Origin of the sequence: Mesorhizobium sp. BE184, assembly GCF_031457045.1 — a bacterium.
Classification (GTDB): domain Bacteria; phylum Pseudomonadota; class Alphaproteobacteria; order Rhizobiales; family Rhizobiaceae; genus Mesorhizobium.
In genome coordinates this window covers 1-114263 of the sequence record NZ_JAVDVU010000001.1, presented here as the reverse complement: position 1 = coordinate 114263, position 114263 = coordinate 1, and the positions used below count along the sequence as shown (strand labels likewise).

The 114263-nt window shown below is 62.8% G+C and carries 101 protein-coding genes and 4 pseudogenes (1 of these 105 running past the window's edge); 44 read left to right on the top strand and 61 right to left on the bottom strand.

Annotated elements, in window-relative coordinates; translation table 11 throughout:
- Positions 1-126: the 5' end (the start) of a guanine deaminase gene (gene guaD / locus J2X35_RS00525; RefSeq protein ID WP_310180263.1), read on the bottom strand. Its footprint begins 1188 nt before the window's first position; 126 of the gene's 1314 nt are visible here — the first part of the coding sequence; its start codon is at positions 124-126; its stop codon lies off the left edge, out of view.
- A complete protein-coding gene (locus J2X35_RS00520) occupies positions 123-1355 on the bottom strand; it encodes a urate hydroxylase PuuD (RefSeq protein ID WP_310180261.1) in 1233 nt (410 codons plus the stop codon). Before J2X35_RS00520 ends, guaD begins: the two co-directional genes overlap by 4 nt.
- 137 nt (positions 1356-1492) lie before the next feature.
- Here J2X35_RS00520 and J2X35_RS00515 point away from each other — a divergent pair, with 137 nt between their 5' ends.
- Entirely contained in the window at positions 1493-2413 is a 921-nt protein-coding gene (locus J2X35_RS00515) for a LysR family transcriptional regulator (RefSeq protein WP_310180259.1), read from the top strand.
- Here the strand turns inward: J2X35_RS00515 and xdhC are convergent.
- The 4 genes from xdhC to uraH form a co-directional block, all read right to left on the bottom strand.
- The gene (gene xdhC / locus J2X35_RS00510; RefSeq protein ID WP_310180256.1) at positions 2388-3362 is read right to left on the bottom strand and encodes a xanthine dehydrogenase accessory protein XdhC; all 975 of its coding nucleotides are present in this window, start codon (positions 3360-3362) and stop codon (positions 2388-2390) included. The two genes, J2X35_RS00515 and xdhC, sit on opposite strands and share 26 nt — an antisense overlap.
- An 85-nt stretch (positions 3363-3447) precedes the next feature.
- A complete protein-coding gene (xdhB, locus tag J2X35_RS00505; protein WP_310180253.1) occupies positions 3448-5790 on the bottom strand; it encodes a xanthine dehydrogenase molybdopterin binding subunit in 2343 nt (780 codons plus the stop codon).
- On the bottom strand, positions 5790-7286 hold the full coding sequence (gene xdhA, locus J2X35_RS00500; protein ID WP_056107215.1) for a xanthine dehydrogenase small subunit: 1497 nt from the start codon (positions 7284-7286) through the stop codon (positions 5790-5792). The genes xdhB and xdhA overlap by 1 nt, the downstream gene beginning before the upstream one ends.
- A gap of 2 nt (positions 7287-7288) precedes the next feature.
- Positions 7289-7663, bottom strand: coding sequence for a hydroxyisourate hydrolase (gene uraH, locus J2X35_RS00495; RefSeq protein WP_310180251.1), 375 nt, complete (start codon positions 7661-7663; stop codon positions 7289-7291).
- A gap of 198 nt (positions 7664-7861) precedes the next feature.
- Here uraH and puuE point away from each other — a divergent pair, with 198 nt between their 5' ends.
- The 4 genes from puuE to J2X35_RS00475 are packed head-to-tail and all read left to right on the top strand — an operon-like array spanning position 7862 to position 11276.
- Positions 7862-9295 (top strand): allantoinase PuuE, encoded by a 1434-nt coding sequence (gene puuE / locus J2X35_RS00490; protein ID WP_310180248.1) that lies wholly within the window; start codon positions 7862-7864, stop codon positions 9293-9295.
- 21 nt (positions 9296-9316) lie between these two features.
- A complete protein-coding gene (locus J2X35_RS00485; protein WP_405023188.1) occupies positions 9317-10162 on the top strand; it encodes a bifunctional allantoicase/(S)-ureidoglycine aminohydrolase in 846 nt (281 codons plus the stop codon).
- A 14-nt stretch (positions 10163-10176) separates the two neighbouring features.
- Positions 10177-10686, top strand: coding sequence for an ureidoglycolate lyase (locus tag J2X35_RS00480; protein WP_310180246.1), 510 nt, complete (start codon positions 10177-10179; stop codon positions 10684-10686).
- Positions 10683-11276: a nucleoside deaminase gene (locus J2X35_RS00475; protein WP_056107206.1), complete on the top strand. Its 594-nt coding sequence runs from the start codon at positions 10683-10685 to the stop codon at positions 11274-11276. The genes J2X35_RS00480 and J2X35_RS00475 overlap by 4 nt, the downstream gene beginning before the upstream one ends.
- Before the next feature lie 41 nt (positions 11277-11317).
- Here J2X35_RS00475 and J2X35_RS00470 read toward each other — a convergent pair whose 3' ends face one another.
- The 3 genes from J2X35_RS00470 to xylB all read right to left on the bottom strand — a co-directional run bounded on the left by J2X35_RS00470 (position 11318) and on the right by xylB (position 14505).
- On the bottom strand, positions 11318-11521 hold the full coding sequence (locus tag J2X35_RS00470; RefSeq protein WP_310180243.1) for a hypothetical protein: 204 nt from the start codon (positions 11519-11521) through the stop codon (positions 11318-11320).
- Between the two features lie 156 nt (positions 11522-11677).
- Positions 11678-12988: a xylose isomerase gene (gene xylA / locus J2X35_RS00465; RefSeq protein ID WP_310180241.1), complete on the bottom strand. Its 1311-nt coding sequence runs from the start codon at positions 12986-12988 to the stop codon at positions 11678-11680.
- A 62-nt stretch (positions 12989-13050) separates the two neighbouring features.
- Complete coding sequence (gene xylB, locus J2X35_RS00460) at positions 13051-14505, bottom strand: xylulokinase (protein WP_310180240.1); 1455 nt, start codon at positions 14503-14505, stop codon at positions 13051-13053.
- 207 nt (positions 14506-14712) lie between these two features.
- Here xylB and J2X35_RS00455 point away from each other — a divergent pair, with 207 nt between their 5' ends.
- Positions 14713-15699, top strand: coding sequence for a peptidyl-alpha-hydroxyglycine alpha-amidating lyase family protein (locus tag J2X35_RS00455; protein WP_310180238.1), 987 nt, complete (start codon positions 14713-14715; stop codon positions 15697-15699).
- A gap of 20 nt (positions 15700-15719) precedes the next feature.
- On the opposite strand, the gene J2X35_RS00450 is transcribed toward J2X35_RS00455, so the two are convergent.
- Together J2X35_RS00450 and J2X35_RS00445 are read right to left on the bottom strand one after the other, a co-directional pair.
- Positions 15720-16343, bottom strand: a complete 624-nt coding sequence (locus J2X35_RS00450; RefSeq protein WP_310180236.1) for a LysE family translocator — start codon at positions 16341-16343, stop codon at positions 15720-15722.
- Positions 16344-16427: 84 nt separating this feature from the next.
- A complete protein-coding gene (locus J2X35_RS00445) occupies positions 16428-16550 on the bottom strand; it encodes a hypothetical protein (protein ID WP_310180234.1) in 123 nt (40 codons plus the stop codon).
- Positions 16551-16785: 235 nt separating this feature from the next.
- Here J2X35_RS00445 and J2X35_RS00440 point away from each other — a divergent pair, with 235 nt between their 5' ends.
- Together J2X35_RS00440 and J2X35_RS00435 are read left to right on the top strand one after the other, a co-directional pair.
- Positions 16786-17529 (top strand): L,D-transpeptidase, encoded by a 744-nt coding sequence (locus tag J2X35_RS00440; RefSeq protein ID WP_244478803.1) that lies wholly within the window; start codon positions 16786-16788, stop codon positions 17527-17529.
- 117 nt (positions 17530-17646) lie between these two features.
- The gene (locus J2X35_RS00435) at positions 17647-18813 is read left to right on the top strand and encodes a diphosphate--fructose-6-phosphate 1-phosphotransferase (protein ID WP_310180232.1); all 1167 of its coding nucleotides are present in this window, start codon (positions 17647-17649) and stop codon (positions 18811-18813) included.
- 95 nt (positions 18814-18908) lie between these two features.
- Here the strand turns inward: J2X35_RS00435 and J2X35_RS00430 are convergent, their stop codons facing one another.
- From J2X35_RS00430 to J2X35_RS00410, 5 genes are all read right to left on the bottom strand, one after another.
- Complete coding sequence (locus tag J2X35_RS00430; protein WP_056107191.1) at positions 18909-20021, bottom strand: ABC transporter ATP-binding protein; 1113 nt, start codon at positions 20019-20021, stop codon at positions 18909-18911.
- A 29-nt stretch (positions 20022-20050) separates the two neighbouring features.
- Positions 20051-21718, bottom strand: a complete 1668-nt coding sequence (locus J2X35_RS00425) for an alpha-glucosidase (RefSeq protein WP_056107188.1) — start codon at positions 21716-21718, stop codon at positions 20051-20053.
- A gap of 4 nt (positions 21719-21722) precedes the next feature.
- On the bottom strand, positions 21723-22880 hold the full coding sequence (locus J2X35_RS00420) for a carbohydrate ABC transporter permease (RefSeq protein WP_310180229.1): 1158 nt from the start codon (positions 22878-22880) through the stop codon (positions 21723-21725).
- 1 nt (position 22881) lies between these two features.
- Entirely contained in the window at positions 22882-23895 is a 1014-nt protein-coding gene (locus J2X35_RS00415) for a carbohydrate ABC transporter permease (protein ID WP_056107184.1), read from the bottom strand.
- Positions 23896-24043: 148 nt separating this feature from the next.
- Positions 24044-25399, bottom strand: a complete 1356-nt coding sequence (locus J2X35_RS00410; RefSeq protein ID WP_310180227.1) for an ABC transporter substrate-binding protein — start codon at positions 25397-25399, stop codon at positions 24044-24046.
- Between the two features lie 366 nt (positions 25400-25765).
- Between J2X35_RS00410 and J2X35_RS00405 the strand changes: the two genes are divergently transcribed.
- Complete coding sequence (locus J2X35_RS00405; RefSeq protein ID WP_310180225.1) at positions 25766-26785, top strand: substrate-binding domain-containing protein; 1020 nt, start codon at positions 25766-25768, stop codon at positions 26783-26785.
- A gap of 185 nt (positions 26786-26970) precedes the next feature.
- On the opposite strand, the gene J2X35_RS00400 is transcribed toward J2X35_RS00405, so the two are convergent.
- The 4 genes from J2X35_RS00400 to J2X35_RS00385 form a co-directional block, all read right to left on the bottom strand.
- Positions 26971-28494: a S8 family serine peptidase gene (locus J2X35_RS00400; protein ID WP_310180222.1), complete on the bottom strand. Its 1524-nt coding sequence runs from the start codon at positions 28492-28494 to the stop codon at positions 26971-26973.
- Positions 28487-29173, bottom strand: coding sequence for an anti-sigma factor (locus tag J2X35_RS00395; protein WP_310180219.1), 687 nt, complete (start codon positions 29171-29173; stop codon positions 28487-28489). Before J2X35_RS00395 ends, J2X35_RS00400 begins: the two co-directional genes overlap by 8 nt.
- Positions 29170-29736: a sigma-70 family RNA polymerase sigma factor gene (locus J2X35_RS00390; RefSeq protein WP_056107178.1), complete on the bottom strand. Its 567-nt coding sequence runs from the start codon at positions 29734-29736 to the stop codon at positions 29170-29172. The genes J2X35_RS00395 and J2X35_RS00390 overlap by 4 nt, the downstream gene beginning before the upstream one ends.
- Before the next feature lie 164 nt (positions 29737-29900).
- A complete protein-coding gene (locus J2X35_RS00385; protein WP_310180217.1) occupies positions 29901-30398 on the bottom strand; it encodes a glycosyltransferase in 498 nt (165 codons plus the stop codon).
- Between the two features lie 149 nt (positions 30399-30547).
- Here J2X35_RS00385 and J2X35_RS00380 point away from each other — a divergent pair, with 149 nt between their 5' ends.
- Together J2X35_RS00380 and J2X35_RS00375 are read left to right on the top strand one after the other, a co-directional pair.
- On the top strand, positions 30548-31702 hold the full coding sequence (locus tag J2X35_RS00380; protein WP_056107173.1) for a PA0069 family radical SAM protein: 1155 nt from the start codon (positions 30548-30550) through the stop codon (positions 31700-31702).
- Positions 31703-31840: 138 nt separating this feature from the next.
- Entirely contained in the window at positions 31841-32539 is a 699-nt protein-coding gene (locus J2X35_RS00375) for a ribonuclease HII (RefSeq protein ID WP_310180215.1), read from the top strand.
- Between the two features lie 177 nt (positions 32540-32716).
- On the opposite strand, the gene J2X35_RS00370 is transcribed toward J2X35_RS00375, so the two are convergent.
- From J2X35_RS00370 to J2X35_RS00335, 8 genes are all read right to left on the bottom strand, one after another.
- A complete protein-coding gene (locus J2X35_RS00370) occupies positions 32717-33208 on the bottom strand; it encodes a F0F1 ATP synthase subunit B (RefSeq protein WP_056107169.1) in 492 nt (163 codons plus the stop codon).
- A 10-nt stretch (positions 33209-33218) separates the two neighbouring features.
- Positions 33219-33818 carry a F0F1 ATP synthase subunit B gene (locus J2X35_RS00365; RefSeq protein ID WP_056107168.1) on the bottom strand — a complete coding sequence of 200 codons (600 nt, stop codon included), beginning with the start codon at positions 33816-33818 and terminating at the stop codon, positions 33219-33221.
- Positions 33819-33877: 59 nt separating this feature from the next.
- On the bottom strand, positions 33878-34102 hold the full coding sequence (locus J2X35_RS00360; RefSeq protein WP_056107167.1) for a F0F1 ATP synthase subunit C: 225 nt from the start codon (positions 34100-34102) through the stop codon (positions 33878-33880).
- Between the two features lie 69 nt (positions 34103-34171).
- On the bottom strand, positions 34172-34930 hold the full coding sequence (locus J2X35_RS00355; RefSeq protein WP_310180211.1) for a F0F1 ATP synthase subunit A: 759 nt from the start codon (positions 34928-34930) through the stop codon (positions 34172-34174).
- A 62-nt stretch (positions 34931-34992) separates the two neighbouring features.
- Complete coding sequence (locus tag J2X35_RS00350) at positions 34993-35394, bottom strand: AtpZ/AtpI family protein (RefSeq protein ID WP_056107160.1); 402 nt, start codon at positions 35392-35394, stop codon at positions 34993-34995.
- A gap of 232 nt (positions 35395-35626) precedes the next feature.
- A complete protein-coding gene (locus tag J2X35_RS00345) occupies positions 35627-36817 on the bottom strand; it encodes a cell wall hydrolase (protein WP_056107155.1) in 1191 nt (396 codons plus the stop codon).
- Positions 36818-36964: 147 nt separating this feature from the next.
- Entirely contained in the window at positions 36965-38398 is a 1434-nt protein-coding gene (gene der / locus J2X35_RS00340; RefSeq protein WP_056107152.1) for a ribosome biogenesis GTPase Der, read from the bottom strand.
- Between the two features lie 6 nt (positions 38399-38404).
- Positions 38405-39070: a tetratricopeptide repeat protein gene (locus J2X35_RS00335; protein ID WP_056107149.1), complete on the bottom strand. Its 666-nt coding sequence runs from the start codon at positions 39068-39070 to the stop codon at positions 38405-38407.
- Positions 39071-39274: 204 nt separating this feature from the next.
- Between J2X35_RS00335 and J2X35_RS00330 the strand changes: the two genes are divergently transcribed.
- On the top strand, positions 39275-40276 hold the full coding sequence (locus J2X35_RS00330; RefSeq protein ID WP_310180205.1) for a polysaccharide deacetylase: 1002 nt from the start codon (positions 39275-39277) through the stop codon (positions 40274-40276).
- A 25-nt stretch (positions 40277-40301) separates the two neighbouring features.
- Here J2X35_RS00330 and sbmA read toward each other — a convergent pair whose 3' ends face one another.
- On the bottom strand, positions 40302-41579 hold the full coding sequence (sbmA, locus tag J2X35_RS00325) for a peptide antibiotic transporter SbmA (protein ID WP_056107143.1): 1278 nt from the start codon (positions 41577-41579) through the stop codon (positions 40302-40304).
- A gap of 327 nt (positions 41580-41906) precedes the next feature.
- On the opposite strand from sbmA, the gene J2X35_RS00320 reads away from it, so the two are divergent.
- Both J2X35_RS00320 and J2X35_RS00315 read left to right on the top strand, forming a co-directional pair.
- A complete protein-coding gene (locus tag J2X35_RS00320; protein ID WP_310180201.1) occupies positions 41907-43163 on the top strand; it encodes an aminopeptidase in 1257 nt (418 codons plus the stop codon).
- 25 nt (positions 43164-43188) lie between these two features.
- Positions 43189-43545 (top strand): DUF488 domain-containing protein, encoded by a 357-nt coding sequence (locus tag J2X35_RS00315; RefSeq protein ID WP_310180198.1) that lies wholly within the window; start codon positions 43189-43191, stop codon positions 43543-43545.
- A gap of 43 nt (positions 43546-43588) precedes the next feature.
- Here the strand turns inward: J2X35_RS00315 and J2X35_RS00310 are convergent, their stop codons facing one another.
- From J2X35_RS00310 to deoC, 3 genes are all read right to left on the bottom strand, one after another.
- Positions 43589-43939: an ArsC family reductase gene (locus J2X35_RS00310; protein WP_310180194.1), complete on the bottom strand. Its 351-nt coding sequence runs from the start codon at positions 43937-43939 to the stop codon at positions 43589-43591.
- Between the two features lie 58 nt (positions 43940-43997).
- Positions 43998-46370 (bottom strand): aldehyde dehydrogenase family protein, encoded by a 2373-nt coding sequence (locus tag J2X35_RS00305; RefSeq protein WP_310180191.1) that lies wholly within the window; start codon positions 46368-46370, stop codon positions 43998-44000.
- A 91-nt stretch (positions 46371-46461) separates the two neighbouring features.
- Positions 46462-47454 (bottom strand): deoxyribose-phosphate aldolase, encoded by a 993-nt coding sequence (gene deoC, locus J2X35_RS00300; protein ID WP_056107128.1) that lies wholly within the window; start codon positions 47452-47454, stop codon positions 46462-46464.
- Positions 47455-47704: 250 nt separating this feature from the next.
- Between deoC and ggt the strand changes: the two genes are divergently transcribed.
- The 4 genes from ggt to denD are packed head-to-tail and all read left to right on the top strand — an operon-like array spanning position 47705 to position 52076.
- Entirely contained in the window at positions 47705-49453 is a 1749-nt protein-coding gene (gene ggt, locus J2X35_RS00295) for a gamma-glutamyltransferase (protein WP_310180187.1), read from the top strand.
- A gap of 42 nt (positions 49454-49495) precedes the next feature.
- Positions 49496-50320 (top strand): amidohydrolase family protein, encoded by an 825-nt coding sequence (locus tag J2X35_RS00290; protein ID WP_310180185.1) that lies wholly within the window; start codon positions 49496-49498, stop codon positions 50318-50320.
- A gap of 10 nt (positions 50321-50330) precedes the next feature.
- Positions 50331-51089 carry an SDR family oxidoreductase gene (locus J2X35_RS00285; protein WP_310180184.1) on the top strand — a complete coding sequence of 253 codons (759 nt, stop codon included), beginning with the start codon at positions 50331-50333 and terminating at the stop codon, positions 51087-51089.
- Between the two features lie 9 nt (positions 51090-51098).
- Positions 51099-52076 carry a D-erythronate dehydrogenase gene (denD, locus tag J2X35_RS00280; RefSeq protein ID WP_310180182.1) on the top strand — a complete coding sequence of 326 codons (978 nt, stop codon included), beginning with the start codon at positions 51099-51101 and terminating at the stop codon, positions 52074-52076.
- Positions 52077-52134: 58 nt separating this feature from the next.
- Here denD and J2X35_RS00275 read toward each other — a convergent pair whose 3' ends face one another.
- Together J2X35_RS00275 and J2X35_RS00270 are read right to left on the bottom strand one after the other, a co-directional pair.
- Positions 52135-52809, bottom strand: coding sequence for a DUF5074 domain-containing protein (locus tag J2X35_RS00275; RefSeq protein WP_056107113.1), 675 nt, complete (start codon positions 52807-52809; stop codon positions 52135-52137).
- Between the two features lie 27 nt (positions 52810-52836).
- Positions 52837-54057: a helix-turn-helix domain-containing protein gene (locus J2X35_RS00270; protein WP_310180179.1), complete on the bottom strand. Its 1221-nt coding sequence runs from the start codon at positions 54055-54057 to the stop codon at positions 52837-52839.
- A 118-nt stretch (positions 54058-54175) separates the two neighbouring features.
- Here J2X35_RS00270 and J2X35_RS00265 point away from each other — a divergent pair, with 118 nt between their 5' ends.
- Both J2X35_RS00265 and J2X35_RS00260 read left to right on the top strand, forming a co-directional pair.
- On the top strand, positions 54176-54961 hold the full coding sequence (locus J2X35_RS00265) for a thioredoxin family protein (protein WP_310180177.1): 786 nt from the start codon (positions 54176-54178) through the stop codon (positions 54959-54961).
- Positions 54962-54996: 35 nt separating this feature from the next.
- A pseudogene (locus J2X35_RS00260) lies at positions 54997-55227 on the top strand (hypothetical protein); the annotation flags it as partial.
- A gap of 52 nt (positions 55228-55279) precedes the next feature.
- On the opposite strand, the gene J2X35_RS00255 reads toward J2X35_RS00260, so the two are convergent.
- On the bottom strand, positions 55280-56086 hold the full coding sequence (locus J2X35_RS00255; protein WP_310180174.1) for a helix-turn-helix domain-containing protein: 807 nt from the start codon (positions 56084-56086) through the stop codon (positions 55280-55282).
- Positions 56087-56202: 116 nt separating this feature from the next.
- Here J2X35_RS00255 and J2X35_RS00250 point away from each other — a divergent pair, with 116 nt between their 5' ends.
- Complete coding sequence (locus tag J2X35_RS00250) at positions 56203-57150, top strand: DUF6282 family protein (protein ID WP_056107103.1); 948 nt, start codon at positions 56203-56205, stop codon at positions 57148-57150.
- 76 nt (positions 57151-57226) lie between these two features.
- Here J2X35_RS00250 and J2X35_RS00245 read toward each other — a convergent pair whose 3' ends face one another.
- Complete coding sequence (locus J2X35_RS00245; protein WP_310180169.1) at positions 57227-58138, bottom strand: hypothetical protein; 912 nt, start codon at positions 58136-58138, stop codon at positions 57227-57229.
- 52 nt (positions 58139-58190) lie between these two features.
- Positions 58191-59084, bottom strand: a complete 894-nt coding sequence (locus J2X35_RS00240; protein WP_056107101.1) for a 3-keto-5-aminohexanoate cleavage protein — start codon at positions 59082-59084, stop codon at positions 58191-58193.
- A 216-nt stretch (positions 59085-59300) separates the two neighbouring features.
- Here J2X35_RS00240 and J2X35_RS00235 point away from each other — a divergent pair, with 216 nt between their 5' ends.
- From J2X35_RS00235 to J2X35_RS00195, 9 genes are all read left to right on the top strand, one after another.
- Complete coding sequence (locus J2X35_RS00235) at positions 59301-60074, top strand: aldolase/citrate lyase family protein (RefSeq protein WP_310180166.1); 774 nt, start codon at positions 59301-59303, stop codon at positions 60072-60074.
- An 81-nt stretch (positions 60075-60155) separates the two neighbouring features.
- The gene (locus J2X35_RS00230) at positions 60156-60917 is read left to right on the top strand and encodes an SDR family oxidoreductase (protein WP_310180163.1); all 762 of its coding nucleotides are present in this window, start codon (positions 60156-60158) and stop codon (positions 60915-60917) included.
- 175 nt (positions 60918-61092) lie between these two features.
- Positions 61093-61557 (top strand): tripartite tricarboxylate transporter TctB family protein, encoded by a 465-nt coding sequence (locus J2X35_RS00225; protein WP_310180161.1) that lies wholly within the window; start codon positions 61093-61095, stop codon positions 61555-61557.
- A gap of 21 nt (positions 61558-61578) precedes the next feature.
- Entirely contained in the window at positions 61579-63084 is a 1506-nt protein-coding gene (locus tag J2X35_RS00220; protein WP_310180160.1) for a tripartite tricarboxylate transporter permease, read from the top strand.
- A 92-nt stretch (positions 63085-63176) separates the two neighbouring features.
- Positions 63177-63800, top strand: a complete 624-nt coding sequence (locus tag J2X35_RS00215) for a nuclear transport factor 2 family protein (protein ID WP_056107087.1) — start codon at positions 63177-63179, stop codon at positions 63798-63800.
- A gap of 130 nt (positions 63801-63930) precedes the next feature.
- On the top strand, positions 63931-64905 hold the full coding sequence (locus tag J2X35_RS00210; RefSeq protein WP_310180154.1) for a tripartite tricarboxylate transporter substrate binding protein: 975 nt from the start codon (positions 63931-63933) through the stop codon (positions 64903-64905).
- An 88-nt stretch (positions 64906-64993) separates the two neighbouring features.
- Entirely contained in the window at positions 64994-65482 is a 489-nt protein-coding gene (locus J2X35_RS00205) for a 2Fe-2S iron-sulfur cluster-binding protein (protein WP_310180153.1), read from the top strand.
- Entirely contained in the window at positions 65469-67574 is a 2106-nt protein-coding gene (locus J2X35_RS00200) for a molybdopterin cofactor-binding domain-containing protein (RefSeq protein ID WP_310180150.1), read from the top strand. The genes J2X35_RS00205 and J2X35_RS00200 overlap by 14 nt, the downstream gene beginning before the upstream one ends.
- Before the next feature lie 84 nt (positions 67575-67658).
- The gene (locus tag J2X35_RS00195) at positions 67659-68327 is read left to right on the top strand and encodes a glutathione S-transferase family protein (protein WP_162246409.1); all 669 of its coding nucleotides are present in this window, start codon (positions 67659-67661) and stop codon (positions 68325-68327) included.
- A 23-nt stretch (positions 68328-68350) separates the two neighbouring features.
- On the opposite strand, the gene J2X35_RS00190 is transcribed toward J2X35_RS00195, so the two are convergent.
- Complete coding sequence (locus tag J2X35_RS00190) at positions 68351-69238, bottom strand: DMT family transporter (protein ID WP_310180144.1); 888 nt, start codon at positions 69236-69238, stop codon at positions 68351-68353.
- Between the two features lie 253 nt (positions 69239-69491).
- Positions 69492-71033: a sulfatase-like hydrolase/transferase gene (locus J2X35_RS00185; protein WP_310180142.1), complete on the bottom strand. Its 1542-nt coding sequence runs from the start codon at positions 71031-71033 to the stop codon at positions 69492-69494.
- A gap of 1264 nt (positions 71034-72297) precedes the next feature.
- On the opposite strand from J2X35_RS00185, the gene J2X35_RS00180 reads away from it, so the two are divergent.
- Positions 72298-73146 carry a type IV toxin-antitoxin system AbiEi family antitoxin domain-containing protein gene (locus tag J2X35_RS00180; RefSeq protein WP_310180140.1) on the top strand — a complete coding sequence of 283 codons (849 nt, stop codon included), beginning with the start codon at positions 72298-72300 and terminating at the stop codon, positions 73144-73146.
- The gene (locus J2X35_RS00175; protein WP_310180138.1) at positions 73146-74060 is read left to right on the top strand and encodes a nucleotidyl transferase AbiEii/AbiGii toxin family protein; all 915 of its coding nucleotides are present in this window, start codon (positions 73146-73148) and stop codon (positions 74058-74060) included. Before J2X35_RS00180 ends, J2X35_RS00175 begins: the two co-directional genes overlap by 1 nt.
- 56 nt (positions 74061-74116) lie before the next feature.
- Here J2X35_RS00175 and J2X35_RS00170 read toward each other — a convergent pair.
- The 4 genes and pseudogenes from J2X35_RS00170 to istA form a co-directional block, all read right to left on the bottom strand.
- A pseudogene (locus J2X35_RS00170) lies at positions 74117-74540 on the bottom strand (CopG family transcriptional regulator).
- A gap of 101 nt (positions 74541-74641) precedes the next feature.
- Positions 74642-74902, bottom strand: a pseudogene (locus J2X35_RS00165) (intradiol ring-cleavage dioxygenase); the annotation flags it as partial.
- A gap of 156 nt (positions 74903-75058) precedes the next feature.
- A complete protein-coding gene (gene istB, locus J2X35_RS00160) occupies positions 75059-75808 on the bottom strand; it encodes an IS21-like element helper ATPase IstB (RefSeq protein ID WP_310180135.1) in 750 nt (249 codons plus the stop codon).
- Complete coding sequence (gene istA / locus J2X35_RS00155) at positions 75798-77327, bottom strand: IS21 family transposase (protein ID WP_310180134.1); 1530 nt, start codon at positions 77325-77327, stop codon at positions 75798-75800. The genes istB and istA overlap by 11 nt, the downstream gene beginning before the upstream one ends.
- 66 nt (positions 77328-77393) lie before the next feature.
- Between istA and J2X35_RS00150 the strand changes: the two genes are divergently transcribed.
- Positions 77394-77624: a hypothetical protein gene (locus tag J2X35_RS00150; protein WP_310180132.1), complete on the top strand. Its 231-nt coding sequence runs from the start codon at positions 77394-77396 to the stop codon at positions 77622-77624.
- Between the two features lie 105 nt (positions 77625-77729).
- On the opposite strand, the gene J2X35_RS00145 is transcribed toward J2X35_RS00150, so the two are convergent.
- From J2X35_RS00145 to J2X35_RS00130, 4 genes are all read right to left on the bottom strand, one after another.
- Positions 77730-78461: an amino acid ABC transporter ATP-binding protein gene (locus J2X35_RS00145; protein WP_278557370.1), complete on the bottom strand. Its 732-nt coding sequence runs from the start codon at positions 78459-78461 to the stop codon at positions 77730-77732.
- A gap of 67 nt (positions 78462-78528) precedes the next feature.
- Positions 78529-79221 carry an ABC transporter permease subunit gene (locus tag J2X35_RS00140; RefSeq protein ID WP_310180130.1) on the bottom strand — a complete coding sequence of 231 codons (693 nt, stop codon included), beginning with the start codon at positions 79219-79221 and terminating at the stop codon, positions 78529-78531.
- 2 nt (positions 79222-79223) lie between these two features.
- On the bottom strand, positions 79224-79955 hold the full coding sequence (locus tag J2X35_RS00135) for an amino acid ABC transporter permease (RefSeq protein ID WP_310180128.1): 732 nt from the start codon (positions 79953-79955) through the stop codon (positions 79224-79226).
- 56 nt (positions 79956-80011) lie between these two features.
- Positions 80012-80923, bottom strand: a complete 912-nt coding sequence (locus tag J2X35_RS00130; protein WP_278557314.1) for an amino acid ABC transporter substrate-binding protein — start codon at positions 80921-80923, stop codon at positions 80012-80014.
- Between the two features lie 293 nt (positions 80924-81216).
- On the opposite strand from J2X35_RS00130, the gene J2X35_RS00125 reads away from it, so the two are divergent.
- The gene (locus J2X35_RS00125; protein WP_310180126.1) at positions 81217-82128 is read left to right on the top strand and encodes a LysR substrate-binding domain-containing protein; all 912 of its coding nucleotides are present in this window, start codon (positions 81217-81219) and stop codon (positions 82126-82128) included.
- 59 nt (positions 82129-82187) lie between these two features.
- On the opposite strand, the gene bhcD is transcribed toward J2X35_RS00125, so the two are convergent.
- From bhcD to J2X35_RS00095, 6 genes are all read right to left on the bottom strand, one after another.
- A complete protein-coding gene (gene bhcD / locus J2X35_RS00120) occupies positions 82188-83153 on the bottom strand; it encodes an iminosuccinate reductase BhcD (RefSeq protein WP_278557317.1) in 966 nt (321 codons plus the stop codon).
- A gap of 58 nt (positions 83154-83211) precedes the next feature.
- On the bottom strand, positions 83212-84375 hold the full coding sequence (gene bhcC / locus J2X35_RS00115) for a 3-hydroxy-D-aspartate aldolase BhcC (protein ID WP_278557320.1): 1164 nt from the start codon (positions 84373-84375) through the stop codon (positions 83212-83214).
- Between the two features lie 10 nt (positions 84376-84385).
- Complete coding sequence (gene bhcB / locus J2X35_RS00110; RefSeq protein WP_310180121.1) at positions 84386-85333, bottom strand: beta-hydroxyaspartate dehydratase BhcB; 948 nt, start codon at positions 85331-85333, stop codon at positions 84386-84388.
- A gap of 15 nt (positions 85334-85348) precedes the next feature.
- Complete coding sequence (locus J2X35_RS00105; RefSeq protein ID WP_278557325.1) at positions 85349-85756, bottom strand: RidA family protein; 408 nt, start codon at positions 85754-85756, stop codon at positions 85349-85351.
- A 44-nt stretch (positions 85757-85800) separates the two neighbouring features.
- Positions 85801-87120, bottom strand: coding sequence for an FAD-binding oxidoreductase (locus tag J2X35_RS00100; protein WP_278557329.1), 1320 nt, complete (start codon positions 87118-87120; stop codon positions 85801-85803).
- Positions 87121-87195: 75 nt separating this feature from the next.
- Positions 87196-87543, bottom strand: coding sequence for a RidA family protein (locus J2X35_RS00095; RefSeq protein WP_278557332.1), 348 nt, complete (start codon positions 87541-87543; stop codon positions 87196-87198).
- A gap of 473 nt (positions 87544-88016) precedes the next feature.
- Here J2X35_RS00095 and J2X35_RS00090 point away from each other — a divergent pair, with 473 nt between their 5' ends.
- The 4 genes from J2X35_RS00090 (at position 88017) to J2X35_RS00075 (ending at position 91931) form a co-directional block, all read left to right on the top strand.
- Positions 88017-89468 (top strand): ISKra4 family transposase, encoded by a 1452-nt coding sequence (locus J2X35_RS00090; RefSeq protein ID WP_310183655.1) that lies wholly within the window; start codon positions 88017-88019, stop codon positions 89466-89468.
- 310 nt (positions 89469-89778) lie between these two features.
- Positions 89779-90249, top strand: a complete 471-nt coding sequence (locus J2X35_RS00085; RefSeq protein ID WP_310180113.1) for an Hsp20 family protein — start codon at positions 89779-89781, stop codon at positions 90247-90249.
- Positions 90250-90341: 92 nt separating this feature from the next.
- A complete protein-coding gene (locus J2X35_RS00080; protein WP_310180110.1) occupies positions 90342-90848 on the top strand; it encodes an Hsp20/alpha crystallin family protein in 507 nt (168 codons plus the stop codon).
- A gap of 225 nt (positions 90849-91073) precedes the next feature.
- Positions 91074-91931, top strand: coding sequence for a transglutaminase family protein (locus tag J2X35_RS00075; RefSeq protein ID WP_310180108.1), 858 nt, complete (start codon positions 91074-91076; stop codon positions 91929-91931).
- On the opposite strand, the gene J2X35_RS00070 is transcribed toward J2X35_RS00075, so the two are convergent.
- The gene (locus J2X35_RS00070) at positions 91915-93249 is read right to left on the bottom strand and encodes a glucoamylase family protein (RefSeq protein WP_310180107.1); all 1335 of its coding nucleotides are present in this window, start codon (positions 93247-93249) and stop codon (positions 91915-91917) included. The genes J2X35_RS00075 and J2X35_RS00070 overlap by 17 nt on opposite strands.
- A gap of 410 nt (positions 93250-93659) precedes the next feature.
- Between J2X35_RS00070 and J2X35_RS00065 the strand changes: the two genes are divergently transcribed.
- A complete protein-coding gene (locus J2X35_RS00065) occupies positions 93660-94823 on the top strand; it encodes a DUF2235 domain-containing protein (protein ID WP_310180105.1) in 1164 nt (387 codons plus the stop codon).
- Between the two features lie 153 nt (positions 94824-94976).
- Here J2X35_RS00065 and J2X35_RS00060 read toward each other — a convergent pair whose 3' ends face one another.
- The 5 genes from J2X35_RS00060 to J2X35_RS00040 all read right to left on the bottom strand — a co-directional run bounded on the left by J2X35_RS00060 (position 94977) and on the right by J2X35_RS00040 (position 102654).
- On the bottom strand, positions 94977-95876 hold the full coding sequence (locus J2X35_RS00060; RefSeq protein WP_310180103.1) for a nucleotidyl transferase AbiEii/AbiGii toxin family protein: 900 nt from the start codon (positions 95874-95876) through the stop codon (positions 94977-94979).
- Positions 95873-96700 (bottom strand): type IV toxin-antitoxin system AbiEi family antitoxin, encoded by an 828-nt coding sequence (locus tag J2X35_RS00055; protein WP_310180101.1) that lies wholly within the window; start codon positions 96698-96700, stop codon positions 95873-95875. The genes J2X35_RS00060 and J2X35_RS00055 overlap by 4 nt, the downstream gene beginning before the upstream one ends.
- 125 nt (positions 96701-96825) lie before the next feature.
- On the bottom strand, positions 96826-99081 hold the full coding sequence (locus tag J2X35_RS00050; RefSeq protein WP_310180098.1) for a DEAD/DEAH box helicase: 2256 nt from the start codon (positions 99079-99081) through the stop codon (positions 96826-96828).
- Positions 99026-100345, bottom strand: coding sequence for an ATP-binding protein (locus J2X35_RS00045; RefSeq protein WP_310180096.1), 1320 nt, complete (start codon positions 100343-100345; stop codon positions 99026-99028). Before J2X35_RS00045 ends, J2X35_RS00050 begins: the two co-directional genes overlap by 56 nt.
- The gene (locus J2X35_RS00040) at positions 100342-102654 is read right to left on the bottom strand and encodes a TerB N-terminal domain-containing protein (RefSeq protein ID WP_310180093.1); all 2313 of its coding nucleotides are present in this window, start codon (positions 102652-102654) and stop codon (positions 100342-100344) included. Before J2X35_RS00040 ends, J2X35_RS00045 begins: the two co-directional genes overlap by 4 nt.
- A gap of 264 nt (positions 102655-102918) precedes the next feature.
- Between J2X35_RS00040 and J2X35_RS00035 the strand changes: the two genes are divergently transcribed.
- Both J2X35_RS00035 and J2X35_RS00030 read left to right on the top strand, forming a co-directional pair.
- Positions 102919-104190 (top strand): DNA repair exonuclease, encoded by a 1272-nt coding sequence (locus J2X35_RS00035; protein WP_310180090.1) that lies wholly within the window; start codon positions 102919-102921, stop codon positions 104188-104190.
- Positions 104190-107669 carry an AAA family ATPase gene (locus tag J2X35_RS00030; protein WP_310180087.1) on the top strand — a complete coding sequence of 1160 codons (3480 nt, stop codon included), beginning with the start codon at positions 104190-104192 and terminating at the stop codon, positions 107667-107669. Before J2X35_RS00035 ends, J2X35_RS00030 begins: the two co-directional genes overlap by 1 nt.
- A 31-nt stretch (positions 107670-107700) precedes the next feature.
- Here the strand turns inward: J2X35_RS00030 and J2X35_RS00025 are convergent, their stop codons facing one another.
- Positions 107701-109311 (bottom strand): AAA family ATPase, encoded by a 1611-nt coding sequence (locus J2X35_RS00025; RefSeq protein ID WP_310180084.1) that lies wholly within the window; start codon positions 109309-109311, stop codon positions 107701-107703.
- On the opposite strand from J2X35_RS00025, the gene J2X35_RS00020 reads away from it, so the two are divergent.
- The 3 genes and pseudogenes from J2X35_RS00020 to J2X35_RS00010 all read left to right on the top strand — a co-directional run bounded on the left by J2X35_RS00020 (position 109259) and on the right by J2X35_RS00010 (position 113196).
- On the top strand, positions 109259-110884 hold the full coding sequence (locus J2X35_RS00020; RefSeq protein WP_310180081.1) for an ISL3 family transposase: 1626 nt from the start codon (positions 109259-109261) through the stop codon (positions 110882-110884). The genes J2X35_RS00025 and J2X35_RS00020 overlap by 53 nt on opposite strands.
- Before the next feature lie 26 nt (positions 110885-110910).
- A pseudogene (locus J2X35_RS00015) lies at positions 110911-111549 on the top strand (transposase); the annotation flags it as partial.
- A gap of 663 nt (positions 111550-112212) precedes the next feature.
- The gene (locus J2X35_RS00010; protein ID WP_310180076.1) at positions 112213-113196 is read left to right on the top strand and encodes a flavin reductase; all 984 of its coding nucleotides are present in this window, start codon (positions 112213-112215) and stop codon (positions 113194-113196) included.
- Positions 113197-113517: 321 nt separating this feature from the next.
- Here J2X35_RS00010 and J2X35_RS00005 read toward each other — a convergent pair whose 3' ends face one another.
- Positions 113518-114147: an IS5 family transposase gene (locus J2X35_RS00005; protein WP_310183653.1), complete on the bottom strand. Its 630-nt coding sequence runs from the start codon at positions 114145-114147 to the stop codon at positions 113518-113520.
- Positions 114148-114263: the final 116 nt, after the last annotated feature.

The following is a 114263-nucleotide window of genomic DNA, read 5'->3' as shown; positions in this document are numbered from 1 at the left end:
GACGATTTTTCCATCGCGGATCAACAGGCCGCCGTCGTCCTCATAGGCATAGGCGGCATGGTCGTCGATGGTTTCGGGCCAGCGCAGGAAGGACAGCGTGCGGCCGCGCAGAAGGGTGGTGGTCATTTGTTTGCGGCTGCTCCCCGGCCATCCTCGAACCACGCCGTCAGCAATTCCCGCTCCTTGTCGGTGATCTGGGTGACGTTGCCCGGCGGCATGGCGTGGCTGCGGCCGGCCTGCAGGTAGATTTCCCTGGCGTGTTCGGCAATCGACGCATCGTTGTCGAGCATGACGCCCTTCGGCGCATGGTAGATGCCTTCGTAGGACGGCTCCTGCGCATGACACATGGAGCAGCGGCCAAGCACGGTATCGCGCACCGCCGGGAAATGACTGGAGGCGATCAGGGTTTGCGCGGCGGCGGACGCCTGCGGCTCGCCGGTCAAAATCTTCGGCACGGTGGAGAGCCAGATGATGGCGATGAAGAGGATGCCGGCGGCGAGCCAGGTCCAGGTCGGGTTGCCCTTGCGCGCGTGCAGCGAGTTGAAATAGTGCCGGATCAGCACGCCGATGACGAACACCAGCGAGGCGATGATCCAGCTGTAGCGGGTGCCGAACGCCAGCGGATAGTGGTTCGACAGCATCAGGAACAGCACGGGCAGGGTCAGGTAGTTGTTGTGCAGCGAGCGCTGCTTGGCGATCTTGCCGTATTTCGGATCGGGCTTGCGGCCGGCGATCAGGTCGGCGACGACGATCTTCTGGTTCGGGATGATGACCATGAAAACGTTGGCCGACATGATGGTGGCGGTGATGGCTCCCAGATGCAGGAAGGCGGCGCGGCCGCTGAACAGATGCGTCAGGCCCCAGGCCATGAACACCAGGATGACATAGAGGATCAGCATCAGAGCGGTGTCGGCCTTGCCGATCAGGAACCGGCAGAGCACGTCATAGACGATCCAGCCGGCGACAAGGCAGGCGATCGACAGCAGGATCGCCACCGGCACCGACATGTCGAGGACGTTGCGGTCGATCAGGAACAGATCCGCTCCGGCATAGTAGACCACCGCCAACATGGCGAAGCCGGACATCCAGGTGGCGTAGCTTTCCCATTTGAACCAGGTCAGGTGCTCCGGCATCTCGGCCGGCGCGACCAGATACTTCTGGATGTGATAGAAGCCGCCGCCATGCACCTGCCACTCCTCGCCGAAAGCGCCGGCAGGCAGGCCGGGACGCTGGCGCAGGCCGAGGTCCAGCGCGACGAAATAGAAGGACGAGCCAATCCAGGCGATGCCGGTGATGACATGCAGCCAGCGCACCGCGAAGCTCAACCAGTCCCAGAAGATCGCGAAATCCAACATGCCCAGTGTTCCCTGTCGATTGGCGGACTTTACGGGCTGGCGCGCAAACGGAAAGATGCAAGCACGGCGATGACTTTCAAAAAAAGATAGAAAATACTACGTTGATTTCGCATTGCCAGCTTAGGAAGCCAGCCAGCATGGCCTATCTCGACAATATCGCCGTCTTCGTCCGCGTCGTCGAACTCGGCAACCTGTCGGCGGCGGGCCGCGACATGCGCATTTCGCCCGCCGTCGCCTCCAACCGAATCAAGGAACTGGAGAAGCATCTCGGTGTCCGGCTTTTCAACCGCACCACCCGGCAATTGATGCCGACCGAACATGGCACGGTCTTCTATGCCGGTGCAAAGCACGTGCTGGACGCGATCACCGAGGCCGAGGCCTCCGTCTCGGCGCTGTCCGGCCAGCCGCGCGGCACCATCCGCGTCACCGCGCCGCTGGGGCTCGGCCGCCGGCTGGTGGCGTCCGGCATTCCCGATTTCCATGACAAATACCCCGATATAGAGGTGCGGCTCAGGCTTTCGGACCACAATGTCGACATCCTCAAGGAGGGCATAGACGTGGCCTTCCGGCTCGGCCTGATCGAGGATTCATCGCTGCGTATGCGCGGCATCATGGAATGCGAGCGCGTGTTGGTCGCATCGCCGAAATATCTGGAGGCGCGCGGCGAACCCGCCACCGCTTCCGATCTGCTGGGCCGCAAGCATGATTGCCTGATGCTGCGGTATCCCGGCAGCAAGGAATTCTACTGGATGTTGCAGATGCCCGGCGGGCCGCAGAAATTCGAGGTGCATGGCCCGTTCGATTCCGACGACGGCGACGTGCTGACCGGCTGGGCACTGGCCGGCCGCGGCATCATCAACAAGCCGCGCTTCGAGGTGGAGCCGTTCATCCGCGACCGCCGGCTAAAGGTGATCCTGACCGAGACGCCGCCGACGCCGGTGCAGTTCGCCGCCGTCTATCCGCACAAGAACCTGCAGGACCCCAAGGTACGGCTGCTGCTCGACTTCATGGCGGAGCGCTGCCAGCGGCTGATCAAGGATTTGCTGGCGGGGCGGTGATGTCCGCGCTGATGGCGGTTTCTCGCGCCAACGGATAAGCCGCCAGCGCCGTCATGATCTCCGCCGCCGCGAGCGCGGCGATGACCTCGGGGCGCTTGTCCCTGACCGCTTCGCCGCCGATGGGCGACACGAGACGGGCGAATTGTTCCATCGTGCCGGCTGCGGTTTTGAGGAACCAGTTCCGGAACGTTGCCTTCTTGGTCTTCGATCCGATCATGCCGACATAGGCGGCGCCTCCGCGCTTCAGCGCTTCAGCGACGATCAGGAAATCCAGCGCATGGTCGTGGGTGAGGACGGTGAAAGCCGACCCTGACGGGGCGTCGCGAACAACTTCTTCCGGCACCGCCGTCAGCCGGGTTTCGACACCTTCCGGCATACCCTCGAGTTCGCCGGCGCGGGTCTCGACCACCACGACCTTGATCGGCAGCAGCGCGGCGCTCGCCGCCAGCGCATGGCCGACATGGCCGCCGCCGAAGATGTAGAGGTGCGGCAGGGCGGCGTCTTCCGTCTCCGCCGTCCGGACAAGGTCAGATGCCAGGATTTCATCGACCTTGCGGATCGACAGATTGACACTGCCGCCGCAGCACTGGCCGATTTCGGGGCCAAGCGGGACGGTGAGCGAAACGCCACCCTTGTGGGGAGAGTCGGACAGCAGGTCCGGGGCGGGGGTGCGGGGTGTATGGTTTTTTCCACCCCCACCCCGACCGGTTTCACCGGTCGATCCTCCCCACAAGGGGGAGGTTGAAGACCCCAGCATCTGCCGCGCCTTGTCGATCGCCATGTATTCGAGCTGGCCGCCCCCGATCGTGCCTAAAATCGCGACGCGCGACACCAGCATGAAGGCGCCCTTTTCGCGCGGCGTCGAGCCCTTCGTCGCCGCAACCTCGACCAGGGCAAGCGGCTCCGCCGTGGCGAGGAATTGCCGCAGCTTGTGCATGGCGGAGGTCATGGCACCGCATGCCCCGGCATTTGGATCGACACGATAAACAGCAATCCAGCCATCACCACAATATCAGGCCCCAGCAGCTTCGGCGCTATTTCACCGCTTCTGTCTTCAGTCTTTCAATCGCCATCAGCACCCGCTCGGGCGTTGCCGGCGCATCGAGACGCGGACAGATCTTGTGATCCGCCACGCTCGCCACCGCATCTGAAAGCGCGTGAAACACCGACATGCCAAGCATGAAGGGCGGCTCGCCGACCGCCTTGGAGCGATGGACGGTCGGTTCGGCATTCTCGGACCAGTCGGCCAGCGCGACGTTGAAAATCTTCGGCCGGTCGGAGGCCAGCGGGATCTTGTAGGTCGAGGGCGCATGGGTGCGCAGCCGGCCCTTGTCGTCCCACCACAACTCCTCCGTTGTCAGCCAGCCGACGCCCTGGACGAAGCCGCCTTCGACCTGGCCGAGATCGATGGCCGGGTTCAGCGAGCGGCCGGTCTCATGCAGGATATCCGTTCTTTCGACCATGTATTCGCCGGTCAGCGTATCGACCGATACCTCGGAGCAGGCAGCGCCGTAGGCGAAATAATAGAAGGGATGGCCCTCGCCCTTGTCGCGATCCCAATGGATTTTCGGCGTCTTGTAGAAACCCGCCGCCGAAAGCTGGATGCGGGCCATATAGGCCTGCTTGACGAGGTCGGCGAAGGCGATCTCCTGATTGCCGACGCGCACGCGGTTGGGCAGGAATTCGACCTGGTCCGCAGGAATCGAATACTTCTTCGCGGCGAAAGCGACCAGCCTGTCCTTGATCTGGCGCGCGCCATTCTGCGCAGCCATGCCGTTCAGGTCCGAGCCGGAGGACGCGGCGGTCGCCGAGGTGTTCGGCACCTTGCCGGTCGTGGTGGCGGTGATCTTGACCTGGTCCAGATCAATCTGGAACTCCTCGGCCACCACCTGGGCGACCTTCGTATTCAGCCCCTGTCCCATCTCGGTGCCGCCATGGTTCAGATGCACCGAACCGTCGGTGTAGACATGCACCAGCGCACCGGCCTGATTGTAATGCGTGGCGGTGAAGGAGATGCCGAACTTGACCGGCGTCAGCGCCATGCCGCGCTTGACGAAGCGGCTGTTGGCGTTGAAGGCCTGGATGGTGCGGCGGCGGCCGGCATAGTCGGCGCTGGCCTCCAGTTCGTTGACGATACGGCCGATGACGTTGTCCTCGACGGTCTGGTGATAGGGCGTGACGTTGCGATCCTCGGTGCCGTAGAAATTGCGCTTGCGGATGTCGAGCGGATCCTTGCCCAGCGCAAACGCGATCTCGTCGATGACGCGCTCTGCCCCGACCATGCCCTGCGGTCCGCCAAAGCCACGGAAGGCGGTGTTCGAGACGGTGTTGGTATAGAGCGGCGCCGATACCGCCTTCACCGCCGGGTAGAAATAGGAATTGTCGCAATGGAACAGCGCCCGGTCGGTCACCGGGCCGGAGAGGTCGGACGAGAAGCCGCAGCGCGCCGCATAGATGTAATCGACGCCGAGGATATTGCCATCGTCGTCAAAGCCGGCCTCGTAGTCGATCAGGAAATCGTGCCGCTTGCCGGTGGCGATCATGTCGTCGTCGCGGTCGGGCCTGATCTTGACGGCGCGGCCGAGCTTCTTGGCGGCGATGGCCACCAGCGCGGCGAACTGGTTTCCTTGCGTCTCCTTGCCACCGAAGCCGCCGCCCATGCGGCGGATCTCGACCGTCACCGCGTGGCTCGGCGCGCCGAGCGCATGGCCGACCATGTGCTGCACCTCGGTCGGGTGCTGGGTCGAGCAATAGACGGTAACGTCCTGGTCCTCGCCGGGGACGGCCATGGCGATATGGCCTTCGAGATAGAAATGCTCCTGCCCGCCGACACGCATCTTTCCTTTCACGCGGCGCGGCGCGTTGCGGATCGCTGCGGCGGCATCGCCGCGCTTCAAGGTCAACGGCGGGGTGACAAGCTTGTCCTTCAGCGGGTCCAGCCCGCCAATGTCGGTGACGAAGGGCAGTTCCTTGTATTCGACCTTCGCCAGCCGGCTGGCGCGGCGCGCCTGCTCGCGCGTCTCGGCGATGACGCAGAAAATCGGCTGGCCGTGGAACTGCACCTTGCCATCGGCCAATACCGGCTCGTCGTGACGCCCGGTGGGCGAAATGTCGTTCTCGCCGGGAATGTCACTCGCCGTTAGCACGTCGACTATACCGGGGGCGCCACGCACGGCGGACAGATCCATGCCAACGATGTCGCCATGCGTGACAGTCGCAAGACCGAGGCAACCATGCAGCGTGCCGGCGGGTTCCGGCATGTCGTCGATATAGATTGCCGTGCCGGCGACATGCTTGTGAGCCGAGTCGTGGCGCTGGTCAGCGGCGACGCCGCCGGCGATCCTTGCCGCCTTGAGATCGGGCGTGTGGGTAGTCATCACGCCGCCTTCTCCCGCGTGACTGTGAGCGGCGCCCTTGTGCCGCTGGTTTCGGCATGGAACCGCAGCAGCAGGTTGCGGGCCGCCATCGCCCGGTATTCCGCCGAGGCGCGCATGTCGGTCAGCGGCGCAAAATCCTCGGCGTATCTGTCCATCGCCGCCATGACCGTCGCCTCCGTCCAGGGCTGGCCGATCAGCGCCTTTTCCACCGCGTAGGCGCGCTTCGGCGTCGCCGCCATGCCGCCATAGGCGATGCAGACATCGGCGACGGTCCCATCCTGCGCCAAAGTCAGGTGGAAGGCGCCAAGAACGGCGGTGATGTCCTCGTCGCGGCGCTTGGTCACCTTATGGACGGCGAAGTGCGTGCCCTCATCCGGAACCGGCACATGCACCGCCTCGACGAACTCTCCCGGCTGGCGGTCCTGCCTGCCATAGGCGATGAAGAAATCCTCCAGCGGAATGGTGCGCCGCGCCTTGCCCTTGCGCAGAGTCAGCATGGCTCCAAGCGCGATCAGCGGCGGCGGCGTGTCGCCGATTGGCGAGCCATTGGCGATGTTGCCGCCGATGGTGCCCATGTTGCGCACCTGCTCGCCGCCGATGCGGTCGAACAGCGGTCCGAACGCCGGGATGCGCTTCGCCAGTGCCGCGAACGCCTCGGTGTAGGTTACGCCCGCGCCGATGGAAATGATTTTTCCATCCCCGGCGTCCTTGTCTTCCGAGATCGTTTTCAGGCCATCCAGCCCACCGATGAAGATAACGGGCGAAATATCGCGCATATGCTTTGTCACCCACAGCCCGACATCGGTCGAGCCGGCGACGACGGTAGCGGCGGGCTCGGCTTCCAGCAGCCTGGCGAAATCGGCAACGTCCGCCGGCACGATCAACCGCTGCCTGCCCGCGCCTATCTCGACACGCAGACCGTCGCGCAATTGTTCGAGACGGGCGGTTACCGCCTTGCGCTCCACGGCGAGCGGGTCCTTCGCCGCCTTGCCGTAGCTGGAAATGGCGTGTGCTGCGCGCACGATGGCCTCGTAGCCGGTGCAGCGGCAAAGGTTGCCCTGCAGCGCTTTCTCGATCTCGGCATTGGAGGGGTCCGGCGACTTCATCCAAAGCGCGTAGAGCGACATGACGAAGCCCGGCGTGCAGAAGCCGCATTGCGAACCGTGGAAATCGACCATCGCCTGCTGCACCGGATGCAGTTGGCCACTCTCGCCGCGCAGATGTTCGACGGTGACGACATGGGTTCCATCGAGCGAGCCGAGGAAGCGGATGCAGGCGTTGACGCTTTCATAGACGAGCTTGCCGCCGCTCAGCCGGCCGACGAGCACGGTGCAGGCGCCGCAATCGCCCTCGGCGCAGCCTTCCTTGGTGCCCCGCAGCGAGCGGGAGAGGCGCAGGAAATCGAGCAGCGTGGCGTCCGGCGCGACATCGGCAAGGGCGACGTCCTCGCCATTGAGGAGGAAGCGGAGTTCCGAGCGGATTTTCGGTTTCGCCATGCTCAGCTGCCCCTGTAGGTCGAATAGCCGTAAGGAGAGATCAGCAGCGGCACATGATAGTGCTTCTCCTCCGCCATGCCGAAGCGGATTGGAACCTGATCCAGAAACATCGGGTCCGGAAGCTGATCGAGGCCAAGGGTCCGGAAATAATCGCCGGCAAGGAATATGAGCTCATATTGGCCGAGCTGGAATTCCTTGCCCTGCAGCAAAGGCTCGTCGCAGCGCCCGTCGGCATTCGTCACCACCGTTTTCAGCTTGCGATGCGAATTGCCGCTGACCCGGTAGAGCAGGATCGACAGCCCAGCCGCCGGCTTGCCCGTCGCCGTGTCCAGCACGTGGGTAGTAAGCCGCCCACCTGCTGCCTGCGTTTCCGCCAATTGCCGCCTCCCTTTCAGGTACAATCGAACATAGGGATGAATTGTGCGCCAATTAAAGGCGATGCATAAGTCCCGTTCGAGCAAAGGGCGACAAAAACACTTTCAAAAATTTCAGGGGAATGGTCGCCGCCCCTTTCGACTATCGTCAGGGCACTTCCGGCCCGTATCCATTCGAGGCAGGGCCCGGCAGGAGGGATCATGCGCTACCAGCGTGACATGCGAGGCTACGGGGCAAACCCGCCGGACCCGAAATGGCCGGGCGGCGCGCATGTCTGCGTGCAGTTCGTCGTCAATTACGAGGAGGGTGGCGAGAACTGCGTGCTGCACGGCGACAAGGCCTCCGAAGCCTTCCTGTCCGAAATCGTCGGCGCAGCACCCTGGCCCGGCCAGCGTCACTGGAACATGGAATCGATCTACGAGTATGGCGCGCGCGCCGGCTTCTGGCGGCTGCACCGGCTGTTCACCTCGGCGAACGTGCCCGTCACCTGCTACGGCGTCGCCACCGCGCTGGCCCGGTCGCCCGACCAGGTGGCCGCGATGCAGGATGCCGGCTGGGAGATCGCCTCGCACGGCCTGAAATGGATCGACTACCGGGATCATGCGATCGAGGACGAGCGGCAGGATCTCGCCGCCGCGATCAAGCTTCATACGGAAGTCACCGGGCAGCGCCCGACCGGCTGGTATACGGGCAGAACATCCGTCAATACGGTGCGGCTGGTGGCGGAGGAAGGCGGCTTCGCCTATTGCTCCGATGCGTATGACGATGAATTGCCCTACTGGCTCGACCATGACGGGCACGGCCACCCCATCGAGCCGCAGCTCATCATCCCCTATACGCTCGACGCCAACGACATGCGCTTTGCCGTGCCTGCGGGGTTCTCGAACGGCGACCCGTTCTTCACCTATCTGAAGGACACGTTCGACACCCTCTACGAGGAGGGCCGCGACGGCCGTCCGCGCATGATGAATATCGGCCTGCACTGCCGGCTGGTGGGCAGGCCGGGGCGCTTCGCGGCGCTCAAGCGGTTCGTCGAATACCTCAAGAGCCATGACCGGGTCTGGCTGGCGCGGCGCATCGACATCGCCGATCATTGGCGCGATACGCATCCCTATGCGGCGCGGCCGCTTCGCCCGTCCCGCATGGACCGCGAGGCGTTCGTGCAGACGTTCGGCGGCATTTTCGAGCATTCGCCCTGGATCGCCGAGCGCGCGCACGACCTTGAGCTCGGTCCGGCCCACGATACGGCGGGCGGCCTGCATAACGCGCTGTGCCGGGCTTTCCGCGCCGCCAGCGAGACTGAACGGCTCGGCGTGCTCCAGGCGCATCCGGATCTCGCCGGCAAGCTGGCCGCCGCCAAGCGCCTGACGGCGGACTCGGCCAAGGAGCAGGCCTCGGCCGGGCTGGACGCGTTGACCGACAAGGAGCGCGAGCTGTTTTCCAAGCTCAACGCCGCCTATGTCACTACCTTCGGTTTTCCTTTCATCATCGCGGTGAAGGGAAAGAGCAAGGAGGACATCCTTGCAGCGTTCGAGGCGCGCATCGGCAATTCGCGCGCCGCCGAATTCGAGACCGCCTGCGCGCAGGTCGAGCGCATCGCGCTGCTGCGCCTCAAAGACATGCTTCCCCAATAAGGTCATGCAACGATGGACATGATGAAGAAGACCGCGCGCAGCTATTACGCACCGACAGGCGGCCTGCCGCCGCAGACCGACCTGATCACCGACCGCGCCGTCTTCACCGAGGCCTACGCGGTGATCCCGAAGCGCGAATTCAGCGACATCGTCGCCAGCTTCCTGCCGCATTGGGAGAAGACGCGGGCGTGGATCATCGCGCGGCCGCTTTCCGGTTTCGCGGAGACCTTTTCGCAGTACATCATGGAAGTGCAGCCGGGCGGCGGCAGCGACAGACCGGAACCGGACAGCAATGCCGAGGGCGTTCTGTTCGTGGTCGAGGGCGAGATCGTCGTGACGCTGCATGGAGAGACGCACCGGCTCACATCGGGCGGTTATGCTTTCCTGCCGCCGGCGAGCGGCTGGACCCTGCGCAACAAGGGGACGGCGACGGCGCGCTTCCACTGGATCCGCAAGGCCTATGAGGCGGTCGATGGCATCGATGCGCCCGAGCCGGTCTTCGCCAACGAGAACGACATCGCCCCGAACCCCATGCCCGACACCAATGGCGGCTGGGCGACGACGCGCTTCGTCGATCCGGCGGATCTGCGTCACGACATGCACGTCACCATCGTGACGCTGAAGCCGGGCGCGGTGATCCCCTTCCCGGAAACGCATGTGATGGAGCACGGGCTCTACGTGCTGGAAGGCAAGGCGGTCTACCGGCTCAACCAGGACTGGGTCGAGGTGCAGGCCGGCGACTACATGTGGCTGCGCGCCTTCTGCCCGCAGGCCTGTTATGCCGGCGGCGCGGGCGATTTCCGCTACCTGCTCTACAAGGACGTCAACCGGCATCCGCGGCTGGGCGGATTTGGGGGTCAAAGGTAATGCCAGGTCAGACCATGACCGAAATCATCACCGCCCGGCCCCTCACCCGCGAAACCTTTACTCCCTTCGGCGACGTGATCGACTTCGATACCGACAATCACTATCCGATCAATAGTGGACGCTGCGAGCGCTACCACGCACTGGCGCAGGCGGAAGCGGCAGGCGAAAACGGCAAAGTCATCATCAGCCTGTTTCGTGGCACGCCCTACGCCTTCCCGCTCCAGCTTACCATGGTCGAACGCCATCCGTTCGGCAGCCAGGCTTTCATTCCGCTATCGCCACGGCCTTTCCTCGTCGTCGTTTGTCCAGACGGCAAGGACGGGCCGGGCACGCCGCAGGCTTTCCTGACCGCGCCGGGCCAAGGGGTGAACTATCGTCGCAACACCTGGCATGGCGTGCTGACGCCAATCGGCGAGACGCAGGATTTCGTCGTTGTCGACCGCACCGGCGACGGTTCCAACCTGGAGGAATTCCACTTCTCCCATCCCTACGAGATCAGGCTGCCGGAGGGCTTCAAGACGTGACCGACATTTCCCTCATCGACAGGCTGCTGGACGTGATCGAGGACGACATCGTGCCGAAGACAGCCGAAGGCGTCGCGAAGGGCAACAAGCTGTTCGGCGCGGCCATCCTGCGGAAGGGCGATTTTTCGCTGGTTCTGGCCGAAACCAACAACGAGATTGAAAACCCGCTCTGGCACGGCGAGGTGCATTGCCTGAAGCGTTTCTACGAAATGCCGAAGGCCGAGCGCGTCGATACCAAGGACGCCATCTTTCTGGCTACGCACGAGCCCTGCTCACTGTGCCTGTCGGCCATCACATGGACCGGCTTCGACAATTTCTACTACCTGTTCAGCCACGAGGATTCGCGCGATTCGTTCGCCATCCCGCACGACCTGAAAATCCTGAAAGAGGTCTTCACGCTGGAGCCCGGCGGCTACAACGCCGAGAATGCGTACTGGAAGAGCCATTCGCTGCGGCGCATGGTGCGGGCGCTGCCGGTGGCCGAGCGGCAACGGCTGGAGGCGCGCATCGGCGCGATCGAAGCGCGCTACGAGACGCTTTCCGACGCCTATCAGGACAGCAAGGCCGACAACGACATTCCCCTCAACTGAGCGGCGCCGGCCGGCCTTGCTTTGTCTGAAATCCGGTTTGACTACGCCGCTGCGCGCGGCGATTCCGCGCCATCGATCAGCGAACGCATCTGCCTGGCCAGGTGAGCCTCGAAGCGGCCGGCGACGGCGCGCTCCCACTCATTCGACTTCTGGCTGGGGTGATGCGGCAACGCCATCAAACGGTCGATGACGGAACAGGTCTCGTCGCGCCTTAGAAGGGCATCGATTTCGCGGTCTTCGGTCATCTCATCGCCTCCTTTCGGCTTTCGTTACGACGCACAGAATATAGGAGGCCTGTGACGGCTTCTTGAAGGCTGAAGAAAGGCAATTGCGCGATCATTTGAGGCAAAGTTTTGCCTCAAACTCCAGGAATGCGGTTTTGGATTGCGTGGTCCTGCCAATCACACGTAGCGGTTGACAATATTTTCCAAAAACTCCTGACGGCCGGACCGCGGCCGCGGCTCGATCTTCTCCTTGACCACGCGTTCGGCGATGTCTTCCAGCTTGCGCTGGCCCGACAGCATGGCCTTGGCCTCGGCGCTGTTCCAGCCGGCGTAGCGTTCCTCCAGCGGGCCGGACAGCGCCTTGTCCTGAACCATCCGCGCCGCCGCCTTGAGGCCGCGGGCGCAGCAATCCATGCCGCCGATATGGGCGATCAGCAGGTCCTGCGGATCGAGCGACTGGCGGCGCAGCTTGGCGTCGAAATTGGTGCCGCCGGTCTTGAAGCCGCCGCCTTCCAGAACGTGGTAATAGGCCAACGCCATTTCCGGCACGTTGTTGGGGAACTGGTCGGTATCCCAGCCGGACTGGTAGTCGTTGCGGTTCATGTCGATGGAGCCGAAGATGCCGAGCGCGTTGGCGAGCGCCAGCTCGTGCTCGAAGGAGTGGCCGGCCAGGATGGCGTGGCCCTGCTCGATGTTGACCTTCACCTCATTCTCAAGGCCGAAATCCTTGAGGAAGCCGTAGACGGTGGCGACATCGTAATCGTACTGGTGCTTGGTCGGTTCCTGCGGCTTCGGCTCGATCAGGATTGCGCCCTTGAAGCCGATGCGATGCTTGTAGTCGACGACCATGGAGAGGAACCGTCCCGCCTGTTCGCGCTCGCGCTTCAGGTCGGTGTTGAGCAGCGTCTCATAGCCCTCGCGACCGCCCCACAGCACATAGTTCTCGCCTTTCAGGCGCTGGGTGACATCAAGGCATTTCTTCACCGTCGCCGCTGCATAGGCGAACACGTCCGGATCGGGATTGGTGGCGGCCCCCGCCATGAAGCGGCGGTTGGAGAACAGGTTGGCGGTGCCCCAAAGAAGCTTGACGCCGGTCTCCTTCTGCTTCTTTTCAAAAATGCCGACGATCTCGTCGAGGCGCTCGGCGCTCTCGGAGAAATTCGCACCTTCCGGCCGCACATCGGCATCGTGGAAGCAGTAGTACGGCGCGCCGAGCAGCGTGAACATTTCGAAGGCCACGTCCGCCTTCAGTCTCGCGCCCTCCATGGTCTCGGCAAACCACGGACGCTCGAAGGTCTGGCCGCCGAACGGGTCGCCGCCCGGCCAGGCGAAGGAATGCCAGTAGGCGACGGCAAAGCGCAGATGATCCTCCATGCGCTTGCCGCCGACGACCTCATCAGGATTGTAGAAGCGATAGGCGAGCGGATTGGTCGAATCCGGTCCCTCGTACTTGATTGGCTTGATGTCGCCGAAGAAACCGGTGCTCATCGTCATTCCTCCTGAACAGGACAGGTCCGAAAGGCGCTGTCCGAATAAAACAAAATCGTTGGTTACGCCGTGGCGTCTCGAACAGCCGGATAGAGCTTCCGGTAACGGCCATAGGCGTCCTCGAACGCCTGCTTCAGCGCCTTGTCCGGCTCAATCGTTTCGGCCGTGTCGGGTGCCGCGCAGACCCGTAGCGGGTCGGCGCCGGTCGCGGCGACCAGCCCCAGCCGGGCAGCGCCGAACGCCGCACCGAAATCGCCGTCGGCGGGAATATCGACCGGGATACCGAGCGCTGTCGCAATCGCTTTCAGCCAGTAGCGGGAGCGCGAGCCACCGCCGATGGCGGTGACGCGGGAGAGCGTCGTGCCCGCACTGGCCAGCGCTTCCAAGCTGTCGCGGAAGGCGAAGGCGACGCCCTCCAGCACGGCCTGCGTCAGCACGGCGCGGCCGGATTCATGGCCAAGGCCGGTCAGCGAGCCGCGAATGGCGGAATCGTTGTGTGGCGTGCGCTCGCCGGAAAGATAGGGCAGGAAGGTAACGCTGGTCGGCGCATTCAGAGTGTCGCCCAGTTCGCCGGTCAGGTCGCCGGCGCTCTTGCCGGTAATGTCGGAGAGCCAGTTCAGCGAGTCGGTGGCCGACAGGATGACGCCCATCTGATGCCAGGTTTGCGGCAGCGCGTGGCAGAAGGTGTGAACCGCGCTTTCGGCGTTCGGCAGATAGGCGGCATTGGCGGCGAACAGCACGCCAGAGGTGCCAAGGGATACGAAGGCGTGCCCCTCACCCACCGTGCCCATGCCACAGGCGGAAGCCGCGTTGTCGCCCGCGCCACCGGCAATCGGAACGCCGGCCCGCATTCCCCATTTCGACGCCAGTTCGGCGCGCAGCCCTCCGGCTTTTTCCGTTCCTTCGACCAACGACGGCATCCGGCTTTCATCCAGCGAGGTCGCGGCCAGAAGCTCGGGCGACCATTTGCGCCGGCCGGTGTCAAGCCAGGCGGTGCCGGCCGAATCCGACATTTCCGACATATGCTCGCCGGCAAGCCACAGCCGCAGATAATCCTTCGGCAGCAGCACCTTGGCGACCTTGGCGAAAATCTCCGGTTCGTTGTTCTTTACCCAGATGAGCTTCGGCGCGGTGAAGCCCGGAAAGACGATGTTGCCGGTGATGCGGCGGAAGGCCGGATTCGCGTCCAGTTCCGCTGCCTCTTCATGGCTGCGGGTGTCGTTCCACATGATGCAGGGCCGCAGCACCTGATCGTCGCGGCCGAGCAGCGTCGCGCCGTGCATGTGGCCGGACAGTCCGATGCCCTTCACGGCGGCGAGTTCCTTGGGGTGCGCGGCCTTCAGTTCGGCGATCGCTTCCTCGCAGGCGCGGACCCAATCGGCGGGGGCCTGCTCCGACCAGCCGGAATGCGGGCGCGAAATGTCGATCGAAGCATGGCCGGAGCCGACCGCCTTCTGGGCCTCGTCGATCAGCAGCGCCTTGACACCCGAGGTGCCGAGATCGAGGCCGAGATACATGGTATTCCTCCCTGAACGCTCGCAGCATCGCAGATGTCGGCCGCTTCGCCATCCTCCCTGACGCTGTTGGTTTCATACCAGAATTCAGCCTTCGGAAAAGATTTATTTCGTGCTTCGCAAAAAATATGGGGATCATGTCCAGGGTTGCGTTTCCCGGATGACGGCGGTCAATTGGTTGGACAAATGAACCGATCCGGAGAAACCCCGATGTCCATTGTCCTGGGAAGCGGCGACTACGCCTTCGGGCCGCAGGACGAATGGGCCAGACTGCCCGAAGGCTGGGAACTGGGAGACGTTGCCGGCATTGCCGTCGATGGCAGCGACAACGTCTATCTCTTCAACCGCGGCCAGCATCCGCTGATCGTGCTCGACCGCGACGGCAATTATCTGCGCTCCTGGGGCGAAGGCGTCTTCACCAACCCGCACGGCATCCATGTCGGTCATGACGACGCGGTCTATCTGACCGACAATGAAGACCACACGGTGCGGAAGTACACGCTGGACGGCAGTCTGCTCATGCAGATCGGCGAGACCGGAAAGACGAGCGGCTTCATGAGCGGCAAGCCGTTCTGCCGCTGCACGCATACGGCGCTGTCGCCACGCGGCGACATCTACGTGTCGGACGGCTATGGCAATGCCTGCGTGCATAAATACGACCCGAACGGCAAGCTGCTGTCGTCCTGGGGACAGCCGGGCATCGGGCCGGGCGAATTCAATCTGCCGCACAACATCTGCTGCGATGGCGACGGCTGGGTCTATGTCGCCGACCGCGAGAACCACCGCATCCAGATTTTCGACGGAAACGGCAAATACGAGACGCAGCTCAACTACATCCATCGTCCGTCCGGCTTCGGACTGTTCGGGCGCAGTTGCCCGCTCTGCCTCGTCGGCGAACTGGGTTCCTACCTTCCCGTCAACCGGATGACGCCGAACATCGGGCCGCGCATCACCATCATGACCCATGACGGCAAGGTGCTTTCCCGCCTCGGCACTGTGCCGACCGCCGGTACCGGTCCCGGGCAATTCGTCTCGCCGCACACCGTGGCCATGGACTCGCGCGGCGACCTCTATGTCGGCGAGGTGGCGTCGCGCGACTGGTCGGCGCTGTTTCCCGACAAGCCTGCGCCTCCGAGCTTCCGCCGCATGCAGAAGCTTGTGCGCGTGGCGGCGCCGGCGTCCATCGCGGCCGAATAGCCCCGTTCCGCCGAAGGACGTCAGTTACCGGAACGCATCGCCACGGTGGCGATCCCGGCCCCGATCAGCAGCGTTCCGCCGGTGCGGTTGAATATCCGCAGCGCCTTCGGGTTGCCGACAAGATTGCGGGCGCGGGAGGCGACAAGCGCGTAGCCGAAGGCGTTCGTGAACGCCAGAGCCAGGAACGTCGCTTCGAAGATCATCATCTGGGTGAAGAAGTCGCCGTGCCGATCAATGAACTGCGGCAGGAAAGCGACGAAGAAGGTGATGCTCTTGGGATTCAGCGCCGTGACCAGCCAGGCATGCGCCATCATCCTCGCTGATGACGCCGCGTCGGCGCGCGGTTCGGCACGCAGCGTTCCGCCGGCGCGAAAAAGCTTGACGCCGAGATAGACGAGATAGGCCGCGCCGGCGATTTTCAGAACGGTAAAGACTGTTGCCGAGGCGGCAAGCAGCGCGCCGATGCCGAGCATCGACAAGGTCATGGCGGTGAAGTCGCCCAGCGCCACGCCGACCGCTATGGGCAGCGCGGTGCGCCATCCCTGCCCCAGAGCATAGGACACGACGAGAAGAATAGTCGGACCGGGAATGACCAGAAGAACGGCGGAGGCGGCGGCGAAGGCCGCCCAGCTTTCGAAAGACATGCGTTTTTCTCCTGCTAAAAAACAGGATAAATCCCCGCCTTCCTCATCTTGTAAAGAGGCGATTGCGCACCGACGAATATGGTGTCAGTTCGCGCCATCGAGCAGAGACCAGATGTCCGACGCGCGAAGCTCCGCTCCGAACACCGTCGCGATGGCGGCAAGGCCCATCGCCAGAAGCATGATATCGGTCTTTATGGTGTTCCACATCGCGTCCCCTCGGTTCGAGAGGAAGGGATAGGCAAGGCTCCCGCCGGCATTGTGACGGAAGCGAGGTCTTTTCGTGCGCGGATTGACCCAGCATCCGGCCAAACCCTTTATTCGACGCTCCAGGGTAGGCGCCACAAGGCTTTCATCCTTTTTCAACCATGTTTGATGAAAATGCAGTTCTTCCGGCCGAGGCGGCCGATGGCTGGGGCACGAGTGTATGCGTAAGCTGCAACAGATGGCGGAGACGCCGAGAGAAGACGAAATCCGGGAAACCGAAGGCCTGACCTCGCGGCGCGCCGTGCTGGCGGGCCTCGGTGCTGTAGCGCTGGCTGGCGCCGGCTGCTCGCGAACCGTCGACATGAGCGCGATGGGGCTCGACAATCTGACGACCGGCTCGATCCGGCCGATCCGCCCCTCGATCAGCGTCGACAGCAATATCACCAGCCCGAACGTCATGTATGCGGCCGTGACGGATGGTGGCTTCGCGGTTCCGGAAGTGCCCTACCAGAAGGTGAAGGCCGAGTTCCGCCGCCAGATCGTCGTCGATCCAACCGGCGAAGCGCCCGGCACGCTGGTCGTCCATACAAAGGAGCGGCTGCTCTATCTGGTGCAGCCGGGCGGCGATGCGATTCGTTACGGCGTCGGCGTTGGCAAGGATGGTTTCCGCTGGTCCGGCCGCGCCAACATCCAGTACGGCAGGGAATGGCCGACATGGACGCCGCCGGCGGAAATGATCCAGCGCAAGCCGGAACTGGTGAAATGGCAGGGCGGCCAACCCGGCGGCCTCGACAATCCGCTCGGCGCGCGGGCGCTCTACATCTACCAGGACGGGAAGGACACCGGCTACCGCATCCACGGCTCGCCGGAATGGTGGAGCATCGGCCAAGCGATGTCGTCAGGCTGCGTGCGCTTGATCAATCAGGACATCATCGACCTGTACAGCCGGGTGTCGAAGAAAAATCCGGTGGTTGTGATCTAAAATCCGGGACAGGCTTCGGTTTTATAGACAAACCGCGGAAACGTCCGGAATCTTCCGTTGCACGCTGCAAAAAGACAGGCGAATGTGTCCTGAAACAGCCTTCGGAGGAAATCGCGCATGTCTGCAACTTTCGTCATCGCACAGGGCGGCGGGCCCACCGCCGTCATCAACCAGACCCTGGTCGGGGCGGTCCTGGAAATCCGCAAGCGCTATCCGGATGCGCGGGTCCTGGGTTCCCGTCACGGCGTGCGCGGCATTCGCGATGACAATTATGTCGACCTTACCGAGATACCCGAAGAACAGCTCAGACTGATCGGAAAAACGCCGGGCGCGGCACTCGGCTCGACGCGCGACAAGCCCGACGCCGCCTATTGCGAGGTTGTTCTCAAGGGCCTGCAGAAGGCCAGCGCCGATGCCTTCATCTACATCGGCGGCAACGACACGGCAGGCACGCAGCAGATCCTGTCGGACGCGGCGGGCGGCAAGATCGCTTTCGTCCATGCGCCGAAGACGATCGACAACGATCTCGTCGAGAACGACCATACGCCGGGCTTCATCTCGGCGGCAGAATTCGTCGCCGGCGCCTTCCTGTCCGTCGATCTCGATTTCCGGGCGCTGCCGGGCATCTATGTCGGAATCGTCATGGGCCGGCACGCCGGCTTCCTGACTGCCGCCGCGGCGGCCTGGCAGCAGGATGAGGACAGCGGCCCACATCTGATCTACGTGCCGGAACGGGCCTTTTCGGTCGACCGTTTCATCGACGACATCAAGGCGACCATGGACCGGCATGGCCGCTGCATCGTCGCTGTGTCCGAAGGCGTCTCGACCGAGGACGGCAAGGCGCTGGTGGAAAGCCTGGTGCCGGCAGACAGGCTGGAACGCGACGCCCACGGCAATGTCAAGCTGTCGGGCAGCGACCTGAACGCCGCGCTCGAGCATGCGCTCGCCGAAGGTTTGCCGGGCAAACGGGCGCGCGTCGACGCGCTGGGCTACATGCCGCGCGGCTATATCGGTGCGATCAGCCCGGTCGACAGCGCGGAAGCGTTCGACGCCGGCGCTTTCGCAATCGGCGTTGCGGCAGACGGCGGCGGCTCGGTAGCGATGAACGATATCGGCTGGCGCTGGGTGCTGAAAAACGTGCCGCTGTCAGAGGTGGCCGGCAAGACGCGCCATATGCCGAAAAACTTCATGATGAAGGATGAAAACAAGCTTGCCAGTGACGGCAAGGACTATCTGCGGCGGCTGGTCCCGCCGAAATACCAGATCGGCAAGCCGTTCGTCTGAAACCGGGCGAGCCGCCGCGCAGCCTGGAAGCTACCCGAAAAAAAGAAACGGCGGGCCAAAAGGTCCGCCGTTTCTGCTTGGGAGCGATGTGATCGTCAAGCGGCCTTGGCAGCCGCCTCCTGATGCAGGAACGAACGTCCATCCGCACCGAAGATGTGCAGGTCTTCGGCATTGGCGGCGAGCTTGAGCACGCTGCCGCGCTTGACCTCGGCATTGCCGGGCAGCTTGGTGGTCAGCGGCTGGTCGGCGCGGCCAATGTCGATATAGACAAGCTGCACTTCGCCAAGCTGCTCGACATAGTCCACCGTACCCTCGAACAGGTAATCCTTGCCTGTTGCGATGAACAAATCCTCGGGGCGAACGCCGAAGGAAACGGTCGCGCCCTTGGCCGAGGCCGGCGTCGCGATCGGCACCGTGACCTTGTTGCCGCCGACATGGGTGATGACGGTGCTGGCGCCGGCTTTCTCGACGGTCGCAGGCAGAATGTTCATGGCGGGCGAGCCGATGAACTGCGCCACGAACAGATTGCCCGGTTTTTTGTACAGGTCCATCGGCGTGCCGACCTGCTCGATATGGCCATCCTTCAAGACGACGATGCGATCAGCCAGCGTCATCGCCTCGACCTGGTCGTGGGTGACGTAGATCATCGTCGTATCGGGCATCGATTCCTTGAGCTTGGCGATCTCGATGCGGGTGGCGACACGAAGGGCTGCGTCAAGGTTCGACAGCGGCTCGTCGAACAGGAACACCTTGGGATTGCGGACGATGGCGCGGCCGATGGCGACGCGCTGGCGCTGGCCGCCGGACATGGCGCGCGGCAGACGGTCCAGATATTTGGTCAGCTGCAGGATTTCGGCCGCCTGCTTCACCCGCTTGTCGATCTCGGCCTTGTTTTCCTTCCCGATCTTCATCGAGAACGCCATGTTGTCGTAGACGGTCATGTGCGGATAAAGCGCGTAGGACTGGAACACCATGGCGATGCCGCGCTTCGACGGCGGCACGTCGTTCACCACTTCGCCGGCGATCTGCAGGGTGCCGGAGGTGATCTCCTCAAGCCCGGCGATGGTGCGCAGCAGGGTGGACTTGCCGCAGCCGGACGGCCCGACGAAGACGATGAATTCGCCCGACTCGATATCGAGATCGATGCCGTGGAGAATGGTCAGATTGCCATAGGATTTCTTCACCTGTCTCAGCGTCAGATCGGCCATCGTTTCCCTCCCGTTTTTGTTCGTCCTGCTCAGGCGATGCGCCCGAACCAGGCTCCGTAGCCGCCAAGGCGTATCGTGCCCGCCTCGGCCTGTGCCGAAAATCCGTGCCCCGGCAGCGGCTGCGGTGAACCATTTTCGCCGAGTTGCACGTCCGCCGGAGCGCTGCCGAGATTGAAGACGCAGACGATCTGCTCGTTGCCTTCGCGGCGCGAGAAGGCGACGGTGCTTCCATCGCTCGGCATGAATTCGATTTCGCCCTTTGCCAGCGCCGGATGCTGGCGGCGGAAGGCCATGAAGCGGCGGTAATGCTCCAGCAGCGAGGCCGGATCGCCCTGCTGCGCGCTGACCGCCTTGGCGAGGTGTTCGGCGGGGACAGGCAACCAGGGCTTGACGTTGGAAAAGCCGCCATTCGGAGCGTTGGCCTCCCAGACCATGGGCGTGCGGCAGCCGTCGCGGCCCTTGAACTCGGGCCAGAAGCGGATGCCGTAGGGGTCCTGCAGATCCTCGAAGGCGAGATTGGCTTCGGTGAGCCCAAGTTCCTCGCCCTGGTAGAGACAGACCGAGCCGCGCATCGACATTAGCAGCGCCGACACCACCTTGAGGTAGGCGGTCGGATCGGCCTCGCCCACCGCCCAACGCGAGGCATGACGCATGACGTCATGGTTGGAAAAGGCCCAGCACGACCAGCCGTCAGTGGCGACGCGGCCGAAGCTTTCCAGAACCATTCGCACCTTGGGCGCGCTGATCTTTTCCGGCGCCAGGAAGTCGAAGGCATAGCACATCTGCACGCGCTTGCCGGCGGCGGTATAGGCGGCAACGACTTCCAGCCCATGCTGGGAATCGCCGACCTCGCCGACCGCCGCGGCGCCCGGATATTCGTCCAGCAGCGCCCGGAACCGTTCGAGAAAGCCGAGATTCTCGGGCCTGCTCTTGTCGTAGATATGGTCCTGATAGTTGTAAGGGTTCACCGCAGGCGCGGTCTGGTCGTTGCGCTGCTCGGGCGGCAGCGGCGGATTGTTCTCCAGCCCCTGCGAATGGAAGTAGAAATTGATGGTGTCGAGACGGAAGCCATCGACGCCGCGCTCCAGCCAGAAGCGCGTGGCTTCGAGCAGTGCATCCTGGACCTCGCGGCTGTGGAAATTCAGGTCCGGCTGTTCGGACAGGAAATTGTGCAGATAGTATTGCTGGCGGCGGGTGTCCCACTGCCAGGCCGAACCGCCGAAGATGGACAGCCAGTTGTTCGGCGGCGTGCCGTCATCCTTGGCGTCCGCCCAGACATACCAGTCGGCCTTCGGATTGTTGCGGCTCGACCGGCTCTCCTGGAACCATGGATGCAGATCGGAACTGTGCGACAGCACCTCGTCGATCATCACGCGGATGCCGAGCCTGTGCGCCTCGCCCACCAGCGCGTCGAAATCCGCCAGCGTTCCGAACATCGGATCGACGTCGCAATAGTCGGTCACGTCGTAGCCGAAATCCTTCATCGGCGACTTGAAGAAGGGCGATATCCAGACCGCATCCACCCCGAGCGAGGCGATATAGGGCAGCCGCGCGGCTATGCCCTTCAGATCGCCGATGCCGTCGCCGTCCGAGTCCTGATAGGAGCGCGGATAGATCTGGTAGATAATGGCGCCCCGCCACCAGTCGCGATCGACGGCGAGTTCGGGATTTACCATTTCACGATGGGCCGATTGCATGCAATCAACCTCCTTTTACCGAGCCTGCCAGAAGGCCGCGCACGAAGTAGCGCTGCAGTGAGAAGAAGACGATCAGCGGCACGATGATGGTGACGAATGCCGATGTCGTCAGGATTTCCCAGTCGCCGCCGCGCGAACCCAGCAGGGCGTTGAGTTTGGCGGTCAGCACGATCTGATCCGCCTCCGTACCGAGGAAAACCATCGCCACCAGCAGATCGTTCCACACCCACAGGAACTGGAAGATGGCGAAGGAGGCCAGCACCGGGAAGGAAAGCGGCAAAACGATCTTGACGAAAATCTCGAAATCGCTGGCGCCGTCGATGCGCGCCGACTCCATGATCTCGCGCGGCAAGCCGGCGATATAGCTGCGCAGCAGGTAGATGGCGAAGGGCAGGCCGAAGCCGGTGTGCGCCAGCCAGATGCCGAGATAGGTCTTGACCGGCACGCCGAAGAAGACGCCGACACCGTTGTAGAGCTTGAGCAGCGGGATCAGCGACATCTGCAGCGGGACGACAAGCAGGCCGATGATGACGGCGATCAGCAGCGCGCGGCCCGGAAACCGCATCCAGGCCAGCGCATAGGCGGCGAAGGCTGCGATGAGGATCGGGATGACGGTCGCCGGGATGGTCACCGTCAGCGAGTTCAGGAACGAACGGCCAATGCCTTCCGAGAACAGCACGGTGCGGTAGTTGTCAGTGGTGAATTTCGGCGGCGCCGAAGCGGCGAAATAGACGCGCTGGCCGCGCTCGCCCTCGAACGCCTTGGGCGAGGCCATGACGAAGCTGCCGTCCTTGTTGATCTGCAGCGTCACGCCGTCCTTGAGATCGGCGACGGCGCCGGCCTCGTATTGCGTGGGCGCCGCGGCGCGCAGGCCAAAAGCGCTGATCTGGCGCGCCGGGCCGCCCTCTTCGAAGAGATTGCCCTCGATGACGAACTTGCCGTCTTTTTCCGACTGGGCCGAAGCGTCTGGCAACCGCCCGGCCTCGGTCTGGCTCGAACTGGAGAATGAGTTCCACCAGCCGGACGCGATAATCTGGTCCTTGTCGCGCAGCGACGAGACGAGGATGCCGAGTGTCGGAATGGTCCAGAGCACGACGAAGAAGAGCACCGCGAGATGGACGCCGAAACGGGAGATGAAGGATTTTCCGGATGCGACAGCCATCTCAATGCCCTCCCGTTTCCTTGTTCGCCTGCCGGATGTTCCAGATCATGATCGGGATGACCGCGATCATGATGATGATGGCGATGGTGGCGCCACGGCCGAAATCGCCACCGCCACGGAACATCCAGTCGAACATGAGGTTGGCGAGCACCTGGCTGTTCCACTGGCCGTTGGTCATGGTCAGCACGATGTCGAAGACCTTCAGCACGAGGATGGTGATCGTGGTCCAGACGACGGCGATGGTGCCCCAGATCTGCGGCACCATGATCTTCCAGAAGATCTGAAACGGATTGGCGCCGTCGATGACGGCGGCTTCCAGCGTCTCCTCGGGAATGCCGCGCAGGGCCGACGACAGGATGACCATGGCGAAGCCGGTCTGAATCCAGATCAGGATGACCATCAGGAAGAAATTGTTCCAGAACGGGATCGATATCCACACCTGCGGCGAGCCGCCGAGCGCGGTGACGATGGCGTTGAGGATGCCGATCTGGGTCTGCCCCTCGCCGCGATATTCATAGATGAACTTCCAGATGACCGAAGCGCCGACGAAGGAGATGGCGAGCGGCAGGAAGATCAGGCTCTTGGCGATGGTGCCCCACCAGATGCGGTCGGTCAGCACGGCGATGATCAGGCCGAGGAAGGTGCAGGCGGCCGGCACAACGGCGAGCCACACTATGTTGTTCAGAATGGAGTTGCGGAACTCACGGTCGCCGAAGGCCCATTGATAGTTGGCGAGGCCGACGAAATTGACGCCGCCGCGATCCATGAAGGACAGGCGCAACGTCTCGATGACCGGGTAGATCAGATAGATGATGAGGATGAGCAGGGCCGGACCGACGAAAAGCCAGGGCCGGATCAGCCCCTGCCGGCGCAGATTATCGACCGCCGCCGCGCCGGTGACGCCACGCGCCGGAAAGATGAGGTCGAGCAGTTTGTTGGCGCCCCAGAAATAGGCGACGCAGCCGCCGACGCCGACGATGATGACGAGTATGGCCGAGAAAATCTGAGACGCCATTGGTTCCCTCCCGCTGCCGTGTCGATGTTCTTCCGGGCAATCGGCAGTGGGCAACAGGCAATCGGAATCAGCTGGCCGTCGAGGACGGACCTTTATTGCCTATCGCCACCTGTTTTTCCGACTGCCGACTGGCTATTGCCGACTGCCTCTACTTGATCGCGTCCCAGCTTTTCTGGATCTGGGCGCCGACATCTTCCGGCGACTTGCCGCCGACGAGATCGACCATGCCGGTCCAGAATGCACCGGCGCCGATCTTGCCCGGCATCAGGTCCGAACCGTCGAAGCGGAAGGTCGTTGCCGTGGTCAGGATTTCGCCCTGTTTCTTCAGCGCGTCGTTGGCGTAGGCGTCCTGGTTGACGGTCTTCAAAGGCGTCAGCAGGCCGGACTGGGCCATCCAGATTTCATGCGCCAAGGGCATTTCGAGGAACTTGATGAATTCGCGCGAAGCCTTGGAGTCCTTGGTAATCATGGCGAAGGTGCCAGCGCCCAGCACCGGCTTGCCGAGGTCCGGCTTTGAGGCCATGGGCGGCAGGTAGAAGAAGTCGGCATCGACGCCAAGTTTCGTGCCTTCGGGGAAGAAGGACGAGATGAAGGACGCCTGACGGTGCATGTAGCACTTCGGCGGAATGCCGAAGAGGCCCTTGGGACTGTCGCGGAAGTCGGTCGCCGCGACCGCCGCCTTGCCGCCATCGACATATTTGTCGTTGGTGGCGATGTCGGAGAAGATTTTCAGCGCGTTGACGACAGCCGGATCGTTGAACGGAATCTCGTTCTTGGTCCACTTGTCGTAGGTTTCCGGCGGCTGCGTGCGCAGCATGATGTCCTCGATCCAGTCGGTCGCCGGCCAGCCGGTTGCGCCGCCGGAACCGAGCCCGATGCACCAGGGGGTGCCGCCGTCGGCGACAATCTTGTCGGACAGCGCCATCATCTCTTCCCAGGTCTTGGGAACCTCGTAGCCGGCTTCCTCGAAATTGTCCGGTACGTACCAGACCAGCGACTTCAGGTCGGCCTTGTAGGGGAATGCGAAGAACTGCTTCTTGCCGTCCTTGTCGTTGAAGGTGCCGAGATCGACCCAGGACTGGCCGGCGCCATAATTGTCCTTGACGAAGCTGGCGACATCGTCGCCCAGCGGCGTCAACAGGCCCTTGGATGCGAGATCCTGGATGAGGCCCGGCTGCGGAAGCACGGCGATGTTGGGCGGGCTGCCTGCCTGCGTGTCGATGACGATCTGCTGCTCGTAGTTTTCCGAGGAGGAATATTTGATGTCCGCGCCGGTGGCCTCGGTGAAATATGCCAGCACCGAGCGCACAAGCGCCTCGTCCTCGCCGCGCCACGGTCCGAAAATCGTCAGGGTTTCACCCTTGAGATCGACCTTCTTGAGCGCCTCGTAATTATCCCAGTGGAATTTACTGTCTTCGCCCGGCTTGAACTTCAGTTCGGCATGTGCGGGAACGGTAAGGGCGAGCGCCGAAAACGCCACACCCAGCAAGAGCATCTTCTTCATCGTAATCCTCCCAAAAGACAGACCGGCCCATGGACAGATCGAACGGAACCTCCATTCCGCAGCCGATGCTGCCCGGACTGTGCCCCAGCAAAGGAGGAACTGCAACCTCCGATGGAGACTTCCAAAGCGCTTTGGCTGATTTTCAGGAAGCCACCAAATTTCCACAGAGTCAAGCGGCGCGCCAACTAATCGATTTAGTTTTTTTCCGAGGGGCAACCCTTCTGCGGCGCAGCATAATTTTATGGCAATGCAGCAGATAAAACAGCTTTTAACGGGTCGCGTGCCGCTCTATGTCTTTTGAGGAGGCGTAAGCAACCGGGAAGAGTCAGCCGGAATTTTTAAAGCGCTTTGGCGCAGGAGGACGCTTTGAACCTCAAGCAGTTCTCACGGATGCTGGAGCTGTCGCAGACGACGGTAAGCCGCGCCCTGAACGGCTATCCGGAAGTCAGCGAGGAAACGCGTCGGCGCGTGGTCGATGCCGCCAAGCGGCACGGCTATCGTCCCAATCCCAGCGCCAGACAGCTCGCCACCGGCAAGACGGGCATGATCGGATACGTGCTGCCGACGGGCGCTTCGGTGGATATCGACCCGCATTTCGTCGAGTTCCTTTCCGGCCTCGGCGACTATGCGCGCGCGCACGAACTGGACCTCGTCCTGTCGCCCGCCGACGCAGACGACCAGGAAACCACCTATCGCCGCATCGTCGCCAACCGGCAGGTCGATGCGGTCTATATCTCGTCGCCGCAGCCGCGCGACAGGCGGGTTGCGCTGCTCAACACGCTCGGTATTCCCTTTCTCGTCCACGGCCGCACGGAAGGCTTCGATTTCGACTATTCCTTTCTCGACATCGACAATGAGGGGGCATTTCGCGAGGCGGCCCGCCTGCTCATGCAGCTCGGCCACCGCCGCATCGCGCTGATCAACGGCGATATACGCGAGACCTTCGCCATCCACCGCGAACGCGGTGTGCGCGCCGCGCTCGCGGAAAAGGGGCTGGTGCTGGCCGACGACACCGTCAGCAGCGCCGCAATGACCGAAGAGAACGGCTATCGCGCCGCACGCCGTCTGCTGGAAAGCAGCGCGCCGCCGACGGCGATCCTGTGTTCCAGTCTCATCATGTCGTTGGGCGTTGTGCGGGCGGCGCGCGAGCTCGGCGTCAGCATACCCGGGCGGCTTTCACTGATCGCCCATGACGACGTTTTTCCCTGGCTGAAGCCGGAGAATTTTTCCGTACCGCTGACGACGACCCGCTCGTCGATCCGGGCGGCGGGGGCGCGCGTGGCGGAGCGGCTTGCCGCGCGCCTCGCCAATCTCGAGGATGGCGCGCGCGGCGAGGTGTGGCCGGTGGATCTGGTCGTGCGCGGTTCGATCGCGGGGGCGCCGTAGGTTAGCGCCACCTACCCTTTCCCCTTGTGAGGGGGGTCGACGAGGAATCGAAGCGTAGCGGAGATTTCCAGGGGGGAGGTACTATAACAGCGGTTGCGCACCCCCACCCCGTCTCCCGCACTTTGCTTCGCAAAGCACGCTCGCCGCCCCTCCCCACAAAAGGGGGAGGGTCAAGGAAGGCGGCCCTACTCCCGCGCCGCAGCCGCCTTGAGGTTCAGCAGGCCGAAACCGAAATCATTGTCGCGGCCGGCAGTGCCGAGATCGGTGGCCGTATCGGCCAGGGCTTTTTCTGCCTGGTCGGCGGACAGATCGGGCTTGGCGTGGAAAAGATTGGCAATGGCGCCGCTGACGATGGCTGCGGCGAAGGAGGTCCCGGTGACGAGATCCGAGCCGCCGCCGATGGGCGCGGCCATGTCGACGCCGGGCGCGGAAATGTAGACATAGGGCCCGCGGTTGGCCTGCGCCATCAGTCCGTCCTTCGCGTCCGTCGCGGTAACGGCGACAACGCCCTCAAAGGCTGCAGGGTAACCGTAGGGCGCTTTCGGCCCATTGTTGCCGGCGGCGGCGACCAGCACCATGCCGAGCGCGCGGGCGCTGCGGCAGGCGGTGCCGAGCAATTCATTCTTCGGCCCGACAAAGCTCATATTGACGATGCGGACATCCTTCTCCGCCGCCCAGTCCAGCGAGGCGAGGATAGCCTCGGCCGATGACTTTCCGTCCTCGAAGGCGCGGGCGTGATAGAGGGCAGCGCCTGGCGCCACGCCCTGGAATGGCCCGGTGCCGGCAAGCAGTCCGTCGATCGACGTGCCGTGATCGCGGCTCTGCACGGGCGTATCGGGCAGCGCATCGAACTGTTCGGCGATGACGCCCTGCAAGGCGGGATGCGTATCGTCGGCAGCGGTGTCGATCACCGCGACGCGCACGTCCTCGCCATTCGCCGCGCCGGCATCGAGCGCGATGCGCTCGAACGAATAGTTGACGATCGCCGCCTGTTGCAGCGCGTAGACATGGTTGGGCTCCCGCCGTTCGGCGCGGCCATCCGCCGCCAGTTGCGCCAGCACGACGGCTACCGGGCGGCCATCCGGAATACCATAGCGCACCAGCGTTGCGCCAAGCAGCCGCGACTGGCGCTGCGACCTGACCTGCAGACCAAAGGAGATAGCGAGCTGCTGCACGACGTCGGGATCGCCTGAGACCGTCACCAGCACCTCGTCGGGCACGAAATCGCCGGCGATGGCGCGGGGCGGTTCGGCGAGCGGCAGGTCGGTGGGCGCTATGATCGGCCCCGAAGGGGGCTGACCGGACCCGCCGGCCAGCGAACCCGCTGCAACGTCGGCGGCCGGTGGCAAGGCGGCGTCAGCCGGACGGCGCGGATCGGGCGTCGGCATTGGCAGTCCGCCGGGGGTTGCACCACCTGCGGCGCTCGGTGGATTGGGAAACAGATCGACGATCAGGTCCGGGAGCGTGACCGCAGCGCCGCCCGAAGGCGTGCCGGCACCGGCTTGCGGCGGGCAATCCCTGCTGTCATCGGAGCATCCAGTTGGCAGACTTTGCCGGGCGGGTCCGGCCGTCTGCGCCATGCCAGGCTGCACGGTGAAGACGGCGAGCGCGAGAGCGGCAGCAATGGAAAGCACACGCTGCGCCACACGGACCATGGTCCGGCCCCGTACACGGCCCTGCGGCGATGCCTTTGCGGCGCGCTCAACCATCGACCGGCTTCCTGCCTCCGAGCGCCGTCTCGGTGAATGGCTGCGCGGCGATAAGGGCAAACAAGCGGTCATATTCCGCGCCGGTCGTCGTCGCGATGGCGATACGGAAGATGCCGTCGACGGTCGGGCCGGAGGCGATCTTCAGGCCATTGTTGCCCATGAACGTGACGACATCGGCCATGCGGGCATCGGGTTTGAACTTGACCAGGGCAAAGGGCAGCTTCGCCAGATCGTTTTCCGCGCCGGCGACCTCGAAGCCGGGACCACTGTTCGGCGCCGCGACCTGCTGCACGACGACAAAGGCGAGCAATGCCGCGGCAGCCGCCCAGGCAAAACTCGCGGGGACCGCACGGAACCCGTTCCAGAGCCGGGTCACCACCGAAGGGGCGGAGGAAGATGCCTTGCGTTCCCGGCCGGTCTCCGCATCCAGCTGTTTGGCAAAACGGGCGAAGGCGTCGGCCGGCGGACGAACCGCTTCGTTCGAAGCGATCGTGCCGGAGAATTCGGCCTCGGCCTCTTCCAGCGCAGCCGCCGCGGCCGGGTCCGTCGCTAGCCACGCTTCGAGGTCGGCAAGCTCGGCTCCGTCCAGCGTGCCGTTCAGATAGAACGGCAGAAGGGCCTCCATCTCATCGCGGCGCGACATCTTTCCGGCTTCGCTCATGTCGCCATCATAGCTCATGGCCATCCCCTGTCGTAGCCCGCGGCCTTCAACGCCTCGCCAAGCTTCTTGCGGGCGTAGAACATCCGCGTCTTGACGGTGGCGACAGGGATTTCCAGCACCTCGCCGATCTCGGTCACCGACTTGCCGTGGTAATAGGCCAGATCGACGACAACGCGGTGTTCCCGCGGCAGGGCATCGACGAAGCGGCGCAGCGCAGCGCCCTTGTCTTCCTTCATGGCGGTGACTTCCGGCGTGTCGGCGCCATCGGGCACGGCGGCCGCGGCTTCGTCGTCGATCCAGTCCTCCTTGCGCTTGCGCAGCGAGGACAGCGCCTTGAAGCGGGCGATGCCGAGCAGCCAGGTCGAAACCTCGGAACGGCCTTCGAAAGCCGGCGCCTGACGCCAGAGTTCGAGGAAAACTTCATTTGCAATATCGTCCGCGACCATGTCCGACCCCGTCTGGCGCGCCACGAAGCGGTAGACCCGCGCGTGGTGGCGCATGAACAGGAGCCGCAAGGCTGCCCGGTCGCCCGAAGCGACCCGGCCGACGAGTTCGCGGTCGGTCGACGATGCGTTCGTCATGACCGGCCGAGCCGCCCGGCTCCTGTCTGCTCTGTCGCCGATGGGGTCAAGAAGGTTCACCGCCTCGCCTCGATTTTCCAAAGCTAACCGAAGAGGCCTGGGGTTTCCAGCGGCATGCGAAGGCCGCTTTCCTCCCATTCACCGGCAGGGATGGATCAGGCCCTTCAGGCCGCAGGCCAGATCGTTGCGCCCAGCGTCCTCATCGCCAGACCGCGCGCCAGAGCCTCGGCGCTGCCGGCGTGCTGCGAAAGCGCCGCCGCCTGCCGCCTGGTGATGACAAGCCCCTGCGCCAGCGCGCGCTGGCGGGCAAAGGCGCGCGACAAGAAGCGGCCACGGCTGCCGGGCGCGCGGGAAAACCGGGCCGGCATGGTGAAGCGCGCCACGTGAGAAACGACCTCGTCGATCCAGCCTTCGGAAAGCCTGGCGCCCGGCTCCAGGATCAGCAGCCAGTCGCCCTTCGCCTGGCGTATGCCGGCGGCGATTCCCTCCGTCACGAAGCGGCAGCCGGCATGCTCGGCGACGCCATGCGTCTGATCGGTCGACCCCATGTCGCAGACGATGACATCGCGCACCACCCCTTCGACGGCGCCGCCGACGAGCGAGGCCAGCGTGCGCGCCAGCCCCTCCTCGCTGTCATGGGTTTCGATCAGGACACTCAACATGATTAGCCGAATAGCCGAAAGCGCCAAGCAATGCCAGTTTCAGCAATTTCCGCAAAAAGTTCTTGCTTTGTTCTCATTCTGAAAATAGGAATATGTTCATGAGAACGGCGATTCGAAACTCCCCCGACAGTCCCTGGGAAAGGGCGAAAATGGAACATATCGCGCGCGCCGACATTGCAGCCTTCGGAGCAGGACGAGCCGAAATGGCCAATGCGATGATCGAACAGAGCGGAATGCGCGTGCGGCCCGACCGCAACCGCGGACGCTCGGCCGGCATCAACCCCTCGGGCCGCTTCGAGCCGATCACCCGCCATGTCTTCGACGACGGCTGGGAGAGCCTGGAGGAACTGCCGCCGTTCAAGACCGAGGTGCAGGTGGAGAAGCCGCGCACCATCATCACCCGCAACGAGTCGCCCGATATATCGTTCGACCGTTCCATCAACCCCTATCGCGGCTGCGAACATGGCTGCGTCTACTGCTTCGCGCGGCCGACGCATTCGTTCATGGGCTTGTCGCCGGGACTGGATTTCGAAGCCAAGCTGTTCGCCAAGCCGGATGCGGCGCGCCTGCTCGACAAGGAACTGTCGAAGGACGGCTACCAGCCGCGCACCATCGCCATCGGCACCAACACCGACCCTTACCAGCCGGTGGAGAAGCAATGGCGCATCATGCGCGAAATCCTCGAAGTGCTGGAAGCGCGCGGGCATCCGGTCGGCATCGTGACGAAATCGGCGCTGGTGACGCGCGACATCGACATTCTTTCCCGCATGGCCGAACGCGGCCTGGCAAAGGTCGCGCTTTCGGTGACGACGCTGGACCGGATGCTGGCGCGCACCATGGAACCGCGCGCGTCGACGCCGACGAAGCGGCTGGAGGCGATCCGCCAGCTTTCCGATGCCGGCATCCCGGCCTCGGTGATGGTGGCGCCGATCGTTCCCGGCCTCACCGATCCGGAGATGGAGCGCATCCTGGATTCGGCGCGCGCCGCAGGCGCCCGCGAGGCCGGCTATGTCATCCTTCGCCTGCCGCTGGAGGTCTCGCCGATCTTCAAGGACTGGCTGCTGCGCCATTATCCCGACCGCTACCGGCATGTGATGTCGCTGGTGCGTTCGATGCGCGACGGCAAGGACTACGATTCGGAGTGGGGCAAGCGCATGAAGGGCGCCGGACCCTATGCCTGGCAGATCGGCCGCCGGTTCGAGATCGCCGCAAAGCGCCTCGGCCTCAACACCGAACGCCGGACGTTGCGGACCGACCAGTTCGTGCCCGCGGCGAAGAAAAACGAACAATTGATGCTGCTGTAGCAGACCTGCCGGGCTGCCCGGCATTCAAGAATCCCGTCCGGCCCTGTCCCTCGGCCCGCTGACGGTGCCTCCCGATCCGCCGCCCCAACGGACGGGAGGGTCTTGCGGAGAATCGGAGCCGATGCGAATCTGGTTGTCATGCCTCGCACGCGCACCGATTCTCCGCTTCTCTTCGAGATGACGGAAAAACCCGACTTCTCCTTCGAAACGAAGGCGATGGCTGAAGGCCTTTGGCCTGTCGCCGGCATGGACGAGGCAGGACGCGGCCCGCTGGCCGGCCCGGTCGTGGCCGCGGCGGTCGTGCTCGATCCGGCGCGCATTCCGGACGGGCTGGACGATTCCAAGCGGCTGACGTTCGATCAGCGTGAAGCGCTGTTCGAAAGGATACTCGCCACCTCGCTCGGGGTAGCGATGGCGTCTGTCTCGGCCGAAGGTATCGACGGATCGAACATCCTCAAGGCCAGCCTGGAAGCCATGCGGCGGGCGCTTTGCAGCCTGCCGGTCAGGCCCAGGCTGGCGCTGGCCGACGGACGCGACGTGCCGCCTGGCCTGCCCTGCGCCGGCCGCGCGCTCATCCGTGGCGACCAGCGATCGCAATCCATCGCCGCCGCCTCCATCGTCGCCAAGGTGATGCGCGACCGCATGATGTCGCGCTGCGGGCACACGCATGCGCATTACGGCTTCGAACTGCATATGGGCTACGCCACAGTGCGCCACCGCACCGCCATCGAGACCCACGGACCGGTGGCGCGCCTGCACCGCATTTCCTTCGCGCCGTTCCGGCTTGGTGGCATCGCGGTCGAAGAGAGCGAAGCGGAACTCCTCGGGGCGGAATGAGGCTGCTGCCCATTCTACCGGAAACCGACTGACCGCTGTTCTTCCCTGCCGGCCTCCTCCGGATCAAGTTCGGGGATGTTGGATGAAGGCCGGTGCCCGGCACAACAAAAAAGCCGCCGGATTTCTCCAGCGGCTCCTGTTCCTGAACCGGTCAGCGATACCGCCGGGACCGTTCGATCAATTCAGCTTGGCCTGGACCTCGGCGAGCGATGCCTTGAAGAGGCTTGTGTCCGCCTTGGCGTCCACCTTGTCGCCGAGAACCTTGCGGGCCGCTTCCACAGCCAGATCGACAGCGCTGGCGCGCACTTCGTTGATGGCCTCGCGCTCGGCCTGACCGATCTTCTGCTCGGCCAGCGCCGTGCGGCGGGCGACATAATCCTCGGTCTTCTTGTGCGCGTCGTCGGCCAGCATGGCGGCCTCGTTCCGGGCGGCAGTGACGATGTCGGCGGCTTCCTGCTCGGCTTCCTTGCGCTTCTTCTGGTACTCGGCCAGCAGCGCCTGCGCTTCCTCGCGCAGACGACGGGCCTCTTCCAGTTCGGCGCGGATCTTGTCCGAGCGGGCGTCGAGCGACTTCGACAGCATCGCCGGCACCTTGATGTAGAGGAGGATGGCGACGAAAATCAGCAGGGCGACGGTGGCCCAGACTGTGGCGAGAGCTGTTGCGTCCATCGTCGTCTCCTCAGCGCACCGATTTCACGGCGGCGGCGACATCGTTCTTGTCGGCCTTGCCGACAAGCTGCTCGATGATGGCCGCGGCGGTGCTCTCGGCAATGGCGCCGACATCCTTCATCGCGCCCGACTTGATCGTGGCGATGCGTTCTTCGGCAGCGGCGAGCTTCTTGTCGAGGCCGGCCTCCACCTTCTTGCGAGCGGCTTCGGCCTCGGCCTTGGCGGCGTCGCGCGCTTCCTGGCCAATGACGTTGGCGCGGGTCTTGGCCTCGGCCAGTTCCTGCTCGTAGGCGGCGACCGCCGCATCCGCCTCACCTTTCAGCTTGGCGGCATGGTCGAGATCCTGGGCGATGCGCCCGGAGCGCACATCGAGGATGCCGGCCAGGCGCGGCAGGATCACCCGTTTCAGGAACAGGTAGAAGAGGCCGAAGGTGATTGCCAGCCAAATGATCTGCGACGGGAACGTCGCCGGGTCGAAGGGCGGGAAGGTGCCCGCGTGCTCGCCGCCGTGCGGCACTTCGGTGCCGGTTTGCGTGGCGCCTTCGGTGCCGCCATGGCCGCCTTCGACGGCGGGCGCGGTCTCTTGCCCATAGGCAGGTGTCACGAACATGGGTCGTTCCCGTGGTTCAGGCCGGCCAAAAACAGCCGGCCCTGTCTATTGGGTAGAAATCAGCCGAACAGCGCCAGAAGCGCGATGAGCAGCGAGAAGATGCCCAGAGCTTCCGTCACGGCGAAGCCGAAGATCAGGCGGCCGAACTGGCCGTCAGCAGCCGACGGGTTGCGCAGCGCGCCCGCCAGGTAGTTGCCGAAAATGGTGCCCAGGCCAATGCCCGCGCCACCCATACCGAGGCAGGCGATGCCGGCGCCGATGTACTTTGCTGCTTCAGCTTCCATTTCATAAACTCCTTCGTGAATCTGGAAAGGCTTGAATTTCCCGGCGTTGCCGCCGTCGTTCGTGTTCGGTCAGTGCCCCGGATGCAGGGCGTCGTTCAAATACATGCAGGTCAACACCGCAAACACATAGGCTTGCAGGAAAGCGACCAGGACTTCGAGGCCGGTCAGCGCCACGGCCATGGCCAGCGGCAGGACCGCGCCGGCAACGCCGGCGGCGCCGAGCGCGCTCAGCGAGACGACGAAGCCCGAGAAGACCTTCAGCGTGATGTGGCCGGCCAGCATGTTGGCGAAGAGACGGACGGAAAGGCTGATCGGCCGCGACAGGAACGAGATGATCTCGATCGCCACCACCAACGGCAGAAGCACCACCGGCACGCCGGCCGGCACGAACAGCTTGAGGAAGCCAAGGCCGTGCTTGGCGAAGCCGTAGACGATGACGGTGCCGATCACCAGGATCGCCAGGCAGAAGGTGACGATGATGTGGCTGGTGACGGTGAAGAAGTAAGGGAACAGGCCGAGCAGGTTGGCGACCAACACGAACATGAACAGCGAGAACACCAGCGGGAAGAACTTCATGCCGTGCGAGCCGGCGGCGTCGCGCAGCATATTGGCGACGAATTCGTAGCTCATCTCCGAAACGGACTGAAGGCGGCCGGGGATCAGCGCGCGGCTGGAGGTCGTCAGGTAAAGGAAAGCCGAAGCCGCCAGGACCACCACCACCATGAACAGGGAGGAGTTGGTGAAGGACAGGTCATAGCCGCCGATATGAATCGGCACGATAGGATTGATATGGAACTGGTGGATCGGGTCGACTTTGTCGGCAGCCAATTTTAAATCCCCATCAAAGCCGCTCGCGGCCTTCTAAAATCCCTGGCGCCGGGGCGCCCAATTCATTCTTCCGAACCGGGAGGCCGCTTGCCGCCCTGTCCGAACTCGGCGACGGCGCCCACCGAACGCATGACGTTCAGGATGCCGGCGCCGAAACCCAACAGCAGGAAGACGATCAGCCCCCAGGGCGAAGTTCCCGCCATGCGATCGACAAACCAGCCGACGCCGATCCCAACCGCTATTCCGGCAATGAACTCGCTGGACAGCTTGAATGCCTGGCCGTAGCCCGTGGCACCGCTCGTCCTGGCTTTGTCTTCCCCCTCGAGCCGGTTCGGCAGCCTTGTCGCAAGCGATGCTTCAAGGTCACGCCGGCGGCGTTCAAGGTCGTCGTCGCGGACGCCGGCTCCGTGCTGGTTCGAGGGGCCGGTCTCTCCGGTTCCGCCTGGCTTTTTGCCTGCGGCCATCGCAACCTCCCTGCCCGGCCAAAACGTCGCCGTTTGTCCGCCTTCAAGTCGGGCGCAACATAGATAGAGGGCCTGCGCCCGTCAAGCCGGGCGGGCCAAGCGAAAGCCAAGTATTTACGCCATGGAAATCAATGGCTTAGACAAGTGCGACATCGTGCCCGGCAACCGGCGCGGCAATGCGGCGCAGAATCCCGCGGCCGGCGAGACTCGAGCCATGTCTGCCGAAGCCTGTTCAGCTCCAGCCGCCGCCATAGGTGCGGTAGAAGATATGCAGGCCGATCTTGACCATCTTGTGCATGGAGCGTGCCCAGCCCGGATTGACGTAGTTTGCGTAGTAATGGGTCGATGACCCGACTTCCGGGATGAAGATCTTGCCGGCGCTGACCGCGAGAGCAACGTCCTTGGCGGTCTTGTAGCGCGACGGTTCGGTGATGCGGTCCTTGATGCCGTCGCAGGCAAAGGAGAACTGGCAGGCGTTGCGCCAGTGTGAATTCTGGTAGACGACGCCGCAGACGGAACCCGGATAGGCCGGATTGCGGACACGGTTCAACACCACCTGGGCGACAGCGGCCTGGCCGCGGAGCGATTCGCCGCGGGCCTCGAAATAGATCGCGTTGGCGAGGCAGGTCTGCTCCGGCTTGGAGAACACGGCAGCTGGCAGCGCCGTCTGCATCCAGGCATGATCGCCCTTGGCCAGCGGCGGAATGAAGCGGCCGGAATCAGGCTTCTCGTCCTGCAGCAGTGTCTCGAAGGGAGAGGCCTTGGCGTAATCTGGCTCGGCCGGCGCATAGGCGGTGGCAAGCACGTCGGCCTGATCGTTGGTGATGAGGGCGGCCAGCGCGGTGGGCATTCCGCCGCCGATCTTCTTCTCCTCGCGCGCATGGAAAGCGGCGGCGATCTGGATTTCCTTGCCCTTGATGGGAGATTTGGCGAAAGCCATTTTGAGGCTGTCATCCATGGCTGGGCGCAACAGGGAAGATGTCCGTTCGAATATCGATCCGGCGCTGAAGTTCTTCGGCGGCGCGACCGGCGTGACCTGAAGGATGCGATCGGTTTTTTCGGTCCGCACCACACGCGCCTCGTCCGGCGTTTTCGCCATCGCGCCCGTCTTGCCGCGAAAGGCGACCGTGCCGACGCCGGGCAGACTGACGCCAGAACCGGAGATCGAGCCGGTGACGGAATCGCCGTCGGTGAACTGGATTTCGGCGGCATGGACGGAGCCGGCGACCGACTTCTGCACGAAGGCATTCCATCGTGCGTTGGAGTTTTCGAGCCCGGATATCAGGCTCGTCATGTCCTGGTAGCCGGTCATGGTCGGAAAGCCGATCCAGATGCCAAGACCAAGGACGCAAGGGGCGAGGAGAGAACGTTTTTTCTCACCGGCGGCGGCTGCAAAAAGCCGCTTCACAAGACGTCGATGCACGGAAACTCTCCAGAACGCTACTGAACCCCACTGGAGAGTTACAATGGTGCATTAACCTTGATGGAGAGTTAATTGTGAAGGCGCGACAGCAACCGCGGCGATGTGGCGTGAGCCGGCGCGATCAGATGCCGCGACGCCGCCGCCGTTTCATCTCTTCTTCGCCCGGCCGGCAAAGGGGTTATCGGAGGTGCGCAGCGCCATGCGGATCGGCACGCCCGGCATGTCGAAGGCTTCGCGCAGGCTGTTGGTGAGATAGCGCACATAGGATTGCGGCACGGCATCCGGCCGCGAGCACGAGACGACGAAGCCCGGCGGGCGGGTCTTGGCCTGGGTGAGATACTTGATCTTGAGGCGGCGGCCGGCGACGGCGGGCGGCGGATGATGCGCCAATATGCCCTCCAGCCACCGGTTCAGCTTTCCGGTCGAGACCCGGCTGTTCCATATTTTGTGCGTGCGGATGATGGCATCCATGAGCTTGTCGAGACCGCGACCGGTTTCGGCCGAGACAGTGACCGCCTGGATGCCGCGCACCTGCGGCAACAGGCGTTCGGCCTTTTCACGCAGTTCGGCCAGCACTTGCTGGGGCTCGTCGATCAGGTCCCATTTGTTGAAGGCGATGACCGGCGCGCGGCCCTCGCGCACGATGAGATCGACGAGCTGCAGGTCCTGTTTCTCGAAGGGAATCGTCGCGTCGAAGACGATGACGACGACCTCGGCGAACCGGATGGCGCGAAGCCCGTCGGCCACCGAAAGCTTCTCCAGTTTTTCCTGCACCCTGGCCTTGCGGCGCATTCCGGCGGTGTCGAACAGCTTTATCCTGCGGCCCCGCCAGTCCCAGTCGACCGAAATCGAATCGCGGGTGATGCCGGCTTCCGGGCCGGTCAGCAGGCGCTCTTCGCCGATCAGCGCATTGATCAGGGTTGATTTTCCCGCATTCGGGCGGCCGATGACAGCAATGCGCATCGGCTTGGTCTCGTCATAGGCCGGAACCTCGTCTGCATCCGATTGCGGGATGTCCTCGCCGATCAGCACGTCGCTTTCGGCAACGTCATCCGTGTCGTCATCGTCTTCGCCGAACGCGCGGGCGGCGCCCAGCGCTTCGATCACCGCGTCACGAAGGTCGGGCATCCCCTGCCCGTGCTCGGCCGAAACCGGAACCGGCTCGCCCAGCCCAAGCTCCCAGGATTCCAGCATGCCGCCTTCGGCGCCGCGTGCTTCCGCCTTGTTGGCGACCAGCACCACCGGCTTGCCGGACCGGCGCACGACGTCGGCGAAGGTGCGGTCGTCGGGCAGAAGGCCGGCCTTGGCGTCGATCAGGAAGAAGATGAGATCGGCCTCGCCGATGGCGATTTCCGTCTGCGCGCGCATGCGGCCAGGCAGCGAGGACGTCGGCGCATCCTCGAAGCCGGCGGTGTCGATCACGTCGAAATGCAGGTCATAGAGCTTGGCCGGGTGAACGCGGCGGTCGCGGGTGACGCCCGGCGTATCGTCGACGAGCGCCAGCTTGCGGCCGACGAGACGGTTGAAAAGCGTCGATTTTCCGACGTTAGGCCGGCCGATTATCGCGACTTTGAAAGTCATCCCACGTCACGACGCATTGCCCGAGCCTCGGATCAGCTCGGCCATGAGCTGCGCCCGTTCCCGGGAATTGCGTGGCGCGCCATCGTCGGCGGCGATCTGGTCGAACAGTTTCAGCGCGTCCTGCGCCTTGCCTTCCTTCCAGGCCGACAGACCGAGCGCCTCGCGGGCTGTGTGCCGCAGCCTGTTGTCATCGGCGGTGAGCGCCTCGACCCGGCTCGACACGTCGGCGAAGGTGCCGTGATCGACCAGCAGCAGACCGGCGCGCAGCCTGGCCATGTCGCGCAATGCCGACGGTATGTCCGTGTCGGTGGCGACCTCGTCGAAATCCTTGACGGCGCCGGCGAAGTCGCCCTTGTCAGCCTTGACTGTCGCGGCGCGCATACGCGCCAGAAGCGGGTAGGCGCCGTAGCCGTCCTTCTCGAGCTGGTCGAGGGCGGCAAGCGCCTCGTCCTGCTTGCCGTCATTGGCAAGGCTCAGCGCGTTCGAGAACGCGTCGCCGGAGGCATTGGCGCGGCTTTCGTCCCAATAGGTGTAGCCGACATAGGCGGCGGTGCCGAGAACGACCAGCACGGCGAGCACGATCGCCGCTGGACCGAAACGGTCCCACAACGCCTTCGCGCGGTCGCTGCGAATCTCTTCGTTGACTTCGCGGATGAAACTGTCGTCCGACATTCCTGAAACCGTTCTCGCCCAAGCCGGCCTTAATGATGAGCCCGCGTTTTAGCGGAATTTTGTCGGCATGGAAGGGGGCGGCCGGGAAAATCGGCGGCATCCACCGCCCACGCTTGCGTGACTTGCGGAAAGATCGACCGCACCGGCGCCACATTTGCCGGCTAGGCGCATCGCTCGCCCCGCAGTGTGTCTCTCCGGTTTTGCATGTCGCGTCCTCTGGCCTCCGTTCTCTTCGCTGCCGCTTTGCTCGCCACCGGCAGCGCATCGGCGGACCCGCCGAGATCCCGGCAGCTGGTCAGGCCGAAACAGGCCGTCATCATCTCCTTCGACAGCGCCCGCGACATTTCCCAATGGAAACGCAGCCGTGCGCTGGCAGCGCGGACGGGGGCGCATTTCACCTATTTCCTGTCCTGCGTGTTCCTGCTGACGAAGGAAACGCGCGGCGCCTATTCCGGGCCCCACAAGGCAGCGGGCAAGTCCAACATCGGCTTTGCCGCGTCGAAAGATGAAGTGACTGAGCGGCTGGAGCAGATACGCCTCGCGGCTTCGGAGGGCCACGAAATCGGCAGCCATGCCTGCGGCCATTTCGACGGCAAGGACTGGACGAAGGCGGACTGGCTGGCCGAATTCGCGTCCTTCAGGCACGTCCTGCAGAACGCCTATGCGATCAACGGCATCGAAGGTGAGCCGGCGGATTGGCGCGCCTTCGCCGACAAGGCGGTGACGGGTTTCCGCGCGCCATACCTTTCGACCAGCGCGGCACTTTACCAGGCCTTGCCCCGCGCCGGCTTTGCCTATGACGCCAGCGGCGTTTCCAGCAGTCCGGTCGCGCCACGCACGCTTGGCGGCGTGACGCGCTTCACTCTGCCGCAGATTCCGGAAGGCCCGAAAGGCCGGCAGGTCATCGCGATGGACTACAATCTCTATGTGCGGCATTCGGGCGGTTTCGAGCGGCCGAGCCAGGCGGCCGATTTCGAGGAGCGGACGTACCAGTCCTTCAAGGCCGCTTTCGACCGGCAATATGCGGGCGGGCGCATCCCGCTCGAACTCGGCTTCCATTTCACGCTGATGAATGGCGGCGCCTACTGGAACGCGCTTGAGCGCTTCGCCGGCGAGGTGTGCGTGAAAGCCGACGTCGAGTGCATCAGCTTCCACGACTATGTTGCGCGGATGAAGACCGCAGGCACGCCGAACGCGGGCGGCTAGAACCGCCCACGTCTATCCGGCGTTGTCAGCTCACCGGCTGGTCTTCCGGCGGAACGCCGGCGCGCTCGCGTTCGAGATAGTGCTGGTCGATTTCAGGCAGCGGCTTGCCTTCAAGCGTCGCCTCGAAGGCGCGCAGGCGCTTGTGCACCGATTGCAACTCGACGATGGTCGACCACGAATTGATCAGGAACTGGAAGGATGTGGTCACTCGGCTGAAAGCGTTCGATATCTGGTTGAGCGGCCCGAAAGTGATCTTGTGCGCCACCAATGACGGGCCAAGAATCAGAAACGAGAAGATATTGTCGGCTTGCAGGTAGGTGTATCGGACGACGTTGAAATAGATGTAGTGCCCATAGAGCCGGAAATAATTCCGGCGCACATTGTTGAACAACTCGAACGTTGTTGCCGGCTGCGCCCGCTCGGCATGGTCCTCGCCATAGACCAGTTCCTTACGATAGGCAGCCTCCACGCGCTGGTTCCGGAACTGCAGGCCTGGAAGCTTGATACCGGCGACCATGACCGCGATCGTCCCGAACAGGCACCAGGCGAGCGCTGCAACCACAAGCGGATGCGGGATTGCGCCGATGACCGGCAGCTCCGTAATATGCTTTTCCAGTTCGACCAGAACCGGAAGAAAAGCGATAAGCGTCATGACCGACGCCACGAAGCTCGTTCCGAGATCCTCCATGATCTGGGAGAACCGCATCGTGTCTTCCTGAATGCGCTGCGAGGCGCCCTCGATGTGGCGAAGTTGCTGCCAGTGCACCATGAAATAATCGTTCATGGCCGTCCGCCAGCGGAATATCCAGTGGCTGACAATGAAGGCATTGACCACCGAAACATTCATGCCGATCAAGGCCAGCCAGGCGAAACTGGACAAGCCTGTGTAGAATTCCCCAGGTGTCGAGTTGACGGTGCTTCCCATCAACCCCTGAACGTAGTCCATAAACGGTCCATACCAGTTGTTGACCGCGACGCTGATCTGCACGTTGAAATAGATCAGGAAAAAAATCACGCTGGTGACGATGATCGACCAGTTCTGCCACGGATGTGGTGAATACCAGCGCCAGAAGGCATCAAACAGCGCCACCCCGAACGCGAAATAGATGTAGAACCACAGGAACGGCTTCGACCACAGGACAGAGATGCCGATGATCGGCGGCGTGCCGGGCTGGACAGGTGGCAGACCAAGCGCCGAACCCAGTTCCGCGCCGCCGAAAAACCACGCCAGGATGAGGAACAGGCTCCACAGGGCCGCGCTGGTGAAAAACAGCTTCGGCTTGGGGAAGAACGAAACGAACATTCGGGCTGAAATCCTTGTTGCGCGGCGCCGTGGCGCCTCCGAGAACCCATTGCGGCGCATGAAGTCACAAATGCGGCGGAAATGAAATGCCCGCTACACGCTTCGGTGAGTTTAGACGCCTGAACGCATGTGGCGAGCACGCTTGCCGTCGGCTGTGGCGAAATGGATAGCGACCATTAACCGTCTGTCTTCCGGAGTGTGCACTGTCGCACCAACAGGGGTGGAAAGCACACCCGTTCGGGTCTATTCAAAGGCCGTGTTTTGACTATGTTGAAATCCTCGCTCAGGTTTAGAAAGTCTTCTGAGTTCTCTTCGGCAAGGTGCATCATGACGACCCACGAACGTGATTTTTCCGCATCCATCGATCCCGTAAAACTCGACAGACTTGCCGAAGTGGCCGTCAAGGTCGGGGTGCAGTTGCAGCCCGGGCAGGACGTGGTTTTGACTGCTAGCACCGACGCCCTGCCCTTGGCGCGCAAGATCGCCGAACATGCCTACAAGGCGGGCGCCGGACTGGTGACGCCGGTATTCCGCGATGAGCAGATCGTCCTGTCCCGCTTCCGCGACGCGACCTTCGACGGTTTCGACCGCGCGCCGGAATGGCTGCTCGGCGGCGTCGCTTCGGCATATGCGGACAATGCCGCGCGCATCGCCGTGCGCGGGGATGACCCTTCCCTGCTCTCTGGCCAGGATCCGGACAAGGTCGCGCGCGCCAACAAGGCCGACTCGCTGGCTTCCCGGCCGGCGCTGGAAAAGGTCACCGGCTTCGACATCAATTGGACGATTGTCGCCTATCCGGGGCTGGCATGGGCCAAACAGGTCTTTCCAGGCGAGAGCGACGACGTGGCGGTCGCCAGGCTCGCCGACGCGATCTTCAGCGCCAGCCGCATCGACGGCGACGATCCTGTCGGCAACTGGCGCGAGCACAATGCCGCGCTCGCAAAGCGCACCGCATGGCTGAATGAACTCAATTTCGACGCCCTGCATTTCACCGGGCCGGGCACCGACCTGACGGTCGGCCTTGCGGATGGCCATGAGTGGATGGGCGGCGCCTCCACCGCCAAGAACGGCATCACCTGCAATCCGAACATTCCCACCGAGGAAGTGTTCACCACGCCGCACGCGCGGCGGGTTTCTGGCCATGTTTCGAGCACCAAGCCGCTGTCCTACCAGGGCACGCTGATCGACGAAATATCGGTGCGGTTCGAGGAAGGCAGGATCGTCGAGGCGAAGGCATCGAAAGGCGAGGACGTTCTCAAGAAGGTTCTGGATACCGACGAGGGCGCGCGCAGGCTCGGCGAGGTGGCGCTGGTGCCGCATTCCTCACCCATCTCGAAAAGCGGCATTCTTTTCTACAACACGCTGTTCGACGAAAACGCCTCCTGCCACATCGCGCTCGGCCAGTGCTACTCGAAATGCTTCGTCAACGGCGCTTCGCTGAGCCCGGACGAGATCGCCGCGCGCGGCGGCAACAAGAGCTTCATCCATATCGACTGGATGATCGGCTCCGGCCGGATCGACATTGACGGCCTGCACAAGGACGGGCGCACCGTGCCGCTCATGCGGAAAGGCGAGTGGGTCTGAGGACACAGGTTCGAGGCAGGATGCCATGGCCTTCGACATCGCGACAAAGCGCATCTACGAGCCGGCCGCCAAGACCGACGGGCAGCGCGTGCTGGTGGACCGGGTCTGGCCGCGCGGCGTCAGCAAGGACGAGGCGGCGCTGACGCTGTGGCTGAAGGACATAGCGCCCAGCACAGAGTTGCGGAAATGGTTCGATCACAAGCCTGAGCGCTGGGACGAATTCCGCAAGCGCTATGGCAAGGAACTGGCCGGCAAGGGCAACGCCTTCGGCGAACTGACCGACCTGCTGGAGCATGGCCGCGTGACGCTGCTGTACGGCGCGCGTGACGAGAAGCACAACAATGCGGTGGCGCTGGCGGGGTATCTGAGGGAGCGCGGGTAACCCGTTTCCTTCGGTGCCTCCTTCGAGGCTCGCTCCAACAGGATCAGGCCGCGGTTTCCCGTGCATAGAGATCCGGCTTGAAGCCGACCAGCAGGCTGTCGCCGAGATCGAGCACCGGGCGCTTGATCATGGTCGGGTTGGCCAGCATCAGCGCCTTGGCCTTCTTCGCGGTCAGGTCCTTCTTGTCAGCATCGGGCAGGGCGCGGAAACTGGTGCTCGCCTTGTTGAGAAGCACCTCCCAGCCGAGCTTGTCCACCCAGGCATCCAGCCGCGCCGGTTCCAGGCCGGAGGCGCGGTAGTCATGGAAGGCATAGTCGACGCGATGTGCTTCCAGCCAGGCGCGCGCCTTCTTCATCGTGTCGCAGTTGGGGATGCCATAGATGGTGACGGGCAAGGCAGGTTCCTCGGTTCGACGCGGTGTCGCGTAGCCGATTCCAGCCGATCCGTCCAACTCACTCCCCGTAAGGCACCCAGATGTTCTTGACCTGCGTGGCGCGGGCGAGGAACTCCCTGCCCTCGCCTTGCGCAGACAGCCAATCGCGCTGCACCGTTTCGGTCCAGACCTGTTTGAGATTGCCGCCGGAGGCTTTTTCGACACCCGCCGCGGCGGCCTGATTGCCGAAGTACCAGACCGCGTCCACCTCGTCGTGACGGGCGATGTCGAGCGCCAGCGCATCGCGGTCGCCGGTGACGATGTTGACGACGCCGGCCGGCACGTCGGACGTATCCAGCACCTGATAGAAATCGGTGGCGGCAAGCGCCTGCGACGACGATGGCACCACGACGACGCGATTGCCCATGGCAATCGCCGGGGCGACGGTGGAGACGAAGCCGAGCAGGCCCCACGCATCCGGACAGACGATGCCCACCGTGCCGAGCGGCTCGTTCATGGCCAGGGCGACGCCGCGCAACGGCGGCTTGTGGACGGCGCCTTCGAACTTGTCGGCCCAGGCCCCGTAGGAAAACAGGCGCGACACGGACGCGGCCACCTCCTTCGCTGCCTCGGGCTTGCGCCTGCCGGTCATGGCGGCGATGCGGTCGGCGAACTCACCGGCGCGGGCTTCAAGATTCTCGGCGATGTAATAGAGTATCTGCGCACGGTTGTGCTCGGTCGCGGCCGCCCAGCCCGTCGCTTTGCGCGCGGCTTCCACCGCGTTGCGGATGTCCTTGCGGTTGCCCTCGCCGACCTCGCCGACCAGTGCGCCGGACGGCGACAGCACCGGGCGCGAATAGCCGCCATCCGGCCGCGCCTGCTTGCCGCCGATGTAGAGTTTCGCGGTGCGGTCGATGAAAGCGGTGGAAACGGCGTCGCCGCCGGTTTGCGGAGCCGGCTTTTCAGCGATCGGCTTGGCTTTGGCCAGCCATTTCGGCTTCGAATAGGCGGCAAGGCCTTCACGGCCGCCCTCGCGGCCGAAGCCGGATTCCTTGTAGCCGCCGAAGCCGACGCCGGCATCGAACATGTTGGTGCCGTTGACCCAGACGACGCCGCATTTCAACTTCGGCGCGATGTCGAGCGCCAGCGACAGCGTTTCCGACCATATCGAGGCGGCGAGGCCGTACTCGGTGTTGTTGGCGAGTTCCACCGCTTCGGCCGGCGTTCGGAAGGTGGTGGCGACCAGCACCGGCCCGAATATTTCCACACGCGAAACTGTGGAGGCCGGATGCACGCCGGTGAGCAGGGTCGGCGGATAGAAGCAGCCTTTCGATGGCATGGCGGCCTTCGGCTGGTGCAATTCTGCGCCTTCCTTGACGCCGATTTCGACCAGTTCGCGAATGCGCTTCAACTGCACCGGATGGACGATGGCGCCGATGTCGATGGCCTTGTCCAGCGGGTCGCCGACGCGAAGCGTTTCCATGCGGGCGATGAGCTTGGCGACGAAGCGTTGCTCGACGCTTTCCTGCACCAGCAGGCGCGAACCGGCGCAGCAGACCTGACCCTGGTTGAACCAGATGGCGTCGACGACGCCCTCGACGGCGGCATCCATATCCGCATCTTCAAAGACGATGAAGGGTGACTTGCCCCCAAGTTCCAGCGTCAGGCTCTTGCCCGAACCGGCCGTCGCCTCGCGGATATGGCGGCCAACCTCGGTCGAGCCGGTGAAGGCGACCTTGGCGATGCCCGGATGATTGACGATGGCCTCGCCCGTCGCGCCATCGCCGGTGACGATGTTGACGACGCCCTCCGGCAGGCCGGCCTTCTGGCACATTTCGGCGAACAGAAGCGCCGTCAGCGACGTGTATTCGGCCGGCTTCAGCACCACCGTATTGCCGAGCGCAATGGCCGGGGCGATCTTCCATGACAGCATCAGCAGCGGGAAATTCCACGGGATGATCTGGCCGCAGACGCCGAGCGGCTCGCGCTCGGCCAGTTCGCTGTCCATCAACTGCGCCCAGCCGGCGTGATGGTAGAAATGCCGGGCGACGAGCGGGATGTCGATGTCGCGCGTCTCGCGGATCGGCTTGCCGTTATCGAGCGACTCCACCACGGCAAACAGGCGGCTGTGGCGCTGGATAAGGCGGGCAAGCGCGTAGAGATAGCGGGCGCGCTGATGGCCGGAGAGCGCCGCCCAGCCGGGCTGCGCCTTGCTTGCTGCTTTCACCGCCGCATCGACATCGGCGGTACCCGCCTGCGCAAGCCGGGTCAGAACCTTGCCGCTGGCGGGCGATGTCGTTTCGAAGCTTTCTCCGGACTTCGCCTTCTTCCACTGGCCGCCGATGAACAGCTTCGTCTCGTCACCCAGGCCCGCGATCCAGGCGAGCGCTTCCTTGTCGCTTTCCGGCGCCGGGCCGTATTCCATCGTGTCCAGGATTTCCGCGATCGACATTTTTTCTCCCCGGCTAATTTGTTCGGGCATGGCCTTGTCCGAAAACCGGATTCCACTTTACTGGCGCGGACCTTCGGTGCGGGGTCATGCTCTAGGCCATCGCATGGTGGCTGAAGGCCGCGTAGCGGCCGGTGACGTAGTGTTCGAGCTGGCGTTCGATGTCGGCCAGCAGCGACGACGCGCCGAAGCGGAACAGGTTCGGCTGCAGCCAGTCGTTGCCGAGTTCCTCTTTCATCAGCGCCAGATAGGCGAGTGCGTCCTTGGCGGTGGAGATGCCGCCGGCCGGCTTGTAGCCGACGACATGGCCGGTCATTTCGCGATAATCGCGGATGGCGCGGATCATCACCAAAGTCACCGGCAGCGTCGCGTTGGTGCCCTCCTTGCCGGTCGAGGTCTTGATGAAATCCGAGCCAGCCATCATCGCCACCCATGAGGCGCGGGCGACATTGCGCAGCGTCTGCAGATCGCCGGTGGCGAGAATGGTCTTCATATGCGCCGGCCCGCAGGCTTCCTTGCAGGCCCTGACCTCGTCGTAGAGCGCCTGCCAGTTGCCGGTCAGCACATGCTCGCGGGTGATGACGATGTCGATCTCCTCGGCTCCATCGGCCACGGATGCCTCGATCTCCTTCAACCGGGTCTCCAGCGGCGACAGGCCCGCCGGAAAGCCGGTGGAGACCGCGGCAACAGGGATGCCGGAACCCTGCAGCGCCTCGACCGCAGTGGCGACGAATCGATGGTAGACGCAGATCGCGCCGGTGGTGATGGTTCGATCTCCGAGGCCGAGGGCTTCTTGAAGATCGGACCTCAAAGGCTGGCGGGCCTTGGCGCAGAGCCGGCGCACGCGCCCGGCGGTATCGTCGCCGTTCAGGGTCGTCAGGTCGATGCATTGCAGCGCCCGCACCAGCCAGGCCGCCTGCCACTGCTTCTTGACCGTGCGCCGGCCGGCAAGCGCCGATGTGCGCCGCTCGGCGGCGGAGAGATTGACACGAACGGCCTCCACCGGATCGAGCGAAAACGGCACCGGCGGATTGTAGGGTTGCGGCTGGTTGGCGAAGGCAGCGGCGGCCTTGTGCTTCATGTCCATCGCTCGGCCTCCTTACGCAAACTGCCCGCGCCCGGCTGCATGCGGGCATCATGCACCGCACTATAACGTTCTTGGTCGGCTGACCCTATAGCATTGTGAGCATCGTGGCCGCATCGCGCAGCGTTTCAGAGAGGCTGGACCAGCAAAGCCGTGTTGCATTTGGTCCCGCGGGCTCTACGATCCTCAATCGGCAGGAGGCAGTTTGCCGATCCGGAGCTTCGGCAGCCGGGTATTTCAGCGGGAGAGCAACATGGAACATCGTTGGAAGCTGCGCGCCGCGGCCGTGCTGGCGCTGACCTTGGGCGTAGCCGTCGTACAGGCTCCCTCCTTCGCCGCGTCGCCAGCACCGGTCAAGGCCGAGCATGGCATGGTGGTGACCGCCCATCATCTCGCCAGCGAGATCGGCGTCGAAGCCCTGAAGAAAGGCGGAAACGCCGTGGATGCAGCCGTCGCGGTCGGCTACGCCCTTGCGGTCGCCTATCCGCAGGCCGGCAATATCGGCGGCGGCGGGTTCATGACCGTGCGGTTCGCGGACGGCAAATCCACCTTTATCGATTTCCGCGAACGCGCGCCGCTGGCCGCCACCAAGACCATGTATCTCAACAAGGACGGGAAGATCGTCAAAGGCGCAAGCCTCGACGGCTATCTGGCCATCGGCATACCCGGTTCGGTCGCCGGTTTCGAGTATGCGCGCGAGAAGTATGGCAAACTTTCGCGCAATGATCTGATCGAGCCGGCGCTGCGGCTCGCCCGCGACGGCTTCGAACTGACCGATTACGATGCGTCGTCGCTGAATGCCGCTGCCAAACGTCTCGGCAGGGACCCGGCCGCCAAGGCCATTTTCACCAAATCCGATGGCAAGCCTTTCGCGGCCGGCGACCGGCTGGTGCAAGAAGACCTCGCGGCCTCGCTGACGGCAATCGAAGAGAAGGGGGCCGACGGCTTCTACAAGGGCGCGGCGGCGGACGCCATCGTCAGGGCAAGCCAAGCCAAGGGTGGCGTGCTGGCGAAGGCGGATTTCGAAGGCTATACCGTGCGTGAAATGAAGCCGGTGGAATGCTCCTACCGAGGCTACCAGATCGTGTCTTCGCCGCCGCCAAGTTCCGGCGGCATCATCATCTGCGAAATACTCAACATATTGGAGGCTTATCCGCTCTCCTATCTCGGGCCGGCATCCGCAGAGACCGCACACCTGATGATCGAAGCGATGCGGCATGCCTATGTCGATCGCAATTCCGCATTGGGCGATCCCGATTTCGTCGAAAATCCAGTGTCGAAGCTGCTCGACAAGGACTATGCCGCCGGGATTCGCGCCAAGATCGATCCTTACCGTGCTGGCGTATCGAAGGAATTGATGCCGAAGGGCCTCGGCGAAAGCACCGAAACCACGCACTACTCCATCATCGACGATGAAGGCACCGCCGTCGCGGTGACCTACACACTGAACGGTTCCTATGGGGCCGGTGTCGTCGCAGAAGGCACCGGTATCCTGCTCAACAACGAAATGGACGATTTCACCTCGAAGACGGGCGAGCCCAATCTCTACGGGCTGGTGCAAGGCGAAGCCAATGCGATCGAGCCGAAGAAGACGCCGCTCTCCTCGATGAGCCCGACAATCGTCGCCAAGGACGGCAAGCCGTTCATGGTCATCGGCAGCCCCGGCGGGCCGCGCATCATCACCATAACGCTGGAAGCGATCCTGAACATCATCGACCACGGCATGGACATTCAGGAGGCGGTCGACGCGCCGCGCATCCACCATCAATGGCTTCCCGATACCGTCTATGCCGAACCCTATGCGCTCTCGCCCGATACGGCGCGGCTGCTGACCGGGATGGGGTATAAAATCGAAGTCAGCACCAAATCGCCGACATGGGGCCAGGCGGCCGGCATATTGGTGGGCGGCGAAAGCCTCGCGGAGGCGGAGGCCGGCGGAGGCGCACGCTACAATGGTGCAATCGACAGCCGGGCGGCCTCGGGGCTGGCGGCAGGCTACTGAGGGCGCCGGGACGACCCGCCAGCAGGGAAAACAGAGGGAACCATGATCATTGATGCCCACCACCATCTCTGGCGCCCCGGGCGGGGCGATTATGGCTGGATGACCGGCGCGCCGGACATCCTGCGGCGCGACTATATGCCGGCCGACATGGAGCCGCTGCTCAAGCGGTTCGGTGTGGCGAAAACCATTGTCGTGCAGGCCGCGCCGACCCGCGCGGAGACCGACTTCCTGCTGCAACTGGCCGCCGAAACGGACTTCATCGCCGGCGTGGTCGGTTGGCTCGACATGGAGAGCGAGGATTTCGCCGCGCAGTTGGCAAGCTACAGCCGCAAGCCGAAATTCGTCGGCCTTCGCCCGATGCTGCAGGATCTCGACGATGACGCATGGATATTGAGGCCTGCCGTGCTGCGCAGCCTGGAACAGATCGCCGAAAGCGGCATCGCATTCGACTTCCTCACCTTCCCACGCCATCTGGACCATGTCGCCACCGCGCTCGAAAAAGTGCCCGGCCTGCGCGCGGTGATCGACCACATCTCCAAGCCGCCGATCGCGGCGGGGCAGTTGGACCCATGGCGCGACGGCATCGCCCGCGTCGCCGCGTTCGAAGGCGTGCATTGCAAGATTTCCGGCATGATCACCGAGGCCGACCCGGCACACTGGCGCGTTTCGGATATCGAACCTTTCGTGCAGCACGTCGCGAATTGCTTCGGCCCGGACCGGCTGATGTTCGGCAGCGACTGGCCGGTGTGCCGGCTGGCCGGCGAGTATGGCGACGTGCTTGCCGCCGCGATGCTTGCGCTGCCGCAGCATATGCGCGGCGACCCACGGATTTTCGCCACCAACGCACAACGCTTCTACCGGATTTGACGAGGCCGAAATGACCAGACCAGCACAGACCGCAATCGTGACGGGAGCCGGAACCGGCGTCGGCAAGGCGGTTGCCGCCGCGCTCGCCAAAGCGGGATGGAACACGGTGTTCTGCGGCCGGCGCCAGGACGTGCTGGACGCCGCCGTCGCCGAAAGCAGGGGGGCCGCCGGGCGCGCCGTCGCCATCGCCTGCGACGTCACCGATCCCGCCGCCGTCGATGCCCTGTTCGAACGCACGGTGCGTGAATTCGGCCGCGTGGATCTGTTGTTCAACAATGCCGGCCGCAGCCTGAAATCAACCCCCATCGACGAGATCTCGGTCGAGGCGTGGAACGACATCGTCGCGGTCAATCTCACCGGCTCGTTCCTGTGCGCCCGCGCGGCGTTCCGAAGTATGCGCGCGCAAAAGCCGATGGGCGGGCGCATCATCAACAACGGCTCGGTTTCGGCGCAGGCGCCCCGGCCGGGCTCAGCGGCCTATACCGCGACCAAGCACGCCATCACCGGACTGACGAAAACCCTGTCGCTCGACGGACGCCCCTTCGACATCGCCTGTGGACAGGTCGATATCGGCAATGCGCTGACCGAAATGGCGATGCCGATGACCAAGGGGGTTCCGCAGGCCAACGGCACGATCGCCGCCGAGCCGGTCATGGACGTCAAGCACGTCGCCGAGACGGTGCTCTACATGGCTGGCCTGCCGCTCGCGGCCAATGTGCCGTTCGTCACGATCATGGCCACCAAGATGCCGCTGGTCGGACGCGGCTGAGGAGGGACCATGCGCATTCTCATCACCGGCGCAGCCGGCATGATCGGCCGCAAGCTGACGCAAAGGCTGCTGCGGGACGGCAAATTGGCGGGCAAGCCGATCTCGGCGCTCATCCTGCAGGACATCGTGCCGCCAGCGGTGCCGCATTCCGGCACTTTTGAGGTGACAGCCTCCACAGGCGATCTGGCGAAGGTGGAAACCACCGATGCGCTGGTCGCAACCCGGCCCGACGTCGTCTTCCATCTTGCCGGCGTGGTCTCGGGCGAGGCGGAAGCCAATTTCGACCTCGGCTACAGGGTCAATCTCGACGGCACCCGCGCCCTGTTCGAAGCGATCCGCAGGGCCGGCATCCAGCCGCGCGTCGTGTTCACCTCGTCCATCGCCGTGTTCGGCGCGCCTTTCCCCGACATCATTCCCGACGATTTCCACCTGACGCCACTCACCTCCTACGGGGTGCAGAAGATGATGAGCGAGGCGCTGCTGGCCGATTACACGCGCAAGGGCTTCTTTGATGGCATCGGCATCCGCCTGCCGACGATCTGCGTGCGGCCCGGCAAGCCGAACAAGGCGGCGTCCGGTTTCTTCTCCGGCATCATCCGCGAACCGCTGGCGGGCATGGAGGCAGCGCTGCCGGTGCCGCGCTCGGTGGTGCACACCCATGCCAGCCCGCGTTCGGCCATCGGGTTCCTGATTCACGCCGCCGGGCTCGACGGCGCCACGGTCGGCCCGCGCCGCAACCTGACCATGCCGGGCGTCGGCGTCAGCGTCGGCGAACAGATCGAGGCGCTGCGGCGCATTGCAGGGGAGGATGCTGTCAAGCTGATCCGAGAGGAACCGGACGACACGATCTGGGCGATCGTGCGCAACTGGCCGACCCGCTTTGCCGCCACGCGCGCCCGCGAACTCGGCTTCGAGGCCGAGAGCAGCTTCGACGAGATCATCCGGGCTCACATGGAGGATGAACTCGAAGGCTCCCGGCAAAGCTGAACGGCTCGGAGGTCAAAACCGTTCGGCCAAAGCGGGCCGAACGGTTGGATCTTCCGTATCAAGCAGCGCCGGTGGAAGTTCGTACACCTTTGCCAATGGCGCCGGCCCGTACCGGGCGGCGTATGACCCGCACGCGGCCGCTTTTTCCGCCTCCGGCAAAGAACCGGTCGCCGCCGTCCGATTCGAGACCGGATATCCCCATGCCGGCCGGCATGTCGAGTTCATCCAGCACCTCGCCCGTCTGCGGGTCGATGCGGCGCAATTCGCTCTCGTCGCCTTCCCAGGTGCCGTGCCACAACTCGCCGTCCACCCAGGTTACGCCGGTGACGAAGCGGTTGGACTCGATCGTGCGGATGATCTTGCCGGTGTCGGGATCGATCTGGTGGATTTTCCGGTCGCGATACTGACCGACCCAGAGCGAGCCCTCGGCCCATGCCAGGCCGGAATCGCCGCCGCCCGGCGCCGGGATCGTCGCCAGGATGCGGCCGGTGGCCGGGTCGATCTTGTGGATACGATCCTCGGTAATCTGGAAAAGGTGCTTGCCGTCGAATGCCGTGCCGGCATGAGCGGCGACATCCACCGTGCGCACCGTCTTGCCGGTCGCGGGGTCGAGCGCGTTCAGCCTGTCGCCCGAAGCGAACCAGACATGCCGGCCGTCATAGGTGACACCGCCGACATCGGCTCCGGCGAATGGTCCATATTCGTCAATGATCTGGGCCTGCGATCTGTCCATCGTCTCATCTCCTTTGCTGAACCCAGACTAGTCGCTCGGCAGCGGACCCGGGAGTAACAAGGTTGTCGGGAAACCCGGCACCGAGGGCGCGATCCACCGGCGCGCGCGGCCTCGGCCGAAAAACTGCACTTTTCCGGCCATGGAAAGCTGTTCCAGCGCCCGTTGTACGGTACGCGGGCTGGTCCCCAACGCGATCGACAGAGCCGAGCTCGACCACGCCTCGCCATCGGCCAGCAAGGCGAGGACCGAGGCATTCTGGTCCTCCACCGGCGGCGCCAGTACCGCGACAGCGGCCTTGCTGCGTAGGACCAAGGCAAAGCCGCGCTTCGTCGCCTTGATCTCCGCCAGTCCCTTCAGTTCGGCGCGCAGCCGGCCGATCTCCACCCGCAGGCGGGCGCGATGCGATTCGTCGGCTTCCCTGCCGCCGAAACCGCGTGCAACCAGCAGGCTGCGCGAGACATCCGCCGGCCATGCCTCGGCCAGCGCGCGCGCCAGCGCGAACAGCACCGGCCGCGTCGCCAGCGAGACGACATGGTCCGCGCCGCGCACCACATTGCGGCAGGCATCGACGACCAGCGTGTCCGAAGCGAAAAGCGCCTCGACATCGTCGAGTAGGAGCACGCGACCCGCGCCGCCTTCGATCAACCGCGCGGCGGGAGCCCGCAAGATAGCGAACGCGTGTTCGACCTCCGCCGTGAGTGGCTGGATGTTCGCGGCGCGAGCAGCCTCCATAGCCCGGTCCAACGCCTCGCGCGCCGCCCCGGTGCGCAGCCGCCGCATGGCGATGCCGGCAACGGCGAGTTCGCGCGCCGTCGTGACGGCTGGCGGCAGCGCCGTGCCGCCGAACCTGGCAAGTACATCCTCCGCCTCGTCGAGGCGGCCGACCAGCAGCAGCCGCCGCACTTCCAGATTACGCGCGTGCGCGGCGTTCACATGCTCGCCATGCGCTTCCAGCGTCGCCCGCGCCGCATCCAGCGCCCTGGCCGGCCAGCCGAGATCGCGCGAGACGAGCGCGATTTCTGCCTCCGCGACCACGCAGCGCGCCCGCGCCAGCGCTTCCCGGGGGCCGAATGCACGTCCAGCGCTCTTCAGCAGGAATTTTGCGCGTTCGAGATCGCCGAGCTGGGCCATGGCGATGCCGCGCAGCGCCAGCGCCGGGGCATCGCCGCGCAGGGCGACGCGCTTGAGCGCACCGATGGGATCGCCCGCCGCCAGCGCCAGCGCCGCGGCGGTGATCAGCGAGTCCATCTGAATCGCGTCACACTTGTCACTCTCACCCTCCTGAGCCGGTCCCTAAGGTAGTTCATGACGACCAACCAGCAAGCCGTTTTCCGAACGGCCGCGCTGAAACAGAAGGACTGGAACGATGACCACACACACAACCGGAACCCGCCATGACTGGCTCGCGGCACGCATCGACTTGCTGGAAGCGGAAAAGGAGCTGACGCGGCGGAGCGACGAGGTAGCCCGGCAACGGCAGGAATTGCCATGGGTGCGGGTCGACAAGGACTACCGGTTCGACACCGATGCGGGCAGCCGTTCGCTGGCCGACCTCTTCAAGGGCCGCTCGCAGCTTCTCGTCTATCATTTCATGTTCGGGCCGGACTATACCGCCGGCTGCCCGTCCTGCTCGTCCATCGCCGACGGCTTCAATGGCGTCACCGTCCATCTGGAGAACCATGACGTCGCCTTCTCGGCGGTGTCGCGGGCGCCGCTGGCCAAGCTTCAGGCCTTCAAGCAGCGCATGGGCTGGACGTTCGACTGGGCGTCATCCTTCGGCAGCGACTTCAATGCCGACTTCAACGTCTGGTTCACCGAACAGCAGCAGCGCGACGGCGGTATCGAATACAATTACCGGCGCGAGCCGCCTATGCCCGAAGCGATGTTGACCAGGGCGCAGCCGGCAGGCCACGAGGGGCCGGAAGGCCTGCTCGCCGGCATGACCGGAACCGACGTCGCCACCTACACGCGCGACAGGCCGGGCGTCAGCGGCTTCGTGCTCGAAGAAGGCGTCATCTATCACACCTATTCGTCCTTCGCGCGCGGCGTCGACAGCATCTGGGGCGTCTATCAATGGCTCGACCGGGCGCCGAAGGGCCGCAACGAGAATGGCATCTGGTGGCGCCACCACGACAGTTACGGCCGGGGCTGAGAGCCATGTCCGTCCATCTCGACCTGCCGAACAGCCCATCGCTCCACCAGGCTTCGACGGGTCTCTCAGACAAGCGAGGCATGGCCGACTGGCTGTGCCTGGCGGCGACGCCGACCTTCGCCGCCATGGCGCTGCTGACGGCGATGACAGGCACGGACATGATCTGCATGGCCGCGCCGGGCGTGTTGCCGGTGGGCGGAATGGCGCCGATGTATCTGCTGATGAGCGTCTTCCACCTGGCGCCCTGGCTGAGGCTGTTCCGATAGAAGGAGACTGCCGCCGCAATGGCGGCAATTTCTCAAGACCGGCTTGAACCGGTCAGTTCGAGGTCACGGCGCTCACGTCGAGAGCGATGCTGCTGGAAAGACGCTCCAGATCGTCGGCGATGGCCGAAGCCGCCGACTGCAATATCGGCACATAGCGGTCGCAGGCTTCCTTGTCCGAACCGAATGCCGACTTGAAATAGCTCAGCCCGAGGCTCGCCAGAACGCGGCCGCCATGGCTGACGATGGGCACTGCGATCGTATTGGAATTGCGCGGTTCGACCATCGAAGAACGGGTCGCATAGCCGTCTTCGCGGATTCTGTCGACCAGCCGTTTCAACTCTTCCGGATGGTGACTGAGCGCATTTTCCGGGTCGTCCGAGCGCTTCAATATATCGACGACCAGTCCGAATTCCTCCTTGTCGAGGAACGAGAGATAGGCGAGGCCAAGCCCGCGCGTCAGCATGCACAGGCGCTTGTTGACGGTGCTGTGAAAGGGGGACATCGAACTGTCCGGCACGGTGCTGAAACGTATCACCATGCCGTCGTAGTCCGGCAATGCGATCGCCAGCGGCCATTTGTGCTTGCGCGTGATCGCCACCGCCCAGGCGCGTCCGGCCTCGACGACGAGCGGCCCCTTGTGAAAGCCCGAACTCAGCGACGTGACCAGCGCGCTGACCTGGTATCCACCCTGCCGTGCGTCGTTCTCCACATAGCCTGCCTCCTCCAGCGTCTTGAGAATTCGTACGAGGGTCGGCTTCGGCAGCTTCGTCCTGGCGTGCAACTGCGCGATCGTGTTGATCGGCTGCAGGTTCAGTTCCTGCAATACGTTCATCGCGCGCTCGATTGCTCGAATGCCCATCGCTCTTCTCCCGCAGCGTCAAGCTCGTTTCGACCAGCGAAACGAGGGCGACTATAGGTTGAGGCACCCCGGAGTCAATCTTTAAGCGATGCCCGCACACCGATTGGAGAACGAGCATGGCTGCGGCGGAAGAAGTGAACAGGAATCGTGAGGAAGTCAGGCGGCTCATCGCCGGCATCGACGAGGATACGGCAAGCCGTCTGCTCAAGGGCGCGCTCGACCTTCATGTCCATTCCGGCCCCTCCACCATGCCGCGACAGCTCGACCACATGCAGGCGGCGGAAGAGGCGGCAGCGGCGGGGATGCGAGGCGTTCTGTTCAAGGACCACCACTATTCTGTGGCGCCGGTCATCCCGATGATGGACCGTCTGCTGAACAAGCCGGACTTCGCCATGTACAGCGGCCTTGTCCTCAACAATTCCACCGGCGGGTTCGATCCCTTCGTCGTCGACGCGCAGCTCAAGATGGGCGCCAAGCTGATCTGGATGCCGACGGCGCAGGCGGCCAACCACGTCCGTAGCGCCCACCGCAAGACGCGCCTTGCGACCAATGTCCAGCTTCGCAGCTTCCCGGCGCTGAGCGCCGTCGACGGCTATGGAAATGTTATCGACGAGGTAAAGCAGATCCTCGACCTGATCGCCGAATTCGATGCGATCCTGTCGTCGGGCCACCTGCATGTCTGGGAGATCTGGAAGCTGTTCGAGGAGGCGCGTTCCCGCGGCGTCAAGCGGCTGCTGATCAACCATCCCATGTACGGCCTGCACTTCACCTACGCCGACATTCGCGACCTCGCCAATCTCGGCGCGCTGGTCGAACAGTCCGCGGGCATGTATGTCGATTCGCGTTTCAATACCTACACGCCGCAGGAGCTCAAGGAGCACATCGAGGCGGCCGGCGTGGCGCATTCCTCGATCGGATCGGACCTCGGCCAGGTGGACAATCCCACCCCGGTCGAAGGCATGCGGCAGGCCATCAAGCTTTGCCTGGCGCTCGGCTTCAGCGAAGCGGATGTCCGCACGATGGTGGCGGACAACCCGGCGCGGCTGGTCGGCCTGACGGACTGACACGCTTCAAGCGATCTTCCCAAGACAAAGCGGTCCCGTGGCAAACGGGACCGCTTTTTGCGTTAATGGGCCGCGCTCACTTGCCGGGCATCGGATAGTCGTCCTCGTTAAGCACCCAGCCCGGCTTGAGAGAAAAATCCACCCGCGGCGGCGCGAAGATATCGACCAGCTGGTTCACGCCGGCCGATTCCGCCGTCGTCGTGTGGATGGAAGGAGGCGGTATCACGCAGATCGACGGTGAGCCGCAGAACAGATGCTCGTCCTCGCGCCATACGTTCATGTTCGTCGTCCACGGCCAGCGAAGATGATGCGTGAAAGTGCCGCTTACCGCCAGCGAGCATTGTTCGAAATCGTCGTGATGATGCGGCGAAACCTTGTCGCGCTCGCGCGGCCCGATGCGCGGCGACAGGTAGTTGATCATGAAGGTGGTGCATCGGTAGATCCTGCCGAACCGCGATGGGTCGTCCGGGACGTCCAGCGTGTACCACCTGAGCTTGAGGCCGCCCGCCGGTTCGGGCCATGGCTCGAACGGCGGTACGTTGGGGTGCGGACCGGCGAAGGCGTCCGCATTCGAAGCGGCATCGGCCATGTCCCTGGATTTCGGCGTGAAGAGCCGCACGACGGCTCCTGGCGTCAACATCCTGATCGTGCTTTCGCCCGGCGGCACGAAGGCCACCGAATAACCCGGCACGACGGTGCTGCCTTCGGCGGTGGTGATCTCGACTTCGGTTTCCCTGTCGGGGAGGATGATCGCATATTCATCCGGCTGCGCGGCGCGTGAAAAAACGCCGCCCTTCCTGCCGGCGCTGTAGGCGACGACGAAGTTCTGCCCGCGGCTGATCCAGGTGTCGCCATTGGCGTCCTTCACCTGCGGCTCGGTTGCATGGAACAGCGCAAGCTGCGAGCCGAAAAAGCTTTCGTGGACCCGCGCGGCCGCCGGTTTCTTGTCCTGCGACAGGCTGGATCGCGGATCGCTCTGAACGTACATGGTCTTCTCCGTTTGGTTGATGTCGTCGACTGTCCCGGCTGGCGCCCCGGTCTCAGGCCGGCTTCGGGTCCTGCTTCTTCAGCCTGAGGATTTCACGCGCCTGGGCGGGCGTGGCGACGCTGCCGCCAAGCTCTTTCAGGATGCGAACCGCCTTGCTGACCAGAACGGCGTTGCTTTCCGCCAGAACGCCTTTCTCCAGATAGATGTTGTCTTCCAGACCGACCCGCACGTGGCCGCCCAGAAGCCAAGTCTGCGCCAGCATGGGAAATTCCCAGCGGCCGATGCCGAAGGCGCCCCAGTGCGAGCCCGCCGGTAGCAGCGTCTTCATGTACATCAGGGTTTCGGGCGTCGCGATCGCACCATAACGGACCCCGAGAACGATCTGGAAAAGGGCCGGCGCATCGAGCTTTCCGTCACTGATGAAATGGTTGGCGAGCTGGATGTCGCCGGTATCGAAGACCTCGAGTTCAGGCCTCACGCCAGCCTCGGCGATGACCTCCGCCATGACGGCCAGATTGCGCGGCGTGTTGATGACGACGGAGGAGCCAGAATACATGGTGTTGAAATCGAGACTGCACAGTTCCGGCCGCAGCGCCGCAATGTGGGCGACGCGGCGTTCCGGCGGCAGCAGCGTGGTTCCCGGCGCGGCGACGCTCGGGTCGTCGTCGCCCGGAATGAAGCGGCCGCCGGGACCAGTGGTCAGGTTGATGATCACATCCTCGTCGGCCGCGCGCAGGCGTTCGACGACTTCCCGATAGTGGGCAAGCTCCATGCTTGGCCGTCCATCCGGATGCCGGACATGGATATGGACGATGGCAGCGCCAGCCCGGACGGCGTCGAGGCAAGCCTCGGCGATCTGTTGCGGCGAGACCGGCAGGTAAGGTGTCTGCTCCGGCGTGGTGATGTTGCCTGTCACGGCGCAGCTTATGATGGTGGGATCGGCCAATTTTCATTCCTCGGCAAGCGCACGCAAGATACGTCGCAATTGAATCTCGCCGTGGCTCGCATCCCGGTCCTTCATCGGCAACCTTGTTGGCCGCCTGTTTCGCCGACAGAAACGTCGAGGTGTGCATCGGGCGTTCCGCAGAGAGAAATGGGCCGGGATCGGGGGTGGTGCGCCACGGTTGCCCCGTTAGAAGGAGGCCGACAAAAGGAAGCAGACATGTCCGACGCACGCGCCCCGTTTTCCTCCTTCCGCGACCGGTTGCTCGCCCGCCAGCGCCTGCTCGGCACGTTTCTCAAGCTGCCGACGACGCAAGTGATCGAGATGCTGGGGCCGATCGGCTATGACTTCGTCATCATCGATCAGGAGCATGCGCCGCTCGACCGCGGCATGACGGACCTGATGATCCTCGCCGCCCGCGCCTCCGGCATCGCGCCGCTGGTGCGCGTTCCGGAGTTCACCGACGCGCATATCCTGTCGGCTTTGGACTGCGGCGCGATGGGGATCATGGTTCCCCACGTGACCTCGGTCGAAAAGGCCAGGGCCATCGTGCGAGCCAGCCGTTACGCCGGCGGCAGCCGCGGCTTTGCCGGACTGACGCGGGCCAGCAACTGGGGCAGCGTGAGCGGAACGCGGCACATGGCGCTGCAGGACAGCCAGGTGGCCGTCATCGCGATGATCGAGGATCAGGACGCGGTGGATCTGGCCGGTGACATCGCCAGGGTCGACGGCATCGACGCCATTTTCATCGGACGCGGTGACCTGACCGCTTCCTTCGGCGACGACCCGCAAGCGGCGGCAAAGGTCGCCGAAATCAGCAAACGCATCGCAGCCGCTGCACGGGATGCGTCCACGCCCTTGATGATGCTGCCGACCAGCAAGGCGGATTTCGATTTCGCGTCCGAACTCGGCTCGACGGCGATGGCGCTGTCCAGCGATCACGGTTTCATCCGCACGGCAGCAGCCGCCGCGATAAAGGACTATGCCGGCTGAGCAAGCCGAAGCCGGCAGACGCGCTCTGGCAAAAGGCGGCGGACTGATCGCGGCCTCTGCCGCGCAATGGGAGGAATATTCATGCCCTTGATCGAGGTGCCGACCCTTGCCGTTCCGCGAACGGCGCTGGTCACCGGCGGCAGCGGCGGAATCGGGCGGGCGACGGCGGCGCGCCTTGCCGCCATGGGCTCCAGGATTGCGGTCGGTTACAACAGCCGGCGCGATGTTGCCGAGGATGTGGTGCGCGGGCTGCAGGGCAGCGGCCACTTCTCCTTGCGCGTCGCCATCGACGATCCCGCCTCCATCGCGGAAGCCGCGGCTTCAATCGGCGAACGATTCGGCTCCCTCGATGCTCTCATCAATTCGGGCGGCGCGACGACGCCGGTCCCGGCCAACGATCTGGATGCGCTGACCGACGATATCTTCGACCGTGCCGTCATGCTCAACCTGCGCGGGCCGTTCGCGACGATCAGGGCACTGCGTCCGCTGCTGGAACGCGGCGACAATTCGGTCATCGTCAACATATCGTCCATCGCCGCACGCACCGGCCTGGGCAGCAGCCTTGCCTATCTGGCGGCGAAGGGCGGGCTGGATTCCCTGACAATCGCGCTCGCGAAAGTGCTGGCGCCGAAAATCCGGGTCTTTTCGGTTTCACCCGCCGGGGTCGATACGGATTTCGTACCCCATCGCACACGCGAACAACTGGAAAAGACGGCCGAACGACTGCCGCTTGGCCGCGTTACCACCGCGGACGATGTCGCCCGCGCGGTTACGGCATGTGCCGTCAACCTGACCAGTTCGACCGGTATTGTCGTCCCTGTCGATGAGGGCCGTCACCTTTAGCCAGCCCTTCGTCTGGCGAAATGCAGCGCCGTCGAAGTTGCCAGCGCCGTCTGTCCTTGTATTGATCCGGTCTACCATACGCGATCGACGGTCGTCTCCCGGGTAGCGACAGGCTGCCGTCTCCGACCTCCGTCATCGCATCACGCCCTAAACTTCATCGCACGGAGATCCTCGAATGAAGCTCAGCCAAGACGCTATTTTGGGGACATTCTTCACAACGGTCGGCGTGGTTTTCGGCCTGATCGCGCTGAATTATCCCTTTGGCACCGCGGGCCGCATGGGACCGGGCTACTTTCCGGTGATCGTCTCGACCCTGCTCGCTGTGACCGGCATCGCTATTTTGATGCGGGCTCGGTTGGCGACAGGCGAACCCGTTCGGGCGGCACGCTGGCTGCCTCTTGTGGTCGTGCCGCTGGCGGTGATCCTGTTTGGTCTGCTGGTCGAGAAACTGGGCATGCCTCTGGCGGTCATGATGCTGTTGACGATCGCCGCCACGGCGAGCGTCAAATTCAGGTTGAACTGGATGGCAACGGCAGGCGCGGCTACATTCTCGGCCGTCTGCGCCATCGTCTTCGTCGAACTGCTCGGCCTGCCCATACCGATCATCGGGACCTGGCTGCACGCAATCGGCCACTTCTAAAAAGACTACCGGGAGGACGCCATGGACATCTTCAGCGGGCTTATGCTCGGGCTTTCCACAGCCACCACCTTTTCGAATTTCATCTATTGCTTCCTCGGCGTGCTGCTTGGAACCGCGGTCGGCGTGTTGCCGGGGGTGGGTCCGATCGCCACGATCTCGATGCTGCTGCCCTTCACTTTCGGGCTGCCGGTGGATACCGCGATGATCATGCTGGCGGGCATTTTCTACGGCTCACAGTATGGCGGCTCGACGACGGCGATCCTGATGAACCTGCCCGGCGAGGCCTCGTCTGTGGTGACCACGCTCGACGGGCACGAGATGGCCAAACAGGGCAAGGCCGGGCGCGCGCTGGCGGCAGCGGCGATCGGCAGCTTCTTCGCCGGCAGCGTCGGCACCCTGTTCATCGTGATCGCAGCGCCGCTGCTGGCGAGCCTGGCGCTCACCTTCGGTCCTGCCGAATATTTCTCGCTGATCGTGCTCGGCCTCATCACCTCGATGGTGCTGACCAGCGGATCGCTGCTCACCGCCTTCGGCATGGCGCTCTTCGGCATCGTTCTCGGCATGATCGGAACCGACATCAATTCGGGCGCCGCGCGCTACACATTCGGTTCGCCCAATCTGCTCGACGGGCTGGATTTCGTCGTCGTCGCCACGGGCATCTTCGGCCTGGGCGACGTTTTGGCGAACCTTGAGAACGAGAGCAACCGCATGACCGGCGTGGCGCGTGTCAGCAGCCTCTTCCCGACCCGCGAGGACTGGAAACGGATGGTCATGCCGATCCTGCGCGGCACGGGCATCGGCGTGCTGCTGGGAGTCCTGCCGGGAGCCGGCGTCCTGCTCGCATCGTTTTCCGCCTATGCGCTCGAAAAGAAGGTTTCGCGTCACCCCGAGGAATTCGGCAAAGGCGCCATCGAGGGTGTCGCAGCCCCGGAGGCAGCAAACAACGCCGCGGCGCAAACCTGTTTCATCCCGATGCTGACGCTGGGGCTTCCCGGAACCGCGACCATGGCGCTGATGATCGGAGCCCTCGTCGTCCAGGGCGTCCAGCCAGGGCCGGAAATCCTGTCGCAGCAGCCGGCGCTTTTCTGGGGTCTGATCGTGTCGATGTGGATCGGCAATCTGATGCTGTTGTTCCTCAACCTGCCTCTCGTCGGCATCTGGGCAAAGCTGATCTCGGTGCCGTATCATTTCCTGTTCCCGATGATCTGCGTCTTCACGACGATTGGCGTCTACAGCATCAGCAACAGCGTCTTCGACGTCTACATGATGGCTCTGTTCGGGGCGCTCGGCTATTTCTTCAAGAAGGTGGGAGCCGAACCAGCGCCGCTGGTCCTTGCCCTGATCCTTGGCCCGATGGCTGAAGAATATCTGCGCCGTGCGCTTTTGATCTCGCAGGGGGATGCGAGCGTCTTCTTCACCAGCCCGCTCAGTCTCGGGACGCTGATCGTCGCCGGCCTGCTGCTCCTGTCGATCATATCGCCACGGTTCCGCAAGGTGCGCGAGGAAGGCCTGCAGGAAGTCGACTGACAGGCCGCCATCGGGGTTCGGGCTCGTTGGGGCGCCCGAACCCCGATGGGTCCCGACTTTGTACCGACATAGACAAAAATTCAGGAGCGACCATGAAACCGGATGACGAAACGCGCCTTCAGAACCTTCTCGACCGCGAAGAGCTGTTCGATCTGGTGCGGCGCGAGCGCTTCGCCCGCGACCAGCAGCGCTTCGACGTGATGAGCGCGTGCTTTCATCCCGACGCCTATGTCCGCACCAGCTGGTACGACGGGCACGGCGGCGAGGCCTATGTCGAGGCCTCGCGCAAATGGATGGGGACGAAGAGCAGCGGCAAGCACTGGGTGTTCCCGGCCTTCGCGCAAGTGGCCGGCGACCGGGCAACGGTGGAAAGCCCGGCAATGATCTTTAACCGAACCATGCTCGATGAGGTGGAGGTGGACTTTCACGTCTTCTGTCGCTTCTTCTCACGCGCCGTGCGGGATTCCGGGAGCTGGAAGTTGCTGAGCTTCGAGGTCCTGTTCGAACGGGATGTGATGAAACCCGTCAACCCGTCGCAGACGCTTCCTGTCGACTGGCCGCAGCTCGCCGCCTTGCGTCCGTCCTACAAATTCCTGGCCTATATCCAGCAGCATCGCGGCGTGAAGGTGAACCCCGATTTGCTGGGCGACGATCGGCCCGGCGAGCTCGCAGCCTTTCATGCCGGCGAGGCGCGCTGGCTCGCCGGTCACAGCTAACGCCGGGATGCCATTTCAAGGAGCGGAACGGACGCGGTGATCGTTTCCCGGCAATGACCGGATGCGCTAGTCCTTGCCCCATAGCAAACGAAAACGAACTCGATCCAACGAGTGGGCAGGAGGAATGACTATGAACAGACGTGAATTTATCGTGCTCGGCAGCACAGCCGCTGTGCTGGCTTCCGGCAAAATCGCACTGGCCGAAACATGGCCGAGCAAGCCGGTCACCGTGATCTCGGCCTACCCGCCGGGCGGCACCAGCGACATCATCACCCGGCTGGTCGCCGATATGCTGACGGCAAAATACGGCCAGCAATTCGTCGTCGAAAACCACGCCGGCGCGGCCGGTGCGATTGCTGGTGGCAGGCTGACGCGTTCCGCCGCCGACGGCTACACGTTCATGATCAGCGGCAGCGCGCCGATCGCCGCCAACAAGGTGGTGCAGAAGAACCTCGCCTACGATCCGCAGGTGGACTTCACGCCTATCTCGGTGATCGCGGAAAGCCCTGCGCTGCTAAGCGGAAGCCCCAATGCGCCGGCCAAGTCGATCCAGGAACTGATCGCCTATGCCAAGGCGAATCCCGGCAAGTTGAACATCGGCAATCCTGGCGCGGGAACCAAGGGCCATATCGCAGCCGCGCTGATCGGCCAGATCGCCGGCGTGGAGATCAACCACATTCCCTACAAGGGCTCGCCGCCCCTGCTCGCCGATCTGCTGGGCGGACATATCGACTTCGCGCTCGACGCGCCATCCAACTACCTGCCGCACATCCATGACAACAAAATCCACGGGATCGCGGTCACTTCAGCCAAAAGATTGCCGGAGCTGCCCGATGTGCAAACGGTCGCCGAGCAGGGCCTCGACGGTTACGAGCAGACCCTGTGGTTCGGCGCAGTCGGTCCAAAGGACATGCCGGCTGACATCGTCAACAAGATCTATGAAGCCATCAAGGAATGGAGCGGCACGCCGGAGGCGACGGCGAAGCTGAAGACGCTCGGCCTGACACGCGTCGCCAGTTCGCCTGAAGAAATGAGCGGCATCATGGCGCGTGAAATCGACTCCATAAGGCCGCTTGTCGAAGCAGGGCTTGTGCAACCGACATAGGTTTGAACAGACAAAGCACGATGGGCTGTCGTCACAATGATACCGGCGGCCCATCGGAACCGTCTCCCGAAATGATAAATTGCAGCGCGTGAACGAACCTCTCACCCTGACCGTCAACGGCCGCGAATGCCAAGTCGATGCGCCGCCAACGACGCCGCTTCTCGATGTGTTGCGCAACCACCTGGGGCTCAAGGGCAGCCGCTATGGATGCGGGCTGGAGCAATGCGGCGCCTGCATGGTGCTGGTCGATGGCGTTGCGACCCATTCGTGCAGCCGCGAGGCTGGGACGCTCGGCCGCCGCTCGATCATGACGGTCGAAAGTCTGGGCTCGCCCGAGGCCCTGCATCCGCTGCAGCAGGCTTTCATCGACGAACAGGCGGGACAATGCGGCTATTGCCTGTCCGGTATGCTCATGGCCGCCAAGGCGCTGCTCGATCGCAATCCCTACCCGACACGGGCAGAGGTCGCCGTCGCGCTAGATCCGAATCTATGCCGCTGCGGTTCGCATCCCCGCATCCTGCGCGCGGTGCTGAGAGCGGCTGCCATTATGCGCCGGGTAGCTGATGCCCGCACTTAGCACCAGCCTCAAGGACAATCCGCGGCTCGACCGCTGGCTGCGCTTCCAGGACGACCGCACGGTGCGCATCGCTACCGGCAAGGTGGAGCTCGGCCAGGGAATCCTGACGGCGCTCGCCCAGATCGCGGCCGAGGAACTGGACCTGAACATCGACCAGGTGTGCATGATGTCCGGCAACAGCATCGAGGGTCCGGGCGAAGGCTACACCGCGTCGAGCTGGTCGATCGAGCATTCGGGCGCGGCGATCCGTCTCGTCGCGGCGGAGGTGCGAGCCATGGCGACGATCCGCGCGGCGCTGCGCCTGAACGCCGCGCCCGGTGAGTTGGCAATTGCCGCAGGCGAGTTCCTGAAAAACGGCGCGCCGACCGGCCTCGACTACTGGCGTCTCGCTTCCGAACTCGACCTGTCGGCGGAGGCCACGGGCATGGTTTCGCCAAAGCCGGCCAGCGCCCATCGCATCGTCGGCGCCAGCGTTCCCCGGCTTGACCTGCCGGCCAAGCTGACTGGCTCGGGCTTCATCCAGGACATGGTCCTGCCCGGTATGCTCCACGCCCGCACGTTGCGGCAGCCCGGCCGCGGCGCGGTTCTGGCGGCGCTCGACGAAGACGCCGTCCGACGCAGCGCCGGGGGCGACATCCGTGTCGTGCGCGTCGACAATTTCGTCGCCTTCGTCGGAACCGACGAGACCGTGGTGCGCGCCGCTGCTGTCGCAGCAGCCGGGCGAGCCGTCTGGGACAATGCCCGCACCCTTCGCGCCGAACAGGCGACGCCGGACTGGATCGCGGCGCAGCCTTCGCATGACAGCACGATCGGCGATCCATTGCCGGAAACCTTGCCCCAGAGCGTTTCCGCGCGATTCACCCGCCCCTTCCTGTCGCACGGGTCGATCGCCCCATCCTGCGCAGTGGCTCTTTTCCGTGACGGAACGCTCACCCTCTGGTCGCATGCGCAAGGCATGCATCCGCTGCGCGCCAACATCGCAAAAACCGTCGGCTTGCCCCTTGAAAAAGTCGCCTGCCACCATGTGCAAAGCGCCGGCTGCTATGGCCACAACGGCGCCGATGACGCCGCGCTCGACGCTGCGCTGGTGGCGCTCGCGCTGCCGGATCAGCCGGTCCGGCTGTGCTGGCGGCGGGAGGAAGAATTCGGCTACGAGCCGCTTTCCTCGGCGATGGCCGTCACGGTCCACGCCGCGCTGGACGAGGCGGGCCGCCCCGCCGACTGGACCACGGAAATCTGGAGCGCCGCGCACGGCCAGCGCCCGGGTGTCGGCGGCGCCTATCTGCTGGGGGCCGATGCACTGGAAACGCCGCCGCCCGAGCGCAAACCCTTCGACATTCCCGAAGAACGCGGCGGCGGCGCCACCAGAAACGGCATGCCGCTTTACGACATCCCGGCCAGGCGGATCGATTTCCATCTTGTCCATGACGCGCCGGTGCGAACCTCGTCGCTGCGCGGCCTTGGCGCGACCCTGAACGTATTTGCCATCGAAGGCCTGCTCGACGAACTGGCGGAGCGCGCCGGCGAAGACCCACTCGCCTACCGGCTTGCAATCCTTTCGGACCCGCGCGGACGCAAGGTTCTGGAAAGGGTGGCGGCCATGGCGAGATGGTCAGGACGCGGCGAGGCCGGCAGCGGACGAGGCATGGGGCTCGGTTTCGCCCGCTACAAGAACTCGTCGGCCTATGCGGCAGTCATCGCCGCGGTCGAGGTCGACGAGACGGTGCGCGTCAGCGACATCTGGTGTGCCGTCGATGCCGGCCTCGTCATCAATCCCGATGGTGTCGTCAACCAGGTCGAGGGCAATATCGTCCAGGCGATCAGCTGGGCGCTGATCGAGGAGGTTCGCTTCGGCGATGCTGGTGTCACCAGCGTCGACTGGGAGAGCTATCCGGTCATCCGCTTCACCGACATACCCGAGATCAGCGTCGAACTCGTCGATGCCAGAGAGCACCCTGCCCTCGGCGTCGGCGAGTGCGCCGGCGGCCCGGCGGCGGCCGCCATCGGCAACGCGGTCGCCCATGCGCTCGGCGTCCGCATCCGCGACATGCCGATGACACGCGAGCGGATCGTTGCGGCGCTGATGGCATGATCGGACAGGGCATCGCAGAGAAAATGACCGCGCGCGTGCCGGACTTGCCCGGACCGCGCCGGTTCCAGGATGGAGGCCGGCGACATGAACGATATATCCACGGTTCGGGATGCGGACACGCGCGAGCCCGTTCTGTTCTATAGCCCTGGAGCGTGCTCGCTGGCCTCGCACATCGCCCTGGAGGAGACTGGCAAGCCCTATAAGGCGATCGAGACGCTGCTCGCCCAGAACCAGCACATGACGCCCGAGTATCTCGCGGTCAATCCGCGCGGCAAGGTGCCGGCGCTGGCCGTCGGCGGCCGCGTCATCACCGAAAACACGGCGATCCTGACCTATATCGGGCTGACCTACCCGGAAACCGGCATGTTCCCCGCCGACACGATCGAGCAGATGCAGTGCATCGCCCAGATGGCGTGGTTTTCGAACACGCCGCATATCTTCCAGCGGGCGCGATTCCGGCCCTATCGCTTCACCGACAGGGAAGACATGTTCGACAACATCCGCGCCAAGGCGACCGAAGGCTACTGGGAGGCGATGCAGGAGGTCGATGGCCTGATCGACGGCAAGAGGTGGATCATGGGAGACGTCTATACGGTGGCCGACCCCTACGCGCTGGTGTTCTACGGCTGGGGGATGAGCAACGGAATGCCGATGGAGACGCTGGTGAACTACACGCGCCACAAGGACCAGATGCTGCAACGGAAGGCGGTGCGCACCGTGCTGGAGCGCGAGAAGAACCCTCACATCAAGTGACAGGGATCCCCCGGCCCGGCGGCTTACCTGCGCCTGGCCAGCAGAATGCCAAGGATGACGATCGCGCCACCTGAGGCCTGCACCGCGCCAAGCGGCTCGTTCAACAGCAGCCATGCCACGCCCGCCGCGACGACGGGCTGGATCAAAAGCGTCAGCGATGAGAAGGACGCCGGCAGCAGCGCCAGAGCGTAGATGATCAGGCCCTGGCCGCAGACGTGGCAAAGCCAGGCCAGCGCCAGCACGATGGCCCAGGCGTAGAGCGTCGTCGGCCAGATCGCCGGCTCGAAGACGAGCGCGAATGGCAGGATGCAGATCGCCGCCGAAGCGGAAGACCACAGCAGCGTCGTCAGGGTCGAGTAGCGGCTGCGCAGGCGCGACAGCGCGAGGATATAGCCGGCGTAAAATAGCGCCGCGAACACCGCCATCGCATCGCCGCCGAGATGGCTGCCGCCGTCCGAGGCCGAGCCGCCGCCGCTGAGGATCACAACGCCGACCACCGACAGGGCCAGACCGGCGAGGAACGTTCGCGTTACTGTGGTCCTGAACAGCAGCCAGCCGCCAAGAACGACAAAGATCGGCGCAATATTGGCGAGCAGCGTGGCATTCGCCACAGACGTCAGGTGGATGGAGACATGCCAGGCGAGAAGATCGCCGGCAAGCATTACGCCGGGCACGTTCAAGGCGACAACGTCACGAAATGAAGATGGCCGCTGATTGTGCCGTGTCTTGCGGTCTTCGGTGGCCCGCCAGGCCAGCAGCGGCAGCACCGCCAGCGCGACACGCCAAAAGGCGGTCGCGACCGGTCCGATCTCCGACAGGCGCACGAGGATCGGCGACAGACCGATAATGACGCCGCCAAGCACGAGCGCCGCGAGCGAGAGGCCTGAAGTTGGAACGACCGGTGATTTCATGGCAGGCGTGGGTTGGAGGTAGAAACCGCCTAGCATCAAAGCGTTGCGGCCGTCTCGGCCACAGGCGGCTTTGCATGCCGCCAGTGCTCAGGGTCAGGAATCCAGCTGTCCCAGCTTCACGGCCATCACCGAGACACAGCCCCCGGCCTGACCGGACCGGGGAAATTCCGCGCTGCGAGCAGGCCCGAAATGTCCGGCATGATCTCCTGCGGAACGCCGCCCGAGCGCGGGACGTCGGCTGTCATACCATCACCTATTCGGCCGGCTGCGAAACCAGTTGGCCGGCCGACCTCGCGCCAACCCGCTCGAACGCCTCCGGAGGCGCTTCGTTCAGACGCATGAGATCCAGCATCCTGTCGCGGATTTTCGTCTCCGCCGCCACATCGCTCAGGGGCCGCTGCTGTTTCGGATCTGTCTCGAGATCGTAGAGGCGCGTTTCTTTCTCGATCAGGGAACCCGGCCCATAGTTGAAATACATGGGGGAGCGGTCAGTGACCGGAACCTTGAGTATCGGCACCCCTTTGGAAAAGCTGAATTCACGGGTCAGCGTCGTCTGCTTCAGTTCCTCCACCGAAAACATGCAGTTCAGATGCATCGGCATGAGCGTGTACTGGTTGATCTCAACCTTGTCGGCATCGACCGGATAGCAGTGATAGGTGTAACGCCCATCGGTGGCGTTGATAGCTCCGCCGAAATAGCCGAACAGCAAAGCCTCTCGCAGTGGTGTGTCGTGCGCGAGCACCGGCAACAGGGATTGTCCTGTCATGTCGGCACAGGGCGGCAGGCCGAACAGGTCGAGGAAGGTCGGCGCGAGATCGATGACCTGCGTCAAGGCGTTGCGGCGGGTTCCGGCCACATCCAGCTTGGGATGCGCGACCATGAGAGGAACGTGCGCAATCTCCTCGTAGAGGGTCATGCGGTTCTTCGCCCAGAAATCGTGCTCGCCCAGCAAATAGCCGTGGTCTGTGCTGACAATCAGGACCGTATCCTTCCACAGGTCCTGGGCGTCGAACGCATCGAGGACACGGCCCAGAAGCTCGTCGCACATGGCGAGTGAGGCGTAGTAGTTGGCCCGCAGTTCGTCGGCTTCCTCCTGCGTCTCATGGACCTTGTCGTAGGGCGGCCAGTCGCGGATGCCCTGGTTCCAGCCGGTCCTGTACGCCTGCTTGAAACGGTCCGGCACATGGTGCGGCTCATGCGGACTGAAGGTTTCCAGCTGCAGCAGCCAGTTGTCGGCGCTGGCGTTGCGCTCCAGAAAATCCACGCCAGCCGCAAAGGTCTTCATTGCCGGAAAGTCGGACTCCTCGCGAATGCGCTCGCGGTTGATGATGTAGGGATAATACTTGCTGCTCCGGTCGCGGGTGAATTGCTTCGGGTGCCATCTGGGTTCCAGTTCGGCCCAATCGGGCTCGACCACCGCGTGCCATGGGTCCTTTTCATGGCCGCGGAAGAATTCATAGCTGGCGTAGCGGTTGTGGTAGGTCGAACCGCCATCCTCGAAGTAGTGATAGTGGTCGGTGACCAGGTGGGTATAGACGCCGGCGTTGCGCAGCAGTTCCGCGAACGACGTGTCGAACGGTTCAAGCGGCCCCCAGCTTCGGTGAAGAAAACTCAGCCGCCCTGTATGCATATCGCGGCGCGCCGGCATGCACGGCATCGACCCGACATAATGGCGATCGAATGTCGCTGACCGTTTCTGCAGCCGGGCGAAATTCGGGGTCGGCACCTTGCTTCCGCCGTAAGGAGAAATGTGCAGACGATTGAGCGAATCGAACAGTACGAAAACAACTTTCAAAACAATCTCCCGCGTGCGGACCACGCCATGCGACCCCACGAACCTGGCTTCGACCTGAGAGCGCGGGTCTGCGCATCCGTGACATTCCGGACGGCATCTTCGGACCCGCAAGGCCTTGCCGACAAGCTGTAGAAAAGCTTCACCGACCTCCTCCGAACCCTGCTCAGGTTCACATTCCGCCGGAAGGTACGATGCGGCCGAAAACAATTGAAATGAATAGTAGGACGTGAAGGCATAGCTTTTATTCATGTGACGCTGGTGGAATGCCGAGACCGCCTGCCTGCCGTCACCGCCCCGAAACGCGATCGTCACCCACCCCAGATGCCGCGTGTCGGGGCGCTTCCATCAGTCCGGCATTCGGTAAGCGTCGCGATAGTCGAAAAGACGATCGGGTCGCTGGCATATTGGAGATAGACGATGCTCAGCGGTCCCCATGGGCATTGGAGCGACCACAGGCCTATTCCGGTTCATGAACCGAGCAAGGCTGCTGTTACGAAATACCGGCAGCCATCCTGGTGTTCCGGCATTGCGTGCGTCACTGGTGCTTCCTGCAATTTCAATGAAAATTCAGTGGCGTGGCAAAGGAGTGCCTGGAGCCGTCAAGTCAGCGGGAGGCGCCGTAACGATGGCAGAAGCCACAGGAATCCCTACGCAAGTCTGAGCGCAATCATGACGTCGGGCGGCTGACGGAGCAGATGGAGCCTATAGGATTTGTATGCGGACAATGCGCGCCATGCCGGGGCGTGAGCGGCTGGGGTACTCTACACTTACGATCTTGGCGCGTTGACAAGAAAATTGGATACCGCAAGAGCGTCCCTTCGTCTGCAGTGGCAGGCGAGGATTTCGGCTTTTGAGGTCAGCGGCTATCGTGGATCCGCGAGCCGCCGCGACAAAGCCGGGTCATTCCCACTCAATCGTCCAAACCCACCTTAAGCCATTGATATCACATATAATTATGGCCTTCGGGCGCACAAAAACCGACTACTGGCTAGTCAAAATGTTACGCTTTTGATTTTAAAGGGAAAAAGGGTCGAAAAAAATTTGTGGGTTTCAAGGACAATCGGCGTCTATCGCCCGTTTGGACCCTGTGAAGGCCACCCCACAGAATAGCCGATTTGTATCAGAAAACACCGCTGACCACAATGAGCGACCTGCCTCGAACAAGAGGTCAGTTTGCGTTTGTGCGGATTTGCTAACCACAGCGCAGCAAACCAAGGCACCTTCAAACTGGCGCATAGTTTGAAATCATGCTAAAACACTCACCATGAGTGAGCAAACAACGGGGAAGTTAAAGCAGCTGGAGCACCTCCTGCCAGAAGGATTGCTCGTCGATGCCGCGTGGCTTTCTGCTCACGGCTACTCAACCTCACTGCGCACCAAATATGTCGCCTCGGGTTGGCTCGAACAGCCGGCTCGCCGTGTCTATCGGCGCCCTCGCGGACAGCTTGGCTGGCAGCAGGCGGTCATCTCCCTGCAGACGCTTCTAGGCTATCGTCTCACCGTTGGCGGCCGGACAGCCCTGGAGCTGCAAGGCTATGCCCATTACCTCTCACAGGATCGTTCCGAGATCCACCTTCACGGTCCAGCAAGGCCACCCGGCTGGCTCACGACGCTGCCGCTGACGGAACGGTTCGTGTATCATAACAGCACGCCGCTTTTCGGGGCCGACCTGGAAGGTATCAGCTTCCCTTCCCTCGTTTCGGACCGCGCACCTGATCCGCGAGATGCGGGATCTTTTCAGGATGCCGGACTGCGCGTTCTGCCCTGGGGCCAATGGGACTGGCCGTTGACGGTATCGACGCCCGAACGAGCGGTTCTCGAACTTCTCGATGAACTCCCGCAGCATGAAAGCTTCGATCAGGTCGACGTGCTAATGGAAGGTCTGAGCGATCTTGCGCCGAGGCGGCTCCAGAAGCTGCTTGTCCGCTGCCGCAGTGTGAAGGTGAAGCGCCTGTTCTTCTTCTTCGCCGATCGGCATCGCCATGCATGGCTCAAGCATGTCGACCGAACCGCAATCGATCTGGGATCGGGCAAGCGCATGTTGGTCAAGGACGGCAGGTACGACCCCACCTACGAGATCACCGTCCCTAAGGAACTGGCCGAGGCGTATTGATGGCATTTGCGGACACTTACCGAAATCAGGTCGCACTACTGATCCGCACACTGCCTTCGGTGGCCGCGGAAGAATGCTTCGCGATGAAGGGTGGCACGGCGATCAATCTGTTCGTGCGCGACCTGCCGCGCCTCTCGGTCGATATCGACCTTACCTACCTGCCAGTGCAGGACCGCGCGACCTCGCTTGCAACGATCGATGCGGCGATGGCGCGTATCGCCGAGCGCATTACCGAGACAGTCCGCGGCTCCCGTGTCGCTCCGTCACGCTCACGCGAGAACGTGATCACCAAGCTCGTGGTCCGTGGCGATGGCGCGCAAATCAAGATTGAGGTGACGCCGGTCCTGCGTGGCTGCGTGTTCGAGCCCGCTATACGTTCGGTCTCAGCCAGCGTGGAAGACGAATTCGGATTTGCCGAAATGCGCATCGTCTCCTTCCCCGATCTTTATGCCGGCAAGATCGTGGCCGCGCTCGACAGACAGCATCCGCGCGATCTGTTCGACATCCGCGATCTCCTAGCGAACGAAGGCATCGACGAGGCCCTTCGCCGGGCCTTTCTCATCTATCTCATCAGCCATGATCGCCCCATGGCCGAGGTATTGGCAGTTCGGCGCAAGGACATCGCAGGCGAATTCGCGCGCGGTTTTGTCGGCATGACCCGGCAACCGGTCGAACTCGAGACCCTGCTTGCGGTGCGTGAAGCATTGATCGCCGGCATTGTCGGCGCGATGCCCGATGCGCACCGCGAGTTCCTGTTGGCGTTCGAGCGTGGTGAACCCGACTGGGCGATCCCCGACCTAGAGTCCGCGGCCGACCTGCCCGCAGTGCGATGGCGGCAACAGAACCTCGACAGCTTGAAAGTCGAGAAGCGTCAGGCGCTGGTCAGACAGCTTGAAGAAGTTCTGCCCACTTAGACTATGTCTCGAGGATGACTAAAGCCGCCATTCCCCGGTAAAGGCGTTGCAGGCAACTAGGCATTGCTCGCTGGATCTTCGCTGATTTCCTGCCGCAGCTTCGGCCCTTGCGCCAAACGACGCCCAAGCGCGGAGACGAAAGCTCGTAGCGTTCGTCCGCTTTGGCCCGCGCGGCGTGGGCCGCGGGTTCGTGCAACGCCGGTCTCGAGGAGAACCAGAACCGAATAAAAACCGCCATGATCTCAACGCTGATACCGAGATCGCGCTCCAGTCGCATTAGCGGCGGTCGACCTGGTCGATCCGCTTGGCGATGGCCGCTTCTCGTCTCTCATCAGCATCGGGCAACAGGAAGGACGCGATAGCGGCTTCCGCGATCATCGACTGGGACTGGTCCCGGCGGGCAGCGTAATCCGTCAGCATCGTCATGATCTCGGGATCGAGATAGACCGAGATTTGCGTCTTCTTCTTGCGACGAACCATGATGCTCATAGCTACATGCCTTCGCCCGGATCCGTGGAGGATCACGCTCGATCATGGAAATACTTCTTCATCTGAAGCCCTTCCGCACGTGGTCGGCGATATCAGACGACGAAATCGAAACGCCCGAAGCCTCCATCGGTGGCATTGGTCATGGCAATGAGCAGCGTTTCATCGAAGAGCCAGTCTCGCGCATTGCCCGGCTCATCTGGGAAAAACAGCTGCGTTGTCAGGACCGCTCCGCCCGCACGCTGAACTCGGAAATGAAAATGGCGCGTGCGTCCCGAATAAAGCGCGGGCATTACCGTGTTGAACCACCAGCGCCCCTGCTCATCGGCGAATTGATGGCCTCTGAGCCGGAAGCCCTGGTGTGTCAATGACCGTGGAATCGGGACCCCGTATTTTCGCGCAAAAGGAACCCCGGTTTTGGGTTGATGGAGGGCACGACGGTGAGCGCCCGATCAGGCGAAGCTGGTCGGGGTTGCACAGCCTGATCGGGCGCGGCTCGTTTGCTTTCGGCTTTAGCTTTGAGAGCGGCTCTTGAAGCGCCAGGATTCGTTTCCGGTCTCGACGATCTCGCAGTGATGGGTAAGTCGATCGAGCAGCGCCGTGGTCATCTTGGCGTCGCCGAAGACGGTGGGCCATTCGCCGAACGCCAGGTTGGTGGTGATGATGACGCTGGTCCGCTCGTAGAGCTTCGAGACGAGATGGAAGAGCAACTGCCCGCCGGCCTGGGCGAAGGGCAGATATCCGAGTTCGTCCAGGATGACGAGATCGGAATGAGCGAGCCGGTTGGCGATCTGACCAGCCTTGCCCTGGGCTTTCTCCTGCTCGAGCGTGTTGACGAGCTCGACGGTGGAGAAGAAGCGCACGCGCTTGCGATGATGCTCAACCGCCTGCACGCCAAGGGCCGTGGCGATGTGGGTCTTGCCAGTGCCCGGGCCGCCGACAAGCACGACATTGTTGGCATCGTCCATGAACTCGCATCGATGGAGCTGTCGCACGAGGGCCTCGTTGATCTCGCTGCTGGCAAACTCGAAGCCGGCCAGGTCGCGATAGACCGGGAAGCGGGCTGCCTTGAGTTGATAGGCCACGGACCTGACCTCCCGTTCCGCCATCTCGGCCTTCAGGAGTTGCGACAAGATGGGGATGGCGGCCTCGAAGGCGGGAGAAGCCTGTTCGGTGAGCTCGGCGACGGCCTGCGCCATGCCGTGCATTTTGAGGCTCCGGAGCATGACGACGATAGCGCCGCTGGCGGGATCATGACGCATGACGCACCTCCCGAACCTGGCGCAGAGCATCATAGCGCTCGACGTTGGCCTGTGGCTCCTTGGCCAGGCTCAGCGCCTGCGGCGCATCCACGATCGGCGTCCCGGTCGGCTTGCCGTCAACCAGCCGGTGCAGGAGATTGAGGATATGAACCTTGGTTGGCACCCCAGCCTGCAGCGCCATCTCCACGGCCGTCAGCACGACCTGCTCGTCATGCTGCAGGACGAGCGACAGGATCTCGACCATCTCGCGGTCGCCGCCAGGCTTCCTGAGCAGATGCTGCTGTAGCTGTTTGAAGGCATCGGGCAGTTCGGTGAAGGGCGCGCCGTTGCGCAGAGCGCCGGGCTTGCGCTGGATGACCGCCAGATAGTGACGCCAGTCGTAGACGGTTCGACCGGGGCCGTCATGCGACCGCTCGATGATGCGGCGGTGCTCGCACACGATCTGCCCCTCCGCGGCAACCACGATCCGTTCCGGATAGACCCTGAGGCTGACTGGCCGATTGGCGAAGGACGCCGGCACGCTGTAGCGGTTGCGCTCCAGATGGACGAGGCAGGTCGGAGAGACCCGCTTGGTGTATTCGACGAAGCCGTCGAAGAGGCGTGGCATCGGCATCAAGAACCGCGCTTCCTCGGCCCGGATGTCTTCGATCGTTCCCGGCCTGAGGCCATGGGGAATCTGTTGCCACAGCTCCCGGCACCGCCGCTCCATCCAGTCGTTCAAGGCCTCCAGCGATGGAAAGCGCGGCATTGGCTGCCATAGCCGGTGGCGCGCATCCTGGACGTTCTTCTCGACCTGTCCCTTCTCCCAGCCCGAGGCCGGATTGCAGAACTCGGTCTCGAACAGATAATGGCTGGCCATGGCCGAGAAGCGTGCATTGACCTGCCGCTCCTTGCCGCGGCCGATCCTGTCGACCGCCGTGCGCATGTTGTCATAGATCCCGCGCCGGGGAACGCCGCCCAAAACCCGGAAGGCGTGGTTGTGGGCGTCGAACAGCATCTCGTGCGTCTGCAGCGGATAGGCCCGCACGATGAAGGCACGGCTGTAGCTGAGCTTGAAGTGCGCCACCTGAAGTTTGGTGCGCTCGCCGCCGAGAACCGCCCAGTCCTCTGACCAGTCGAACTGGAACGCCTCGCCGGGCTCGAACGCCAGCGGCACGAAGGTGCCTCGCCCGCTCGTTTGCATCTGACGTTGGCGCTCTTCCTTCCAGGCCCGCGCAAAGGCGGCGACACGACCATATGAGCCCTCATAACCGAGGCTCATCAGGTCCGCATGCAACTGCTTGATCGTGCGCTTCTGCTTGCGCGGCCTGTTCGCTTCCGTCCTCAGCCAGGCCGACAGCCGCTCGGCATAGGCATCAAGCTTGCTCGGCCGCTCCGGCACCTGGAAGCGGGGCTCCACCTCGTCGGATCGCAGGTATTTGCGGATCGTGTTCCGCGACAGTCCCGTGCGCCGTGCAATCTCCCGGATCGAATGTCCATCCCGCAGATGCCAGCGTCGGATAACGCTCAGTAACGCCATGTCTATCACTCCAATGTCCCCTGCGATCAACCAGCAGGGGTGGGTTCAAACATGGGTCACTTCTCAATGGAAAAACCGCCCAATCCCGGGTCAGTTCTCGGCGGAAATCAACAATCTCCGATCACCTACTTTGGTCATGATACTGTTGATGGCGATGATGATGAGCGAAAGCGATCGCAGTTGTTCGAGACGCTAGCTACCAGCCCTTGCATTGGTGTTGCGTCAATGTTCGTGGCGGCCGACAAAATGGAAACCGCTCCGATGATCGTTCCCAACGCTTTGCTGAGAACGGGCTAGCTTATGTTGTGCCGCAATGTTCGCGTAAATAGAGATACCATCGCCCATAGCTATAGGTAAGTTCATTTGTCGGAACTTACCCCGATGCAGACAAAGATAGTTCACTTAATGTGAAAGTATCTTCGAAAGGAACAACTGCGCCCGCTCGCTGCGAGGCTTTCCGAAGAAATCGTCCTTCGTCGCGTCCTCGACGATCTCACCCTGATCCATGAAGATCACGCGGTCAGCGACCTTCCTTGCGAAACCCATTTCGTGGGTGACCACCATCATGGTCATTCCCTCTTGTGCGAGCTCGACCATGACGTCGAGCACCTCGTTGATCATCTCGGGGTCGAGAGCGGAGGTCGGTTCATCGAACAGCATGCAGATCGGATCCATGACCAGGGCTCGCGCGATCGCAACGCGCTGCTGCTGTCCTCCGGAAAGCTGGCCGGGGAACTTTTCCGCATGCGCCTTCAGCCCAACACGGTCGAGAAGCTTCATGGCCTTCGCCATCGCTTCGTCGCGACGCCGGCCGAGCACTTTCGTCTGGCCGAGACAGAGATTCTCCGAGATGCGGAGGTGCGGGAAAAGCTCGAAATGCTGGAAGACCATGCCGACGCGCGAGCGCAGCTTCGTCAGGTTCGTCTTCTTGTCGGTGACGTGAACCCCGTCGAGAACGATCGTGCCTTCCTGAACCGGCTCCAGCGCGTTGACGCATTTGATGAGCGTGGATTTTCCGGAGCCGGAGGGTCCGCAAATGACGACGACTTCGCCCTTCCGGACGCTGGTCGTGCAATCGGTAAGGACCTGAAACGCCGGGCCGTACCATTTGTTGACGTGGCTGATCTCGATCATCGCTGCGCCTTCGGGCGACCGCGAAACAGCGGAGGATGCTTGGGACTGGGGCGTGACGGACATTTGATCACCGTATGATTGCTGTGCGCGCTTCGAGGCGCTTGACCAGGAAAGAGGCGGCGAAAGAGATGATGAAGTAGACGATCGCTGCGAAGACATACATTTCGACAAGGCGACCGTCGCGCTGGGCGATTTTCGATGCCGCGCCGAGGAAGTCGGTCAAAGAGATGACGTAGACGAGCGAGGTGTCCTGAAACAGGACGATCGTCTGCGTCAGCACGACGGGCAGCATGTTGCGAAAAGCCTGCGGCAGGATCACGTAGGCCATCACCTGCGGATAGTTCAACCCGATGGCGTATCCGGCGGCGGTCTGGCCGCGTGCGATCGACTGGATCCCCGCACGCATGATTTCGGAGAAATACGCCGCTTCGAAAAGGGTGACCGTTATGAGGGCGGAGGCAAAGGCGCCGACCGCGACGGGCTGGCTCGATCCGATGGCCCACGCACCGATGTAGGGAACGAGGAAATAGAACCAGAAGATGACCAGCACGAGCGGGAGGGACCGCATCAGGTTGACGTAGCCGCTGGCCACTGCCGACAGGACTTTGAGAGAGCTGAGACGCATCAGCGCGAGCAGTGTGCCGAGCACGAGCCCGCCGATCGTCGCGAGAGCGGTCAGCAGCAGGGTGAAGCGCATCCCCTCGTAGAAGAGATAGGGAAGCGAACGGATGATGACGCCGAAATCGAAGCTGTAAAACATCTCTATCGCCCCGCAGTGTAGCCGGGAACCGCGACCCGATGTTCAAGGAAGTGCATCGCGACCGTGACCAGGGTGTTGACGAGAAGGTAGAGGAGCGTCGCCACCGTGAAGGCCTCGAATACCTGAAAGGTGAACTCCTGCATCGCGCGGGTCCGGGCGGTGAGTTCCATCAGGCCGATCGTCAGGGCGACAGAGGTGTTCTTGATGGTGTTCAGGAACTCGGACGTCAGCGGCGGCAGGATGATCCGGAACGCCATCGGCAAGAGGACGTATCGGTAGGTCTGCGCCGTCGTAAGGCCGATTGCGGCGCCGGCGAGCTTTTGACCGCGCGGCAGCGAGCCGATACCGGCACGGAGCTGTTCGGCCACGCGCGCCGACATATAGAAGCCGAGCCCCACAACTGTCGTCCAGAACGGCGCGCTTGGAAGACCCTTCAGCCAGTTGCCCAGATCCTGCGGCAGCAGAGCAGGCAGCACGAAATACCAGAGGAAGAGCTGCACAAGGAAGGGAATGTTGCGGAACAATTCGACATAGGCGCTGCCGATCCGCTGCGATGTCTTCGAGGGGAGCGTCCGCATAACACCGACGAGCAAACCCAGGGCCAGGGCGAGAATCCATGCGCCCAGCGCCGTGACGACCGTGACTTGCAGGCCGAGCAGCAGCATGTCGAGATAGGTTCCCGACCCGTCCAGCGATTGCTGGAAGAGAATTCCCCAATTCCAGTTGTAGTTCATTCGGCCCTCCTGCGTTGCCGTGCCGATGGCGGGCCGAGCCCGCCATCGGCTTTTTCTCACTGTGCGTAGGAGGCGGCGTCAGCGGAATCGGTCGGATGCTCGAAAGCACGCTTCAGCGCCGGAGAAAGCGGCACATTGAGGTTTGTGCCGTGCGGCGGGATCGGCTGATCGAACCACTTGTCGTAGAGCGCAAGCATTTCCGGGCTCTTGTAGAGCGCGGCCGTCGCCTCATCGACAAGCGCCTTGAATTGCGGATCGTCCTTGCGGATGATCATCGCATATGGCTGAGGATCGGAGAGCGCGTCCTTCGAGATGACGTAAGCCGATGGGTCCTTGGCCTCCGCGACAAACGAGGCCAACAGGATATCGTCCATCGCAAAGGCTTTGGCCCGGCCCGTTTCGACCATCAGGAACGCCTCGGCGTGGTCGTTGGCAGCGATGACATTCATCCCGAGATTCTTCGCCTTGTTGATCTCGTAAAGCTGCTGAATGTTGGCGGTCCCCGACGTCGACACAACAGACTGCCCCTTCAGATCGTCAATCGAGTTGATATGCTCGGATTTCTTGGAGACGAGCCTGTTCGCGGTCAGGAAGTAGGTGTTGCCGAACGAAACCTGCTTCTGGCGTTCGAGCGTATTGAATGCCGAGCCACATGCGAGATCGACGGTCCCGTTGGCGACCAGCGGTATTCGGGTCGCCGAGGTCACCGGATTGAACTTGACCTGAAGCTTGTCGAGTTTGAGCTGGCTCTTGATCGCATCGACGACCTTCAGGCAAATGTCGACGGCGTAGCCAACGGGCTCCTGCTTGTCATTCAGATAGGAAAACGGCACCGACGATTCGCGATAGCCAATCGTGACGGTCCCGGTGTCCTTGATTTTCTTCAAGGTTCCGGTGAGTTCGTCAGCCGACGCGACACTGCACAAGGCCGTCACGACCGCGGCGACAACACAAAGTCTCTTCAACATGGTTGATCTCCTCCATTTGCATCAAAGCAAACTGATTGCTGATATCTAGTCGGGTTGCGGCCTGTGCGGCGGACGCTGGGCGTCCAATCGGCGCGCTACCCTTACTGCTGCTCCCAGACGGGAAGAGACCACGCTTGTTCCGGCCAGTTCGGATCGCGATTTCCCCACGACCCAAACCGGCCGATGCACTCCGCCTCTTTCCGAGAGTATAATAAACGCGCTAGGCTATGCGTCGTCAAATGCATTATAGCGGCGTGTCTATGCCGTAATATTATAGCAAAAGGGGGCGAAATATGTTGAAACATCGTCAGGTCGAGGCGTTTCGTGCGGTCATCATCAGCGGCTCGATGTCGACCGCGGCGGATATATTGGGGATCACGCAGCCTGCGGTAAGCCGGCTGATAAGGGACCTCGAATACGAAACCCGCCTCGACCTGTTCGAGCGCTCCGGCGGCCGCCTCGTTGCGACAGGCGATGCGATGGCGCTGTACCGCGAAGTCGATCGATCGTTTGTCGGCCTTGAGCGGATCGCGGGCCTGGCGCGTGATCTACGCGAAAGGCGCGGTGGTTCGCTGCGCGTCGCGGCGCTGCCGGGACTGGCGAACGGTTTCCTGCCGGCCTTTGCGGCGGGCTTCCTCGCCCAGAGACCGTCCCTGAACCTGTCGCTGCATGGCATGAATTCGCACTATGTCCTTGAATGGATCGCCACCGGCCATTGCGATCTCGGCATCATCGAGAACACGCAACTGACGAACGTCACGATCGAAGAGCTGCCGTCCAGCGATATGGTCGCCGTGCTCCCCCTCGGCCACCGGCTTGCGGAGCGCGAGCGAATTGTTCCGGAAGACTTCGACAACGAGGATTTCATCTCCCTCATTCAGCCCTCCGTCATGCACGTCATGGTCGACGCCATCATGCGCGAGCGCGGCATCATCAGGCGCATCAAGGCCGAGACGCCGCTGTCGATGATCGTGTGCGGCATGGTGTCGGCCGGTTTCGGCGTCTCGATCGTCGATCCCTTCACGGCAGATCGATATTCTTCCTCCCTTTTGGTTCGGCCGATCGATCCGCCGATCTCGATCAACTGGACGATCGTCCTGCCCACGCACATCAGGGCGTCTTCGATCACCAATGAATTCATTGCCGAGTTCAGGAACAGCTTTCGCGATTTCCTGACAGAAAGGTCGGCCGCGAAATCGGCCTAGAGACGCATGGCCGTGAGCCATTTCGACGGCTTCGATCAGAGAGCCGTCCGGCCAGCCGATCAGGAATCCACTTCCTGCGCGAGGCCCTGGGCCCTGGCGGCCTCCACCGCGACGGATGCGACCGCAAGATCCTGCAAGGCGACGCCGGTGCCGTCGAACAAGGTGATCTCCTGCGGTGAAGTTCGTCCCTGCGCCAGGCCGGCGACGACAGCGCCGAGCGGCGTGATGGCGTCCGCGTCGATGAGCCCCTGCGCGACAGCGTGCTGCGCCTCGCCGATGGTCACGGCCTGCTCCACTTCGTCGGCAAAGACGCGGGCGCGGGCGAGAAGTGCTGCCTCCACCTCCTGCTTGCCCCTGGTGTCGGTGCCCATGCAGGCGAGATGCGTTCCGGGTCGGACGTGCCCGGAAAGCAGGGTTGGCGCGAAGCTCGAAGTGACGGTGATGATGACGTCGGCCTGCGCGCCGAGTTCCGGCAGGTCGACCGCCTCGAAGGGCAGGCCGAGTTCGGCCGCCGTATCCGCCAGCCGTGGCAGCATTTCCGGATGCAGGTTCCAGCCGACCACCTTGTCGAACTTGCGGACATGCACGGCGGCGCGCATCTGGTAGGCCGACTGGTGGCCAGCCCCCACCATGCCGAGCACCCGCGCGTCGGGCCGCGCCAGATGCTTGATCGACACCGCCGAGGCGGCGGCGGTGCGCAGCGCGGTCAGGAGGTTGCCGCCGACCGCCGCCTTGATGCGGCCGGTGTCGGGATCGAACAGCAGGATGGTGGATTGATGATTGGTCAGGCCTTTCGCCATGTTGCCGGGCCAGTAGCCGCCGGCCTTGAGGCCGAGCACGAGGCCTGCCCTGTCGAAGCCGGACTTGAAGCCGTAAAGCGCGTCGGCATGGCCGATCGCCTCGCGGATGACCGGGAAATTGCGCGCCTCGCCGCGCGCCATGGCGGCGAACACGTTCTCTATGGCCTCGAAGACGACGGCCTCGCTCATGAGGCCGGCGATCAGGCGTTCCGGTACGACGATCATGGATTGACACCTCCAGGCATGATGCCGCAACGCGCTGATGCGCCGCCCCCAAACTGCCTCAATAGGCCTTGCCGCGCGCCGAGACCGGCCACACCGTCTCGACCTTGCCGTTGCGCACGCCGACATACCAGTCGTGGACGTTGCAGGTCGGGTCGCAATGGCCGGGCACCAGGCGCAGCTTCTCGTTGACCTTCAGCACGCCGTTCGGGTCGTCGATCACGCCGTGCTCGTCGCTGCACTTGATGTATTTCACGTCGTCGCGGCCATAGATGAAGGGCAGACCGCTATCGACCGACTGCGCCTTCAGGCCGGCGTCGCAGATGGCGCGGTCGGGCTTGGCGTGGCTCATGACGCTGGTCAGGATGAACAGCGCGTTCTCCCATTCGCCCTTGTCGATGCGCTTGCCGTCCTTGTCGAGAATCCGACCGTAATCGGCGTCCATGAAGGCATAGGAGCCGCATTGCAGCTCGTTGTAGACGCCCGAGCCGGTCTCGAAATAATAGGAGCCGGTGCCGCCGCCGGAGACGAGTTCCGGCTTCAGCCCGACCGCTTCCAATCCGGCCACCGCGTCCTTGACCATGGCGATCGCCGCATCGAGCTTTTCCTTGCGCGCCTCGAAGCTGTCGATGTGCTGCATCGCGCCCTGATAGGCCTGGATGCCGGTGAACTTGAGGCCGGGCGCCGCGTCGGCGGCCTGGGCGATCTTCACGACGGCGTCTGTGGTCGTCACGCCGCAGCGGCCGGCGCCGCAGTCGATCTCGACAAAGATTTCGAGTTGCGTGCCGTGCTTTTGCGCGGCCGCCGACAGGTCGGCGATGTTGGCGAGGTCGTCGACGCAGACGATGATGCGCGAGCCGAGCTTGGGCAGGCGGGCCAGCCGGTCGATCTTGGCCGGATCACGCACCTGGTTCGACACCAGCACGTCCTTGATGCCGCCGCGCACGAAGACTTCCGCCTCGCTGACCTTCTGGCAGCACACGCCGACCGAGCCGCCGAGCCTTTCCTGCAATTTCTGCACGTCGACCGACTTGTGCATCTTGCCGTGGCTGCGATGGCGCATGCCGTGCGCCTTGGCGTAGTCGCCCATCTTCCTGACGTTGCGCTCCAGCGTGTCGAGGTCGAGGATCAGGCAAGGCGTCTGGATCTGCGATTCATCCATGCCGGGGACCGCCGGCACGTCGAAACCGACATCGAGCTGGTCGAGTTGGGTTGCTGCGTTCATGTTCTTCTCCTCAATTCCACGGTAGCTTTTCGAGGTCGACGTTTCCGCCGGTGACGATCACGCCGACGCGCTTGCCGGCGAACAGGTCGGGATTCTTCAGGATGGTCGCCAGCGGCACGGCGCTCGATGGCTCCATCACGATCTTCATGCGTTTCCAGATCAGCTTCATCGCGTCGACGATCTCGCCTTCGGAGGCGGTCAGAATGTCGGTGACGTGGTTGCGGACGAAATGCCAGGTCAGTTCCTTGAGCGGCACCTTCAGCCCGTCGGCGACCGTTTCCGGCGCGTCGTCGGCGATGATGTGACCGGCCTTGAAGCTGCGACAGGCGTCGTCGGCCTGCTCCGGCTCGGCGGCGTAGATCTTGACGCCGGGCGCGAGGTTGGAGAGCGTCAGGCAGGTTCCCGACACCATGCCGCCGCCGCCGATCGGCGCGACCACGGCATCGAGGTTTTCGACCTGCCCGATCAATTCCTTCGAGCAGGTCCCCTGCCCGGCGATGACACGCGGATCGTTATAGGGATGGACGAATTCGGCGCCGCTTTCGGCCACGACTTGCGCGAACACCGCCTCGCGCGACGAGGTTGAAGGCTCGCACTCCACGACACGTCCGCCATAGCCCTTCACGGCGTCCTTCTTGGCCTGCGGGGCGGTACGCGGCATGACGACGGTACAGGGAATGCCGCGCCGGCCGGCCGCATAGGACAGGCAGGTTCCGTGATTTCCGGAGGAATGCGTCGCGACGCCCTTGCCCGCCTGTTCGTCACTCAGGCCGAACACCGCGTTCGACGCGCCGCGCGCCTTGAACGCGCCGGCCTTCTGGAAATTTTCGCACTTGAAGAACAGTTCGGCGCCGGCAAGGCCGTTGATGAAGCTGGAGGTCAAGACCGGCGTGCGATGGATGTAGGGCTGGATGCGGGCTTCCGCGGCAACGACGTCCGAAAATTCAGGGATCTGCATTGAGGCGTGCGCTCCTTACGCTGTCCGGTCCCGGGCCGAAGCGGCCGGATCGAGAGCAACGGCATCGAGTTCGATGAGGTATCCGTGATGAAGCGCCGGCACGGGAACGACCGACCTTGCGGGACGCGCGTCACCGAACGCGGCGGCGTAGGCCGCATTGAAGCTGCCCCAATGCTCGGCGCCGACGATATAGGCGGTGACTTTCACGACATGCGCAGGCGTCGCGCCGGCCGCCTCAAGCACAGCCAACAGATTGCGCAGGACAGTGCGGGCCTGTTCATCGAACGGCTCGTTCGATTGACCCTCGGCCTTGACCGGAAGCTGACCGGAAACATGAATGAGGCCAGCGGCCCGGACTGCCTGGCTGTAGTGCCCGAGCGGCTTCGGGGCATTGTCTGTCAAAACGGGTTCTATTGACGTCATATTCTGTCTCACATGGCGATTGCGTGCAGACTGGGCGCGGCCGGTCAGGCGGCGTTCTGGCGCAGGGGCGGTTTCGCCGATCCCGTATCGTCGGATTTGCCAGTACCGAAACGTGTTGGCGCGAACGGCGTGATGTCGATCGACGTCTTGTCGCCGGCGATCAGTTCGGAAACGAGCGTCGCCGTCATCGGCGCACCGGTCATGCCGAGATGGCCGTGACCGAACGCATAGATGACGTCGGGCGTGCGGTGTGCGCGGCCGATCACCGGCAGGGAGTCCGGAACGCTCGGCCGGAACCCCATCCATTTGGAATATCGGTCTTCGGACGTCGCCGGGGCCAGGCCGGGAAGAAGGTTCCTGGCATGGGTATAGAGGACATGAGCACGCTTCCAGTTCGGCTCGGCCTCGAGCCCGGCGAACTCGACAGTGCCGCCGACGCGCAGCCCCATTTCCATCGGCGTTGCGATGAACTTTCCGCTTGCATCCGTGGTCGGGATGCGCGGCGTGACTTCCGGGTCCCTGATGACGATATGATAGCCGCGTTCGGTATCGAGCGGGATGTTGTCGCCCAGCGATGCGGCAAGAGATTTCGAGTAAGCGCCGGCCGCGACCACGGCCGCGTCGAAGGCAAGAACGCCGTTCGTCGTCGTGATGCCTTTCAGTACACGCCCTTCGATCTCGAAGCCGATGACGCGCGCCGACACGAATTCGCCGCCGTTGGCGATAACCCGTCGAAACAGATGCGTCACCAGCCCTTGCGGATTGATGGTGTGGCCGTTTTCCTCGACGAGAACGCCTTTGGTGAATGCGGGCGACAGGTTCGGATCGAAATCGTGAAGCGCGGCGTCGTCCAGAACGCGTGTCTTCACGCCGTTGATGCGCCGAAGCTCCCAGCCGCCGCGGTCCTTGGCGAAATCCGACTCCGTGCGATAGACGCTGAGATGACCTTCATGCCGGACCAGATGGCCGGCGCCGGCTTCTTCCGCCAGCGAGGTGATCAGAGGTACCGTCGTCTTGAGAAGGCTGCGCAGCGCCCTCGCCTGCTCCTTCACCCTGTTCGGCCGCCCGGCCAGCAGGAACCGGATCAGCCAGGGCGTGATCGTCGGCAGATAGCTGAACCGGATCGACAAAGGCCCCATGGGATCGAGCAGCCATTTGGGCACGCTTGTCATCATTCCGGGCATCGACATGGGGACGATGGAAGATCCGTTGAAGCATCCGGCATTGCCGAACGACGCCCCCTCGCCCGGAGGATTCGGGTCGATGATGGCGACCTTGAATCCCCGGCGCTGGAGCATCAAGGCGGTGCACACCCCGACGATGCCCGCGCCGACGACCCCGATTGATTTGCGGTCCTTATCCATAAGATTCTCCTGCGGAGCCGGACGCGTTCCCTTGCCCGGCCGCTCCTCGCGGCAAATTCGAAAAGAAGGCCCGCCTTAGCGGGCCGCAGTCACCACGACTTCAATCAATACGTCCTGCCCCAGGTCGGAAACGCCGATCGTCGCGCGGGTGGGCAGGTCCCGCGCTTCGAGCCACGACGTCCAGACTTCGTTCATTTCCTGTTTCCGGCTCATGTCGGTGATGAACAGCGTGGCCGAAAGAACCTTGTTCCTGTCGCTGCCGGCGTCCGCCAGAAGCTTGTCGAGCTTGGCGCAGACCTGCGTTGTCTGACCCCGCATCGAAACCCCTTTGGGATCGTCGGCGATGACGCCGCCGAGATAGACCACGCCGTTGTGCTCGACGATCCGATGCATGATCGGGGTTTTTTCCCGGCGGGTGATCATGAAATTCATTCCTCGTGTTCGCAGGCACAGGGCCGGATCTTCGAAGCCTGCTCAACTTGCGTATGGAAGCTTCAACGATCGTCGCCAGCGCGGAGATGCGGCCGGTCTGAAATGCCGGCACAAATTCATCACCTCACGCAGCTATAATATTTTCAACATATGGCAGGTAGTCAAATGCCAATTCTGGGCATTGCGATAACCGTTTATTATAGAGTCTTCAGGAATGCGACGAACAGAATAAGCGGACGCTTCTCGGCGAGGACGCCGCGCGAACCGCACGGAGCCGTCATTCGGCGCGTGTGATTTTTCATGGAATGAGGACCCCAGTTGAGGGGTAATTTTCGTCCAAACGGGACCCCTTAACGTGGGGTCATCAAAGGAGACCGGTAACTTCTCTGGGGTAATCGCGGCCACGATTTGTTAGCTTGGACTGAGCCATCAACGTCCCCTTGTTCAAGGAGACGACGATGGCGATGGAATGGACGATCTCGATCGAGGGTAAAAACGAGTTCGGCGACATTTGTCGTCGAGAAGTCCGGGTCGACAAAAGCGAGGAACGCCTGCGCGATGGAAACCTTGGCCTTTCGATCGGTGATGGCAAGAAGATCATGGCCGCCTTGCAGAACGCGGTCGTGACCCAGGAGGCTGAGACCTATGCCCTCTTTCGACGGGTCTGCCCGGATTGCCACACCTTTCGGCCAGTCAAGGACTATACGACGCGCCGCATTCGAACGGTCTTCGGCACTGTGGAAGTTCGCAATCCGCGCTGGATGCTGTGCCGGGATTGCCACCCAGGGATGGTCGACGCGTTCGCGCCGCTAAAGGAAATTTGTCCGGATCGGGCAACTCCGGAGTTGATGGAACTGACGGCGCGACTGGGGAGCACGATGCCGTATCGGCAGGCTGCCAGCCTGCTCGCCGAGTTTCTACCCATTGAGCCGACTGAGACGCATGCAACCGTACGCAAGCGGACAATTAGAGTTGGCGAGCGGCTCGACGATCAGATCGCAGAGGAAGCCTGGCGCGCGAGATTGCAGATGGACGAACGGCGTCAGCTCGAAATGCAGCTTCCTGGCGATCGGCGGAAAGAGTTCGTCATCAGCATCGATACGGCTCATGTTCGCAGCGCCGATCCAAACTCAGCTCGAAATTTCGAGATTGTCGTTGCCCGATGCGGCCGCGGCGGGCGGGGAGATGCGGGCGGTCGCTACTTCACGACCAGCAACACCGACCAACCCGCGATACGAGATCGAACCCTTCATGCTCTCCGACGAGAGGGGTATTGCGGCTTTGGCGATGTGACGGTGATTTCCGACGGCGCCGAAATCCTCAAGCGGCTACCCCGCGCGATGCCGAAGCCGACCACGCACATCATCGACTGGTTCCACATCGCCATGAAGATCCAACCCATGCAGCAGATCGCGGACCACATGGTTCGATCCCGCTCGGATCTTGCCGGCATCCTCCCAACCATCGACAGGGACATCAGAGCGGTGAAGTGGCGTCTGTGGCACGGACGCTTGGATCGAGCGATCCGCGACCTCCAAGACATTGTTACGCGATTGCTTCCGTTGCGAGGGGCTGGAGATCTGTCGGCCGCGCGTCTCCATAGCCTCGGTTCGCAGCTCCTAACCTACATCCGCTCGAATCGCAGTGCCATCACCAATTATGGAGCCCGCTATCGGTCAGGCCTTCGCGTCGCCACGACCCTTGCCGAGTCGGCGGTCAATTCACTGGTTGCCAAGCGCATGGTGAAGAAGCAGCAGATGCGGTGGTCTCAGCATGGCGCCCACATGCTCATGCAGGTACGAACCGCCGAAATGAACGGTGAGCTTCGTGATCGGCTGCGTGCAGGATTTCGAGAACCAGAGCCTCAGGTGCCTTCGCTGTTTAAGCCCAAGCCGCCTCTTCTCCGAGCCGCATAACCCCAGAGAAGTTACCGGTCTCACAGTTTCTGAACGGAAGCCCGGTCGCAAATATCTCCGCGATTGCGGTCTCGTTGACAGGCCCGAGAACGGGTCGTCCGCCTAAAGCATCGCAGTGGCCACGCTGCCTCCGAGCGATGTTTCGCCCTGACAGTTTCCCGTTCGCTTTCAGCATCTCTTCGGGGTCTTGACGCAACAAAAAACAGTTCCCAAATCCCATGTGCCGGTCGCCAGACGGGGCCGGTACAGTCAGGGAACGCCGGCTTCTTGGCGCTCCTCATGTCTATGTTGCTCATTGGAGGATATAGCTATGAGAACCGCATTCGACTTCTCCCCGCTCTACCGGTCGAGCATCGGCTTTGACCGGGTTTTCAACCTGCTCGAAAACGCGAGCCGGCTTCAGGCCGTCGATAACTGGCCGCCCTACGACATCGCTCGCACCGGTGAGAAATCCTATCGCATCACCATCGCGGTAGCGGGCTTCGCCGAGGGCGACCTCGACATCACGCTGGAGCCGAACCTTCTGGTCGTCACCGGCGAGCGGAAGGAAGAGGGAGGCGCCGAGTACCTGCACCGCGGGCTTGCGGCGCTGCGTTTCGCCCGCCGCTTCGAACTTGCCGATCATGTGAGGGTCGGCAGGGCTTCGCTGTCAAACGGCCTTTTGATCATCGACCTGGTGCGTGAGGTGCCTGAGGAGATGAAGCCCCGGCGCATCGCCATAGCAGCCGGCGATGCAGCGCCGACGGTCGCGCAGGTCGAGGCGAACAAGCAGGCCGCGTAAGGCGCTCACCAGAGACGCGACGATTCCCGGCGCCGGCAGCATTGCCGGCGCCCAGGGTCGTTCTGCACATTGCAAGCACAAGGAGAAGACAGATGACCATTCGTGATCTCATCCCGTGGGGACGGGATTCCAACCAGACACCGGCCGTTTATCGCGAGAACGACCGGGATCCCTTCATGGCACTGCATCGCGAGATGAACCGGTTGTTCGACGACGTCTTCCGCGGCTTCGATACGCGGCTGCCGTCGTTCGGGGGCTTTGCCTCGCGTGGCGCCAATTGGCCAAGCGTCGAGATTTCCGACACTGAGAAGGAAATCCGCCTCACGGCAGAGGTGCCCGGCTTGGAGGAGAAGGACATCGAGGTCCTGCTCGATGACGGTGTGCTGACGCTCAAGGGTGAGAAGCGTTCGGAGACTGAGGACGAGGACCGCCAGTTCTCCGAGCGAGTTTACGGCCGGTTCGAGCGCCGCATCCCGCTCGGATACGAGGTCGAGCAGGACAAGGTTGATGCACATTTCCGCAATGGCGTGCTGACGGTGATCTTGCCCAAGACCGCCAAGGCACAATCGCAGGCCAAGCGGATCGCAATCAAGGGCTGACGATAACAATCCAGGAGGCGGGAGGCGACCAGGACGGCCGCCTCCCACATGCTTTTGACACCGCGCTGTGAGCGGCAAGCGGCGTCTTGCCGATCTTTTTGTGCAGCGCAGCAACAATCATGTTAGGACTGCGTTGTCGTGTCACGCCGAGAGCAAACCTCGGAGCAATTCGCATGGAGTTCTATCGAGGATGACGGCGCTGCAGAAAGCTTTTCGGCGGGGCGCATGAAGCTGGCGATTAACCACAGGACGACCTACCGCTACGCGCGCCCTGTCGTGCTCCAGCCCCATCGCATGATGCTCCGTCCTCGCAGCAGCCGTGACGTCGTCGTACTGGCAAGTTCGCTTGTCTGCTCTCCTGATGCGCAACTCGACTGGACCCAGGACGTTTTCGGCAATCTGATCGCCACCGGCACGTTCGCGGAGGCGACCTCCGAACTGGTCATCACCAGCAATCTGACCGTCGAACAATTGGCCGAGGCGTGGCCAGTATTCCGGATCGCGCCCGAGGCGCATTCCTTCCCGTTTCAATATTCCCGCGATGACCTGGCCGATCTCGGCGCGTTGAATATCCCAGAGCATGACGATCCCGAAGGAAGACTGGACGCATGGGCACACGCCTTCGTCCGCGGCGCGTCGACCGACACGCTATCGCTGCTGAAGGATCTCAATGCGGGCGTCCTCAGCTCCGTGGCGTATCGCGTCCGCGACGAGGAAGGAACGCAGACGCCGCTGGAAACGCTGGCGCTGGCAAGCGGCTCCTGCCGCGATATCGCCGCCCTGTTCATCGAGGCGGTACGCCATCTCGGCTTCGGCGCCCGCGCCGTCTCGGGTTATCTGTTCGATGCTGAAGCCCGCATCGACGATCCCGGTTCGACACATGCCTGGGCGGAGGTCTATCTTCCCGGCGCCGGATGGATTGCCTTCGACCCGACGCATCGCCGGCTGGGTGGAGCCAGCCTGGTCCCGGTCGCGGTCGCCCGCAGCAACCGTCAGATCATGCCGATCGTCGGTGGCTATGTCGGCGCACCAGAGGACTTCGTTGCCATGGAGGTTGAGGTCAGCGTCACATCGGAAGCATAGCCATTGCGTCTCGGCCTTGCGACAGATGCGGGCTGGTAAAACCCAGCTTGCGCAGACCGGCTTGAACTTCCGGCGCATTCATGAAGAGGTCCCAGAGCAGGCCGGTCCGGAGATTCTCGATCATGATGACGATGGGGCCTTGGTTGATCGCGAGGTAGGTCCGCGCATACCAGTCCCGGCTCTCGCAGAAGGCATCGACGAAGCCGAACCGGCCCCAGATGCGGTGTCTGGGCTTTGTCTTGAAATACCGCAGCGCCCGCATTGCTTCGTCCGGTGCGTAGGGAAAGCTTGAAAGCGCAGCGCTCGGGGTGATCACGCCGGTATCCTTGCCCGGCGCATGGGCGACATAGCCTTTGGGGCCGTGGCTGGACGTCAGCCCCCAGCAATCCCGCCCGTATCCAACATAGCCGTGCGGATTGGCAATGCAGTGCTCGTAATTGATACGGGTGTGGCGAACATTCTGCTTCCAATAATCTGCATGGCGATCCATCAGGCCGCGCGGGTCGAGGCCGCAGAAGGAATAGTGCGCGATGAACAGAGGGCCGCCACGATCCATGCCGAGCGGCAGTTCGATGCCATGGTAGCTCCGCCCGTTGCGGAAACCCGGCCCTGACGCGAACCCCTGGTGATAGACCTCGGGGTCGATCGCATGATCCGGCGAACCGGCGGCGAGCACATAGGCCAGCAGGCCCTCATTCCAACCGGTGATTTTCCGGTTCATCGCCCAGCCCTGCCTGGGGCTCCAGTGCCAGTAAAGATTGGCGCCGCCGTCGCGCCTGTACCAGTCCCATTCGGCTTCACGCCAAAGCCGGTCGATACGACGACAAAGATCCCGCTCCCGGGTCGCAGCGCGGTCAAAATACTGACGAGCGCAGAGAAGCCCCTGGAACAGGAACGCTGTTTCGACCACGTCGCCGCCATCGTCCTTTCGGCTGAAGGGAATGGTCTCCGCAGTGCGCCCGTTGATAAAATGCGGGAACATGCCGTGGTATCGCGAAGTCTTTTCCAAGCAAGACAGCATTGTGCCGAGCCGGGCGACCGCCTCGTCGCGGGAGACCCATCCACGCTCGACGGCGACCACGATCGCCATGATGCCGAACCCGGAACCACCAATAGCGACGAGATCGTTGTCAGGATCGCCGGTCGTCTTCTGGCGGTCGCGTGCAAGGCCGCTTTGCGGATGTGCTCCTTCCCAGAAGAAGCCGAACGTCTGCCTCTGGACCAGATCGAGAAGTTCGCCATCGGCTGCGGAGAACGACGGGGCAAAGGCATTTGTACATAGATTTCTGGGAGGAGCAGTGAGCTCATCCGGGCGCATGGCTCGCCGCCCAAGGGAAACGTCACGGAGATAACGGTTTTGCATCTAACGTGTTGCGCCTTGTAAACCACCGGTAACATCCAGACAGGTCGTCATTGCCGTCTCCTCCTTCCCCAAGCGGCGACTCAAGGTTGGGCGCTCGCAATCTAGGCGCTATTTCATCGAACGGAGGGTGACCCCGGTCCCGGTCCCATACTGCCAATTATGCGACTTTGGAAGAACGTATCGTGAACATTCTTTGCTCTAGAAAGTGAGATGAAAGGGGCTTTGACCTCGTTTTGCGAAAATTCACTCGGCTGGCTCGGACAACCGGCCAGGCTATCGCAATCAAGCTCCCAAAATCTGGGAACGCGCTTGGCCACCGAGTCATGCTAGCCTTATTGGACGATTCTACTTAGCGAGGCGCGCCGATGTCGACTGCAAGCGTGCGCTCCCCGAGGAAACGCATTGCGATCTTCCTTGATGGAACGTGGAATAATACCAAGAGCAACACGAACGTCTGGCGTCTTGCAGCTTTGTGTGCGGCGCATGGGCGTGATGGGGTCCCCCAGCTCACCCACTATAATATTGGGGTGAACGGACTTTGGGGCGGGATGTTCGGCAAGGGCGTCGCCGCCAATGTCGTTGACGCTTATGAGTGGCTCGTCGGCCAATACAATCCAGAAGACGAGATTTTCATTTTCGGTTTCAGTCGAGGGGCGTTTACTGCTCGAAGTTTGGCGGGATTTATCGCCAAATACGGACTCTTGAAACCGGGGGCACCGCTTGGGGTCGCTCAACTCTTCGAACGTTATCGCAGGGCTGACGATAAGACAATTTGGAAGCTTGCGGCGGAAGAATCGGCCGGCGGCCTAGAAAACCCCAGTCTCGAAGAGCGTTGGATGCTGCGGTACTCGATGCCCGTCACAGTGAAGATGGTAGGAGTGTGGGACACAGTCGGTGCACTCGGGGTCCCTTGGTTCAGCTTTGAGGGCGTCAGTAGGTCAAGTTTTGGTTGGCTGCACACCGGGCTGCGGGTGCCAATACAGCATGCCTTCCATGCGCTCGCAGTTGATGAGCACCGGCTCTCGTTCGCGCCTACGCCGTGGACTGTGCTTAGCACCACCCAAGCGGCGCCGCGCTCGCTCGGCAGTGTTGAGCAGAGGTGGTTTCCGGGAAACCACGGAAGCGTTGGGGGTGGATACAGTGGTGACCTCTTGGTTCAAGCGCCGCTCAAATGGTTGAAGTCCAAGGCAGAGCAACTTGGTCTGTCCTTCCGATACGACGTGGAAGTCGATCCCGATGCTCATCAGGCGCCCATCGCCGACTCGTATTCGGACTTCATGAACGGAGTTTACAAAGGCTTCAGCAAGCGCCACTTCCGCGATATCGCACCGCCGCCGTTCAAGGGCGAGCGCGGTACGCACACGCGGGTCAACGAGACTATCGACGTATCCGTGTTCGACAGGTGGCGTTCAAACGTCAGCTACCGACCGGTAAACGTGGCAGATTGGGCAAAGCGATACAAAGCCGACCCCGCCGCCCTTACAGCATCTGTAATAGCAAATGCGCCAAGCGACATAGTTCCAGACTAGTACCAACGGCCCCGCGATAGAGTTGACGCACCATGGAGGACGATCTTTGGGCAAGCGTTTGCGAGGACTGCGAGCCTGTGTGCACCTGCACTTTGTAATGTCTTTGCTAGCTTCAACATTACCTGCAGAGCGATTGATCGCATCCGGTTTTCGTCACTCCGCACGATGCGAGGGGCGGTGTTGAGCGGACGGACCAGTCAGACCAAACCTTTCCTTCATCTCATCGGTGCGAACCCACCTATCGCCGGCGATCCTTGCAATGAGACCCTCGAATACTCGCTCGAATGCCTCCTTGGTGGCGTCGTCCGACAAGGCCTCCGCCTTCGCCGGCGGCAGCAATGGCCGCATATCCGTCAGCAGTCGCGGATTTGCCAGCTTGGCGAACATCCGTTCCTCGGCCTGGGCGCGAGATATCGATTGGCCGCCAAACTGAAGATAACGGCCGAACATCTCGGTGACCCGATCAACATCAAGTCCATCGAACACATCCAGGGCATGGGAAAGATCGTAGAGATCACGTCCCTTGTCACGCTGGAGGAGAGCCCGCAGCTTGGTGGCGAGCAATTCCTCCCGAGAAAAGGTCGAAATCGCAGCCTCGCCAGAAAACCACGGATTGTCCACCCGAAACGGCATCGCTTGCGGCGGATCGTAGGCTTCGATTTCACGCGTGTTGATTTCGGCCTTTAGGCGAATGGGAATGCCGCTTCCGTCTTCCGCTTCCACACGGAAGCGAAATTTGGGAGCGACCGGGCTTTGATCGAATTGCCCACGTCCGAGCCACGGCTCGAGTACGACACGCAGCTGATCCAAGATCGGGCCGATGGGGCCTGCGGTCGTTCGCACGAGATCTATGTCTTCCGAGTAGCGCAGCGGTTCCGGGAAGTGCAGCTTGTTCAGCGCTGTGCCGCCGCGAAAACGCAGTTCAGCGGACAGGAGATCGTCATTGAAGATGTCGATGAGCGCGCGGCTGATGATGAGGTCCTGCTCGACCTGACGCTGATCGGCCCACGGAACGACGTTGCCCCAGGCGACAATGTTCTGAGCGGGAATCATTCATCGACCTCCGGCGTGCGGCGCACGACCACACGCCAACGATCGTCTTGTTCCTGCGGTGCCGGCGTGAAATCCGGATCACGCGTTTCATCGCGGTCGAGCTCTGTCCACGGCGTGGCGCCGCGCGCCGTCAGCGCAGCGTGCATCGGTTTGGCGCGATCCGCGTGGCCCAGTTGTTCCAGCAAATGGCCGAGACGCTGGACGACGGGCCGCTCGGCCGCGTCGGACAGCGCGGCGAGCTGAGACGGATCGATCTTTTCGGCAAGGTCCGTGAGCACTGTCGCGACGTTGTCGATCCCGCCCGCTGCCTGTGGGTAGCGCAGGAGGTCGAGCGCCGTGAGGGCGGGTGAGGATATTTTCATTCTGCCTGTATCCGTTTTGCGATCCTCGATACCCGACCCCACTGCTGCGATGTCTTTGCGGTAATAGAAGACGATCAGATTGCGGCCAGCCTTGATCTTCGGCATGCGTTTTGAGGTGACGATTTGGAATTCCATCACGGCCTGATGCGTGGCCCCGTGGAGTTCCGCCGCCTTCAGCAAGCCTACATAGTAGGGCTGCTGTTCGTGGCGCATCAGGGCATCGATGTACCAAGGGGGCGGCGGCGCACCCCAGGATGCGAACTGCTGGGGCACCGCGACATAGAACCCTTGCCGAGGCCTGATCAGCGCCTTACGGCGTTGAAGGCGCTCGGCGGCATCAAGGAATGCACCGCGTCCGACGCCAAGGGTCCGTTCTGCCTGCTCGCTTGCGAAGACCACTCGGCCTTCGGACAGCAGGCTGGCGATGTAGGCGGCCAGGGCGGATCGCTGATCGTGAACCATGCTTCACTATCCGCTCTTAATACGGATTCTTCAACATGATTAAATGACTTCGGCAAATCCTTTCAAATTTTCCGCGCCAAACACGGATTTTTTGACATGATTTGCGCTGGGCATGGAAGAGGGCGCTAACGACTTCCTCGCACTATCTCTCGAACCACATTCGTCATGCGGTCGGCAACGCCCTGCCTACCCTTGGTCCAAAGTCTTCGCAGGAGAGTAACCGGCACCATCTCATCAAACTTTGCTGATTGCAGATTTTCCACGAAGTCCGCGATGGAATCTAGGTTCGGTGGAGCAGCCGCGATCTGCGACATGATCGAGTTAACAACCTCCGGCTCAGTATCCAGCACGGTGACTCCCACGTCCATCACAGCGCAGTCCAGCCCCGCGGAAGCGAAAGCAAACCCTAGAACAGAGTTCACGTCGCTCCCATGCCACGTGAACACGTGCGTGTCCTTTCCGGCCGGGACCAGGCTCCCGGAACCGAGCCCTAGCCTACGAAAGGCAGCCCTTCCCTCCGACAGATAGCCGTTCGCCGCAGCGTCGAGGAAACCGGGATTCGACGTGTCCTCCAGTACAGCTTTCATCTCCGCAGAAAGCCGGTCGTGAACGGGCTCGTTCATGACGTTGTCGAACTTGGGAATCTTGCCCGATCGGTGATGAACAACTTCGAGAACCTTGCCGCGGTCGTCCACTGTCTCGATCCGCCAGCGCCGTCCAGCGAAGGCAATGACAACGCCGACGCCGACCGGGTTAGAGATCGGAATAGTGCCGAGCGTTCGCCCTGACGAAACGAGACGCCACTCGTCGTCGGTCGAGAAGATGGCGTAGAAGTCCCGAGAGGCGGTTAGCCTTTCCCCCTGTTCGCCGAGCATGATTGTCCCGTCAGGCGCTTGTTCGATCAGACGGTGTTCCGTGGATGCCATGCCGCGCAGAAGTTCAGCGTAGTCAGCCTTCGTCAGCGAGGACAACGGGCCGGACGAGCAGACAATCTGGTAGAGCCTACCTGCCTTGGCTCCCCCTTCCTGCGTAATCACCGAAAGCGTCTGGTGAAGCGCGACTGTTGCGGTGGCTGCATCGATCGACGGTGGCTCGACAAAGCGCTCCACCAGCAGACGCACAGCTGCGGCGGCCCTTACCGTCTCAAGATGCAGATGGTCCACAGGATCAGACCCCTTGCCGAGAACGCGCTCCCGTACATAAATCCTGAGAACGGCAGGAACTCCTCGCCTTCTGCCGCTTCGACCAAGCCTCTGACGCAAGGAAGCCAGCGAGCGCGGCGCGCCAACCTGGGCCACCGATTTGATCGACCCGATGTCGATGCCCAGTTCCAGCGTCGTGGTCGCAACGCCCGTCGTTGGCAGGTCGCCCTTCTTCAATCGGTCTTCCAGTTCTTCCCGAAGCTCCTTGGAGAGGCTGCCGTGATGGGGAAAGAACTCGTTCGGGACGGAGGCCTTTTCCGACCTCGTGCGCAGACGGTCGGCGATCGCTTCCACCCGCTTTCTCGATCCGGCGAAGACCAAGTTGTTCGCGCCCCTAAGGACCGAGAACATGTGATCAGCGATCAGATCCAGCGCGACCTGCCGCTCTTCGGCCTCAAGCCCGTCGGCATCCTCCACCTCCTCGGGATCGTTGTATGCCCTGACCTGAAGCCTGAGTTCCGGGGAGTCCGCAGACGACTCCACCACCCTCACGTTTTCCGGCTGACCGGGGTTGAGCCAGCAAGCGGCCACTGCAAGATCGCCTATGGTTGCCGACAGGCCGATTCGTCGCGCCGGCTTGGCGGACAGGGCATCGATACGGCGTAGTAGGCTCGCCAGATGGAGCCCGCGCGGACCCTTGAGAAAGGCGTGCAGCTCGTCGATAACGATGAAGTCAAGCGACCCCAGCATGACCTTCGCGTCCCCCGGCCGCCGGATCAGCATGGCCTCGATGGATTCCGGCGTGATCAGGACCACACCGCGGGGATCACGTCGGGCGCGCTGCTTCGCTGACTGAGGCGCGTCGCCGTGCCAGCGGACGGTATCGATCTCCATTCGCTCGGCCAGTTGATCAAGCCGCCGGAACTGGTCGTTGATGAGTGCCTTCAGCGGGCTGACGTACAAGACCGAGAAACCTCGGCCCTTTCGATCGGCGACCTTCGTAAGCACGGGCAGGAACGCCGCCTCGGTCTTGCCCGCAGCTGTCGAGGCAGCGATCAGAACGTCCGCCTCCGTGTCCAGGACCGCGGAGATCGCTCGGTCCTGGACGTCCCGCAGTTCTTCCCACTTCTGCTCCCATATCCAGCGCCGGATTTCAGGGTGCAGCCTGTCGAATCCGGTCGGGTCAGAGCCGGATTGAGGCAAGTTCGTCGTCCCCGCCGTCGCCCGTCTGATCTGCATCCCCCTGCCCGCCGGCCTCAGCATCTGGAGCGATTTCGACTCGCGCGACAAGGTCGTGCCACTGCGTGCCCGGGTTCTGCTCGAGAACCGCCAGGAACTGAACGAACGCCTTGATCGTGTTCCGGGGGGTACGGAAGTATGCCTCACCGACGTGGCGGTTGCAGTGGTCCATGAATGCGGGCAGCGCCTCGTCGGGTACGAGGTGAGCGGCCGGATCGCCGGATGCGAAGACATGGCGGATGTTCGTCAGGAGGATCATCAGGTCTTCAGGCGTGAGGCTCTGAAGCCGGAGAACCGGGCCGGAAAGGTCAACCAGCCCCCCTTGCGCGAAGGCATTCTCGGAAAGGCGGGACTGAAGCGCCGCATAGCTGTACAGCCCGCGCCGCGTGTCCATGAGGAACTCCGGCGTTCCGCCAAAAACGAATCCGATCCCCCCGAAATTGCCCTGCAGCACGTCGTTCAGCATCCGCAGGATCTGCTCGAAATTCTGGTTCCGGGCCTGGCTGCTCTGAAGCTTGTACAGGTTCACCATTTCGTCGAAGACGACCAGCAGTCCGGAGTACCCGGCGAGCTTGACGAAGGCTGCCAAGAGCTTGAGGGCGTCGTAGACACCGTCGTCGTCGATGATGTTGCGCACTCCCAACGACTGGCGCGCCTCCGTCTTGGTGGAGAACTCGCCGCGGAGCCATCTGAGCGCTGACGCCTTGAGGACCTCGTCTCCCTCCTCGCTTCCCCGCCAGTAGGCCTTTAGCACGGTGGCGTAGTCGTAGCCGCCGACATGTTCCTGAAGGTGCGCCAGCCGCTCGTCGATCACAGTCTCGACGGGCTGCGCCTTCTGACTGGCCTCGTTCATGCAGTCCGTTACGAAACGCTCGACCACACTGGCCAATGCCCCGCCGTCGGGCTTGGTCCGGGTTGCCATGTTCCTGACCGCCTCGGCGTAGAGGCCCCTCGCCTGTCCTGCCGATGCGTGGATGCGGCGGTCCGGGGCAAGGTCCGCGTGGATGGTGACGCACTTCCGCTCGAGAGCGATAAGGCGGACCAGGTTCAGGAAAAAGGTCTTCCCGGCGCCGTACTCGCCTATGACGAACCGAATCGCGGCTCCCCCATCAGCTAGGCGATCGATGTCCCTGACGAGTGCACCTACCTCGGCCGCCCGACCAACTTGTACGTGTCTCAACCCGGTTCGCGGCACCACTCCGGCTGCCAGCGCCTGGAGGATTACGTCACGGTCCCGGGGCTTGATGGAAGTGGCCTTGGTCATTCTGCTGCTTCTGCCTCTCGCAATGCCTCACGGAGATGATCCGGTATCGTCACGCGCTCGTCTTCTTCGATCAGGGCCTCGTCAAATTGATCGAAGCCCCAGTCATTTATCCGTTCGATCGCCCCGTCAGGCAACAGCCGGAGGTCCTTGGCAAGGTCATCCAGTTCCGAACGATCCATACCCTCGCTCTCGAGCAGTCGTCCGAGCAAGGCGGCATGCGCGGCATCCAGCCCCGGAAACCGCACGGCCGTTCCCACGACTGGTGCGAGTACCGTCTGCTCCGGAGCTGGCGCAGGCGCTTCTTCGACGAAAATGCCAGCAAGCAAGTCCGACACGGCCGCGGTTTCTGACCGGAGCCGCTCAAGGCGGGCATGGTCGATCTTCACCCCCCGCACTGGACTAGCCTCAACCGGGGACGGCGGAATACGAACGCCAGGTGCGCGCTGTTCCGACGCGACCGCCACCGGTTCATCGATCACGACCGAACCCCGGTGAAGCGTGGCGTATACGCCTTCGATCGGAAATCCCAGCGTCCGATACAGCCGCTCGAGGAACTTCACCTCGTCCGGACCAGCATGACCGTCGGCGAGGATCGCAGCCGTTGCTGACCTCACCACCGCCTCCTTGGCGGGCTGGGCGAGCTTCTTCATCTTGTTGAGGGCGCCCTGCTGACCGGGGACATCCTTCAGAAGGGTGCTCGCGTATGCGATCAGACGGGCACGTTCGATCCCGCCCAGATCCGGCATGGCGCGGATTTCGGTCTTGATGGACTCGTACTCGGTCGCCTCGATCTTGCCGTCGGCAGCGGCCGCCAGCACCGCGACGTCCACCATGGCCCTCGCAGCCACATATGCCGGGGCATCTCCGTCGACTTTGGCGCCTCCAGGCGCCCTGAAGAGCAGAACATATCCGTCAGCTTCGAGGTTTCGCGAGCCGTATCTCCGGTCCGGTTCCATCCCGATGTCGATCCGATCAAGAAAGGCCCCGATATGATTGCACAGTCCGGAGGGCAGCTTTCCGCCAGCCTCCACCTCGAGCGAGAGGGCTTTCGCGAGCTGTGTGACCCGGACGCCGGCGACTTTGCGGTCGCCAAATATCTGTTCGATCCTCGTCAGGAGCGTTCTTCCCATCGCTGTCGGAGATGCGATCAGTTCCGGAGGCAGAAGGAAAGTCGCTTCGATGGTGCCTTTGGCGTTGGGGTTCCTGCCGAGGAGACGGCTGTATGGGGCCAGTTCCTCCGTGCAGGCGTTCAGCATATCCCGGAGGCCGTCCAACGGAGCAGAGACCGCCGCGATGTCGGGCAGAGGCCCCGTCCCGTCGCTCATATCGATGCGGCATTCGAACCCACCGCTCGCGGCGCGGTAGTCGAGCTTGAGTCGCGTCTTCGGCGCGTTGATCTTCAGGCCTGCAGGGTAGCGGGCTGTGAACCGGGAAGCCCAAAGTTCGGCCAACTCCTCAAAGCAGCGAGTCGCCGGGGTACGGAGATAGGTATCCGGAAGCGAGAGTATCCAAAGGAGCGAGTCCGTGGCGTCGAGCGGCTCCTTCGCTGCAAGTTTCCTCCCCAGGTGAAGCCGGACGGAAAGAGGAATTTCGTAACCGTTTCGTAGATCCGCCCGTAGCGGCGGACGATAGATTTCGGGGCCTTTGACCAGTTCGGCGGCATCGAGGAATTTCGATGCGTAGCCCCTGAACGATCCGTTGCTGCCATAAATATCGAGAAGCCGACGCACCTCCGCGATGAGGGCCGGCGCATCATGCGACGCTTGGTCTACGAACATCCTCCGCTCGATGCCGTAGAAGTACAGAAACACGTAGCCGATCCCGATCGAGGGATCGTCCCGCTCAGCTGCCAGCCACGACAAAAAGGTTCTGCGGGCAACGGGCGAGATCGACTGATACGATGGCCAATAGGACATCGTGCGCCCTTCGCGGTCTTCGCCTCCAGACGCGACTTTCGCGTCAGGATCCACCACGCAGTTGCCGCACGACCCGTTGCTCTGCCCGGGGAGGAGACCGCCGAGGTAGAACAAGCCACCCGTGAACGAAAAGCTCCCGACAACTACGCTCTCACCAGATTGCACCCATCGGGCAGGCGAACTGTTCTTTGATCGCGCACTTGCTTGAAACCCGTGTCCCCGAGAGTTCCACGGTTCAGTTCGATGCGCATCTCCACGATCAAATTGAACTCTCGGAGCGGCCCGCTGCGATCCTGCTTTCCCTTCGCGCTTCCTCGCCTTTGCGCCCCTGTAGATGAGCCAGGCGACTAGCCCTACAATGATGAGCAGCCATTCCAAGGCGCCCCTCCCCATGCGGCGACTAATGTCTTGGTTACACTCTATAGCAGACGAACAATGCTCGTCCCGGAAAAACCTTCCCAAGGATCCCCGACAAAATAGTTCCCACAATCCGAGATGTGACGGGGTATTGAGGGTCCGACAGACAGTCGTCCACTCGGAACAAGCAAAGTATCGTGCCTAGGGGAATTCCGTCTCAGGATCCAACCCCCTCTTGGCAATGGCGCAGATAGGATAGACAATCGGCGATTAACTAGCCCGAAGGCCCCGCACCGTCGCATGCCATTTCGATTTATTCACACGGCCGATCTGCACCTTGATTCCCCTCTCCGGTCTCTGGCGATGCGCAACAGCGATCTGGCCGAGCTGATCGGCGACGCGACGCGCCAGGCGCTGATCGCGATCGTCGATCTCTGCATCGATGAACGGGTGGATGCGCTGATCATCGCGGGCGATCTGTACGACGGCGACCAGACGTCGATGAAGACCGCCCGGTTTCTGGCGAGTCAGCTGCAGCGGCTTCATGAGGCCGACATCGCAACCTTCATTATCCGCGGCAATCACGACGCCATGTCGCGAATAACTCAGGAACTGATCCTGCCGCCATCGGTCACAAGATTTAGCGGGCGTGCCGAGGCAATTAATCTTACTCGAGGCGACATTGGCATTTCCGTTCACGGCCTGAGTTTTGCCAAACCTCAAGCCCCGGAAAGCCTACTAGAGAAATTTCAACGCCCCACTCCCGATACGGTCAATATCGGCATCATGCATACGAGCCTAGCCGGAGCGGCTGGCCACGATCTGTATGCGCCCTGCAAGGCGTCCGACCTTCATGGCTGGGGCTTCGACTATTGGGCTCTGGGGCATATCCATGTTCGCGCCCAACATGCCGGCGACCGGATGGTGATCATGCCGGGCATGCCGCAAGGTCGCGACATCAACGAAGCGGGTGAAAAGTCTATCACCCTCGTCACGGTCAATGACGATCGCAGCCTCAACGTCGAAGAACGCGCGACGAGCGTTGCGCAGTTCGAACGGATCCCGGTCGACCTCTCATCCGCCGAAACCTGGCGAGAGGCGGCCGAACTCATTGAGCAGAGTATAGGTGTCGCCCGCGATCGGACACGCTCGGCCCATCTTGTCGCCCGCCTTCAATTGACGGGTGCGACGCCACTAGCATGGCAGTTGCGCCGCGATCGCGATCTGCTGTTGGCGGAAACTGAACAGCGCGCCGAGGGTCTGGGGAAGGCGTGGATCGAGAAGATCGAGATCGCGACCACGGCGCCAGTCAACACTCCCGCCGGAGGTACGACTGCCGACCCGATCCTGGAACTCGGCGAGCTGATGCGCAGCGACATCATTCGCCAGCATGGTGTGCGCGAGGCTGTGCGTGATCTGGTCAACGAACTGCGCGATGACCTGCCCCCTGAAGCGCGCGGTTTCAGTGGCGATGACGAGGCCGCGTTCGAAACCCTGGTCGACCAGCTGCTGACGGAAGGCAGTGAGGATATGCTGGCCCGGCTGAAACCGGAAGTCTCGGAGATCGGCTGATGCGCGTTCGTCGGCTCGACCTCACCCGCTACGGCAAGTTCACCGACTACTCGATCGAATTCGGGGAGCATGCCGCCGGCACGCCGGATCTGCACATCATCTACGGGTTGAACGAGGCAGGCAAGTCCACGTCGCTGGCAGCTTATCTCGATCTTTTGTTCGGGATCGAGGAGCGCACGAAGTACAGCTTCCTGCACCAAGGCAAGGCCATGGAGATTGGTGCCCGCCTCGAGTTTGCCGGGCAAGTCCATGAATTCAAACGCGTCAAGCAGCGCAGCAATTCGCTGCTGAACGAGCAAGGTCAGCCGGTCAACGAAGCGTTGCTGAGCGTCCCCCTCGCCGGGCTGACTCGCGACGCCTATCGGATGATGTTCTCGCTCGACGATCAGACCTTGGAGGATGGCGGCAACGCCATTCTGGAAAGCAAGGGCGATCTGGGGGAGTTGCTATTCTCAGCCAGCGCCGGCCTCGCCGGCATCAGTTCCATTCTCGAGGTCACGATCACTGAGGCCGACGGGATATTTCGCAAGCGTGCCAGCTCGACGAAGATCGCCGGCCTCAAACGCCAGATCGCGGACCTCAAATCGCAGCGCGATGATATCGACGTCCAGGCCTCGGCCTACAGAACGCTGACGACAGCGCTCGAGCAGGCTGAAGCCGCCTATGACGCCGTCATGAAGGAAATCGGGACGGCAAAGGCCCGTCACAACGAGATCACGCGCGTCCTGCGGGCTCACCCTTTGGTGGCTGACTACCGTCGGACTGACGAGCAGCTTTCCGACTATGCGGACCTGCCCCATCCACCTGCCGAATGGGCGTCCGCGCTTCCCGATCTGATGGTCGAAGAGACGCGGCTTCAAACTGAGCTGACTGGCATCAGGCAGCGCGAGCAGAAGGTCCGGGAGGAACTGGAAGGGCTCGTGGTTGAAAACCGTCTGCTTGAGATGGCGGATCAGCTCGATCAGCTGTCGGACGCAGCCGCACGTTACGTGACCGCGCAGGAAGATCTGCCGAAGCGAAAACAGGCGCTGTCGGAATCGGACCGCAAGGTCGATCTCATCCTGGCAACGCTCGGTCAGACGGACATCAGCGATCCGAAACCACTGCTGATACCGGCGGCGACGATCGGGACGCTGCGAGATCTGATCAGCGCGAAATCCGGCGTCGATGTCGCACGGCAGTCTGCTGAAAAGGAGTATGAGGCAGCCCGGCAGGCTGTTGAGAAAGAGCAGCGTGACCGGCAGGCGCTCGATGGCCAGGGTGCCCCGATCGATGCTGGCAAGATAGCCCAGCTTCAGTCGGTGCTGCGCCGCTTGCGCGACGGCAACCTTGTCGCCGAACTCAGACTTGCCGAGCGCGCTGTCCCCGCCAGACGCCAAGCCTTCGAGGATGCCACGACTGAACTGCACCCATGGGCCGGTGACGGTGACGCACTTCGGCGCATCTCACCGCCCGCGGCCGAGCGCGTCGAATCCTGGAAGTTCACTCACAGCGAATTGGAGAAGCGTCGCTCGCAGATCGTCGAGCGCGAACGAGACCTCTCGACGAAGCAGGAGGAAGATGCCGCACGTCTGGCTGCACTCCGCGACGCGATCGACATCATGGATGATGAGGAGGCGAAGGCGGCCCTTCTGGACCGGGATGACGCCTGGGCGCAGCATCTGTCGGTACTCGATCGGGAAACGGCCGATCGTTTCGAAACCCGCATGCGAGCGACCGATGCAGCCGCGGCCGCACGTCTGAACAGCGCCAGGCAACTCGAGGAGCTGCGCTCCCTGACCGCCGGGATGGCGGTCAACAGGGCAAGCGTCGACCGGCAACGCCAGTTGCTGCGGGATATCGACGACGAACTGCAGACATTGCGAGGCGAGATCAGGACCGAAACGCCAGCGGAAATCGATCTGGATGACGATGCGTCCGTCGCGTCATGGCTGACACGGATCGGCCGATGGGCGGAAACCCGCGCTTCGGCGCTGACTGCGTGGGATGATCTGCGCCGTGCCATGAGTGACGCCGAAGACGCCAAAGCTGCGCTCGCAAGGGAGCAGGATACGCTCCTGGCGACCCTGATCAGCGTCGGGATCGACGTCGATGGTCTGGACGTGGCGGCACTGATGCAGGCTGCCGACACCATCCTTGCGGACCATGCTGCGATGCAGACCAAACGGCAGGACGCCCAAAAGCGCGTCGGTGAATTGGAAGCGGCCGCAGTTCGACGGAAAGCGGAGCTCGACGAAGCCATCACTGCATCCGATGCGTGGCAGACAGATTGGTCGACCGCCCTCGAAAGCACCTGGTTCAACGGAGAAGGAAAAGTCGGCGCTGTCCGTGAGCTGCTGGACGCCATCGCCGGCCTGCCGGAAGCCCTGCGCGAGAAGGATGATCTGCATCATCGCATCGGTTCCATGGAGGCAGATCGAAAGTCCTTCATCGACGCAGTTGCCCATCTGCATGATGCTCTCGGCGATACATTTAACCACAGTGCTCCACTTGACGCGGCCAAGGCCCTGCTCCGGCGGCGCGAGGAAGCCAGACAGGTCGAGGCGAAGCGGCTGGAACGGGACCAAAGCCTTGTCGACCTGGCGACCGAACGCGAGCGGCTGGACGGCGAACTAGCGGTCAATGCCGCGCGCAAGAAGGAACTGACAGACTTCTTCCAGACCGAGACCCTTGCGGATGTTCGGCAAGCTCTCGAACGCTGCCGGAAAAGGGATGAGCTGGTCGAGCAGCAGGGCAAACTGGAACGGCAGATCGTCGGTGACATGCAGCTGCCATCGCTGGAGGCTGCCATGGCCAGTCTTGCCAATACCGACCTGGCAGAGCTGCAGCGCGAGCTGGCCGAGCTCATCACGCGACTTGAAAATCTCGACGGACGATCAAAGAACCTGTTTGCAGACAAGGCGCGCGCAACAGATCGCCTGACCGCTATCGGCGGCGATGATGCCGCTGCCCGCCTGGAGGCGAACCGGCGCACCTTGCTTCTGGAAATCGAGGATCTGGCGCTGCACTATCTTCGTCTCAGGAGCGGAAGCCTGATCGCCGAGCACGGCATTCGCGCCTACCGCGACAAGCACCGCAGCGCGATGATGAACCGGGCATCCGAGGCGTTCCGGCTGATCACACGCGACGAATATACCGGCCTTGCCGCGCGGCCCGAGAAGGATCGCGAAGCGCTGATCGGCTTGTCACGGCATGGCGGCTCCAAGCTTGCGGTCGAGATGTCCAAGGGTACGCAGTTCCAGCTGTACCTGGCGCTGCGCCTGGCCGGATACGAGGAGTTCGCGACGGCGCGTCCTTCCGTCCCCTTTATCGCCGACGACATCATGGAGACTTTCGACGAACCGCGCTCGGAGGAGGTGTTCCGGCTCTTTGGGCAGATGGCGCAGGTCGGGCAGGTCGTATACCTAACGCACCATCGGCACCTGTGCGAGATAGCTGCGGAGGTCGTGCCGACGGTGAAAATACACGAGATAGCGTAGGGCATTAGTTTCGGGATCGTGGCAACTCAAACTAGCTGGCACAGAACTTTAGCAAGTGTCCGCATAAATCGTCCAGCGACTTCGGGATCGCTTTCTCCTGCATCAAAAGATCAACATGATCGGCAATATGAACTGGGTTCTTTGCGAAACTGCCATCCGGATTGCCCAGGCCCTTTGAAACCTTGCCGAACGTGGAGTCCCAGATGCCCTTGTCTACCTCGGCCCGGAGGGTGACCCCGAAATTGTGGGGCCATTGGACGTATCGCTCTTCCCATACAGTCTCCGTGGGGAAAGGCGTCTTTCCGTTGCCACCAAGAGCGGTCACGATGGCTATATTGTCCCTTTCGTGTTTCTTACGTTCGTTCTCGTTGGTCTTGTTCCCGTCAGCGTCGAACAGAACGAAACTAGGAATACCCATCATATCCGCAATGACAAGCGGCTCAATGATATAGCCTTTTCCATTGGTAGGGACGATTTGGGCGCCGTAGCGCCGGTAGTCTTCCCATCGCCCCGATAGCATCATCCAGGCATTGATGTATGCAACATCTTCCAGACCTTCCACGAAAATGAGCTTGGGCGCAAAAAACATTTCATTTAGATGGGGCTGCATCGCCTGATGCAACTTGGCCATCTGCGCATCCGCCTTGAGCACTTTCTCTCCGAGGATGCTGGATAGCTTCGCGGCTAGGTCATCGAATGACACTGCTGAAACGTTTGAGCATTTCTTGCCGGCATCTCGGCGTACCATCCTGACGCTTTCAAAATAGCGGCCGCTGACAAAATATGGGCTATGGGTCGAGACGACGACCTGGGCATTGCCATCGGCAAGCGTCTGCAGCACGGTGGCAAGGTGCTTGGCCTGAGGCGGATGCTGGTAGAGTTCTGGCTCCTCACATCCAAGAAGCAGGCGGGGTGCATCAGGATCGTCTGCAGCTGCCAACTCCTGAAGCAAGGCAAGCAGATATGAGCGCTGGAGGCCGTGACCGAACCGGGCGAGTTCGCCCTCGAACGCGCCTTCCCCCGCCAACAATCTCGCGATCGGCTCCTCGACCTGAACAGACTTCTTCACATCTTCAGCCCATGACAGACGGGCTGTCGCGTCAGGGTGGGCCCATTCTCCTAGGCGTCTGCTGAGGGCCTTGGAGATATCGTCCAGCGCGCCCTGCTGGTCTTTGAGGAGATCACGATACCGCGCGAGCGTCTCGTCCTTAAGCTTCTTGATCTCCTCGTCAAACTTCACCTTGGCACGAACCGTGCGGGCGAGGATCTTCCCCAGTGCAGTGTTCTTCCCTTCCACATTTTCCTTCGTGGCATCCTTGACGGCAGGAACATAGACCCACTGCACATGCTTCGCGAGGCGGTTAGCCCCTTTGCTAAACCCGTAAAACTGGTCCTCGCTGGGGATAAGAATGCAATCTGCTGGGTGGGTTTCTTCATAGGCGCGCAGGGCGTCGCGCATGGCATCCTTGCTTGTCGCACCTGTCACCCCTGGAACTGCCGCTCGGATCTTGTCGAACTCAGCCTTGCAGGGTTCTTCCTCACTTTGTGTGGTTAACAGATCCTTAACGCCGCACTTGCTACCTGCGTGGATGCGCACGAAATCGAAATGGTCACCCGGCCCAAGGGTCAACGTTTTGGGCATCTCACTCGAAAGCTCCGGAAATTGGGTTGTTTCCGCAGTTGCGAAACCAATAGGAATTTGTCCAGATTGCAGAACGCGAAGCCGTTATCGGCACGGTTGGCGCAAGCGCACGCTTCAAGACTTGCCGGCTCAGGGTCAAGTGGTGAAAATTAAGCTCGCGCTGAACCGGTGGCAATGTAGACACCGGGAATGCCAGCGGCGAACATTCACCGACCGGTTGCCTGAGATTGCTTCACCCTACACGCGGCGAACCGCTCGGATGGCGGCGATTGTAGACTTGATCGGCCACGGCATGGGTGGCCGCCCCGCTGAATATTTGATGGGCAGGCTCGGCATGCCGGTCAGCGACGACACGATCCTTCGCCAGATCAAACGAAGGGCTTCGATCTCAAGCCTGGATACCGACATCAAGGTCGTTGGCATCGATGACTGGAGCTGGCGGCGATCCACACGATACGGCACGATCTTGGTCGATCTCGAGCGTCGAGCAGTTGTCGATGTCCTGGACGACCGCAGCGTTGAGAGCGCGAAAGCATGGTTGCAAGAACGCCCTTCTATTGAGGTCGTCAGCCGAGATCGCTGCGGTCTCTATGCCCAGGCTGCCAGAGAGGGCGCGCCGCAGGCCCGACAGGTGGCCGATCGCTTTCATCTGGTTCAAAATCTCAGGACGGCCATCAAGGAGCAGATGAGTCTCCACGGTCATGCCAACGTCAGACCTATATTGTCGGAAGATGCCATAGCCAGCACCACTGCTCAACACCGCCGTGCCCGCATGGCGCATAGACAGTCGCGCCAGGAAATATTCGATATGCTACATGCTTTACGCCGGCGGGGCCTCACCTACAGTGAGATTGCGAGGCGCACTGGCTATGAGCGCCGGAGCGTCACAAATTGGCTGACTTCAAACGCACCCAGGGATAGGAACCGCGCTGCATTGAACCCGACATCGCCATTGTATTTCGAAGCGTTCCTGACTGAATGCTGGAAAGACGGGAACCGCCTTGGGCGCCATCTGCTCCACGACCTCCGGAACCGAGGATACACCGGAAGCCGTTCCAATCTGGAGCGACTTTTGAAGGTGTGGCGCGAAGCCGAAAACGTCCGACCAGACCCAAAGTCGCCGGAGGTGACGGTTTCAGAACGTGTCCGTGACCCTGATACTGGCCATGTCATTTCTTCAGATGTCGCTGCTGCGCTCTGCATCAAGCCGCGCGGTCTTTTGACTGTCCCCCAGGCAAGAAAGGTCGATGCGTTGAAACAGGGTTCAGAAGCTTTCCGCAAGATGCGTGGATTGGCCATGCGTTTCAACGGGATTCTGCGCAGCAGGAATCCAGATGCGCTGGATGAATGGATCGACGATGCCATCGACACCGAACTTACTGCAATCATGCGTTTCGCCAGCGTTCTGCGTCGGGATATCGATGCCGTCAAAAACGCAATCGAACTCCCCTGGAGCAACGGCCAGGCCGAAGGACAGATCAACCGTCTCAAGACACTGAAGCGGGCCATGTATGGCCGAGCCGGGCCAGAACTGATGAGAGCCAGAATGTTGCCGCTGAATCACACAAAGTGAGGAAGAACCCGATTAGCTGCCAAGCGACAGGTGCTGTTTTGGCCACCCTCGGCGCGGGCGACTATAACCCACTCCTGCAAAATCGACGGCGTCGCTTGGCTGAGCTGCGAACCGGCCTCGGCGAACCGCTTCCGCCACACGCCCATGGCAAAATTGAGCGCTTGCTTGCCAGGCTCGAATTGGTGCTCAGCCAGATTGCAGAACTCGAGCGGGAACGCGATGCTGTAGCGGAGAGCAAAGCTCCCGATCGGGCCGGCAGGATGATCCAGCAGCTTACCAGCCTGCGTGGCATCGGCGTGCAGAGCGCAACAGTGCTGGTGCGGGAGGCCTTCGTGCGCGGTTTCGCCAACGGCAAAGCGCTGGGTGCCTACGCAGGCTTGGCGTCGACACCATATAGCAGCGGTGGAATCGACCGCGAACAAGGCATCGGCAAGGCCGGCAATCGACGACTCAGAACAGTGATGGTCGAACTGGCCTGGCTATGGCAACGCTACCAGCCGAGCACCGCACATGCGGCATGGTTCCGCAAACGCGTCGGCGCGACCGGTCGACGTATCCGCAAGGTGATGGTGGTGGCCCTTGCGCGGAAGTTGCTGATCGCGTTGTGGCGGTTCGTCAGCGATGGTGTTGTGCCCGAAGGCGCGGTCATGAAGCCTGCTGCCTAGCGCCATCAGATCGGTAGCCCGCTGCGAGCAGGCGCTACCCTGCAATCCGAGGGAACGTCGCCGTTGTCCGGCGTGGCGCTATGACGCCGTCTTCACAGAGTGGTGCCGTTCTCTTGGAGCTCTCCCGTCCCGAATGAGGGACAGTGGTCGGGAAATATTCCCGCCGGATGTGAGGTTCGCAGGAAATCTGCGGGAACGAGAGCGCCACCTCGAATTGCAGAAGAAAAGTCCTTGACGGAGGAATCATCATGTGAGGCCGGACATATGACTGCACCGTCCGACGGATTTTGCGCAAAGAATACCTTGCCAACAGGGCCGTTCCACATATGAGGAAGAACTCAATTAAGTGCCAAGCGACAACATAATCGTAGATAAGGTACTCGCCGCTGCCGATGCTCTGAGGCCCGTCGGGCTCAATAAGATGAAGGCACTCCTGCGCTGTGGGATGGGACCCTGCCAAGGACGCTTCTGGAGGCAGACCGTCGCCGAGGTTACAGCCAGGAGATGTCGACTATTTCTCCGTACCGGCACCGCTTTCCGGTCAAGCCGCTGACGGACGGCGGCCTGGCCTCGGGCCCGTACTCCGAGGCGGAAAGAAAGGGGTTGTGCGGGACTGGATTAAAGTGTATTCAGCAATGAATTCAGATTCGAGGTGTTCAGGCGATGGCTGACAAGACACGATTGATCGTCGAGGGCGGAGACCCCGCCGCCGATCCCAAGGCGTTTCGGCGTGCGCTTGGTAGCTTTCCGACCGGGGTTTCCATCATTACTACGCCGGGCTTGGACGCGCCAGCCGGGGTCACCGCGAATTCCTTCGCTTCGGTATCCCTCGATCCGCCTCTGGTACTCTGGTCGATCGCGCACACCTCGCGCAGCCATGCGGCGTTCCGGCAGAGCGCGCATTTCGCAATAAACATTCTCGCCGACGATCAGGTGGGCGTCTCGCAGGCTTTCGCCAGCGCCAGCTACGACAAGTTCAGCCTGGTGGACTGGCACAGGGGCGGGACGGGATCGCCGCTGATCGACAATGCGCTGGCCTATTTCGATTGCGTCTGCGAGGCTCGGCACGAGGGCGGCGACCACACCATCATGATAGGCCGCGTCATCGAGTTCGGGCGCTCCGAGGGAAGCCCGCTGGCTTTTTCGCAAGGGCGGTACGGGATTACTTTAGACCACCCCGAAGTGGCAGCGAAGGCGCGAGACCGAAAGTTTGAAGAACCTGGCCTCGACGAATTGCCGTTCTTGAGCCTGATCGCAAAAGCCCACTATAAGGAAGACGCCGATTTGGAGGAGTGGCGGTCGGCGACGGGCTACACCCAGGTCGGAAGCAAGGTGCTCGCCGGCCTCTATCAGTCGGCGCCTCTGACGGCGGACGAACTCGCCAGGCGCATGTATCTCGACCGCCGCGAAGTCGACGACTCCTTGAACGAGTTCCTGGCAGACGGCCACGTTGCAATCTTTGATGGTCACCGTTTCGCGCTGACAGAATCCGGAAAACAGCGTCGCCGTCAGATGATCGAATACTTGTCGCGCTACCAGGACGAACAGCTGGCGGATATCAACCCCGCCGATCTCATCGTCGCCACGCGCGTGCTGAAAGCGTTTCTCACCGGCCCCCATCAGGGAAAGCCCGACCTGCACATCTAGCTACAATACCGTTCTTTGAGAAGCCTCCCAGCCCCTATCGGGTCCACCTCTTGTTCCAAAGCGACATAGCAGTCGGTTATCGGGTAAGTGGTTCTGGTGTTCATGACGATCCTCCGCAGCCAAACTCCGCGGAAGATCGAAATCCGGCCTCCGGGGAGAACGCGCTCCCCGAGTGAGTTCCTCCGAGCCCAGACCCAGTGGGCGGGTGTCCGGTGAAATGAGGGGCACTCCACCACCCACTATGACCGTTATTTTGCTGTGCAAAGCCTTTGTCGGCAGGCGCTGTCTCGCGTGCTTCGCAGATTAATGGCGGCTAATTTCCTAGCGTTCGTGGACAAAGGGTATCCATAGTTTGACTGCGGCGATGGCGACGAAGCCGAGATAGGATTCCTTGGTCTTGTCGTAGCGCGTTGCGATGCGCCGACAATTCTTGAGCTTGTTGAAGAGGCGCTCGATCTGATTTCGCCATTTGTATTTGGCTTTGTCGTGTGGGATCGGATCGCGCCTGTTGCTCTTTGACGGGATGACAGCCTCGACGTTGGCGCTGGCGATCTCTTCGCGAATGGCGTCGGCGTCATAGCCCTTGTCGGCGAGGAATGCCTCGATCCGGTCGGAGACCATCCGGAACAATGGCGCAAAGCCCTGGGTGTCGTGCGTTTGCCCGGGTGTCAGAACGAAGCCGAGCGGGCGGCCTTTTCGCATCACAGCCGGCATGGAGCTTGGAGGTGAAGCCGCCGCGCGATCGGCCAAGCGCCTCGGCCTCCTGAGTCCCCTTTTTATGCCGACCGCACAATGATGGGCCCGGACAACGGTGCTATCGATCATGTCGGCGCTTCGATCCCGCTCGACCAGTTCAGCCAGCGTTTCGAGCATCGCCTCGAACCCGCCGGTCTCGACCCATCGTCGGTAACGGCGGAAGTCGCTGTTCCATTTGCCGTATTCGTCAGGCAGATGTCGCCATTGCGCGCCCGTGTGTCAATCGGCGTTGAACTTTGACCCTCTATCGGCATCCAGTATTGACCCCCCTGGTGTGGCGGTCAGCACTTGCCGGCCCGGCGCTGGTCCGG

Excerpts from the sequence above, each read along its gene's own strand:
- J2X35_RS00305 (WP_310180191.1), bottom strand. The coding sequence starts at position 46,370 with ATGTCGATCGCGGAAATCCTGGACACGATGGAATACGGCCCGGCGCCG.
- J2X35_RS00145 (WP_278557370.1), bottom strand. The coding sequence starts at position 78,461 with ATGATCGAGATCAGCCACGTCAACAAATGGTACGGCCCGGCGTTTCAG.
- J2X35_RS00195 (WP_162246409.1), top strand. The coding sequence starts at position 67,659 with ATGAACGATATATCCACGGTTCGGGATGCGGACACGCGCGAGCCCGTT.
- J2X35_RS00390 (WP_056107178.1), bottom strand. The coding sequence starts at position 29,736 with ATGACGAACGCATCGTCGACCGACCGCGAACTCGTCGGCCGGGTCGCT.
- J2X35_RS00320 (WP_310180201.1), top strand. The coding sequence starts at position 41,907 with ATGACGACCCACGAACGTGATTTTTCCGCATCCATCGATCCCGTAAAA.
- J2X35_RS00485 (WP_405023188.1), top strand. The coding sequence starts at position 9,317 with ATGAAGAAGACCGCGCGCAGCTATTACGCACCGACAGGCGGCCTGCCG.
- J2X35_RS00395 (WP_310180219.1), bottom strand. The coding sequence starts at position 29,173 with ATGAGCTATGATGGCGACATGAGCGAAGCCGGAAAGATGTCGCGCCGC.
- bhcC (WP_278557320.1), bottom strand. The coding sequence starts at position 84,375 with ATGAACGCAGCAACCCAACTCGACCAGCTCGATGTCGGTTTCGACGTG.
- bhcB (WP_310180121.1), bottom strand. The coding sequence starts at position 85,333 with ATGCAGATCCCTGAATTTTCGGACGTCGTTGCCGCGGAAGCCCGCATC.
- istB (WP_310180135.1), bottom strand. The coding sequence starts at position 75,808 with ATGCGTCATGATCCCGCCAGCGGCGCTATCGTCGTCATGCTCCGGAGC.
- J2X35_RS00100 (WP_278557329.1), bottom strand. The coding sequence starts at position 87,120 with ATGGATAAGGACCGCAAATCAATCGGGGTCGTCGGCGCGGGCATCGTC.
- J2X35_RS00035 (WP_310180090.1), top strand. The coding sequence starts at position 102,919 with ATGCCATTTCGATTTATTCACACGGCCGATCTGCACCTTGATTCCCCT.
- J2X35_RS00290 (WP_310180185.1), top strand. The coding sequence starts at position 49,496 with ATGATCATTGATGCCCACCACCATCTCTGGCGCCCCGGGCGGGGCGAT.
- J2X35_RS00430 (WP_056107191.1), bottom strand. The coding sequence starts at position 20,021 with ATGGCCGATCTGACGCTGAGACAGGTGAAGAAATCCTATGGCAATCTG.
- J2X35_RS00050 (WP_310180098.1), bottom strand. The coding sequence starts at position 99,081 with ATGCAGATCAGACGGGCGACGGCGGGGACGACGAACTTGCCTCAATCC.
- J2X35_RS00105 (WP_278557325.1), bottom strand. The coding sequence starts at position 85,756 with ATGACGTCAATAGAACCCGTTTTGACAGACAATGCCCCGAAGCCGCTC.
- bhcD (WP_278557317.1), bottom strand. The coding sequence starts at position 83,153 with ATGATCGTCGTACCGGAACGCCTGATCGCCGGCCTCATGAGCGAGGCC.
- J2X35_RS00380 (WP_056107173.1), top strand. The coding sequence starts at position 30,548 with ATGGAACATATCGCGCGCGCCGACATTGCAGCCTTCGGAGCAGGACGA.
- J2X35_RS00470 (WP_310180243.1), bottom strand. The coding sequence starts at position 11,521 with ATGACCGAAGACCGCGAAATCGATGCCCTTCTAAGGCGCGACGAGACC.
- J2X35_RS00210 (WP_310180154.1), top strand. The coding sequence starts at position 63,931 with ATGAACAGACGTGAATTTATCGTGCTCGGCAGCACAGCCGCTGTGCTG.
- xylA (WP_310180241.1), bottom strand. The coding sequence starts at position 12,988 with ATGAGCACCGGTTTCTTCGGCGACATCAAGCCAATCAAGTACGAGGGA.
- J2X35_RS00410 (WP_310180227.1), bottom strand. The coding sequence starts at position 25,399 with ATGAAGAAGATGCTCTTGCTGGGTGTGGCGTTTTCGGCGCTCGCCCTT.
- J2X35_RS00045 (WP_310180096.1), bottom strand. The coding sequence starts at position 100,345 with ATGACCAAGGCCACTTCCATCAAGCCCCGGGACCGTGACGTAATCCTC.
- J2X35_RS00285 (WP_310180184.1), top strand. The coding sequence starts at position 50,331 with ATGACCAGACCAGCACAGACCGCAATCGTGACGGGAGCCGGAACCGGC.
- J2X35_RS00245 (WP_310180169.1), bottom strand. The coding sequence starts at position 58,138 with ATGTACGTTCAGAGCGATCCGCGATCCAGCCTGTCGCAGGACAAGAAA.
- der (WP_056107152.1), bottom strand. The coding sequence starts at position 38,398 with ATGACTTTCAAAGTCGCGATAATCGGCCGGCCTAACGTCGGAAAATCG.
- J2X35_RS00040 (WP_310180093.1), bottom strand. The coding sequence starts at position 102,654 with ATGGGGAGGGGCGCCTTGGAATGGCTGCTCATCATTGTAGGGCTAGTC.
- J2X35_RS00190 (WP_310180144.1), bottom strand. The coding sequence starts at position 69,238 with ATGAAATCACCGGTCGTTCCAACTTCAGGCCTCTCGCTCGCGGCGCTC.
- istA (WP_310180134.1), bottom strand. The coding sequence starts at position 77,327 with ATGGCGTTACTGAGCGTTATCCGACGCTGGCATCTGCGGGATGGACAT.
- puuE (WP_310180248.1), top strand. The coding sequence starts at position 7,862 with ATGCGCTACCAGCGTGACATGCGAGGCTACGGGGCAAACCCGCCGGAC.
- J2X35_RS00450 (WP_310180236.1), bottom strand. The coding sequence starts at position 16,343 with ATGTCTTTCGAAAGCTGGGCGGCCTTCGCCGCCGCCTCCGCCGTTCTT.
- J2X35_RS00200 (WP_310180150.1), top strand. The coding sequence starts at position 65,469 with ATGCCCGCACTTAGCACCAGCCTCAAGGACAATCCGCGGCTCGACCGC.
- J2X35_RS00330 (WP_310180205.1), top strand. The coding sequence starts at position 39,275 with ATGTCGCGTCCTCTGGCCTCCGTTCTCTTCGCTGCCGCTTTGCTCGCC.
- J2X35_RS00425 (WP_056107188.1), bottom strand. The coding sequence starts at position 21,718 with ATGCAATCGGCCCATCGTGAAATGGTAAATCCCGAACTCGCCGTCGAT.
- J2X35_RS00060 (WP_310180103.1), bottom strand. The coding sequence starts at position 95,876 with ATGATTCCCGCTCAGAACATTGTCGCCTGGGGCAACGTCGTTCCGTGG.
- J2X35_RS00080 (WP_310180110.1), top strand. The coding sequence starts at position 90,342 with ATGACCATTCGTGATCTCATCCCGTGGGGACGGGATTCCAACCAGACA.
- J2X35_RS00515 (WP_310180259.1), top strand. The coding sequence starts at position 1,493 with ATGGCCTATCTCGACAATATCGCCGTCTTCGTCCGCGTCGTCGAACTC.
- J2X35_RS00025 (WP_310180084.1), bottom strand. The coding sequence starts at position 109,311 with ATGCCCAAAACGTTGACCCTTGGGCCGGGTGACCATTTCGATTTCGTG.
- xylB (WP_310180240.1), bottom strand. The coding sequence starts at position 14,505 with ATGTATCTCGGCCTCGATCTCGGCACCTCGGGTGTCAAGGCGCTGCTG.
- J2X35_RS00270 (WP_310180179.1), bottom strand. The coding sequence starts at position 54,057 with ATGGACTCGCTGATCACCGCCGCGGCGCTGGCGCTGGCGGCGGGCGAT.
- J2X35_RS00420 (WP_310180229.1), bottom strand. The coding sequence starts at position 22,880 with ATGGCTGTCGCATCCGGAAAATCCTTCATCTCCCGTTTCGGCGTCCAT.
- xdhA (WP_056107215.1), bottom strand. The coding sequence starts at position 7,286 with ATGGCGAAACCGAAAATCCGCTCGGAACTCCGCTTCCTCCTCAATGGC.
- J2X35_RS00225 (WP_310180161.1), top strand. The coding sequence starts at position 61,093 with ATGAAGCTCAGCCAAGACGCTATTTTGGGGACATTCTTCACAACGGTC.
- J2X35_RS00445 (WP_310180234.1), bottom strand. The coding sequence starts at position 16,550 with ATGTGGAACACCATAAAGACCGATATCATGCTTCTGGCGATGGGCCTT.
- J2X35_RS00220 (WP_310180160.1), top strand. The coding sequence starts at position 61,579 with ATGGACATCTTCAGCGGGCTTATGCTCGGGCTTTCCACAGCCACCACC.
- J2X35_RS00090 (WP_310183655.1), top strand. The coding sequence starts at position 88,017 with ATGGAATGGACGATCTCGATCGAGGGTAAAAACGAGTTCGGCGACATT.
- J2X35_RS00520 (WP_310180261.1), bottom strand. The coding sequence starts at position 1,355 with ATGTTGGATTTCGCGATCTTCTGGGACTGGTTGAGCTTCGCGGTGCGC.
- J2X35_RS00275 (WP_056107113.1), bottom strand. The coding sequence starts at position 52,809 with ATGGACAGATCGCAGGCCCAGATCATTGACGAATATGGACCATTCGCC.
- J2X35_RS00095 (WP_278557332.1), bottom strand. The coding sequence starts at position 87,543 with ATGATCACCCGCCGGGAAAAAACCCCGATCATGCATCGGATCGTCGAG.
- J2X35_RS00440 (WP_244478803.1), top strand. The coding sequence starts at position 16,786 with ATGGCGGAGACGCCGAGAGAAGACGAAATCCGGGAAACCGAAGGCCTG.
- J2X35_RS00350 (WP_056107160.1), bottom strand. The coding sequence starts at position 35,394 with ATGGCCGCAGGCAAAAAGCCAGGCGGAACCGGAGAGACCGGCCCCTCG.
- J2X35_RS00360 (WP_056107167.1), bottom strand. The coding sequence starts at position 34,102 with ATGGAAGCTGAAGCAGCAAAGTACATCGGCGCCGGCATCGCCTGCCTC.
- denD (WP_310180182.1), top strand. The coding sequence starts at position 51,099 with ATGCGCATTCTCATCACCGGCGCAGCCGGCATGATCGGCCGCAAGCTG.
- J2X35_RS00455 (WP_310180238.1), top strand. The coding sequence starts at position 14,713 with ATGTCCATTGTCCTGGGAAGCGGCGACTACGCCTTCGGGCCGCAGGAC.
- J2X35_RS00370 (WP_056107169.1), bottom strand. The coding sequence starts at position 33,208 with ATGGACGCAACAGCTCTCGCCACAGTCTGGGCCACCGTCGCCCTGCTG.
- J2X35_RS00400 (WP_310180222.1), bottom strand. The coding sequence starts at position 28,494 with ATGGTTGAGCGCGCCGCAAAGGCATCGCCGCAGGGCCGTGTACGGGGC.
- J2X35_RS00365 (WP_056107168.1), bottom strand. The coding sequence starts at position 33,818 with ATGTTCGTGACACCTGCCTATGGGCAAGAGACCGCGCCCGCCGTCGAA.
- J2X35_RS00385 (WP_310180217.1), bottom strand. The coding sequence starts at position 30,398 with ATGTTGAGTGTCCTGATCGAAACCCATGACAGCGAGGAGGGGCTGGCG.
- J2X35_RS00065 (WP_310180105.1), top strand. The coding sequence starts at position 93,660 with ATGTCGACTGCAAGCGTGCGCTCCCCGAGGAAACGCATTGCGATCTTC.
- xdhC (WP_310180256.1), bottom strand. The coding sequence starts at position 3,362 with ATGACCTCCGCCATGCACAAGCTGCGGCAATTCCTCGCCACGGCGGAG.
- J2X35_RS00085 (WP_310180113.1), top strand. The coding sequence starts at position 89,779 with ATGAGAACCGCATTCGACTTCTCCCCGCTCTACCGGTCGAGCATCGGC.
- J2X35_RS00415 (WP_056107184.1), bottom strand. The coding sequence starts at position 23,895 with ATGGCGTCTCAGATTTTCTCGGCCATACTCGTCATCATCGTCGGCGTC.
- xdhB (WP_310180253.1), bottom strand. The coding sequence starts at position 5,790 with ATGACTACCCACACGCCCGATCTCAAGGCGGCAAGGATCGCCGGCGGC.
- J2X35_RS00125 (WP_310180126.1), top strand. The coding sequence starts at position 81,217 with ATGTTGAAACATCGTCAGGTCGAGGCGTTTCGTGCGGTCATCATCAGC.
- J2X35_RS00435 (WP_310180232.1), top strand. The coding sequence starts at position 17,647 with ATGTCTGCAACTTTCGTCATCGCACAGGGCGGCGGGCCCACCGCCGTC.
- J2X35_RS00255 (WP_310180174.1), bottom strand. The coding sequence starts at position 56,086 with ATGGGCATTCGAGCAATCGAGCGCGCGATGAACGTATTGCAGGAACTG.
- J2X35_RS00230 (WP_310180163.1), top strand. The coding sequence starts at position 60,156 with ATGCCCTTGATCGAGGTGCCGACCCTTGCCGTTCCGCGAACGGCGCTG.
- J2X35_RS00315 (WP_310180198.1), top strand. The coding sequence starts at position 43,189 with ATGGCCTTCGACATCGCGACAAAGCGCATCTACGAGCCGGCCGCCAAG.
- J2X35_RS00140 (WP_310180130.1), bottom strand. The coding sequence starts at position 79,221 with ATGTTTTACAGCTTCGATTTCGGCGTCATCATCCGTTCGCTTCCCTAT.
- J2X35_RS00250 (WP_056107103.1), top strand. The coding sequence starts at position 56,203 with ATGGCTGCGGCGGAAGAAGTGAACAGGAATCGTGAGGAAGTCAGGCGG.
- J2X35_RS00030 (WP_310180087.1), top strand. The coding sequence starts at position 104,190 with ATGCGCGTTCGTCGGCTCGACCTCACCCGCTACGGCAAGTTCACCGAC.
- J2X35_RS00180 (WP_310180140.1), top strand. The coding sequence starts at position 72,298 with ATGAGTGAGCAAACAACGGGGAAGTTAAAGCAGCTGGAGCACCTCCTG.
- J2X35_RS00215 (WP_056107087.1), top strand. The coding sequence starts at position 63,177 with ATGAAACCGGATGACGAAACGCGCCTTCAGAACCTTCTCGACCGCGAA.
- J2X35_RS00480 (WP_310180246.1), top strand. The coding sequence starts at position 10,177 with ATGACCGAAATCATCACCGCCCGGCCCCTCACCCGCGAAACCTTTACT.
- J2X35_RS00055 (WP_310180101.1), bottom strand. The coding sequence starts at position 96,700 with ATGGTTCACGATCAGCGATCCGCCCTGGCCGCCTACATCGCCAGCCTG.
- J2X35_RS00150 (WP_310180132.1), top strand. The coding sequence starts at position 77,394 with ATGGAAAAACCGCCCAATCCCGGGTCAGTTCTCGGCGGAAATCAACAA.
- J2X35_RS00010 (WP_310180076.1), top strand. The coding sequence starts at position 112,213 with ATGGCTGACAAGACACGATTGATCGTCGAGGGCGGAGACCCCGCCGCC.
- ggt (WP_310180187.1), top strand. The coding sequence starts at position 47,705 with ATGGAACATCGTTGGAAGCTGCGCGCCGCGGCCGTGCTGGCGCTGACC.
- J2X35_RS00075 (WP_310180108.1), top strand. The coding sequence starts at position 91,074 with ATGAAGCTGGCGATTAACCACAGGACGACCTACCGCTACGCGCGCCCT.
- J2X35_RS00135 (WP_310180128.1), bottom strand. The coding sequence starts at position 79,955 with ATGAACTACAACTGGAATTGGGGAATTCTCTTCCAGCAATCGCTGGAC.
- J2X35_RS00335 (WP_056107149.1), bottom strand. The coding sequence starts at position 39,070 with ATGTCGGACGACAGTTTCATCCGCGAAGTCAACGAAGAGATTCGCAGC.
- J2X35_RS00175 (WP_310180138.1), top strand. The coding sequence starts at position 73,146 with ATGGCATTTGCGGACACTTACCGAAATCAGGTCGCACTACTGATCCGC.
- J2X35_RS00130 (WP_278557314.1), bottom strand. The coding sequence starts at position 80,923 with ATGTTGAAGAGACTTTGTGTTGTCGCCGCGGTCGTGACGGCCTTGTGC.
- J2X35_RS00375 (WP_310180215.1), top strand. The coding sequence starts at position 31,841 with ATGCCTCGCACGCGCACCGATTCTCCGCTTCTCTTCGAGATGACGGAA.
- deoC (WP_056107128.1), bottom strand. The coding sequence starts at position 47,454 with ATGGACATGAAGCACAAGGCCGCCGCTGCCTTCGCCAACCAGCCGCAA.
- J2X35_RS00020 (WP_310180081.1), top strand. The coding sequence starts at position 109,259 with ATGCGCACGAAATCGAAATGGTCACCCGGCCCAAGGGTCAACGTTTTG.
- J2X35_RS00235 (WP_310180166.1), top strand. The coding sequence starts at position 59,301 with ATGTCCGACGCACGCGCCCCGTTTTCCTCCTTCCGCGACCGGTTGCTC.
- J2X35_RS00265 (WP_310180177.1), top strand. The coding sequence starts at position 54,176 with ATGACCACACACACAACCGGAACCCGCCATGACTGGCTCGCGGCACGC.
- J2X35_RS00070 (WP_310180107.1), bottom strand. The coding sequence starts at position 93,249 with ATGCGCCCGGATGAGCTCACTGCTCCTCCCAGAAATCTATGTACAAAT.
- sbmA (WP_056107143.1), bottom strand. The coding sequence starts at position 41,579 with ATGTTCGTTTCGTTCTTCCCCAAGCCGAAGCTGTTTTTCACCAGCGCG.